The following is a 114145-nucleotide window of genomic DNA, read 5'->3' as shown; positions in this document are numbered from 1 at the left end:
GCACTGTTGTCGTCGGAAGATGAGAGGGGAGTAACGGAGGGGGCATCCTGCATGGGGGCATTCCTTTGGGTAAGCAAAGGAAAAAGGCTACTGAAAACCGCTGTGGATTAATAAGTCGAAAAGCCGCTGGATAGCACGCAATAGTTAACGCATCGGCCCCGGATTACCTATGGATCGACGACTTAATTACCCCATGGAAATCCCCCCCGTGTGCATCAAGCCTGCCAGTGCTTTTTGAGTGTTCGTCCATGGGGGGCAATCCGTTCAAATAGCTACCGCCGAGTGCCGGGGGCGACTGATTAAGGTCATTGCCTTAATTTCCCTATCGGTACTCGTTTATGCCAGCACCTCAAGCCTCCACCTCGCTCCTGCCGGGCGGCGAAGGGCGTCACTATGCACAGATCAAAGCCGCCATCCCCGAAAGCCTGGTCAGCGCATCTCCTGCCCTGCGTGCAGCCATCACGCAGGCCAAGCCAGAGATCCCCGCCTGGTATGCGGCCACCACCCCGGCACAGAAGGCTGCGCTGCAAAACCTGTTGGAGGCGAGCATCAAGTCTCACACTGCACTGGAGCAAGCGACCGGCAAGGTGCAAGAGGTCAACGCCTTCGCCCGGCCATTGCTTGAAGCCGCGTTGAAGGCCGCCGGGTTTGAGCTGGACGTCAACCAGGTGCATCTGCGCCTCTATGTACCGGTCGAAGGACTAGCGACAGGCTACCGGACCAAGACTTTGTCCCTGTTGCAAGCGGCCTTGAACAATTTTGAAGCGCGCGAGACCCGCGCCGGGTTCTTCGACAGTGCTTCAGGCTTTATCACCGCTCCCGGCGCGGATGGCCGTTTCGAGCGCCATACCACGACCCTGACGATCGAGACCTTCGCCCGGTTATGCCGCGACCTGGACCTGGGCAGGCTGTACCAGGAACACCTCACCACCTACCTGCTGCCCGTGCAAACCGTGTCCAGGAACCTGCTGCGTGAACGCTTTATCACCCGGCAAAAGGACGCCTTCAGAGCCGCCGCCTACGTGGCGTTGCTCAAAGGTGATATTCGCAGCGACGACTACGCGCTACTGCTGCGCATCGCCAATGGCGAGCGACGCATCAAGCACGAAGGCAAGCAGGTCTGGCACCGCTGGCCCAGTATCATGGAACTGCAAATGCACGGCTGCCTCATGATCGACCCGAGCGTGGAGCATGGGTATGGCACCTGGCTTATCGTCTACATCCCCGACCACCCCGAGCACCCCATCAAGCGCTACAAAACCTTTGCCGACTATGCAGAGGAAACGACCCGTGAGCTGACCGCTTACAGGCCAGAGGACTATTGGGACAGCAGGGGGGTTCAGGTCACGGCCCACCAACAGTTTTTCTCACGGTTCATCGGGAAAAAATACCTGGCTTACTACTACGGGCGGTTCACCGAGAAACGCGTCGATGAACCGCAAAGGCGCGTGGCCCTGGGCCCTGATCCAGCGTGGCGACAGTACTACGCAAGAAAATCCCTTACCGAACTCCAGGCGATCAACGCCGTCATAAAGTCCCCGCGACATATCAGCCGCACGCCGCAGGACCAGCCAAACCTGAACCTCAACGCCCACCCGATCAAGGGGCTGTGGATCGACGTCGACCCTTGGGACGAGCTGTACGCCGACATGCGCAAGCGCGCACTCGACGATGGGTTGAGCATGGCGATACCCACCGCTCACACCGACGCGGCTGGCCACGACCGGCGGATGGCGCATCTGATGAACATCGGCCTGTTCACCTTGAACCTGGTGTCGATGTTCATTCCGCCCTTGGGTGCACTGATGGCGGTGGTCACGGCCGGGCAACTGCTGTACGAAGTGCTGGAGGGCGTGGTTGAACTCGGCCAGGGTGACCGCGAGGCCGGCTGGGCGCATATCGCTGACGTGCTGGAAAATCTCGCGCAACTGGCGGTGGGCGGCGCTGCGTTGCATATCAGCCTGTCGCCGTTTATCGAAGGACTCAAGGCGGTCAGGCTGCCGTCGGGCAAGGCCCGCTTGTGGAAGCCGGACCTTGCGCCCTATGCGCAGGACATCCGACTGCCGGCAGGCTCGGTTCCCGACCAGGCGGGACTACATACCGTCAATGGGCGCCAGGTCGTGTCGGTGGACGGCAATCGCTACGCCGTGACCGCGCAAGACGAACCGGGCGTGTACCGGGTCCAGCACCCCAGCAGGCCCGAGGCGTATGAGCCTCAGATCGTCAACAACGGTTCTGGCGCCTGGACCCATGAGGCCGATGAGCCCCTGACGTGGCAAGGTGCTCCGCTGATGCGGCGACTGAGCCATGTAATGGAAGGCCTGAGCGATACGCAGTTGGAGCAGGTGCGCAAGATCAGTGACACCGATGAAAGCGTGCTGCGCCGGCTGTACGTGGAAAGCGAGCCGACGCCGGCAATCACACTCGACACGGCGGTGCGCATGCGGGCTTACGGGCGTGCCGAAAGCTTGAGTGGGCAGATCCTTGCGGGGTCGATGTCGATGGACCTGGGTAGCTACGCCGCGTCGTTGATGGTGGAAATGACCGGCTGGCCGCCCGGCAGGACCATCGAAGTATTTGACGGCCAGGGCACCAGCAGGACGGCTGCCCTGTATGGCCAACCTCATGCGCCCGGGACGGAACTGATCAGCATCAGCCGCATAGACCTGTTCGGCGGCAAGCTGCCGGCGTTGATCGTCGAGAGTTTGCCCGAGGAGCAGCTTAAAAACCTGCTCGGCCAACACATGCCTTACGGGGCCGCGCTGCGTAGCCAGGCGTTGCAGGAACGGCTGGGGATCTATGCCAAACAGTCCCTGCGGCGGGTGTTCGACAGCCTTTACCTCGGGCGGTCATCGCCTGGCAGCGCCGAACTGCAACTGTTCGCGCGCGACTTCAAAAGCCTGCCACCGGTCATGGTCGAGGAACTGCTGGAAGGTGCCAGCCCCTCGCAGCGGGCGAGCCTGGTCAACAATCGCAAGATTCCCCTGGAGCTGGCGCAGCAAGCGCGCCGGCAACTTGGGCATCTGCGTCTGGCCCGGGCGTACGAAGGGCTTTATCTGGACGAGTTGGCCAATGTCGACACCGAAGCGCTGGCGCTCAACACGCTGGAGCGCCTTCCTGGCTGGCGAAACGACTTGCGCATTGAGGTTCGCGAAGGCTCCCTGGCCGGAAGCCTGCGTGCCGGCTATGGCCCACCCGAGTCCGCGCACCGCAAGGTATTGGTGCACAGGGGCGATGGACGCTACGAGGCGTTTGACGCACGAGGGCAAAGCCTGCATGTCGTCGACAATCTGTACGGCGCCTTGCAACATGCCCTGCCAGACACCCACCGCCAGTCTCTGGGATTGCCAGGCATTGGGCAGGGGCCGGAGTTAAGAGGCAAAATCCAGGAACATGCCCTGTCGCGCGGTGCCTTGCGCAAGGTGCTGCAGATGCAACCCGCCCAACCGTTCTTCAAACCGCTATCGCAGTTGTCGGGCGGCAGGCGTGGGTACCCCTTGAGCGGGCGCGGCGGGTGGGCGTTTGAGCGGAGCCTGCAGGCACGCATTCGCAACTTGTACCCGGACATCACCGCCAACGAAATTGCCGAGTTGAGACCTCTTGGCGACCCACTCGATCTCACCTGGGTACAGGAACTCGAAAGCGAATTCAGCAACCTGACTCAGACGTTGCGAACCTGGCAGATTAGCGCTCGCGCAGGCGCGTCGACCAGTGGCCAGGCGGCAGATCGGATTTATCGGGCCAGGGGCCGGATCGTCAAGGCCATTGAGGCGGCCTGGCGCAGAACCGGGCTGCGGGATATCGACGGCAATGGTCGATACCTCGGCCAGGCCATCAAGTGGGATGGGGTCGAATTGCGCCAGCAGTTGCGCACCCTGCCGCCATTGCCGGCCGACTTTGATCACGTCAGTAAGCTGACCCTGCGCAGCATGGCCTTGACCAGTGACGACGTCGACGGGTTTGTTTCCAACTTTCGCAGCCTGCGCAGCTTGTCCGTGCAAGCCTGCCGGTTGACGCGGCTGCCGCCGGCCATTGCCGCCATGCCGCACCTGACCGAGTTGTATCTGGGAGGCAATGAAATAGTCCTGAGTCAGGAGAGCGTCATGGTCTTGGGCAAACTGAAACAGCTCAAGGAGCTGTCGCTTGAAAGCAATCCATTGGGTCTGGCGCCGGACGTGAGTCGCATGCCTGATTTGCGCCAGCTGTGGCTGGCTGAAACAGATTTGGAGGAGTGGCCTGCCAGCGTGTTTCGCCTGCCGCGCCCACGGAATTTCATTCTGGATTTGCGTGAGAACGCGCTTATCCGCGTACCGGTATTTGCGCCGGGTTCTGATAACGCCCGGATCATCGCGCGCACGACGCTCTCCCGAGAGCTACTGAGTACTAAAGCCGTGAGCGATTTCAGGTTATATATCGAGGCAGCCGGTAATGATCCGGATCGTCAGCTTCCACCCAAAGGCCGGGCCGATAGCAAACTCTGGAAAACGGGATTGACCGACGAGGAATGGGAATCCAAGCAGCAATTGTGGCAAAGGCTGGAGGATGCCTTCGGTTCTGAAGCTTTTTTCAACGAAATTCGCTACCTGTCCAAATCAGGGGATGCCGTAGTCGAGGGCAAGCGCTACCTGCCGGAGCTGACTGCGAAAGTATGGCGCATGCTGGAGGCCATGGGCGAAGACGCCGAGTTGCGAGAGGAGCTGTTCCGCATGGCACAGTTCCCCACGGCTTGCGTGGATGCGGGGGCGCAGTTGTTCAATGCCATGGGGGTTGAAGTGTTGTTGCGCTCGGCCTATGCCAATGAAGACGCGAATGCGGTGAGAAGCAGCGTGCTCAAGTTGGCCAGGGGCAAGTGGCGATTGGAGGAGTTGGGGCGGATCGCTCATGCGCGCGTGGCACAATTGATCAGTCAAGGCGCCAGGTATACGGAGTATGACCAGGAGGGCATGTTGGTCTCTCATTACGACAACGCAGGCAATGAGATCCCGCCTATTGATGAGGTCGAGATCTACCTGGCTTACACCTCCCAGCTATCCTCTCGCCTGGACTTGCCGTGGCAGGCCAGAACCATGCTGTACCGCGAAGAGTATGTGACGCCGGCCATGGTAGAGGCGGCGTACGAGCAGGTGACAGCGCTGGACCAGGGTGAGCAGTTGCGCAAGAACCTGATCGAGCAGCCGATGTGGAAGGAGTTTCTGGAGCGGGCCCACAAGGTGGAATACTTGAGAATCTTCCGGAAATCTGACGCGTTGCTCGACTACGAGGACGCGCAAGCGCAATGGGCCAGGGATGGCGGCTTGTCTGCCGAGGCCAAGAAGGACCTGAGCGACACCATCGCCAGGACCGCCGATATCCTCGGTCGGCCGCGCGGTAACAGCCTGCCGGGAACCGTCATGAGTCGGGCTGAATACGACACTTCGCTTGCCAGCATCACCAGCGAACTCAACTCATTGAACACGACACTGACCGACCAGGCGATCAGTGCCGTATTTGGGGCTTAGAACAAGAAGTACCGCTGCGCCATCGGCAACACATCCGCAGGCTCACACCACAGCAATACTCCATCGGCCTTGACCTGGTAGGTCTGCGGGTCAACCTCGATATCCGGCAGGTAATCGTTGTGGATCAAGTCGGTTTTCTGCACCGCGCGGCAACCCTTGACCACGGCGATCTGCTTCTTCAACCCCAACTGCTCCGGCAGGCCTGCCGCCAACGCCGCCTGGCTGATAAAGGTCAGGCTGGTGGCGTGCAGCGAGCTGCCGAAGCTGGCGAACATCGGGCGGTAGTGCACCGGTTGCGGCGTCGGGATCGAGGCGTTGGCGTCGCCCATGAGGCTTGAGGCAATCGCGCCGCCCTTGAGAATCAGCGTCGGCTTGATCCCGAAAAACGCCGGGCGCCACAGCACCAGGTCGGCCCACTTGCCCACTTCAATCGAGCCCACTTCGTGGCTGATGCCGTGGGTAATCGCCGGGTTGATGGTGTACTTGGCGATGTAGCGTTTGGCGCGGAAGTTGTCATTGCCTTCGCCGTCGCCAGGCAATCGCCCGCGCTGTTTTTTCATCTTGTCGGCGGTCTGCCAGGTACGTGTGATCACCTCGCCAACCCGCCCCATGGCCTGGCTGTCGGAGCTGATCATCGAGAAAGCGCCGAGGTCATGAAGGATGTCTTCGGCGGCAATCGTTTCGCGGCGGATGCGGCTTTCGGCAAAGGCCACGTCTTCGGCAATGCTCGGGTCCAGGTGATGGCACACCATCAACATGTCCAGGTGTTCGTCGATGGTGTTGCGGGTGAACGGCCGGGTCGGGTTGGTGGAGCTGGGCAGCACGTTGGGGAAGCCACAGGCCTTGATGATGTCTGGCGCGTGACCGCCACCGGCACCTTCGGTGTGGTAGGTGTGGATGGTGCGGCCCTTGAAGGCGGCGAGGGTGGTTTCGACAAAGCCGGATTCGTTGAGGGTGTCGCTGTGGATCGCCACCTGTACGTCGTACTCGTCGGCGACGCTCAGGCAGTTGTCGATGCTCGCCGGCGTGGTGCCCCAGTCCTCGTGCAGCTTCAAGCCAATGGCACCGGCCTTCACTTGTTCGATCAACGGCTCCGGCAGGCTGGCGTTGCCCTTGCCGGTGAAGCCGATGTTCATCGGGAACGAGTCGGAGGCCTGGAGCATGCGCGCCAGGTGCCATGGGCCGGAGGTGCAGGTGGTGGCGTTGGTGCCGGTGGCCGGCCCGGTGCCGCCGCCGATCATGGTGGTGACGCCGCTGGTCAGTGCTTCTTCGATTTGCTGTGGGCAAATGAAGTGGATGTGGGTGTCGATGCCGCCGGCGGTGAGGATCATGCCCTCACCGGCAATCACTTCGGTGCTGGCGCCGACGCAGATGGTCACGCCGGGCTGGATGTCCGGGTTGCCGGCCTTGCCGATGGCAGCGATGCGGCCGTTTTTCAGGCCGACGTCAGCCTTGACGATGCCCCAGTGGTCGATGATCAGCGCGTTGGTGATCAGGGTGTCGACCACCTCATGGGCGAGCAGTTGGCTCTGGCCCTGGCCATCACGGATCACCTTGCCGCCGCCGAACTTCACTTCTTCGCCGTAGACGGTGAAGTCCTGTTCGACTTCGACGAACAGCTCGGTGTCGGCCAGGCGGACCTTGTCACCCACGGTGGGGCCGTACATGTCGGCGTAGGCTTGTCTGGAAATCTTCATGTGTTTAGTTCCTGATCGTTCCCACGCTCTGCGTGGGAATGTCGCCCTGGACGCTCTGCGTCCGCTCTTGAAGGTCGTGACGCGGAGCGTCACAGGATGCATGCCCACGCAGAGCGTGGGAACGATCATTAATCCAGGTCGCCCATGATGCGCCCGGCAAACCCGAACACCCGGCGTTTGCCACTCAGCTCAACCAGTTCCACTTCACGACTCTGCCCTGGCTCAAAGCGCACGGCGGTGCCGGCCGGGATGTTCAGGCGCATGCCACGGCTGGCGGCACGGTCGAACGTCAGTGCGTCGTTGGTCTCGAAAAAGTGATAGTGGGAACCAACCTGGATCGGCCGGTCGCCGCTGTTGGCTACGCTCAGGGTGGCGGTGCGCCGGCCCACGTTGAGTTCGATGTCGCCAGGCTGGATCTGAAATTCGCCAGGAATCATGCAGGTTGCCCCAGGGTCTTGAAGTAGATGGCGGTCGGGGTGTAGCGCCCGTCCGGGCTTTGGCAGTAGTTGGGCAATTCACCGATCTTGGTATAACGCAGCGACTGGTAGAAGGCTTCGGCGCCGGAGCCGGCTTCGGTGTCCAGGTACAGCAGCCCGCGTTTGTACTGGCGGGCGCTCAGTTCCAGGGCGTTCATCAGTTGCTGGCCAAGGCCACGGCGCCGGGCCTCGCTGTGCACCAGCAGCTTCTGCACTTCGGCGCGGTTCAGGCCGTTGGCTTTCATGCACAGCGCCAATTGCACGCTGGCGATGACGTGTTCATCACGCACCACCACCCACAGCAGCAGGCTGCCATCGTTAAGACTGGCCTGCACGCCGTTGAGATAAGTGCCGGCCTGGGCTTCATCGAAGTCGGCCATGAAACCCACCGATGCGCCGTGCTTCACGGCGTCCAGCAACAGCTCAATCAAACCCGGGCGGTAATGGGCAAAACTTTCGGCATTGACTCGACGCAGTTGGGCGTTCATCAGTGTCACTCCTTGGGCGGCATAGCGCCTGGGTTGAGCGTCAGTTGCATGAAGGTCAGGTCCAGCCAGCGCCCGAACTTGGTGCCGACCTGGGGCATCTGCCCGGTGGTGATGAAACCCAGGCGCTCATGCAGGCGGATCGAGGCCTGGTTGCCGCTTTCGATGGCGGCGACCATCACGTGTTTGTCGCAGGTTTTCGCCCGCTCGATCAGCACCTGCATCAACTGTGGGCCGAGGCCTTTGCCGCGCTGGTCGTTGCGCACGTACACCGAGTGTTCGACGGTGTGGCGAAAGCCCTCAAAGGGCCGCCAGTCACCGAACGAGGCATAGCCGATGACCTGCTCGTCTTCGACGGCCACCAGGACCGGATAAAACTGCGACTGACGAGCGCTGAACCAGGCCTGGCGGTTGCCCAGGTCTACCGGTTGTTCGTTCCAGATCGCCGTGGTGTTGAGCACCGCGTCGTTGTAGATATCGCGAATCCCTGGCAAATCGGCGTGCACCGCATCACGAATCAAAAAGGACATGGTCGGGCCTCAGGCGATGGGTTGGTGGACGGTGACCAGCTTGGTGCCGTCGGGGAAGGTGGCTTCCACCTGGATGTCCGGGATCATTTCCGGGATGCCTTCCATCACCTGTTCGCGGGTGAGCAGGGTGGTGCCGAAGTGCATCAGCTCGGCGACGGTGCGGCCATCGCGGGCGCCTTCCATCAGCGCGGCGGAGATGTAGGCGATGGTTTCCGGGTAGTTGAGCTTCACACCGCGCGCCAACCGTCGCTCGGCTACCAGGCCGGCGGTGAAGATCAGCAGTTTGTCTTTTTCCCGTGGGGTCAGGTCCATCGTTCAAGGTCCACTATGAAATACATTCGTAAAAACACCGGAGATCCAATGTGGGAGCGGGCTTGCTCGCGAATGCGGTGTGTCAGTGAATGCATCTTTGCCTGACCCACTGCATTCGCGAGCAAGCCCGCTCCCACATTTTTAATCTTCATGTGCTCCAGATTCTCGGTGATACAGCCTCGCGGCCCAGCACGGCCGGGCGCAGCAGGCGCCACAGTGCGATCAGCCAGGCTCGCGCCAGCAGCGCTTCACTGGCCAGGCAGCGGGCCACCAGCAGGCCGGGCAATTGGGTCAGGTCGCCGCGTACCGGGTGGGGCAGGGAGCGACATTGCTCGAGCAGTTCAGGGTCGAATTCGCCGGTCACCAGCAAGGTCGCAAACACCGGTTGCCCGTCCAGCCCGATGGGTGAGTCGAGCAAACCGTCGGCGCCCACAATGCGCTGGCGCTCATGCCAAATCAACTGGCCGTCGCGGCGGATATCCAGGTGCGACTGGAAGTGCCCGAGGTCGAAACGCTCGCCGCTGGCGGGGCGCCCGAGGGCGACCACGTCCCAGTAAAACAGCCGGGCATCGCCTTGCAGGTCGATGCGGGTGGTGAGTTCGGCCTGGGCGGCGCTGAACACGATGGTCTCCTGCGGCAGCCATTCCAGCGTCGCGCCCGCCTCAACCGTCAGCTCCAGTTTCTGATACGCCGGCCCGCCGGCGCGGTACCACTTGGCCGCGCCGGGGCTGGTCAGTTGCGCCCACGCACCTTCGGCGACATGGGCGCTGATATCGAGACGATCACCGCCGGCAATCCCGCCCGGCGGGTGCACGATGATGTGCTGGCACACCTCGGGGCCTTCGGCGTACAGATGCTTTTGCACCCGCAGCGGGCCGAGGTGGCGGCGCATCACTGGGCGCGTGGTGTCGCCGAAACGCGCGTAGCCGAGTTCCAGCTTGGCGTGCCAACTTGGGGTGAACAGCGCGGTGGGGGCAGGTAGGGTCATGGTCAGTGCTTATCGTTAGGACGCTACAGATTAGATCGTAACGAGCCCGCGCACACCCTCGCTTTCCATATTTTCTCCACGCCCCTGCTGGACGATTTCGCCCCGGGACATCACCAGGTACTGGTCGGCCAGTTCCGCGGCAAAATCATAGAACTGCTCCACCAGCAGAATCGCCATGTCGCCGCGTGCCGCGAGCTTCTTGATCACCGCGCCGATCTCCTTGATCACCGACGGCTGGATGCCTTCGGTGGGTTCATCGAGGATCAGCAGGCGCGGGCGGCTGGCCAGGGCCCGACCGATAGCCAGCTGCTGTTGCTGGCCGCCGGACAAGTCACCACCCCGGCGTTGCTTCATTTGCAGCAGCACCGGGAACAGCTCGTAGATGAAGGCGGGCACTTCCTTGGCTTCGGAGCCGGGGAAGCGTGACAGGCCCATCAGCAGGTTTTCTTCCACTGTCAGGCGGCCAAAAATCTCCCGGCCCTGGGGCACGTAAGCGATACCGGCGTGCACCCGCTGGTGCGGCTTGAAGCCGGTAATGGCGCGGCCTTCCCAGTTCACCGCACCTTCCTTGGCCGGCAGCAAACCCATCAGGCACTTGAGCAAGGTGGTCTTGCCCACGCCGTTGCGGCCCAGCAGGCAGGTGACTTCGCCGACTTTTACCTCAAAGGAAAGCCCGCGCAGGATGTGGCTACCGCCGTAGTACTGGTGCAGCTTGTCGACTTGCAGCATGTTCAGTTCCCCTTAATGATCGTTCCCACGCTCTGCGTGGGAATGCCGCAATGGACGCTCCGCGTCCGCCGTGTGACGCAGAGCGTCACCGGATGCATTCCCACGCGGAGCGTGGGAACGATCAGGTTCAGCGGCCGAGGTAAACCTCGATCACCCGCTCATTTTCCTGCACCTGTTCCAGCGACCCTTCGGCCAGCACGCTGCCCTGGTGCAACACCGTCACGTGGTCGGCAATCGAGCCGACAAAGCCCATGTCGTGTTCCACCACCATCAGCGAATGCTTGCCCGCCAGGCGCTTGAACAGCTCGGCGGTGAACTCGGTTTCGGCATCGGTCATGCCCGCCACCGGTTCATCCAGCAGCAACAGTTGCGGGTCCTGCATCAGCAACATGCCGATTTCCAGGAACTGTTTCTGGCCGTGGGACAGCAAGCCGGCCGGGCGATTGACTGAAGCGGTGAGTCGGATGGTGTCGAGCACTTCGCTGATGCGATCTTTCTGCTCACCACTCAAGCGTGCCCGCAGGCTGGCCCACACCGATTTGTCGGTCTTCTGCGCCAGCTCCAGGTTTTCAAACACGCTGAGGGCTTCGAATACCGTGGGCTTCTGGAACTTGCGACCGATGCCGGCCTGGGCGATCTGCACTTCGCTCATGCTCGTCAGGTCGAGGGTTTCGCCGAACCAGGCCTTGCCGTGGCTGGGCCGGGTCTTGCCGGTGATCACGTCCATCAGCGTGGTCTTGCCCGCGCCGTTGGGGCCGATGATGCAGCGCAATTCCCCGACGCCGATGTACAGGTTCAAGTCGTTCAACGCCTTGAAGCCGTCGAAGCTGACGCTGATATCTTCCAGGGTCAGGATCGTGCCGTGGCGGGTGTTCAGGCCTTTGCCGGCAGCCTGGCCGAGGCCGATGGCATCGCGGGCGCTGCCCTGGTCTTTATTGGGTTCAAGGATAGGTTCGAGCATGAAGTGCCTCATTGGTCGCCCCTTTTCTTCAGCAGGCCAATCACACCCTTGGGCAAGTACAGGGTGACGATGATGAACAGCGCACCGAGGAAGAACAGCCAATACTCAGGAAACGCCACGGTGAACCAGCTCTTCATGCCGTTGACCACACCGGCGCCCAGCAGCGGGCCGATCAAGGTTCCACGCCCGCCGAGGGCCACCCACACAGCGGCCTCGATGGAGTTGGTCGGCGACATTTCGCTGGGGTTGATGATGCCCACTTGCGGCACATACAACGCGCCCGCCAAACCACACAGCACCGCGCTCAACACCCACACGAACAGCTTGAAGCCACGCGGGTCGTAGCCGCAGAACATCAGGCGATTTTCCGCATCCCGAAGTGCCGTCAGCACCCGGCCGAACTTGCTCTGGGCCAGGCGCCAGCCGATGAACAGGCTCGCCACCAACAACACCACGGTGGCCACAAACAGCGCCGCTCGCGTGCCCGGCTCGGTGATGCCAAACCCGAGGATGCTGCGGAAATTGGTAAAGCCGTTATTGCCGCCAAACCCGGTCTCGTTGCGGAAGAACAACAGCATCCCGGCGAACGTCAGGGCCTGGGTCATGATCGAGAAGTACACGCCCTTGATCCGCGAGCGGAAGGCGAAGAACCCGAACACCAGTGCCAGCAATCCCGGTGCCAACACCACCAGGCACATCGCCCAGAGGAAGTGGCTGGTGCCGGTCCAGTACCACGGCAACTCGGTCCACGACAAAAAGGTCATGAACGCCGGCAGCTCATCGCCGGACGCCTGGCGCATCAGGTACATGCCCATGGCATAACCGCCCAGCGCAAAGAACAGGCCGTGCCCGAGGGACAACATCCCGGCATAACCCCACACCAGGTCCAGCGCCAGGGCGACGATGGCGTAGCACAGAATCTTGCCCACCAACGTCAGGGTATAGGCGGAAACGTGCAGCGGATTTTCCGGTGACAACAGCGAGAACAACGGCAGCGCCAGCAGCAGGATCAGCACCACTGCACCGACCGCGACGGTCACCTTGGGGCCGGCCTTTTGCGCGGCCGTAAGCATCAATGGCTGGTTCATCAGTCGATCACCCGTCCTTTCAGTGCGAAGAGTCCTTGCGGGCGTTTCTGGATGAACAGAATGATCAGCGCGAGGATCAGGATCTTGCCGAGTACGGCACCGATCTGCGGTTCGAGAATCTTGTTGGCTATCCCCAGGCCGAAGGCGGCCATGACGCTACCGGCCAACTGGCCGACGCCGCCGAGCACCACCACCAGGAACGAGTCGATGATGTAGCTCTGGCCGAGGTCCGGGCCGACGTTGCCGATCTGGCTCAGGGCCACGCCACCGAGGCCCGCTATGCCGGAGCCGAGGCCAAAGGCGAGCATGTCCACGCGTCCGGTGGGCACGCCGCAGCAGGCGGCCATGTTGCGGTTCTGGGTGACGGCCCGCACGTTGAGGCCCAGGCGCGTCTTGTTCAGCAGCAGCCAGGTCAGCACCACCACGAACAGCGCGAAGGCGATGATCACGATGCGGTTGTACGGCAGCACCAGGTTGGGCAGCACCTGGATCCCGCCGGACAGCCACTCGGGGTTGGCCACTTCAACGTTCTGCGCACCGAACACCAGGCGCACCAGTTGGATCAGCATCAGGCTGATGCCCCAGGTGGCGAGCAGGGTTTCCAGCGGGCGGCCGTAGAGGTGACGAATCACCGTGCGCTCCAGGGCCATGCCGATGGCGGCGGTGACAAAAAACGCCACCGGCAGCGCGATCAGCGGGTAGAACTCGATGGCCTGGGGCACGTAGCGCTGCATCAGCAACTGCACCACATAGGTGGAGTAGGCGCCGAGCATCAGCATCTCGCCGTGGGCCATGTTGATCACCCCGAGCAGGCCGAAGGTGATCGCCAGGCCGAGCGCCGCCAGCAACAGGATCGAGCCCAGGGACATGCCGCTGAAGGCCTGGCCGAGAATCTCGCCCACCATCAGTTTGCGTTTGACCTGGGCCAGGCTGGTCTCGGCGGCGGTGTGCACCGTGGCGTCGGCTTCGACGCCGGGAGCGAGCAGGGCTTCCAGGCGAGTGCGGGCCAGCGGGTCGCCGGTGCCGCCGAGCAAGCGCACGGCGGCCAGGCGCACGGCCGGGTCGGGGTCTACCAGTTGCAGGTTGGCCAGGGCGAGACTGAGGGCTGTGTGTACGTCATCATTGGTTTCGCCGGCGAGTTGCTGGTCGAGGAATTTCAGCTGCGCAGGTTGTGCACTTTTTTGCAGAGTCTGGGCGGCGGCAAGGCGCACCTTGGGGTCGGCAGCGAGCAATTCCTGGCTGGCTTGCACGTTGTCGATCAGGCCGCGCAGGCGGTTGTTCAGGCGTACGGTCTTGGTTTCGCCGTTGACGCTGATCTGGCCTTGTTGCAGGGCGTCCACCAGCTCGATGCGCGCCGGGTCGGGCTGGGCGGCCCAGTCCTGGAGCAGCTTGGCTTGTTGCATCGGGTTGGCGTTGATGAAGTCTTCGGCGTCGCTGGCGTGTGCGGCGAGGGGCAGCAACAGCAGGGCGGCGAGGATGAAGCGGTATAGGGCAGTGGGCATGGCAGTTTCCTATAGATCGTTCCCACGCTCTGCGTGGGAATGCCGCCTTGGACGCTCTGCGTCCGCTGTGTGACGCAGAGCGTCACGGGATGCATTCCCACGCGGAGCGTGGGAACGATCAGTGCGGCGGTCTTAGTTGCTCTTGACGGCGTAATCCGGCTTCTTGTCATTGCCAGGGATATACGGGCTCCACGGCTGGGCACGAATCGGCTCCTGGGTCTGCCACACCACCGAGAACTGCCCGTCAGACTGGATCTCGCCGATCATCACCGGCTTGTGCAGGTGGTGGTTGGTCTTGTCCATGGTCAGGGTGAAGCCGGACGGCGCGGCAAAGGTCTGCCCGGCCATGGCTTCACGCACTTTATCGACGTCGGTGGACTTGGCTTTCTCCACCGCCTGCGCCCACATGTGGATGCCCACGTAGGTGGCTTCCATCGGGTCGTTGGTCACGGCTTTATCCGCGCCCGGCAGGTTGTGGGCCTTGGCGTAGGCTTTCCAGTCAGCGACGAATTTCTTGTTCACCGGGTTCTCCACCGACTGGAAGTAGTTCCAGGCGGCGAGGTTGCCCACCAGCGGCTTGGTGTCGATGCCGCGCAGTTCTTCTTCACCCACGGAGAAGGCGACGACCGGTACGTCGGTAGCCTTCAGGCCCTGGTTGGCCAGCTCTTTGTAGAACGGCACGTTGGAATCGCCGTTCACGGTGGAGATCACCGCGGTCTTGCCACCGGCCGAGAATTTTTTGATGTTGGCCACGATGGTCTGGTAATCGCTGTGGCCGAACGGGGTGTAGACCTCTTCGATGTCTTTATCCGCTACGCCTTTGGAGTGCAGGAACGAACGCAGAATCTTGTTGGTGGTGCGCGGGTACACGTAGTCGGTGCCCAGCAGGAAGAAGCGCTTGGCGCCGCCGCCCTCTTCGCTCATCAGGTATTCCACCGCCGGGATCGCCTGCTGGTTCGGCGCCGCACCGGTATAGAACACGTTCGGCGACATCTCTTCGCCTTCGTATTGCACCGGGTAGAACAGTAGGCCATTGAGTTCTTCGAACACCGGCAATACCGATTTGCGCGACACCGAGGTCCAGCAACCGAACACCACGGCGACCTTGTCCTGGGTCAGCAACTGGCGGCCCTTTTCAGCGAACAGCGGCCAGTTGGAAGCCGGGTCCACCACTACCGGTTCAAGCATCTTGCCGTTCACGCCGCCCTTGGCGTTGATCTCGTCGATGGTCATCAGCGCCATGTCTTTGAGCGAGGTCTCGGAGATCGCCATGGTCCCGGACAGCGAGTGCAGGATGCCGACCTTGATGGTCTCGGCGGCCTGTACCGTCCAGGTCATGCCCATCGCGGCGATGGATGCCGACAGTGTGAAAGCCTTGATCAAGCTGCGACGCTTCATTGTGCAATCTCCATGACTCAATGATGTGATGAGGGAGTGATTGCAAAGGCTGTGCCGGGGCGCGCAATCGTGGTGCGCGCGAGCCGTGACCGGGCTGTGGGGGTGGGCGATGCACCAATGCGGCGCCAATCAACGCAGGCTGTGCGTGCAGGCGCACCCGGATGGTGCCTGGCGCCCCGAGCCTTAACTATCTAATGCCTGCGTCCAGCCAAACCCTTGAAAGTGAAGCCTGCCTGGTGCCCCCGGCAACCCAGGGGCAGCGCCAGTTTTCTTAACTTCACTCAAGTGACGATGAACATGGACAGTACTCACATTCAAGACGATCAAGCGGCGAGCACGCGCAGGCCGGTTCCCCATCTGGGGCCGGCATTCGTCACCGACCATGATGCCGCCCATTGGGCGCATCAACAGATCGGCAACCGGCGCGAGACGGTATTTGGCGGGCTGGTTTTCAAGCGTGATGACGGGATGTACCTGCCAAGCGTGCCGGTGGCCGGCACCGCCACTGCATTCGATTTCCAAAGCGACCTGCTCAAGGTCGATGCCAACAGGAATTTCCTGGCGTACGAGGGCCACAGCGTTCACGCCCTGTACAGTTCGCGCGGCGAGGATGGCACCCGACGCTCCGCGCAGATACAGCACTGGACAGGCGCGCAGCGCCGCCTGGATCGCAGCTTTTTCCCCATCAATATCCTGCGCATCATCATCCAGGTGCGCATGCTGTGCACCCGTTACTACCTGTCCGGGTTCTATGGCTCGCTCATCCAGTATGAAAGCAGCGGCTCTGCGACTGAGGCCAGCTTCTTGAACAAGTTGATGGCGGCCAAGCCTGCGGCCGATTTCGACGACTACATCGCCTTTATCAATCAGACGGCCAGGGCCGGCTACCTGCGGGTCATCGTTGCCAACGCCGAGCTGGGTGGAAAGCCTGGCCAACTGCTGGCGCCGTGGACCCTCAATCAGACCCTGTCGCAAATCGGGCAGGACGCACTGGCGCCTCTCGCCAGCCAAGTCAGCCGCCGGTGGCAGGACGCGGTGCGATCAGTCTTGCCGCCGCTGGGGTTTGCACGGCAGGAGAGTCTCTTTGGCTACCTGTACAAAAGCGCGTCGAACCAGTACGTGGCCGAATTTCCGTCGGATGAACTCAAGGCGGCGTTTGCGCTGACCAGTGGCAAGTTGTCACTGCCAAAAGTGCACAAGGCGGACAGTGAGTTTTTGACCTTCGGTATTTACTGCTCCCTATCACCGCAAGCGAAACCGACCGTGGCGAAAGAGTCGTGGCTGGCGGAAAACTTCTTCACGGCTTCTGCGTTGGCTGCCGTGGTGATGATGGCGGGGACCGACGACCTGGGCTTGCACTTTTACTTGCGCGCCAACGACGGCGCGCTGCTGATGTACCACTGCACCGGCTCGCAGGCGCAGTCCCAGCTGTTCGCCAATCGCGGCGCGGATCTCGACGGACGCTTGAAGGACGCTACCTTGAGCCCTTCCGAGTTTGTCCGGCAAGTGGCTGCCGTGGGCACGCTGACGGTGGTTGAGCCCGGACGGGTATGGGACAAGGCCGGGGTGGTAGGAGCGCAATGGCGCGCCTTCGCGAAAGTCCATGCGTCGCTGAGCCCTGCCTTCGTCACTGCCGATGATGTCGCACGCTACCTGCATTACAAGGTGGGTTCACCCCACGGCTCTTTTCTCCAGGCTTACATCTTCAAGCGCAGCGATGGGCTGTTTGTGGCCTCCAGGCTGTCAGACCCTGACAGGTGGCTGTCGTTGTGGGGCGGGGCATTGCCCACCGACAACGCTCTGACGCGGGTCGAGCTTGAAGGGCACCAAATGGTTGGCGAGTTCAATCGACCTGTCTACGACCTGGCCGAGGTGCGTGCCAACTATCCTCAAAAAACCTCGCGACAGCTGGCGTTCCTGATCAGTACACCGTCGACTCAAGCGATCGACATGACGCTGGTTTTTTCCGATCAGATCAAGGTGCTTTACACCAGCGGAACGAACGGTACGTTGATCAAATACGCTGTCAGCGGCTCTCGGGCCGAGCGTGAATTCGGCGAGTACCTGGCACAAGTTGAACGCGATGGCCAGGGTGTGGCCCGCGTACAAGGTTTTGACGGCACGCGTGAAGGGCTGATCAAAGAGCTGGTAACACTCGGTGAGTTGACGGTGCTGCTGGCGGATGAGACCTGGTACAACGTCCAGGGCCGGGTCCCGGCCACCTGGGAACCCGAAACGCCTTTCGCCGCCGCAGCCCCCATTGATACGCCGCTGAGCTGGGTTTTCACTGACCTGGCAACCGCCGCCCGTTATGCCCATGACCGTATGCAGGCAACGGCGGATGGCCGGCGAGTCGGTTGCATCCTCAAGCACTCGAGTGCAGAGCAGTATGTGGTCAGCGAGCCTTGCGCACCGATACCCGCCGGCAAAACCCTTTTCGTGTTGGCGAATGTTTTTGGCAATGCCAGCCTGCCGCCAGGCTTCGCCCTGCGTGGCTGGTACTGCCGCAGCGCACCGGACGCCACCGGCATCGGCGCCGAACCCTGGTTGTACGAGGGCTTTATCGACACCACGGATTTTGCCCAGGGGATTGCCGCGCTGCGCATCCACCCCGAGAGCAATCTGGCCTTCTACCTCAGCACGGCGGACGGCGCTCAGCTGGCCTATGACGCTTCCGGCTCGGCCGAGGAAAGCCAGCTCTACCAGGTGCTGCCCGATGGCCGGGTGACGGACAACGGGCTGGGGGATGAACTGCGGGCCGCCACCGTGACGCCCCACGACGTGATCCAGAAGGTTGCCGCCGCCGGGGCGCTGTCGGTGTTGCAACCGGGCACGTTGTGGGATGTGGCGGGGCTGGTCGCCGACACCTGGCGACCTTACGCCCTGGCACCCCGCCCGCAACTGAGCCGCGGGTTTCTCCAGGTAGAAGACGCGGCACGCTACGCCCACGGGCAAATCGGCAGCTGGCGTGAGGGCGAATACTGCGGCTATATCCTGCAGCGCCCGGACGGTCTCTACGTGGCCACCGAGCCATTGCCGGCCAGCGACGCCGGGCGCTTTGCCCTGGGCGTTGTCTACCCCCAGGACGTCAAGGGCCGCTCACTGCTCCCGCCCGGTCACATGCTGAAGGCCGTGTACGGTTCCAGCCGCGGGGTTTCGTTGCTGGAACCCGAGCGCCTGCAGCGCCCGGGCTGGTCGCGGGACGATGCCTGCCTGGAGGCGCAGATGTTCAGCGCCCTGGACGTGCACACGCTGATCCGCAATCGCCAACAGGTGTCCGTGGCCTACCTGTCGGGCGCCGAAGATTGTTTGCTGGCGTATGACCTGATCGACTCTGCCGCCCAGGCGAACCTGTTCAAGGCGCTCGACCCCTTGCCCCATCGCAGCCCAACGGCCCTCAACCTGGCCAGCGGCACGCTGACGGCGCGGGAGTGGATCAGCCAGGTGGCGGCGGCCGGCAGCGTGCGGGTGGTGCAGGCCAACCCGTTGTGGGGCGCGCCGGGGCTGATCGCCGAACACTGGCGGCCACGCCTGCCGATACCCCGGCGCGAACGTCCGGAGCAGATTGCCTATGGCCCGGTCTGCGCCAGTGCCGCTGACGCGGCTCGGGCACTGCACACGCGCCTGGACCATGAAGCACCGACGCAAACCGGTTTCGGGTTCATGCTCAAGCATCGCGATCAGGACGCTTTTGTCTGCTCCGAGCTTGTACCCGCCTGGGATAGGGCCGGGCTGTTCGCCTTGAGCGCCGTGTTTGCCGTGGATGACGAAGGCGAGTTCATTTACCCCACGGGTTATCAACTGCACGCCTTGGTTTACCGGCGCAACTGGATGCCACAGGGGCTGACCACCGCCGAACACTGGCTGGCGCAGCATTTTATTTCGGCCGGGGATCTGGCCAGTGCCACCGTCGAGGCCAAGCGCCAACGGGAGACAGGCGCACTGACGGGCTTGCCGGTGTTTATCTCGACACTGGACCAGGCGCTGCTGCAGGTACAAACGCCGGTGGCATCGACGCTGTTCAACCCGGTCCGCCAGTCGTCGGGGGTCTTTGAAGACGTGCAGACCTTGATGGCCAGCGGGCAGCTCTCGGCGGTCGGGTTTGTCAACGAAGTGGCGAAGTTGAGCTGGTTGAGCGTTTTGGTGCCGAGCGAATGCTGGGCGTTGGCGGGTAAGCTGGATGTCAGCCAGGCCCCATGGACCGCCTTCGCCAACTTCATGCGTCGCCCATTGAGCCCGCTGTTCAGCAACCAGGCCGATGCGGTGCGTTACGTCCAGCAACAGTTGGGCACACAGCGCGACACGCTGCAAGGCGGGCTGGTGTTGCAGCGCAACGGCAAGTTTGTCGCGACCCTGGCGGTGCCGGTGTTGAGTGAAGACTTCGACCCGAACGTCATCCTGCCGGGCCTGGACGTCAGCCAGGCGCTGCTGGCCCCTGGTTGGAAAATGGTCGCGCGCTACCGGTCACGTGTCGCCCGGGTGCTGGAGTTCTGGTTACCCTATGAAGAAAACGCGGTGTATCAAAACCTGTTCTCGACCAAAGTACTGGAGACCGCCCTGAAGTCGGGTCACCTGTGGACCCACGAATACCTGCTGACGCCCGACGGCTCACTCATCGGTTTCAGTACCCAGGACGCCGAGCGCAGCTTGCTGGATTCGGCCCATCGCAACGAAGCGACGCAGTTGCTCAGCCACCTGGAAACCTCCCTGGCCCCCAACAGCCTGGCGCTGCACGACCCTTACAGCAATGCCGTCGAGCAGCAGATGCGCAGCGGCCGCAAGAGCCCCACCGAGCTGGTCAATCAGCTGGCGCGGGTGGGGACTTTGCAGGTACTGGAGGGCGGCCCGTTGTGGGGCACTGCCCAGCGTGTGCCGCCGGGCTGGATGCCCGGCCTGGCCTACGTTGCGCCGCAGGCGGCGGTCCATGCCGTGGCGGATCGGCAGCTGGGCCCGGTGTTCAAGCATGCCGACGACGCGGCACGCCATGGTCATCAATACGCCCATGCGCGCACTGAACTGAGCTTCGGGGTGATTCTCAAGTCCTCCGACAATGGGCATTTTGTCGCCTGCGCACCGGTCAAGGGCGACGACCTGGGCTTTGCCCTCGACCGGGCGTTCCTGCGCGGGCAGTTGCCGAGCGGGTACAGCCTGCAAGGCCTGTATCTGAGACTGCCGCAGCGTGCTGCGCCCGAGTTGCCCCAGGCCGAAGGCTACGCGCAACTGATGGCTCCGGCCGTGGTGCTGGCGGCGCTGAGCTTTTTGCGGGTGGCACAGAGTGAGCGGTTCCTGGCGTTGCATGTGTCGTGTGCCGACGGCTCACTGTTTCGGTACCAGGCGGTGAGGATCGACCCGGACTGGGATTCCAGCCGCCGGCAGGCGGCGTATCTGAAACACCTCAACAGTCGTGGCAGCATCGACAGCCATGTGTTGAAACTGGTGGAGTCCGGCGAGCTGCGGGTACTCGACAGCAGCCCGTTCTGGGATGCCTTGTTGCCCCGGATAACGCGCCTGGCCACGACACTGGCAGTGCGCGATACCCGCATGGCCCTGGGCCCGTTGTGCGCCCACCCGGACGATGCCGCGCGCCAGGTATGGCAACAGGTTGTGCCGCTGGAGCATCAGGCGCGGCTGGGAGCGGTGCTGGGCAACGGCGACAGCGACACCTTCATCGCCGTGCAACCGGTGGCAGACCCGGGCCCCTCGGTGGCCGTGGGACTGCGGCCGGACACACCGGCCTACAAGGCATTGTTCGAAGGCATCATGAACCTCGGCTACCCCGGCACATCGACCCGCTACCCGGCGGGCTACAAGGTGATGGGCGTCCAGCAGTTGTTCAAGCTCGACACCGAGCGCCAGCATCTGGCGGATCGCTACGAAGAAGGCCTGGCCCACAACTTCATTGCCCAGAAGGAAATCCGCGGGTTCATCGAGATGCTGCGCCAGGACAAGATAGCGGGGGCGCGTTACTACTTCACCCCGGTGCACGGCGCGTTGATTGTGTATGAGCCCAGCTATCACGCGGACGAAAGCCAGTTGCTGCGCGATGACTGGATCGACGAAGACACGGGTGTGGTGAAGGTCAAGCCCAGCGAGGTGATCCGCCGGTTGGCGACCTCTGGCAAGCTGACCATCCTGGAAACCGATCGCTTCTGGCAACCCCGCAGCCAGGTGGCGCGGCGCTTGTTGCATGCATTCAAGCAGGCCGACCAGGGGGTTTAACGCCGCCGCATCAGCCCGATAAAAAACAACCCGCCAATGGCCGCCGTGGCCACGCCGATGGGCAGGTCTTCGGGGGCAATCATCGTGCGGGCCGCCACATCCACCCACACCAGGAACACACTGCCCAACAGCACGCACACCGGCAGCAAACGCCGGTGTTCGGCACCTACAAGGCGCCGGGCAATGTGCGGCACCATCAGCCCGACAAAGCCGATGGAGCCGCTGATGGACACCAGCACGCCGGTCATCAGCGAGGCGATCAGGAACACCTTGAGCCGCACATTGCGCGCGTTCAGGCCCAGGGTCACGGCGGTCTGTTCGCCGGCCATCAGCGCGTTCAACGGGCGAGCCATCCCCAGCAGCAACACCAGCCCCAGCAACACGGTGGCGAAGGGAATGGCCAGCAGTTCCCAGCGCGCCAACCCGAGGCCGCCGAGCATCCAGAACATCACCGCCGAGGCGGCGCGATGGTCGCCCATGAACAGCAGCAAATTCGCCACCGCCATCATCACGAACGACACCGCCACCCCGCACAGCAGCAGGCGGTCGCTCTCCAGCCGACCGTTGCGACTGGCCACCGCCAGCACCACGATCATGCTCAGCAACGCACCGATGAACGCCGCGATGGGCAGGGTCAGCAAGCCGATCACTTCACCCACATGCAGCACCACGATCACCGCACCGAGGGTGGCGCCGGAAGTCACGCCCAGCAGGTGCGGATCCGCCAGCGGGTTGCGCGTTACCGCCTGCAACACCGCGCCGATCAACGCCAGCCCGGCGCCCACCAGGGCACCGAGCAACATGCGCGGCACGCGGATCAGCCACACGATATGTTCCTGCCCCGCGCTCCAGTCCACCTCGCCAACGCCGAAGGCTTTATGCCGCAGGATCCGCCACACCACGTCCACCGGTACCCGCGCCGAGCCGAACCCCAGCGAGACCACGCACGAGATCAGCAACAACGCGCCGAGGGCACTCAGCAGCAGGGCATAGCGACGGGTGATCATTCGCCGTGAAACCCCTTGGCCAGGGTTTCAACCGCCAGCACGTTGTCGATGCCCGGCGTGGCTTGCACGTAGGGGATGACGATAAAGCGCTGGTTCTTGATCGCGTCCACCGATTGCAGCGCCGGGTTGTTCAGCAGGAACTGCTCTTTTTGCTCGGCGGTGATTTCGCTGTAGTCGACGATCACGATGACCTGCGGGTTGCGCTCCACCACGGTTTCCCAGTTGACCCGGGTCCAGCTGGCGTCCACGTCATCGAGAATGTTGCGCCCACCGGCGGCGTCGATCAGCGCCTGGGGCATGCCCAGGCGGCCGGAGGTCATGGCGCGGTCTTCGCCGCTGTCGTAGAGGAACACGCGGGGCTTGTCGGCCGGCAGGTTTTCCTGCACTTGGGCGACCTGTGCCTGCATCTGCGCGATCAGTGCATTGGCGCGGTCCTGCACGTCGAAGATCTTGCCCAGGTTGCGCAGGTCGTTATAGGTGTCTTCCAGGGTGGCCGCCGGGCGCTTCATCACGAAGGCACAGGACTCGGTCAGCTCGTAGACGTTGATGCCCAACGGTTGCAGGGTTTGCGGGGTGAGGTCGCCACCGACGCGCATGCCGTAGTCCCAGCCGGCGAAGAAGAAGTCGACGTTGGCATTGAGCAGGGTTTCCACCGACGGGTATTTGCTCGCCAGTTCCGGCAGGCCGTCGAGAATCTGCGCCATTTCCGGGGTGACCGACTTCCAGCCGGTCACGCCGCTGTAGCCGGCCATGTGCGACTTGAGGCCCAGGGCAAGCATCATCTGGGTCATGTTGATGTCGTGGCTGACCGCGTGTTTTGGTGCCTCGGCGAAGGTCACTTCGCGGTTGCAGCTCTGGATTTTCAGCGGGTAATGGGTCGCTTCGGCGAACGCTTGAGCAGTGCCGAGCAGCAACGCGAGAGACAACAGGGAGCGCAGGATCATGGTTGGGTTATCCAGGTAATTCGGGGGTAGCCGGACAAGGGGTGAGTGTCGATCAATGCTTCAACGCCGAACACTTCGCGCAGCAATTCGGCGGTCAGCACTTCGTGAGGTGTGCCGCTGGCGACGATGCGCCCGTGGTTGATCACGTACAGCCGATCGCAGAACGCGGCGGCCAGGTTCAGGTCGTGAATGCTGGCCAGGGTGCCGATGTTCAGGCGCTTGACCAGTTGCAGCAATTGCAACTGGTAGCGCGGGTCGAGGTGGTTGGTCGGTTCGTCGAGGATCAGCAGTTGCGGTTGCTGGGCCAGGGCGCGGGCGAGGATCACCCGCTGCTTTTCTCCGCCCGAGAGGGTGGCGAAGGCGTGGTCTTCAAAGCCCAGCAGGCCGACGTTATCGAGGGCCTGGCGGATCAGGTTCTGGTCTTCAAGCGTATCGCTGTCGAACAGGCCCTTGTGCGGTGTGCGGCCCATGGCGACCACTTCATCCACCCGCAGGCCGAAGGCGTCGGGAAACTCCTGGAGCACCACGGCAATGCGTTGCGCGCACCACTTCGAGGATTGCTTCCAGACGTTCTGGTGTTCCAGCAGCACCTCACCGTCAGCCGGTTTGCTGAACCGATAGGCGCAGCGCAGCAGGCTGGTCTTGCCGCTGCCGTTGGGGCCGATCAGCCCGACGAACTCACCGGCGTTCACGTGCAGGCTGGCGTCACGCAGTTGGAACTGGTGATGACAGTGCTCGTGGCCTGGTGGGGTCCAGGCGAGGGCGGTGAGGTTGAGTGAGGTCATCTTTACTCTCAGGTCCAACACAGGACAAATGTGGGAGCGGGCTTGCTCGCGAAAGCGGTGGATCAGTAACAGATACAGTGCCTGACACACCGCATTCGCGAGCAAGCCCGCTCCCACATTTGGACAGTGTTGCGTTCAGTTAGAAGGTGTAGTCCGCCGTCACGAAGAACGAGCGCGGCTCGCCCAGGATCCATTGCTGGCCGTCGTTGTATTGGCTGACGGCGTAAGTGCGGTCGAACAGGTTATTCAATTGCAGGCCCAATGTCGTGTTGCGCATGGCTTTCCATGAAACGCTGGCGTCGACCACGGTGTAGCTCGGCACTTCGCTGGTGTTGGCGGTGTTGGCGAAACGCGAGTCTACATAACGCACACCCGCACCGGCACGCACGTCGTCAGTGATGGCCTTGCTCAGCCACAGGTTGGCGGTGCGACGCGGCACGTCGGTGGGGCGGTTGCCGTCGCGGGACACGGTCTGGCCGTTGACCACTTCGGAGAAGTCGTCGTACTGCGCCCGCACGATCGCAGCGTTGGCTTGCAGTTGCCAGGCATCGGGCAGTTGCAGGTCGAGGCTGGCTTCCAGGCCGTTGGAGGATTGCTGGCCGACTTGTTCCTTGAGGGTGGTGCCTGGAACGCTCACCAACAGTTTCTTTTTGACGATGTGGTAGGCCGCCAGGGTCCATTCACCACGGGAATCCCAGAACGCCTGCTTGAGGCCGATCTCGGTTTGCTTGGCGGTGGACAGGCCGAACTGCTGCTGGCTCGGGCTCAGGGTGATCAGGCTGCCAACGCCGTCAGTGCTGGTGGCGTATTGGCCGTAGACCGAGGTGTCCGGGGTGATCGCGTAGACCAGGCCGGCTTTCCAGTTGTTGCCGGTAAAGGTCTTGTTGGAGTCGCTGCCATCCACCAGGGAGTCACTGTCGATGTGCAGGTAATCGCGGCGCACGCCGGTGATCAGCGACAGTTTATCGTTCAGTTGCAGGCGGTTTTCGGCGAACGCAGCCAGCTGTTTGGTGGTGCTGACGGACTGCGGAATGAAGGGGCTGGCGCTTTCAAACGGCTGCGGTACCGGGTGGTTGATGTCCACCGGTTGGCCGGCGTTCGTCAGGTCATCGAACGGCGAGTTGCTGGCCAGGCGGAAGCGAATGCGGTTGTACTCCACCCCCGTCACCGTCTGGCTGTCGAGGCCGAACAGCGTGTGCTTGAAGGTGAAGGTCTGGCGGTCGCCCACCTGTTCCTGGTTGTGCTTGATGCCCAGGTAGCTCTGGCGCACCAGGCCGCCGTCGACGTAGTTGTAGCTCTCGGCGTTCTGCCAGCGCCGCTGGTTTTTCAGGTAGGACAGTTCGTTGGTGGCGGTGACGTTGTCGTTGATCTGCCACTCGCTGGTCAGGCGCGTCCACTGGTCGTTGTAGTGCTGGATATCGTTGCTGACGTTGTAGTTCTTGTCCCGCAGGCCCTTGTGCAACTGGCCGTTGATCAGCGGTGTGCCGTAGTCGTTTTGCGGGGTCTGGTCGCCGTAGTCGGAGGCCAGGGTGAAGCTCAGGTTGTCCGCCGCCTGCCAGCGCAGGGCACCGCTGACGAAGTCGCTGCCGGACTCGCCGCGGTCGATGAAACCGTTGCTGCGCAGGCGGTTGATGTTCAGGCGATAGCTCAGGGTGTCGGTCAGCGAGCCGCCGCTGTCGAGGGCTTGCTGCTGGCGGTCATAGGAGCCGTAGCCCAGGCGGATATGGTTTTCGATCTCGCCCTCGAAGGGTTTCTTCGCGATGGTGTTGATCACCGCGCCGGTGGCGCCCTGGCCGTACATCACCGAGGCCGGGCCGCGCAGTACGTCCACCCGCTCAACGGACCAGGTGTCCACCGGGAAGGTGGAAGTGCCCGCGCCATCGAACATGCGCGCGCCGTCGTACAACTGCAGCACCGAGCTCTGGCCGGTGAACCCGCGTGCCGACAACGAGGTACCACCGTCGCCCGGCGTGCCGGTGCGGCTGATGCCGGTGGCCCGGGAAATCGCGTCCTGCACCGTGGCATCGCCCCGTGCGCGAATCTGCTCGCCGGTCTGGCTTTCAACGCTGCCCGGGGTTTGCAGGGCCGTGAGGTTCAGGCGTGAACCTGCCGTGGTCGGGGTGTTCAGGTCGACGCGCTCGTCGTCGACGGCGGGGGCTGAGACGGCACTGGCGGGAAGCGTCAGGGCCTGGGCAGTGTTTTGAAGGGCGAGCAGGCACAGGCCGGACGCAAGGTACTTGTTCATCGGACGATAAATCGCTTCTTCGAGACGGTACTCGCCGCAGGGCGCGGCGAGTGGGAGAACACATTAAGTGTTACAATATAACACTTTGTGCGGCGTGGGCGAAAGCCCGCGTAAGACTACATAACGCCTCTAGGTAGGGCATCTCGTCTGTTTCACGCTGAACCTGAAGCAGATTCACGTTGGCCAAACAGGCGTGAAAGCACCAGGCGATCCAGTGCCCAGACCACGATCAGCGAGGCGCCCACCAGCGGAAAGACAATCGCCAGCCCGAGCATGATTACCATCGCGGTTTTCCATTTCGGCAGGTCATGGCGCAACGGTGGAACCCCCAGGCTGCCCTGTGGCCGACGCTTCCACCAGATCACCACACCGCTGACGGCGCTGAGCAGGATCATCAGGCAAATCAGCAGCACGATGATCTGATTGACCACGCCAAACATCTTGCCTTCGTGCAGCATCACGCCCGATTCGGTAACCCGCGCCACGCTGTTGTAGTGCTCCCAGCGCACATCGGCCAGGACCTTGCCGGAGTATTGGTCCACATGCAGGGTGGCGTCATTGCGCGGGTCGTTGGCGAACACCGCGAGGGTGAACACGCCTTCGGCAGTGGTGGGGAAGGTGATGCTGTAGCCGGGTTCGACCTTGCGTGAGTTGGCGAGGTCGACCACCTGTTGCAGGCGGATGACCGGGGCGGCGGGGCCATGGCTCATGCCGGCGTGGTTCATGTGCTCGGCATGCTCGCCAGACATCGGCATCGGCGTGTTTTCCATGGCCCACGGCACGGTTTGTTGGCTTGCGGTGTTGAGGCTGCGGGCCTGCTGGTCGGACTGCGGCACGTTGTTCCACATGGCCGCCGGGAATTTATTCCACAGGTCGGCGTATTGCTTGCCCCAGAAGCCGGTCCAGGTCATGCCGCTGAGCAGCATCACCAGCAGAAACGCCGCGCCCCAGAAACCGGCGACCGCGTGCAAATCGCGCCAGAACAAGCGGCCGCGACTGCCCAGCCGTGGCCACAGAATGCCCGCCGCCGACTTGCCTCGCGGCCACCACAGATACACGCCCGAAATCACCAGCATCACACCCCAGCCGGCGGCCAGTTCCACCAGGCGATCGCCGACGGTGCCGATCATCAACTCACCATGCAGCGCACGGGCGATGGCTTGCAGGTTGTACTTGGCGTCCTGTTCGCCGAGCACGGTGCCGCGATACGGGTCGACGAATACAGTCACTTCGCGCCCGTCGTTGTGCATCACGAATTGCGCGCTGCTGGTGGCGTCGGCAGGTGGCAGGTACTTGCTGATTTTGCCTTGTGGATAGGCAGCCTGGGCACGTTGCAGTTGCTCGTCGGCACTCAGCGCGTGTTCGGCGCTTTGCACGGTCAGCAGGTTGCCGTACATCAGCGGGTCGAGTTGGGGTTTGAACAGGTAGATGATGCCGGTCAGGGCCAGCAGCACCATGAACGGCGCGACAAACAGCCCGGCGTAGAAATGCCAGCGCCAGGCCAGGTTGTAGAAGGAAATCTTCGGTGGGTTCATCAGGGTGCTCCGCAAAGGCTTGGATTTTTTGTGTTATCGAGGACGCCATCGCGGGCAAGCCCGCTCCCACAGGGGAATGCATTGCAACTGTGGGAGCGGGCTTGCCTGCGATGCGCTTAGAAGCTCATGTCCACCTTGGTCCAGAGCGTGCGCCCCGGTTCCTTGATGGCTTGCGGGTCATTGGCCGGGTAGCCGAACCCGGCGTTGCCGGCCAGGTTCAGGTGCTCGGCGTACGCCTTGCCGAACAGGTTGTCGACGCCGGTGCTGACCTTGAAATTCTTGTTGATGCGATACGCCGCGTTCAGCGAGAACACGCCAAACCCCGAGCTTTTGTCGAAGTCCTTGCCCACCACGTTGCCCTTGTTCTGGTCGATGCGGTTTTGCGCCGCGACCACCCGCCAAAAGGCGCCGGCGCTCCAGTCGTCCTGGCTGTAGGTGAGCCCGAAGCGCGCATCCAGCGGCGGGATCTGCGGCAGCGGTTTGCCGTCGCTGGTGTTCTTGCCCCAGGCGTAGGCGAAGGTGGCATCGGCCTTCCAGTTGGCGGTCAGCTTGTAGGCCGCACCCAATTCACCGCCCATGATTCGCGCGTCCACATTGCGCGCCTGGGAGGTGGTGCCCATCATTCCCGGCTGGTAGTCGAACAGGATGAAATCACGCACCTGGCCGACGTAGCCCGAGGCCCAGGCGTCGAGATCGGCGGATTTGTATTGCAGGCCAAAATCCAGCTGGGTGGTTTTTTCAGGCTTCACACCGTCGAAGGCATTCACGGAACCGACCGACCCGGTGTCGGGAGAAAACAGCTCCCAGTAATCAGGGAAACGCTCCGAATGCCCAAGCCCTGCGTACAGGGTGGCAGGGCTGTCCGCCAGATCGTGCTCGTAGCGCACAAAGCCCGACGGCAGCGTATCGGCGCGGGTTTTACCGGCGGTGGGGTTGGGGCTGCTCATCATCCCGGAGCTGATGGTTTGCCGGAAATCCTTGGCCGAGGCGCGGTCGACGCGGGCGCCGGTGATCAGGCGGTCGCGGTCGGCGGCGTACCAGGTCAGTTCGCCGAACACCCCGTAGTTGTGGAAGTTGGCGTCCTTGCTGCGGGGCAGGTCCTTGTAGGTGTCGACGCCCATGGCGCTGCGTTCGCGGTGTTCGTTGGTTTGCGCATCAATGCCGCTGATCAACTGCACATCGGCCCAGCGCCAGGTGGCCTTGATACGGGCGCCGAGGGTGCGGCGGTCGACGTTGGCTGCCATGGGACCGGCCATCATCCCGGTGCCCGACGGGACGCGCAGGGTGTAGTTGTCCATCACGTGGTCGGCGTAGTTGTAGTAGACCTGCGCTTCGACCTTATCCAGCACCTCGCCGATGTTTGACTTCTCGAAGCGCAATCCGAGGCTCTCGCGCAAAAACTGCGAACCGTCCATGCCACGCCCGGCGTAGCGGGCTTCGCCATCGCCACGGCCGGCGGTGAGTTCCAGCAGGGTGTCGGCGTCCGGGGTCCAGCCCACGGCCACGTCGCCGTTCCACTTGTCGTAGCGCGAGGCGACGGTGTCGTTGTTGCCGTCCTTGTAGTCATCGGCGTGGGCCTGGTTGCCGATCACCCGCACATAACCCAGCGGCCCGCCGGCTGCTGCGTCGACGACTTTGTCGAAGCGCCCGTTGGAGCCCGCCAGGATGCTGGCGTTGACCCGCGTGCCCAGCTCGCCGAATTGCTCGGGCTCGCGCTCGAACAGGACCGTGCCGGCTGAAGCGCCCGGGCCCCAGAGCACGGTTTGCGGGCCTTTGATCACGGTGAGCTTGTCGTAGGTTTCCGGTGAGATATAGGAGGTGGGCGCATCCATCCGGCCGGGGCAGGCGCCGAGCATCATGCTGCCGTTGGTGAGGATGTTCAGGCGTGAGCCGAACATGCCCCGCAGCACCGGGTCGCCGTTGGTGCCGCCGTTGCGCACCAGGGCGAAGCCGGGGATGGTCTTGAGGTAGTCGCCGCCATCGCTGGCGGGCACCGGTTGGCGCGGGTCTTTCGGGTTGGTGACGACGGTCAGTGGTGAGCTGGGGGCAATGGCGGTGATCACCGTCGGGCTCAGTTCATTGTGGTCGGCATGTTCGTCGGCGTGGGCCTGTGGAACCAGCAGCGCGCCACACAGAACGGCGAAAACGGGAGTACATCCCAAACGGGTGTCAGCAGAAAACCTGGACATGAAAAATTCCATCATTCATTCGTAAACAACACGGCCAGCAGCCTGCGGCTGTCTGTCTAAAGTCGGCCGGGGTGAAGTAACGGTGTGAAGTGCTTACGTGATGATGGGCGGGGCACGGCTGCGGGCACCGGGGAACACGGTTTGCCGGGCATGGCCCAGGCGTGGGGCGGGGGTCAGGGCGTTGGCGGGCGGCGGGCTGCCGAGGGTGACAAACGACACGCTGCCAGGCAGCGCCGGGCAACTGAAGAGCAGGCTGCAATAGCCGCACTTTTCCCAGAGCACGTGGTGTTCGTCGGGTGCTTTGTGGTGATCGGTCGCAGGCTTGGCGGCGCCATGGCAGCTCGGCGCGTCCATGGACATTTCCATCGACATGCCGGCGTGATGATCCATCGGCATCGCTTGGGAAATCAGCGGACCGATAAAGATCATCAGCATGGCGAACAGGCTGATCCAGCTGCCGCGCATAAGGCCTACAGGCTTACGGCGGTGCGGGGACAACCTGGCGCGTGGGGCGCCCATCAAGGTTTATCTATTGGGCGTGCATGTGTTCGTGGCCGGCCATGGGTGGCTGCTTCTGCACTGACACTTCCACCTTCACTGGCCCGGCCTTTTCAAAGTTCAGGGTCAGCGGAAAATGCTGGCCGTCGCGCAAAACGCTGCGGTCCTTCAGGTCCAGCAGCATCACGTGGTAGGCCATGGGCGCGAACGCCAGGTCACCTTTGGCCGGCACCGCGACGCTGGTCACCTGCTGCATCTTCATCAGATCGCCCTGCATCACATGCTCATGCAGTTCGGCCTTGGCGGCCACGGGCGTGTCGACGCTGAGCAAGCGATCCGCATGCTCGCCCTGGTTATGAATCACGAAATACGCCGCGACGGTCGGCGCATTGGGCGGCAGTTCCTGGGACCAGGGTTCGCTGACCACCAGTTCGCCGACCTTGAAGTCTTCGGCATTGGCAGCAGCACACACCGGCAGCAACAACGCAGCCAGAAGCAGGGAAGATTTGAGCATGGCAGTTCTCCAGAACGGTTCTAAACGCAGTTCACTTGCGAAGAAATCAGACCGTTGGAGAGGCGCGGGGGTTAAGGCTCGGCCATTGCTGGCGCGGGGTGGGGGATTGCAATGACGGCGGCGGCAGGTCTTGCACCGCGTCGAATCTTGCGAAATAGAGTGTTGGTGAATGCCCCGGCAACGCCACTAATGGCGCCGAGCCCGAGCAGCACCAGCAATGCTGCATGGTGGAGTGATCGTCCTGCTGCGGCGCCGGAATCTCCAGCTTGCCCAGGGCAATGGCCGTCAGCTTGTTGGCATTGGAGGAGCAGAAACTGCCCCACAGCAGTTGCTTGACCGGGTCATCCGCCTGCTGCATCGCACCCGCCAGCGGCATGGCAAACGCATTGAACAGCACTGCAAGGCAGGCTATCCAGGCAATTGCAAAGCGTTGACGGGCCATGGCGGACAATCCGTAGGGTTAAGCGATCAGGTGGGTATTTAGCCTGATCGGGGAGGATAAGTAAAAAGGGGCGGTGTGGTTTGGTGTCGCAGTGCTGGGTTTGAGGATAGACGGGAATCAAGGATTTCCATTTTTTTCAAATGGGCCGCGATGTTTAGTGCGACAGCTGAATGCTGTGGGAGCTGGCTTGCCTGCGATACAGGCGACTCGGTCTTCCTGCTGGAACGAGGTGATGCTATCGCAGGCAAGCCAGCTCCCACAGTTTGGATTGTGTTCGATTCGAATGTGGCGGCCCTCCACAGAAACTTCCGACAGTGATTGGCGGTTGTCCTTGGGAAACTCAATCTCTAGTCTCCGAACACCACTGCAAACTCAGTGGTCGGGCGTCGCGGCCCGGATCCTATAGGCGCTAAGCGCCATCGTCTGCTTTCAGTTGACGCTTTTTTATCGTCTACTGTGCGGCGCTATGGTGGCTGTGCGCGGGATACCTTCGGGTATGCCGGGTTGCCTAGGGACCGGTCCGCGAACCTGCGCACAGCTGCCACCTTCCATCGCGTCGCGGCGATCAGTGGCAGCTCCACATCCCTTAGGAGCTTCACAATGATTAAACCTACCCCCAATCCCCCCTTTCGGCTGTTCACCGTAGCCGACGGAATCAGCACCGAAGACCTGTTGGTCAACCTCATTGAAACACTCGTCTCGGCCAATGCGCTGAGTTGCGACTTGGCGTTTAGCCTGGAAGGATCGAAGCGAGAGGAGTTGTTGGGGCGTCGCTCAGTTGATCGAGCTGGCGGAGTTACTGGCTGATCGGGTGCACGAAGGTGGCGGAAAACGCATTTAACACTTCGATGATCGATCGTTCCTGCGCTGATGTGTGGGAATGATCCCGTGAGACGCCTTTAAACGTCCCAGCTTGCTTCCCGTATGTGATTGAAGTTCACGACATCTACGCTGTGCTGATGAGCAAATCCAGCGACTCTTAGGTCATCTGTCAAAACTAGATAATTATCTTTGGCTGCACAGATAATACCGACGTCGGTAAGTCCGTAGGGCGACAGCTCATAATCGCAACTTATATCAAGAGCAGGGCAGTGAATCTCAATGACTGTCGATAATGATTTTTTTAATGTTGCGTAGAAGTCGTGTAGCTTGCTCCCATAAAGCCCGTTTGTAAGGTTGCTGACTTCCGCAAGTATAGGAGGAGTTGAAATAAGCTTTTCGAATTGATCAATCACGTTAAGCAGAAGTTTGTAATCTTTGGCGGTGTACCCGCTTGTTCTTTTGAAGCCTGCAATACTGGGTGTGCCTCCGATCAGTGCCAAGAGCAGCAGGTTAGTGTCGACTATGATTCCTTTTCTTCGATATTGCCGGATATATGTTTCGATCATACTTCGCGGATCTTCATGGAGCGGAACTCGCCAGTCTCCGAGTCAATGAAGAATGTTTTATATTTTCTTGCGTACATTTGTCCCGCTAAAGATGCGCCTAATCGTTGATATTTATCAGGGGCTGGAACATTGAAGTCAAGTGTTATTGCCCACGTTTTGTCGCCTGGGTTTAACTCGACTTCCTCAAGCATCAAGTCCTGAAGCACTGTTTCCTGGCCGAGAAAGTCATTGGCTGCTGCCTTGGCAACTTGCACGGCTTCTTTGACGTCTATCATGTCAGCTCCTGAATAGAATTGAGTCTGGCTTGAACTGTTTCTGGAGTGTAGCACTTCATGTTGTGGATTCATCGCCGTCCCTTTAGTCACAAATAGAGTTGATAGAGGTGGGCGATGATCCTGATCTATCGAATGAAATCTGCCAATAACTCGATTGTTTCTGCGGGCGACAAAAGCTCCTGATCCACCGCCACCAACACCGGCCGCCTCAACACCAACACCGGCACCCCCCGCTCCCGTGCCACTTCCAGCTTCGGCTCGGTAGCCGTGCTGCCGCTGTTCTTGCTGATCAGCACATCAATCTGCCGCCGCTCAAACAGCGCCCGTTCATCCTCGATCAAAAACGGCCCACGGGCGCCAATCACTTCGCAGCGTTCATTGCCGGGGTACACATCCAGTGCGCGCAGTGTCCAGAACTGCTCGGCGGGGATTTCGTCGAGGTGTTGTAACGGTTCACGGCCCAGCGTGAACAGTGGTCGCTTGAAGGGTTTCAGAGCTTCAATCAACTCCGCCCAGTCACCGACTTCGCGCCAGTCATCACCCGCCTGTGGCTGCCACGCCGGGCGGCGCAGGGCCCAGCAGGGAATGCCACACACACCCGCAGCACGGGCGGCGTTGGCGCTGATCTGTGCGGCATACGGATGGGTCGCGTCCAGCACCAGCTCGATACCTTCATCGCGAATGAACTGCGCCAAACCTTCCGCGCCGCCATAGCCACCGACGCGCACCTGGCACGTAAGGTCGGTGGGAACGCGGCCAACACCCGCCAGGCTGTAGATATGTTCGGGCCCCAGTGTGCGGGCGATGGCCAGGGCTTCCGTCACGCCGCCCAACAGCAGGATGCGTTTCATAGCGGCTTGATCACTTCCAGCAGGGTGATCGGCAGCGCCTGGCGCCAGGTATCAAAGCCCCCCAGTGGCTGGGCCTGGGCCACATGAATGCGGGTCAGCTCGCCGCCGTGTTGTTCGCGCCAGGCCATCAGGGTCATTTCACTTTGCAGGGTCACGGCGTTGGCCACCAGCCGGCCGCCCGGGCGCAGGTGTTGCCAGCAAGTGTCGAGCACGCCGTCGCGGGTGACGCCGCCGCCGATGAAGATGGCGTCCGGCGCTTCCAGCCCGTTCAGGGCGTGGGGCGCGGTGCCGCGAATCAGTTGCAGGCCGGGGACGCCAAGGGCATCACGGTTATGTTCGATCAACAGTTGCCGGCCTTCATCGGCCTCGATGGCCAGGGCGCGGCAGCTGGGGTGGGCGCGCATCCATTCGATCCCGATGGAGCCGCTGCCCGCGCCCACGTCCCACAGCAGTTCACCGGGCATCGGCGCGAGGCGGGCGAGGGTCATGGCGCGCACGTCGCGCTTGGTCAGTTGGCCGTCGTGCCTGAAGGCCGAGTCCGGCAGCCCTGCCAGGCGTGACAGGCGCGCTGTGTTGGCGTCGGCCACGCAGTCGATGGCCAGCAGATTCAACGCGGCAATCGGTTCGCCAGGCCAATCCCGGGCGATGCCGTCGATGCGGCGCTCATCCGGCCCGCCGAGGTGTTCAAACACACTCAGGCGACTTGCGCCAAACCCGCGCTCGGCCAATTGTGTGGCAATCGCCGCCGGGCTCTGGCCGTCATTGCTCAGCACCAGCAAACGCACGCCGCTGGCCAGATGCGCATTCAGCGCCGCCATCGGCCGGGCAACCACCGATAGCGTCACTACCTCTTGCAACGGCCAGCCCAGACGCGCCGCCGCCAGGGACACGGAAGAGGGCGCCGGCAGGATCAGCAGCTCATTGGCGGGCACCTGCCGCGCCAGGCTCGCACCCACGCCATAGAACATCGGGTCGCCGCTGGCCAGCACGCACACCGCTTCACCACGCCTGGCCAGCACCGGCTCCAGGGAAAACGGGCTGGGCCACACCTGGCGTTCGCCACGGATGCACACCGGCAACAAGTCCAGCTGGCGTTGCCCGCCAATAATGCGCGAGGCGCGCAACAGGGCGTGCCGGGCGTTTCTGCCCAGGCCCTTGAAGCCGTCTTCACCGATGCCTACTACCGTCAGCCAGGGCGACATATGAATTCCTTGAACGACATCCGACGGGCAGGCTTTTCATGCCGCCGGACAAAGCAGGCATAATACCGCGCCTTTACCCGTGAACCGGTAGCCCCGTGAAACCAATACCACCGTCCAATACCTTGCGCCCCTCGGCCTGTCCGGGGTTGCTGCGTATTGTCCAGGCGTTGGATGGCGGGATTTGCCGCATCAAACTGGCGGGCGGTTCGATCCGTGCCGAGCAGGCGTTTGCCGTGGCCGACGCCGCCCAGGCCCATGCCGGCGGGGTGATCGAGGCGACCAACCGCGCCAACCTGCAGATTCGCGGGATCGGCGCCGAACAGGATGCATTGATCGCCGCCTTGCTGGCCGCCGACCTGGGCCCCAAGCGTGCCGCCGGTGATGATGTGCGCAACCTGATGCTCAGCCCCAGTGCCGGCATTGACCGCGAGATGCTGTTCGATACCCGACCGTTGGCCGACCAGATCCTCACCACCCTGGAAACCCACCCGCGTTTCCATGAGCTGTCGGCCAAGTTCGCCGTGCAACTGGACGGCGGTGAAGCCCTGGCGATGCTCGAGCATCACCACGACCTGTGGCTGTCAGCCTTCGATGCCAATGGCAACACGCTGTTGGCATTCGGCCTGGCAGGCTGCCCGGCGCGGGATGCGCCCTTGGCGGCGGTACCTTTGGCGCAAGGGCATGCACTGGTGGTGGCGGTGCTGGAGCGGTTCCTTGAACTGGCCCGGCCTGATCAGACCCGTATGCGCCATCTGCTGGCTGAAACCGCTGTGGATAACTTTTTGCGGCAGCTGAATATGCCATTGCAGCCGGTTGATGGCTTTTCAAGGCACTCCAACCCCGCGCCGCTGCACCTGGGAAGTTATCCACAGCGCCAAAAAAACCAGGTCTACGTCGCCGCCGTCGCACCCTTGGGCCGCCTGGATTCGGCGATGCTCAGGGGCGCAGCGCAGTTGGCCGTCGACCATGGCGACGCCACCTTGCGTGTCACGCCATGGCAAGGCCTGCTGCTGCCCAATATCCAGGATGCGGCGACTGTCACCGAACGCCTCGAACAGCTTGGCTTTTTGTGTTCGGTGGACCAACCCCTCGCACGGATGATCGCCTGCACCGGCGCCGGCGGTTGCGCCAAAGGCCTGTCCGACACCAAGGCCGACGCCGTGCAACTGGCCGCGCTTGCGCCCGGCCACAGCGTGCACCTGTCCGGCTGCCCGCGTTCCTGCGCGGCCGCACACACCGCGCCGGTCACCCTGCTGGCGGTAAGTCCCGGCCACTACGACCTCTATTTTCGCGACGCAGGCCTGCCCGGTTTCGGCCGCCTGCACGCGCGCACTCTTTCTATTGAAGCGGCGGGCGCCTTGTTGCGCGCTCACCCACGGAGCAACACCGATGATTGATTACATCCGCGACGGTCAGGAGATCTATCGCAACTCCTTCGCGATCATTCGCGCAGAAGCCCGGCTTGATCGCATCCCTGCCGACCTGGAAAAACTCGCGGTGCGGGTGATTCATGCCTGCGGCATGGTCGACGCCATCGACGGCCTGCAATTTTCCGAAGGTGCCGGCAAGGCCGGGCGCGAAGCCCTGGCCGCTGGCGCGCCGATCCTGTGTGATGCGCGGATGGTCTCCGAAGGCGTGACCCGTACGCGCCTGCCGGCCAACAATCAGGTGATCTGCACCCTGCGCGACGACAGCGTGCCGGAGTTGGCCCGCAAGCTGGGCAACACCCGTTCCGCCGCCGCCCTGGAGCTGTGGCGCCCGCACCTGGAAGGCAGTGTGGTGGTGATCGGCAATGCGCCGACAGCGCTGTTTTACCTGCTGGAAATGCTCGACGCCGGCGCGCCAAAACCTGCACTGATCCTCGGTTTTCCGGTGGGCTTTGTCGGCGCCGCCGAATCCAAGGCGATGCTGGCGGCAGACAGCCGCGGCGTACCGTTCGTGATCATGCAGGGCCGCCTCGGCGGCAGTGCGATGGCCGCCGCCGCGGTCAACGCCTTGGCCACGGAGGTAGAATGATGCCGGCACGCGGACGTTTGATTGGCCTGGGCGTAGGCCCCGGCGATCCGGAACTGATTACCCTCAAAGCCCTGCGCCTGCTGCGCGAATCGCCGGTGGTGGCGTACTTCGTGGCCAAGGGCAAGAAGGGCAACGCCTTCGGCATCATCGAAGACCATTTGGTGCCCCAGCAAACCCTGATGCCGCTGGTGTACCCGGTGACCACTGAAGTGTTGCCGGCGCCGCTGTCCTACGAGCAAGTGATCAGCGATTTCTACGACACCGCCAGTGTCGACGTTGCGGCACATCTGGACGCGGGGCGCGATGTGGCGGTGATCTGTGAAGGCGACCCGTTCTTCTACGGCTCCTACATGTATTTGCACGACCGCCTGGCCGAGCGCTACGAAGCCCAGGTGATCCCGGGTGTGTGCTCGATGCTCGGTGGCGCCTCTGTACTGGGCGCACCGTTGGTGTACCGCAACCAGAGCCTGTCGGTGCTTTCCGGCGTGCTGCCCCATGACGAACTCAAGCGTCGCCTGGCGGATGCCGACGCGGCGGTGATCATGAAGCTGGGGCGCAACTTCACCAAGGTGCGTCAGGTACTGGAAGAATTGGGATTGGCGAGCCGGGCGTTGTACGTCGAGCGCGCGACCATGGCCAATCAGAAAATCGTCGCTCTGGATCAGGTCGATCCGACGTCCTCGCCGTATTTCTCGTTGATCATCGTTCCTGGTGAAAGGTGGCAAGGCTGATGACGGCTCCCGCGATTGTCATCCTGGGGCAGGGCAGCCTCGCCACGGCCCGCGCTATCCAGCAGGTGTATCCCGACGCGCTGATCCACGGCCTGGCCGGGCGGGTCGAGGGCGCAGATCAGGCCTATAACGAATTCGGCGCCAGCGTGCGCCAGTTGTATCAACAGGGCACGCCGATCATCGCCCTGTGCGCCGCCGGGATTGTGATCCGCACCCTGGCGCCGCTGTTGCTGGAGAAGGGCGTCGAGCCTGCTGTACTGGCCGTCGCCGAAGACGGCAGCGCGGTAGTGCCGTTGCTCGGTGGCCTCGGTGGTGTAAACGTGATGGCGCGGGAAATCGCCGCTGCCCTGGACGTTGCCGCCGCGATCACCACCAGTGGCGAGCTGCGTTTTGGTACCTGCCTGCTTAACCCGCCCCATGGTTATCAGCTGGGGGATCTGGAGCTGGGCAAACGCTTTGTCTCGGATTTGCTGGCTGGCGAATCAGTACGCATTGAAGGCGCGGCGCCGTGGCTGGATCAGGCCAACTTGCCCCAGGATCAACAGGCGCGCCTGGCGATTCACGTCGGCAGTGCCGAGCGCACACCTGCGGCCAATGAGTTGCTGATTTATCCGAAGACGGTGCTGGTTACCTGCCAGCCGGGGCCGCAACTGGCCGGGCGAATTCGTGCGGCGTTGCAGGATGCCGGGCTCGCCGTGCAGTCCCTGGCTTGCCTGCTGGCGGCTGAAACGGAGATGGCCGATTCGTCATTGCACGAAGCGGCGTTGGAGCTGGGCGTGCCATTGCGCTTCGCCGATCTGGCGCCTCAGGCGGACATCGCGATCACGGTGGCCGAGGCTCCTCTGGACCTGTCCCTGATCGGTCGTCCCCGTGGCCGCCTCGCGGTGATCGGTCTGGGCCCCGGCGCTGCCGAACTGATGGTACCGGCAGTAAAAGCCGAGCTGGCCCGCTGCACTGACGTGCTGGGTTACGAAACCTATGTGCGCATGGCCGGGCCGTTCCGCGCGGACCAGATCCAGCATTGCACCGACAATCGCGAAGAGATGCAGCGCGCGCGTCATGCCTTTGAGCTGGCGGCGCAGGGGCGTTCGGTGGTGGTGGTGTCTTCGGGTGACCCGGGTGTATTCGCCATGGCCGCCGCGGTGATCGAAGCCTTGCACGAGTCCAGCGACCCGGCCTGGCATCAGGTCGACCTGGAGATTTTGCCGGGCGTGTCGGCATCCCTCGCCACGGCGGCCCAGGCAGGTGCCCCGCTGGGGCATGACTTCTGTGTGATGTCACTGTCGGACAACCTCAAACCCTGGTCGATCATCGAGAAGCGCCTGGACCTGGCGTCCCAGGCCGACCTGGCGCTGGCGTTCTATAACCCGATTTCCCGTGCGCGGCCCTGGCAGTTGGGACGCGCCCTGGAAATCGTCGCGCAGCACCGCACGCCTGAAACACCGGTGGTCTTGGGCCGTGACATCGGTCGCCCGGGCCAGACCCTGCGAGTCACCACCCTGGGGCAACTGACGCCGGAGCAGGTGGACATGCGCACCATGGTGCTGATCGGTTCGTCCACCACCTGCGTCTTTGCGCGGGCAGGTGGTGGCGAGTGGGTCTACACGCCACGTTGGTACGGCGAGAAACCCGCCTCCTGAAAACAACGGCGGCCCCGCCATGGGGCCGCCTTGAAACGTCAGTCATTGATGCCGGAAAGGTCTGCTTGCCGAGGTTTTTTTGCATCGGCTCAAGTCATACCTTTCTCTACGGCTTGAAGAAAAGCACGGCGCTTTTGTGTGCCGCCGCCTCATCCCCAGCGTTTACTCAGCTGCGCCGCCTGCAGTGATTTTTCCTGCGGGTCGTGGCGCGTCCCGTGGTCAATTTCCAGCAGCTCAAAATCCCCGGCAAGTCGACTAGTGTTGGCGTTGAGCCCCATGTTGGGGGTTATGGAGAAATGGCTATGGAGCGAAACAACAAACGGATCAACAGCGCAAAAAGGAGGAAGCTGATTGCCGCTTACCGGCTTCCGGGCGCGCCCGGCCTGGCGTCGGGGTTGAGCGCGCCGGTGAAGCCCGAGGCGGATGATGAGCTGGACGCGGCGGTGGTGAACAACAGCGTCATGTCGTTTGTGCAAGGCATGACCAGCCTCAACAAGGAGTACACCCGCAAAAGCTATTTGCTGGCGAGCAGCTACGTCAGCGATGTGCTGCGGGTCGCCCGGGGCACAGAGGCCTGGTACAACGAATTCATCAAGGTCATGAGCAGCCTCGGCTGGATGCCGGTCAGGAGCAGTTTCGAGCGGGTGTACACCTCTCGCAAGGGGCTGTCGGTACAGCTGGCGGCGCTGAACCTGATGGCGGCCACCGTGGCCTCGACGTTTCTATCGGGGCCGCTGATCAGTGTATTGCCCAAACGGGTGGCGGAGGCGGTTGAAGCCTTGAAGCAGCTCCCGGCCTCATTTGAGTTATTCAAGCGAAATACCACCACGCGTGACGGTGGCGATTTCGGCTTGGCGTCCTGCTCGGAAATCGCCGGGGAAGTTTCGATGGTGCTGGTGACGTACAGCTCCCACGGCGTCAGCAAGCAACTGGGCATACCGTTTCTGGAGTGGGACAGTGCATCCGTCGAGGCCTTCAGTGGCCGCACGTGCCTGGTGCTGAACAGCTCGGTGGTCAACGAAGACACGATTCAACTGCTGCGGGACAGCGCAGGGGACAAGGTCCGCCTGGCTATCGCCAACTACAGGATTTGATCTACGGCACCAGGTAACCGCGTACACCGGTGAAGATGATTTGTGCGGCCAGGGCGCACACGAACAGCCCCATCAACCGGCTGACAATCTGCAAGCCCTGGTCGCCGAGGATGCGTTCGATACGGTTGGACAGGTACAGCACCACGCCCACCGTCAGGCTGGCCAGGGCGATACTGAGGATCGCGGTGATCTTGTCGTCCCAGTGCGGCTGGCTGACGCCCATCACCAGCAGCGCACCGATGGTGCCGGGGCCGACGGTCAGGGGAATGGTCAGCGGCACGATGGTCACGTCCTGCTGCACGTTGTCGGTCTGCACCGCTGACTTGCCCTGGGCCATGCCCAGGGCCGAGATGAACAGCACACTGCCGGCGCCGATGCGGAAGGCGTCGACGGTGATGCCGAACACACTGAAAATCACCCGGCCGAACAGGTAGAGCAACACGCTCGATACCAGGGTGGCGAGGGCCACTTTCCAGGCCAGGCGCCGCCGCTCCTTGCTGGAGTAACCGCGAGTCAGGCTGATAAAGCAGGAGAGCACGAAGAAGGGGCTGTAGAGCACCAGCATCTTCAGGTAAACGCTGAATAGCACGTGGAGCATGGGCGCGGCTCGCGGCGGGGACGAGTGGGGAGTCTATCAGGCGCCACGGAACAAATGTGGGAGCTGGCTTGCCTGCGATAGCGGTGTATCAGCCAAAAAATCAGGTGTCTGATGCACCGCTATCGCAGGCAAGCCAGCTCCCACAGGGAGAGCGTATTTCAGGTCAGGTAGGTGCGTGCTCAGGGCGCTGTTGGCGCTGTGCCACCCAGTACTCCACCAGCTCGCGCAATTGCGACAACTCCACCGGCTTGGCCATGTGCCCGTCCATCCCGGCCTGGCGTGCACGCTCTTTATGTTCCGAAAGAATGTGCGCGGTGAGTGCCACGATTGGCGTACGAATCCGCTGGTTGCTGACTTCCCACGCGCGCAGTTGCTGGGTCGCGGAGAAGCCGTCGAGGATCGGCATTTCACAGTCCATCAACACCAGGTCGTAGCGCTGGGCCTTCATTGCCTGCAGGGCTTCTTCGCCGTTGCTGGCGGTGTCGGGCTGCAGGTTGAGCTTGCCGAGCATGCCGCGAATCACCTTGGTGGAGATGCTGTTGTCCTCCGCCACCAGGATCCGGAAGTCACTCGGCACGGTCACCGGGGCCGGCGCGCTGATCGCCGGCTGGCGTGGTTGCACGGAGCCCTTGCTGCGCTGGGTCAACTCATCGGCAAGGGTGGTCTTGAGGGTATAGCCGGCCACGGGTTTGGCGAGGATGCGCTTGATCCCGCAGTTGCGCGCGATGATCTTGCTCGGCGCATTGCTGATGCCGGTGAGCATGATCAGCAGGATGTCGTGGTTCAGGCTCGGGTCTTCCTTGATCTTCGCCGCCAGTTGCATGCCGGTCATGCCGGGCATGTTCTGGTCCAGCAGCACCACGTCGAAATAGTCCCGCAGGTGCGCCTTGGTGCGCAGCAGCGCCAGGGCTTCCTTGCCCGAAGGCACGGCACTCACGTTCAGGCCCCAGGCCGTGCATTGCTGCACCAGCACTTTGCGGCAAGTGTCGTTGTCGTCCACCACCAGCACGCGCGCGCCCTTGAGCGGGCCGTCGAGGTCGGAGGTCGGGTGCTCCAGGCGTTCCGGGTCCAGCGGCAAGGTCAGCCACAGGGTGCTGCCTTGCTGGCTGCCACTCTTGATGCCGAATTCGCCGTTCATCAACAGGATCAGCTGGCGGGCAATGACCAGGCCCAGATGGCCGCTCAGGCGGGTGGCAGAGAGGAAGTTCTTGCTGTGCAACTCGCTGTGCAGCAGGGCGTCGCGCTCGGCGGGTTCCATCGGCAGGCCGCTGTCTTGCACGGCAATGCGCAGGCGCGGTTTGCTGCTGCGCTCGTCCAGTGCGACGACGATCAGTACTTCGCCTTCATCGGTTTTTTGCAGGGCATTTTCCAGCAGGCTCAACAGTGCCTGGCGCAGCCGCGTCGGGTCGCCGCTGATCACCCGGGGTACCTGGGGCTGGATAAAGCTGATCAGCTCGACGTTCTGCTGCTCGGCCTTGGCGCGGAAAATACTCAGGCAGTCTTCGATCAGCGCGTTGAGGTCGAACTGCACATCGTCCAATTCGATCTGCCCGGATTCCAGCTTGGAGATGTCGAGAATCTCGTTGATCAGGGTGAGCAGTTCGTTGCCGGCGCTGTGGATGGTTTGCACGTAGTCGCGTTGCTTGACTGAAAGCGGGGTGCCCAGCAGCAGTTCGGTCATGCCCAGCACGCCGTTCATGGGCGTGCGAATTTCGTGGCTGATCTTCGCCAGGAATTCGGCCTTGGCGGCGATTTCGGCGTTGCTGGCCGCCAGGTCGCGGCTGAGGCTGAAGTTGTCTTCGGTGATGGCGCGCTGGCGTTCGCCCAGGGCCAGGCTCATCAACAGGCCACTGAGGCAGATAAAGCCGAGCAGGGTGATGATCAAGCCTTGTGGCGGCACCAGCGTCAGGCCCAGCAAGGCCGGGAGAATAATCAGCGTGCCGATGTTGAAGATCACCATCGCCAGCATGAACAGGCGCGCCGGGCGGTAGCCCTTTTGCCAGTGATAGGCCGAGACGAACAACATGCTCAGGCCGGCCAGCGCCACCAGGGCGTAGGTGATGATGTTCAGGGGCAAGGTGTTGACGAACAGCAGCAACAGGCCGGTCAGGACGATCAGCAGGATGTCGGCCATCAACAGCTTGTTCAGCGGATGCGGGCCCAGTGGCGCAAAGAAGCGGTAGGCAAACATCAGCCCGCACGGCGCGGTCAGCAGCAGGGCGAGGTAGGCACCGGGGGTTTGTACCGCGTGCCAGTTCGGCAACCACGGGCCCAGCACGTTGAGCAGCAGCGCAAGGCTGAGCAGCAACAGCAATTCGCAGGCGGCGAGCCACAGGCTGCTGCGGGAGCGATGGTAGGCGTAGCGGGTGAGGTTGTGCAGGATCAGCATCACCAGGCAACCGAACAGCAGCCCGTAGATCAGCGTCTGGTTCTGGTTGGCCGCAGCCAGCACGGCCGGCTCAAGGGTGATGTAGGGGCGCAGCTCGTGTTCCGAGACCATGCGCAGGTACACGTCCAGCGGCTTCTGGCTTTGCGGCATCGGCAGCATGAAGTCGCTGCTGGGCAGCGGGCGCTCGGCCTGGGGCTGGCGGGTGCCGGTAGCTTCCTGCTCCACCAGGGTGTCGCCGTCGAGTACATACAGGTTCAGGTGTGACAGGTCAGGGGCGAATACCCGCAGCACTTGCTCGTGTTTGCCGGGTTGCAGCCTGAAGCGTACCCACAACGCACCGTCCGGTTGCGCGGCGGTAATCCGGTCCAGTTCGATGGGGCTGAATTGATTGATGTAGCGGGGCGAGCGGATGTCGCTCAGTTGCAGATCGGCCTGTTCATCAAGCAATACTGCCCAGCCACTGCCTTGTGCGGCGGCCTGGGCCGGGAGCAAGCAGAGCAAGGTCAGCAGACTGACAGTGAAACCTATGGCGATCCTGAGCCAGCGCACGGCGAAATCCCTTCGTAGGTTGATGCATGGGTATAACTATGCGCGGGGCCACAAGCGTAGGGCAAGGGCCAGAGGCCCCTGCCTAACCGAACGGATAGCTGTTTACTGACTTTCGCCACGCTCACGGGCAATGGCGCGGTAGCCAATGTCGGTGCGGTAGAAGCAGCCTTTCCAGTCGATCTTCGCCGCCAGCTTGTAAGCCTGTTGCTGGGCGGCATCTACGCTGCTGCCCATGGCGGTTGCGCACAGTACGCGACCACCGGCGGTGACGACCTTGCCATCCTTGAGCGCAGTGCCCGCGTGGAACACCTTGCCTTCCAGCGTAGCAGCCGCGTCCAGACCTTCAATCACATCGCCCTTGGCGTAGTCGGCCGGGTAGCCGCCGGCGGCCAGCACGATGCCGACGCTCGGGCGCGGGTCCCACTGGGCTTCGACCTTGTCCAGGGCCTGGGCCAGCGCAGCTTCAACCAACAGCACCAGGCTCGATTGCAGGCGCAGCATCACCGGTTGGGTTTCCGGGTCGCCGAAGCGGCAGTTGAACTCGATGACTTTCGGGTTACCGGCCTTGTCGATCATCAAGCCGGCGTACAGGAAACCGGTGTACACATTGCCTTCGTCGGCCATGCCGCGCACGGTTGGCCAGATGACCAGGTCCATCACGCGCTTGTGCACTTCGGCAGTCACTACCGGAGCAGGGGAGTAAGCGCCCATGCCGCCGGTGTTCGGGCCGCTGTCGCCGTCACCCACACGTTTGTGGTCCTGGCTGGTGGCCATCGGCAGTACGTTCTTGCCGTCGACCATCACGATGAAGCTGGCTTCTTCGCCGTCGAGGAACTCTTCGATCACCACGCGCGAACCGGCTTCACCGAAAGCGTTGCCGGCGAGCATGTCGCGCACGGCGTCTTCGGCTTCGGCCAGGGTCATTGCGACGATCACGCCTTTACCGGCGGCCAGGCCGTCGGCCTTGATCACGATCGGTGCACCGACTTCACGCAGGTAGGCCAGGGCCGGCTCGATCTCGGTGAAGTTCTGGTAGTCGGCGGTCGGGATCTTGTGGCGCGCCAGGAAATCCTTGGTGAAGGCTTTCGAACCTTCCAGCTGGGCAGCGCCGGCGGTTGGGCCGAAGCAGTCCAGGCCACGGCTGCGGAACAGGTCCACAACGCCAGCTACCAAGGGCACTTCCGGGCCGACGATGGTCAGGGAAACGTTTTTCTCGGCAAAGTCCGCCAGTTGCTCAAGGGCCAACACGTCGATGGCGACGTTTTCGCACTTGGCTTCAATGGCGGTACCGGCGTTGCCGGGGGCGACGAAAACTTTCTGGACACGTGGGTCCTGGGCAACTTTCCAGGCCAGGGCGTGTTCACGGCCACCGCTGCCAATGATCAAAACATTCATTTCAAAAACCTCGGATGACGCTGAATTCTGACCGTTCCCACGCTCTGCGTGGGAATGCCTCTTGTGACGCTCTGCGTCACGCTTTGGGACGCGGAGCGTCCCGGGCTGCATTCCCACGCAGAGCGTGGGAACGAGCAATCAGTGACGGAAGTGGCGCATGCCGGTGAAGACCATGGCAATGCCGGCTTCATCAGCCGCTGCAATCACTTCTGCGTCACGCATCGAGCCGCCCGGTTGGATCACGGCGGTAACACCGGCTTTCGCGGCGTTGTCCAGGCCATCACGGAACGGGAAGAATGCGTCGGACGCCATCACCGAACCGGCGACCTGCAGGCCGGCATGTTCTGCCTTGATCGCAGCGATGCGTGCCGAATTCACGCGGCTCATCTGGCCCGCGCCGACACCGATGGTCTGGCGGTTCTTGGCGTAGACGATGGCGTTGGATTTAACGTACTTGGCGACTTTCCAGGCGAAGATCAGGTCGTTGATTTCCTGTTCGGTCGGGGCGCGCTTGGTCACCACTTTCAGATCGGCGCTGCCGATCATGCCGATGTCGCGGCTCTGTACCAGCAAGCCGCCGTTGACGCGCTTGTAGTCCCAGGCAGCGGCACGCTCGGCCGACCACTCGCCGCACGCCAGCAGGCGCACATTGGCCTTGGCGGCAACGATGGCGCGAGCCTCTTCACTGACGGATGGCGCGATGATCACTTCAACGAACTGACGCTCGACGATCGCCTTGGCGGCCTCGGCGTCCAGCTCACGGTTGAAGGCGATGATGCCGCCGAAGGCCGACTCGGTGTCGGTGGCGTAGGCCAGTTCGTAGGCCTGGCGGATACCGCCTTCAGCGTCCGGGCTCACGGCCACGCCGCACGGGTTGGCGTGCTTGACGATCACGCAGGCTGGCTTGACGAAGCTCTTCACACATTCCAGCGCGGCGTCGGTGTCGGCCACGTTGTTGTACGACAGCTCTTTGCCTTGCAGTTGGGTCGCGGTGGCGATGCCGACTTCAGCAGGCTTGGCCTCAACGTAAAACGCCGCGCTCTGGTGCGGGTTCTCGCCGTAGCGCATTTCCTGGGCCTTGATGAACTGGCTGTTGAAGGTGCGCGGGAACTGGCTGCGACCTTCTGTGCTGAGGGTTTCAGCGGCCTGGTTCACGGTGCCCATGTAGTTGGCGATCATGCCGTCGTAGGCAGCGGTGTGTTCGAAGGCCTTGAGCATCAGGTCGAAGCGCTGGGCGTAGGTCAGGCCGCCGGCTTTCAGGCTTTCCAGTACGTTGGCGTAGTCGCTGGCGTTCACCACGATGGCCACGTCTTTGTGGTTCTTGGCTGCCGAGCGAACCATGGTCGGGCCGCCGATATCGATGTTTTCGATGGCGGTCGGCAGGTCGCAGCCTGGCTTGTTGATGGTGGCTTCGAACGGGTACAGGTTAACGGCCACCAGGTCGATCGGCTTGATGCCGTGCTCGCTCATGATGGCGTCGTCGATACCGCGACGACCGAGGATCCCGCCGTGGATTTTCGGGTGCAGGGTCTTGACCCGACCGTCCATCATCTCTGCGAAACCGGTGTAGTCCGCCACTTCCACTGCGGCCACGCCGTTGTCCTGCAGCAGTTTGAAGGTCCCGCCGGTGGAGAGAATCTCCACGCCCAGGGCTTCCAGCTCCCGGGCAAATTCGAGGATCCCGGTCTTGTCGGAGACACTGATCAAGGCACGGCGGATCGGCAGGCGGGTAGTCTGGTCGGTCATTTCAATTTCCATCAAAAGCAAAGGAGTCAGCAAAAAAGGCGTCCGTTTTTACGCGGGCGCCTTTCTGGTTTGATTGAATGCTTACAGCAAATCGTACTGCTTGAGTTTCTTGCGCAGCGTGCCACGGTTCAGACCGAGCAGCTCACTGGCCTTGGTCTGGTTGCCCTTGACGTAGTTCATCACGCTTTCGAGCAACGGCGCTTCGACTTCGGAGAGCACCAGGTTGTACACGTCCGTGACGGCAGCGCCCTCAAGGTGGGCGAAATAATTGTGCAGCGCCTTCTCGACACTCCCGCGAAGGGTCTGGCCTTCTTCGCTCGGCGTGTTGAGGTGCTGTTTCAAATTGACGTTGTCGCTCACGGGTGTTGTTCCACTCACTAAAGTCTCGGTCATCATCGTCATGCGGCCACCCCTTCTCCGTCCCCTGTCACCAGGCTCTTGTAACGCTCGGAGAAGAACTCACGAACGTTGGCGCACTGTGCTTCCGTATCATCCAAACGATTGAAGTGGGCGCGAAACTCCCTGGCGCCCGGCAAGGTTGCGAGATACCAGCCCACATGCTTGCGAGCAATGCGTACTCCCATCACGTCTCCGTAGAAGGCGTGCAGGGCGGCCAGATGCTCTAGCAGAATACGTTCCACCTCGATCAGCTCCGGTGCCGGCAAGGTTTCGCCGGTACGCAGAAAATGCTCGATCTCACGAAAAATCCACGGCCGCCCCTGGGCAGCCCGGCCAATCAACAGGCCATCGGCGCCGGTCGCGTGCAGCACGCGCCGGGCTTTCTCGGCTGAGTCGATGTCGCCGTTGGCAAAGACGGGAATCGACACCGCCTGCTTGATCGCGGCAATGGTGTCGTACTCGGCTTCACCGGTGTAAAGGTCGGCGCGGGTGCGGCCATGCACCGCCAGCGCTGTAATGCCCGCCTGCTCGGCGATCTTCGCCACCGTCAGGCCATTCTTGTTGTCCCGGTCCCAACCGGTGCGGATCTTCAGGGTGACCGGCACATCCACTGCAGCGACAACGGCATGCAGGATCTCGCTCACCAACTGCTCATCCTTCAACAGGGCAGAACCTGCGGCCTTGTTGCAGACCTTCTTGGCCGGGCAACCCATGTTGATATCAATAATCTGCGCCCCCAACTCCACGTTGGCCCGGGCCGCATCCGCCAGCATCTGCGCATCACCGCCGGCGATCTGTACCGAGCGGGGCTCGGGATCACCTTCGTGGATCATGCGCATCCGCGATTTGCGGGTGTTCCACAGGCTCATGTCGCTGGTGACCATTTCCGAGACTACAAGCCCTGCGCCCAAACGCTTGCAAAGCTGACGAAAGGGCTGGTCGGTGACGCCCGCCATCGGGGCGAGGATCAAGCCGTTGTGCAATGTGTATGGGCCGATGCGTACCGCCGACATAGGACTTCCCTGTTGTGGGGCCGGATCATTAGAGTTCGAAAAAGGGTTGGCATGATACCCGCTCTCGATGACTGGATAAAGGCTGAATTGGATAAAATCTGAGCAGTTATTTTCTTATCGCCGCAGGTTTGGTCAAAGGCGATGCAGTCAATAATCTGCCGTCAAGCACCGGCCAGGCAGCCGTTTCACTCGGGGGAGTGGAAGCTCAGGCTGTAATTCACCGCTTTGTTGCCCGGGTCGAGGATGTCCAGGGCAATGTGGATCGGCGTCTGGGAGGGCATCTCGGTCACGCCTGCCAACTCGCCGCTGAGGTATTCGGCGGGTTTGAAGCGACGACTGGCGATCATATTCCCGTTCATGTCGGCAAAGCGTAGCTCCAGCAGCGGGAACGGTTGGGAGAATGTCGCGCGGTTATAGATGATCGCGTCCACCACCAGGGCACCGGCAAACTCCGGGTGGCTGCGCACCACCAGGTTGCTGCTCTTGATGTGGGCGATATCGACCCGGGATGGCACGGTGCAGCCCAGTTTCGGGCACAGTTCCTGGAACCATGGGCGGTAGGCGTCCTGGCGTGCCAGGTCGTCGAATTGGTAGGCGACGTATTGTCCCGCCAGGCCGGCGGCGGCCAGCAGCACCAGCAAGCCCCAGAACAGGCGGCGGCCCCAGCCGGAGGAACGCTTCTGTGAATACAGGTGCAGCGGGTCGTCTTCCAGGTCCGAAAGCAGGTCGTCGTGGGCGCCAGCCTCGGGGCGAGGGCGCTTGCGTTTGGGCTGCGGGCGTTCCGGTTGTTCGGGTTCCGGCTCGTCTGCTACGGCGGTTACCGGTGGGTCGAGTTCGTCATCGGTGGGGCTTGTGTGCAGCGGTGGTTCGTCGTCCGGCTCGACCGCTTCAAACGACATCGACGGTTCGGTGCGCTTGGGTTTGCCTGGGCTTGCCTTGGCCGGTTGCGGTTCCTCGTCGGCCGTTTGCGGGGCTTGGGCCCGTTCATCCCGGGGTTCGCTGAACAGGCTGGAGGCCCATTGCTCTTCCTCGGCCTTGGCCGTATCACGGCTGGCGCTGAGGGCATCTTCCTTTTGCCGACGATCGGCGCCGGGCTGGCGACGGTCGGCACCCACGGGTTGGGTGTGCTGGATCTCGCGACGTTCCAGCTTGGCCAGTTCTACGTCGAGGTCCAAGTTATCCAGGTCCAGCTCTTCGGCGGTCCATTGCTTCTGGCTGATGGCTCGCGGCGCTTGGGGGGGCGGTTCTACGGCTGCCGGCGGCTCTGCCGCAGGTGGTGCCTGGGGCGCGGGCGCATTGGCGCGCTGCTCCAGCAGTTGGCGAGCGGCATTGAACACTTGCAGGCACGACCCACAGCGCACCACGCCACGGGCCACGCTCAATTGAGCGTGGTTGACGCGAAAGCGTGCTTGGCAGTGTGGGCACTGGGTGACGAAACTGTCGGTCATGCGGCCATCCGATTCATGCAGGCGCTCATTCTAGCGCCGACGACCACTGATGCGTACCCAGCCATCGCGGTTGGCGATCGGATCCAGCTCAAAATCCTGGGCGTAGGCGGCGGCAACGTCTTCGCCCTGTTCGGCGAGGATGCCCGACAGCGCCAGGCGGCCGCCCGGCTTGACCAGGCTCGACAGCTGCGGCGCCAGGGAAACCAGCGGCCCGGCAAGGATATTGGCCACCAGCACGTCGGCTTGCACCTGGGGCAATTGCTCCGGCAGGTACAGCGGGAATTTCTCTTCAGCGATGTTATTGCGCCCGGCGTTATCGCGGGAGGCTTCCAGGGCTTGCACGTCGATATCGGTACCGACCGCTTCCTTGGCGCCCAGCAGCAGGGCAGCGATCGCCAGGATCCCCGAGCCACAGCCGAAGTCCAGCACGTTGCAGTCTTTCAGGTCCTGGCCATCGAGCCATTCCAGGCACAGTGCGGTGGTGGGGTGGGTGCCGGTGCCGAACGCCAGGCCCGGGTCCAGCAGCAGGTTCACGGCGTCAGGCTCGGGGGCGGCATGCCAGCTCGGCACGATCCACAGGCGCTGGCCAAAACGCATTGGCTGGAAGTTGTCCATCCAGCTGCGTTCCCAGTCCTGGTCTTCGATGATTTCGCTGTGATGCTCCGGCAGCGGGCCGCCGGTGAGCAGTTCCATGTGGGCCAGGACGCTGGCGGCATCGGTGCCGTCTTCGAACAGGGCCAGCAGATGGGTGTGGGACCACAGCGGGGTGGTGTTGAGCTCGGGTTCGAAGATCGGCTGGTCTTCGGCGTCCATGAAGGTCACCGACACGGCGCCCACTTCGAGGAACGCGTCTTCGTAGGTTTCGGCTTGTTCTGGGCTGATGGCGAGACGGACTTGCAGCCAAGGCATGGCGGGCACCTTTGAAAAAATGAGTGTGCAGCGGGGTAGGGCTGCGAAAGACGCGCAAGTTTACGCGAGCGAACAGCAGAAGACGACTGTACTGCTGGTGTACACAGAACAAAATGTGGGAGCGGGCTTGCTCGCGAATGCGGTGTGTCAGTAATGGATGTGTTGACTGGCACACCGCATTCGCGAGCAAGCCCGCTCCCACAAGGGGAATGTATCCATCCAGAAAAATCGGGTGGGCAGAAACAACAAAACCGCCCGAAGGCGGCTTTGTTGGGTGGAGCACTTCGCTTACTGATTAGCCAGCTTGTGTTCCAGGTAGTGAATGTTCACACCACCTTCGCAGAAGCCTTCATCGCGAACCAGGTCCCGATGCAGCGGGATGTTGGTCTTGATGCCGTCTACCACGATTTCGTCTAGGGCATTACGCATACGGGCCATGGCCTCGTCGCGGGTGGCGCCCCAGGTGATCAGCTTGCCGATCAGCGAGTCGTAGTTGGACGGAACCTTGTAGCCGCTGTACAGGTGCGAATCCACACGTACGCCGTTGCCGCCGGGCGCGTGGAAATGCTTGACCAGGCCAGGGCTTGGGATAAAGGTTTTCGGGTCTTCGGCGTTGATCCGGCACTCCAGGGAGTGGCCGTGGATCTTCACATCATCCTGGGTAAACGACAGCTTGTTGCCAGCGGCGATGCTCAGCATCTCCTTGACGATGTCGATACCGGTGACCATCTCCGAAACCGGATGCTCTACCTGCACACGAGTGTTCATCTCGATGAAGTAGAAACGGCCGTTCTCGTACAGGAACTCGAAAGTGCCCGCGCCACGGTAGTTGATGTCGATGCACGCCTTGACGCAGCGAGCCAGTACTTCCTGGCGAGCTGTTTCGTCCAGGCCCGGTGCCGGCGCCTCTTCCAGTACCTTCTGGTGACGGCGTTGCAGCGAGCAATCGCGGTCGCCCAGATGGATGGCGTGGCCCTGGCCGTCGGACAGTACCTGCACTTCCACGTGACGTGGGTTGGTCAGGTACTTTTCCAGGTAGACCATCGGGTTGCCGAACCAGGCGGCAGCTTCCGAGCGAGTCTGCTTGGCGGCTTCGATCAGTTCTTCTTCCTTGTGCACCACGCGCATGCCGCGACCACCACCGCCACCGGCGGCCTTGATGATCACCGGGTAACCGACTTCGCGACCAATGCGCAGGGCGGTTGCCTCGTCTTCAGGCAGCGGGCCGTCGGAACCTGGAACGGTAGGTACGCCGGCCGCGATCATGGCGTCCTTGGCCGATACCTTGTCGCCCATCAGGCGAATGGTTTCGGCTTTCGGGCCGATGAAGGCAAACCCGGATTTCTCCACCTGTTCGGCGAAATCGGCGTTTTCCGCGAGGAAGCCGTAGCCGGGGTGGATGCCATCAGCGCCGGTCACTTCAGCGGCGGCGATGATGTTCGAGACTTTCAGGTACGAGTTCGTGGCCAGTGGCGGGCCGATGCAGATGCTTTCGTCCGCCAGTTTCACGTGCATCAATTCGGTATCGGCCGTCGAGTAAACAGCGACGGTCTTGATGCCCTCTTCCTTACAGGCGCGCAGGATACGCAGCGCGATCTCGCCGCGGTTGGCGATCAGGACTTTTTGCAGTTTCTTCGCAGGTTTCAACATCGAAGGCGCTCCGCGGTTCAAACGATGGTGAACAGCGGCTGGTCGTACTCAACCGGCTGACCGTTTTCTACCAGGATGGATTCGATGACGCCGGCTTTTTCCGCCGTGATGTGGTTCATCATCTTCATCGCTTCAACGATGCAGATGGTGTCGCCCACTTTCACGGTTGCGCCGACTTCAACGAAGGCTGGCGAGGTCGGTGCCGGGGTGCGGTAGAAGGTACCGACCATTGGCGACTTGACCACGAAACCGTTCAGTTTTGGAGCCGCCGGGGCTTCGGCAGCCGCCGCGACCGGAGCAGCCGCCACGGGTGCAGCGGCCGGAGCCGGCGCTTGCATCTGTGGTGCGTAGAACTGTTGGGCCGGGGTCTTGCTGTGACGGCTGATCCGTACGGATTCCTCGCCTTCCTTGATCTCCAGCTCGTCGATACCGGATTCTTCCAGCAGTTCGATCAGTTTCTTAACTTTACGGATATCCATGAATCATCAACTCCCAAAGGGTCGGTCAGGGGCGCTTGGCCGTGTCTTCAAGCTGTTCCAGGGCGGCCTCCAGGGCCAGTCGGTAACCGCTGGCGCCAAGGCCGCAGATCACTCCTACCGCAACGTCGGAGAAGTAAGAGTGATGGCGGAAAGGTTCGCGTTTGTGCACGTTCGATAAATGCACTTCGATGAATGGGATGCTCACCGCCAGCAGCGCGTCACGTAATGCAACGCTTGTGTGCGTAAAAGCGGCGGGATTGATCAGGATAAAGTCCACGCCTTCGCTGCGCGCGGCATGGATACGATCAATCAGTTCGTACTCGGCATTGCTTTGCAGGTAGAGCAGATGGTGGCCGGCATCACGTGCCCGTCGTTCCAGATCGAGGTTGATCTGTTCGAGGGTCACTGCCCCGTAGACGCCCGGTTCGCGGGTGCCGAGCAGGTTCAGGTTGGGTCCGTGAAGAACCAGTAAGGTCGCCATCGGCTGTTCCTTGTTATTGATGTGGGCACGGTAGAACCCGGCGACTATGCCGCAAAGGCTTTGTGACTGTCCAGTTCTATGCAGTAGGCAGCACGATTAGCGAGGATTGCGCAAAATATGTGACCGCGAGGCTGAATCCGGTCAGTGTGGGAGCTGGCTTGCCTGCGATGGCGGTGGTTCAGCCGCCACATGCGTTGACGGGTGCGCCGCCTTCGCGAGCAAGCCCGCTCCCACATTTTGATCTTCACAAGACGGGAGAGCCGGTCAGACGCGGAATGCCTGCACGGCGGTGTTGAGTTGCCCGCCTAGTACCAATAAGTGCTCGCCCTGGCGGCGTCCCTGGCCAATTCGCAGCAAGTTGTCCTCGCCCAGCTGGTGAATCCGCTCGCTGTTATCGCGGATTTCACTCACGGCGCCACTTTGCTGGGCCGTCACATCGGCGATCCGCACGGCGGTGTCGGAAATGGTCTGGATCGCCCCGACGATTTCATCCAGCGCGCCGTCAGCCGCCTGGGCTTGTTCGGCAGTGGCCTCGGCGTGTTCGACCTGGGCACGCATGCCTTCCACCGATTGCCGGGCGGCGGTTTGCAAGCCGACGATCAGGTGCTGGATTTCGGCGGTGGCGCCAGCGGTGCGCTGGGCCAGGGTGCGCACCTCATCGGCCACCACGGCGAACCCGCGCCCGGCTTCACCGGCCCGGGCGGCTTCGATGGCGGCGTTCAGCGCCAGCAGGTTGGTCTGGTCGGCAATCGAGCGAATCACCGTGAGTACGCCGCCGATGGTCGCGGACTCTTCGGCGAGTTTCTCGATCATCTGCGCATTTATCTGCACTTCGCCGACCAATGCGTGCAACCCGGTCAGGCTCAGGCCGATCACCCGTTGGCCCTGCTCGACGGCCTGGCCTGCGCTGCGGCTGGCCTCGGCAGCCTGGCTGGCGTCGCCGGCGACCTGCTGGATAGTCGCTTCCAGTTCGCCCAGGGAATCGCGAATCTGCGCGGTATCACCGGCCTGGCGCTCGGCCCCGTCGTGCATGCCGCTGCTCAACTCCGCCAGCGCGCTGCTGCTGCCGGCCACTTGCTCGGCGTTGCCTCTGATGGTGCCCACCAGGTCCACCAGGTAGGCGCGCAGGCGGTTCAGGGACTCTTCGATATCGTGCAGTTCGCGGTTGGTCTTGCCCAGGGCAATGTGTTGGCTGAAGTCACCTTCGGCCCAGGTGGACAAGGCCGGCGCCAGGTTGGTCAGCACCCGCGCCAGGCGCCGCTGCAAGGTGTCGATCAAGAGGGCGATCAGCAGAATCAGGCCGATCATCACGCCTTGCATCAGCCGCACTTCGCCCTGGATCTGCGCGTGCTGGGCGCGCACCACAGGCTCCAGCCCGGCGATGGCTTGCTGCACGGCGTTGATTTTCAGGTGGGTGGCGGTGGCCAGTTCGGTGCGTTGCTGGATTTGCTCGCGGGTGCGTTTCAGCTCGGCGGGGTAGCGGGTCAGCAGGCTGTTGAGTTCGCGCTTGAGGTCGACGCCGGTGTCCTGGGCCACGGTTTTTTCAGTGTTTTCCAGGCCCATCATGGCCGAGAAATCGTCGGTACTGGACTCGCTGCTGGTGGTCACCCCCAGTAATGGCAGCTGCCCCAGCACGTCAGCCTGGCTGCGGATATTACTGACTTCGCGCTCCACATCGTCGGCCAGTTCGCTGCGCCCGCTGCTCACCAGCTTGTCCCGGGCCAGGGAGAGTTTCGCCAGGTGCTGGGACGCAGCGAGCAACGGCGGCAGATAGCGCGCCGCCTCGGGCGTACTGACGCCGCTGGCGTACTGGTTCAGTTGCTCCAGGTTGGCACCGAGTTCGCGTTCGGCTTGCAGCAACAGGGCTTGCGGGTCGCCGGCCAGCTTACCGGCGGCCAGCAGGTCGGTCTTGCCGAAGGTGTCCAGGTCGGCAAGGCTGGGACGCAGGTTTTGCGCCAGCTCTGCGGGTAACTCATCCAGCTGCTGCAACAGGTTTTCCAGGCTCTGGCTGGCGCCGCTCAGGCGCAGGGCGTCGCCGCTGGCGAGGTAATCGTCGATATTACGCGCGGCCTGGTTCTGGAACGTCTGCGACAGGCCAAGGTAGCGCTCCATCAGCAGGTAAGGCCGTTCCAGGGCACGTTGCGACCACCAGAGCGTAGCGCCCAGGGCCAGGCAAACGGCGACCAGAAGGAGGGTGTTCAGATTCGTCAGCAGCTTCAGGCGCATGCGTGGTTTCAACCGACAGCAGAAGTAAGTGCCTGAAGTTATTGCGTTTCCATTACAGAGTTATGACGGATTCGGTGGATTCCGGTGAAAAGGTGGCACTTTGCTTTGATGCGCGCGCCGACATCACCCGGTTACGCCCGGCATCCTTGGCGCGGTACAGCGCCTCGTCGGCCTGGGCCGCCATCATCAGGCTGTCGGAGCCGTCGCAGAGCTCCACCACGCCGGCACTGAACGTGCACCACAAATCCTGGGGCTGGGCGGGATAGTGAATCTCGGCGAAGCGCCCGCGAATCTCGTCAAGTACTTGGCAAGCCCTGTCGAGGTCGGTGTCGGGCATCACGATGGCAAATTCTTCGCCGCCGTAACGGCCTATATAGTCGGTCTTGCGCAGGCGCTGCTTGAGAAACAGCGCGAGGCTCTTGATCACCCGGTCGCCCATGGGGTGGCCGTGGCTGTCGTTGACCCGCTTGAAGTGGTCGATGTCGAGCATCGCAAAACTCAGCGGCTTGCTCTCGCGGCGCGCGCGGAAGCTGCAGTCTTCGAGCAGTTGCAGGATGTGGGTGTGGTTGTACAGCCCGGTGAGGCTGTCGCGTACCATCCGCGCCTTGAGGTTGCGTGCCCGCGCGGCGCGGTTGCGTACGGTGGTGATCAGGTGCCGGGGCTTGATCGGCTTGGTGAGGAAGTCGTCGCCGCCTTCGCTCATGGCGTCCAGTTGCTTGTCCAGGTCGTCTTCGGCCGAGAGATAGATGATCGGCACGCTGACGTAGCGGTCATTGTGACGGATCACCTTGGCCAGCTCGGTACCGGTGCAGGCCGGCATATACATGTCGAGGATGATCAGGTCGGGCTGGAAGTCCGCCAGCTCGGCCATGGCCTGGATCGGTTCGATCAATGTGCGGGTGACGATGCCGGCGCTGTTGAGCAGGCGCTCGGTGTGCATCGCCTGGGCCCGCGAGTCGTCGATGATCAGCACTTTATAAGGTTCGTACTGGGCGACGCAGGTCAGCACTTCGATTTTTTCCAGCAGGCTCGACGCCTCCAGGGTGCCGGTGAGGAACTCCTGGCCGCCGGCGCGCACGGCGGCCAGGCGGGTGGGGGTGTCGGTTTCGTGCAGGCTGAAAAACAGCAGTGGCAGCTTTTGCTCCAGGCCTTCCTGAGCTTCGGCGGCGAGCTTCAGGCCGAGGCCGGCGCCGCAAAAATCCACATCCATCACAATGGCCGCCGGCAAGCGCTCGGCCATGGATGAGCGAAACGCCGCCACGCTGTCGAGGGACTGGGCGCTCAAGCCGAAAAATTCCAGCTGCTTGGCCAGGCGGTCGGCGCGGTCGTGATCGGCCAGCATCACGTAGATCGGCTTGCGCATCGGCGGCAGCAGGGTTTGTTCCAGCTGGTCGCCCTGGCGCAGCCCGGTGCGCGACAGGCGCTGCATCAAACGGTTGAGTTCGGTGATCAGGTGGCTGCTCAGGCGGCCGCGGTTGTCGTCCACCGCCTTGAGTGAAGCGCCGATCTGGTGCGCCAGCTGGCCGTGTTCCGGCTGCTCGAAGCGCTCGGCAAAACGCAGCAGGCGCAGGTTGGCCTCACTGAGCTCGGACAAGTCAGTGGTCGACCATTCGCTGCGTTGCAGGCGCTGCCAGATCTCAAGAATTTGACGTGCCTGATGAATTACCCGCTGGGCAAAATGGTGCTTGAGACGCTCACGGCTGGGGTCTTCTGGCTCGGTCATATCCTGACTACTAGTTAGGCTGCATGCTGAGGTCGAACTGATGGCTCTATGCTAGCACCTCTTTTCCGTTGCACGAGTGTCATACGTCAATTAACTGCAAGGTCGCAGAGATTCATTTATCGACCATGCAGTCGCGCGGGCGTAAACAGCGTGCATCCTTTATAGTCGAACCGCGTACTCGCGCCACCCTGGCTAAAAGCGCCGCACTGCTCGGCACGATGGGGCAGGGTTGTGGTCGTAGCTATTGAACTCAAGTGATTGAAAGGATATCGCCATGCTGGACTGGAAAAACCGCGCAGGCAGTGCAAAGGGCCCGGCCCCTGAAACCAAGTCGGCCCCCCGCAGCTATTTCCGTAACCTGCTGATGAGCCGCGCGTTGCTCTCGCTGGTTGCGTTGTACCTGTTGGTCACCGGTGCCCTGGGTTGGTACTGGAGCGAAGAGCCTGCGTTGTTCCCGGTCCAGCAGAATGCGCAAATTGCCGCCGAGAAGGACGGCAAGCAGATGGTGGTGGGCTTTACTACCGTCGAAACCCTCAAGACGGTGGTGGGCACCCTGCTGAACAAGCCGGGTGGCTACATTTCCAACGACCGTTTCCCGCCGGGCCTGTGGATGGACAACATGCCAAGCTGGGAGTACGGCGTACTGGTGCAGGTGCGTGACCTGACCCGTGCCCTGCGCAAGGACTTCGCCCGCTCCCAGTCGCAGTCGGCGGAAGACGCAGACCTGGCCAAGGCCGAACCGCGCTTCAACTTCGACAACAAGAGCTGGGTGCTGCCGTCCAGCGAGTCGGAATACCAGGAAGGCATCAATTCCCTGAGCCGCTACGAAGCGCGCTTGTCCGACCCGAATCAAAAAGGCGCGCTGTTCTATGCACGTGCCGACAACCTCAACAACTGGCTGGGTGATGTGGCGACCCGCCTGGGCTCGCTGTCGCAACGGCTGTCGGCCAGTGTGGGGCGGGTCAAGCTCAACACCGCGCTGAAAACCGAAGCGCTGGCGCCGGGTGAAGTGCCGCAGGTCGACGAAGAAGTGGTGGAAACCCCATGGATGCAGATCGACAACGTGTTCTACGAAGCCCGCGGCCAGGCCTGGGCCCTGTCGCACCTGCTGCGCGCCATTGAAGTCGACTTCGCCGATGTGCTGGCCAAGAAGAACGCCACCGTCAGCGTGCGCCAGATCATTCGTGAGCTGGAAGCTTCGCAAGAGCCGGTATGGAGCCCGATGATTCTCAACGGCAGTGGCTTTGGCATCCTGGCCAACCATTCGCTGGTCATGGCCAACTATATTTCCCGGGCCAACGCTGCAGTGATCGACCTGCGTCAGCTCCTGAACCAGGGTTGATGATGGACGCTTCCACCAGGGAGGCAGCGCACCGCGCCGCCTCCGACGCCGAACTGATTGCCTGGGTCGACGAGCAGGACAACCTGCTCGGCAGCCTCGTACGTTCCGATCTGCGCCGGCGCGGGCTGATCGGGCGCTGCACCTTTATCTTCCTGTTCAACTCGGCCGGTGAGCTGTGTGTGCACCGGCGCACCCTGAGCAAAGCCATGTACCCGGGTTTCTGGGACACGGCGGCGGGCGGAATGGTGGCGGCCCACGAGTCCTATGCCGAATCGGCGGCCCGTGAGCTGGAAGAAGAGTTGGGCGTCAGCGGCGTCGAACTGACCGCCCACGATCACTTCTACTTCGAAGACGGCGACAGCCGGCTCTGGTGCACCTCGTTCTCGGCCGTGTGGGACGGGCCGCTGCGAATCCAGCCGGAAGAAGTCATGGAGGCGCGCTTTCTGCCCCTGGCCACGGTGCTTCAGGAGGCCGAGCAAAAGCCCTATTGCCCGGATGCCCAGGAAGGGTTGCGTCGTTATTTGGCCCTGCGTCGCTAAAGTTGCATAAATTGGCGCCATTTGGCTCTTAGCAAGGGGCGTTTTTGCCGTTACACTGCGCGACTTTTCAGGCTGAACCGCTGTTGTTCCACCCTGTAGGAGCGAGCTTGCTCGCGAAAAACGTAAGCACGACGCGTGCTGTCTGAAGGCCCGCGTTATCGTTGACGACCTTCGCGAGCAAGCTCGCTCCTACAGTGGTTTGAACATCGGCGGCTCAGTAGCGCTGCCCCTGCCTGAGTGGGGCTTCGCGGTCGATGACCCCATCGATCAGTCTTTGTCCTCCCAAGAGGATTGCCGGTGGCCAAAAAAGCCGCATCCTTCGCCGCCCTTGGTGGCCTGGTATTTTCCACCGACGCAGGTCGACACTGCCCGGACTGTCGCCAGCCCGTGGACGCTTGTACCTGCAAAACAACCCTGATTCCCGAAGGCGATGGTATTGCCCGCGTTCGTCGCGAGAGCAAGGGCCGTGGCGGCAAGACAGTGACCACCATCACTGGCGTGCCCCTGGCCGAAGAAGCTTTGAAGGAACTGGTCACCACGCTGAAAAAGCGCTGTGGCACCGGTGGCGCCCTGAAAGACGGCGTGATCGAGATCCAGGGCGACCACGTCGAGTTGCTGTTGGCCGAGCTGATCAAGCTGGGTTACAAGGCGAAGAAATCCGGCGGCTAGCAGCCTCTGTGAAAACCACCCCGATAGCCCGCTGGCTGAACGCGAACTGTCGTCTCCATGGTTTTCACAGAGCCTGTTCCTGACCGGTGTCTAAACTCTGTCCTGCAAGTGGGGTCTACCCCTCTCACAGGCAAATCGTCATTTTCATTCTTTAGACTGCGCCAGCCTCTGATCAGGCCGGTGCACTTCGACTTCATTTATAGGGGACTTCGATGTCCGTACGACGCACACGCAAAGACGATGGCAGCCAATGGACAGTTGCGGACAGCCGCAGTGTTTACGGGATTCGCCATTGGGGGGCCGGGTATTTCGCGATCAATGATGCCGGTCGCGTTGAAGTCCGTCCGAACGGCCCGAACAGCACGCCTGTGGACCTGTACGAGCAAGTCGACGAGCTGCGCAAAAGCGGCCTGTCCCTGCCGTTGCTGGTGCGCTTCCCCGACATCCTGCAAGACCGCGTGCGCCAGCTGACCGGCGCGTTCGACTCCAATATCGAGCGCCTGGAATACCAGAGCAAATACACCGCGCTGTACCCGATCAAGGTGAACCAGCAGGAAGCGGTGATCGAGAACATCATCGCCACCCAGGACGTGTCCATTGGCCTGGAAGCCGGCTCCAAGCCCGAGCTGCTGGCCGTGCTGGCCCTGGCGCCGAAAGGCGGCACCATCGTCTGCAACGGTTACAAGGACCGTGAGTTCATCCGCCTCGCGCTGATGGGCCAGAAGCTGGGCCACAACGTGTTCATCGTGATCGAGAAAGAATCCGAAGTCGGCCTGGTGATCGAAGAAGCCGCCAACCTCAAGGTCAAGCCTCAGGTGGGCCTGCGGGTGCGCCTGTCTTCCCTGGCGTCGAGCAAGTGGGCGGACACCGGCGGCGAGAAATCCAAATTCGGTCTGTCGGCGGCGCAATTGTTGTCGGTGGTCGAGCGCTTCCGCGCGGCGGGCCTGGACCAGGGCATCCGCCTGCTGCACTTCCACATGGGTTCGCAGATCGCCAACCTGGCCGACTACCAGCACGGGTTCAAGGAAGCCATTCGTTACTACGGCGAACTGCGCAACCTCGGCCTGCCGGTAGACCACATCGACGTGGGCGGCGGCCTGGGCGTGGACTACGACGGTACCCACTCGCGTAACGCCAGCTCGATCAACTACGACATGGACGACTACGCCGGCGTGGTCGTGGGCATGCTCAAGGAATTCTGCGACGCGCAGAGCCTGCCGCACCCGAACATCTTCTCCGAGAGCGGCCGTTCCCTGACCGCCCACCACGCCATGCTGGTGGTGCAAGTCACCGACGTCGAGAAACACAACGACGACGTGCCGTTGATCGAAAACAAGGAAAGCCTGCCGGAAACCGTGCAATGGCTGGTGGACCTGCTGGGCCCGACCGACATTGAAATGGTCACCGAAACCTACTGGCGCGCCACTCACTACATGAGCGACGTGGCAACCCAGTACGCCGACGGCAAGATCACCCTGGCCGAGAAGGCCCTGGCTGAACAATGCTACTTCGCCGTCTGCCGCCGCCTGCACGACTCGCTGAAAGCCCGCCAGCGTTCCCACCGCCAGGTGCTGGACGAACTCAACGACAAGCTGGCCGACAAGTACATCTGCAACTTCTCGGTCTTCCAGAGCCTGCCGGACACCTGGGCCATCGGCCAGGTGCTGCCGATATTGCCGCTGCATCGCCTCGACGAAGAACCGCTGCGCCGTGCGGTGCTGCAGGATTTGACCTGCGACTCCGACGGCAAGATCAAGCAGTACGTGGATGAGCAAAGCATCGAGACCAGCTTGCCGGTGCACGCTGTGAAAGAAGGCGAGGACTACCTGCTGGGGATCTTCCTGGTGGGTGCCTACCAGGAAATTCTCGGCGACATGCACAACCTGTTCGGTGACACCGACTCGGTGAACATCTACCAGCGTGACGACGGTTCGGTGTACAGCGCCGGGATCGAGACCCACGACACCATCGAAGACATGCTGCGCTACGTGCACTTGTCGCCAGAGGAGTTGATGACTCACTACCGTGACAAGTGCGCCAGCGCGAAGATCACGGCGGCGGAGCGGACTCAGTTCCTGGATGCGTTGCGTCTTGGTTTGACGCGTTCGTCGTACCTGTCTTCGTAAGGACACCGCTTCCAGGCTGACAAAGATCTCAATGTGACAGAGATCCAGTGTGGGAGCGGGCTTGCTCGCGAAGGCGGTGTGTCAGTCAATACATGTGCAGACTGATACACCGCCTTCGCGAGCAAGCCCGCTCCCACATTTGGATCGCCGCAAGTCCTGCAGTTTTCATAGGGCCTGAATAATGTCGAAAAAACTCCTGCAAGTGTTCACCCTGGCCATCGCGACGCTGCTCGCAGCCTGCTCCCCGATCAAAGTGCTCAACGCACTCACCCCCACCAGCACCTTCACCAAAACCTCCTCCCTCGCCTACGGCGATGACCCCCGCCAGAAACTCGATATCTACCGCCCCGTCACCGCCTTGCCCGACGCGCCCGTCGTGGTGTTTTTCTATGGCGGCAGCTGGAACAGCGGTTCCAAGGATGACTACGGGTTTGTCGGCGAAGCGTTGGCTTCGCGCGGCATCGTGGTGGTGATCGCCGACTACCGGCTTTACCCGCAAGTGCGCTACCCACTGTTTTTGCAGGACGGCGCCCAAGCAGTCGCGTGGGCGTATCAGCACAGTGCCGAATACGGCGGCGATCCCCGCAAGCTGTATGTGATGGGCCACAGTTCCGGTGCCTACAACGCCGCAATGCTGGCGCTGGACCCGCAGTGGCTGGCCGGGGTTGGCCTGTCGCCGTCAGTCTTCAAGGGATGGATCGGCCTCGCCGCGCCGTATGACTTTCTGCCGATTGAAAACCGCGATGTGCGGCCGGTGTTCTTCTACCCGGACTCGCCGCCCGATTCCCAACCCATCAACCACGTGAGCCAAAGCGCGCCCCCCAGCCTGTTGATTGCTTCGGTGGACGACAACCTGGTCAACCCCAAGCGCAACACCGGCGGGTTGGCGAAAAAGCTGCGAGCGGCGGGTGTGCCGGTGGAGGAGTTCTACTTCACCAAGACCAGCCACGCCACATTGGTGGCGTCGATGTCCCGGCCGCTGCGCTGGCTGGCGCCCGTGCTGGACCGGGTCACGGCGTTTATCACGTTCACGCCGGGTCAGTGAGCCAGCGGTCCTGCTTGTTCAGGCGCCAGGCAATTGCCCACAGCGTCAGGCTGCGCAGGGCCATGAACAACAGGAAGGTTATCCACAAGCCGTGGTTGCCCAGGCCCTGCAAGGCCCAGGCGAAGGGCAGCACAATCACCACCGTCAGCAGCATGCCGTTGCGCATTTCCCGGGCGCGGGTGGCGCCGATGAACAGGCCGTCCAGCAGGTAGCTCCACACGGCGATCAACGGCAGTACGGCGAGGTAGGGCAGGTAGATGTCGGCGGTTTCGCGCACGCTCGGAATATCGGTTTGCATGGCGATAAACAGGTGGCCGAACACGGCGAACAGGATCGCGAATCCGATACTCGCCAGCAACGACCAACCACAGGCCACCACCAGCGAGCGGCGCAAGGCCTGGCGGTCGTGGGCGCCGATGGCGTGGCCGCACAAGGCTTCCACGGCGTGGGCCAGTCCGTCCAGGGCGTGGGCCGTCAGCAACAGACCATTGAGCAGCAGCGCATTCGCCGCCACCGTGGCATCCCCCAAGCGAGCGCCTTGCACGGTGATCATGAAAAACACTGATTGCAGGGCCAGGCTGCGGATGAAGATATCGCGGTTCACCGCCAGCAGCGGGCGCCAGCTTTGCCACAGCTTGAGCGCGGCCCAGGCGATATGGCCGGGGTAGGCGCGCAGGGCTTTTTGGGTGAGGGCCAGGCCGAGCAGGGCGCCGGTCCATTCGGCGATCACCGAGGCGCGGGCCGAGCCGACCACACCCCAATCCAGACCCAGCACGAACCACAGGTTGAGCGCGATGTTGACGAGGTTGGTGGTCAGCAGAATCGCCAGCGGCGCGCGGGCGTTCTGGGTGCCGAGGAACCAGCCCACCAGCGCATAGCTGGCCAGCGCTGCGGGCAGGCCGAAGAGCCGGGTGTGGAAGAATTCGCGGGTCAGTTGGTTAAGTTCGGGCGAGGGCTGCATCCAGTCCAGCACCAGGCCGCTTAACGGAATGCCGATGCTGCCGAGCACTATGGCCAGGCCCAGCGCCAGCAACAGCCCCTGCAACAGAATCTGCCGCAGCGCCGCGCCATCACCACGCCCGGCGGCCTGGGCGGCAAAGCCGGTGGAGCCCATGCGCAGGAAACCCATGGCCCAGGCGAGGAAGGTGTACAGGCTGGCGCCAACGGCCACGGCGCCGAGTTGGTGGGCGTGGGGCAGGTGGCCGATGACCATGCTGTCCACCAGCGCTACCAGCGGCACGGAGATGTTCGACAAAATCATCGGCGCGGCGAGGGCCCACACGCGGCGGTGGGTGGGGCGGTCGCGCCAGTCGGTTAGCAGGGAAGTCATGCGGGCTCCTTTGGGGAGCGGTAGTGTAACTGTCCATTAGCTGCGCCGCAGGGCCAATGTGGGAGCGGGCTTGCTCGCGAAAGCGGTGTGTCAGTCGCCGGATGTATTGGCTGATCCACCGCTTTCGCGAGCAAGCCCGCTCCCACATTTTTGAACGCGTAGTGTCAGGTTTTGCGCGGGTGCAGGCATTCGATGGAGCGGTCGACGGTGGTCTTGGCAATTTCCAGCAAGTGCCAAACCGCCAGGATCTTCGCGCGCTGCGGGCTTTCCAGCAGCTCGCCGCAATCAAGCGCAGTCGCCGAGGCGCTGCTGAGCAGGCTGGCGGTGTAGAGCAGGGAATCTTCGAAGCTCAGGTCTTCGTTGATGGTGTGGAAGCCTTGGGATGGCAGGTAATGTTCGAGGGCGCGATTGAAGGCGGCGCGGTCGTTGAGGAGGTCGCTGGGTGGATCGGGGACGAGCTTATGCATGGTGTAACTCCACTAGAAGGTAAGGAGCTGACACCCGCGCGACTAAACGAGGGTGGCGGCTGTACGCAGGTTAGTCGACCGGCTAGTGGAACCCGGCGCACCCGAAGGTGCCCTGCGCACAGCCGCCATGAAGCATGGCGACAACTTGCGCTCACTAATTCCGGGCGACTAAACCCGATCACTGATATGCAGTGAAGGGCCGAAGACTAGCCACCCATCCCAACAGGCACAAGGCCGAAAGATTGTCTCGGAAACGTCCCTCAAATTAAAGGGATTTACCCTGCTGGCCCTTTATTAATGCACCACCCAACTGAGCACCCACAGCCCGAGCATCAACCAGATAATCCCCATGATGATCGAAGCCCGCATAAACGCGCGCACCGCCGAGTACAACAGCATCAAGCCGATAATCAGCATGAGGATGCTGATGATCGAGGTGTCCATCCCCAAGGATCTGGACAGCCCGTCGACAAAGTCGCCGCCCGCGTGGGACAGGGTATTGAACAGCCCGCTGAACAACTCGACGATAAAGTGGATGATCTGGCCGATCTTGAGACCCAGCCATCCGAAAAAGTCTGTTTGCATGTGTGTGTCCTGATAAGACGGTGGGCGTAGCTGCCGAACCTGAGCCTTTGTTCGTTATTGGCCCAAGCTAGTTCCCTTCTAGCATAGAGGTTTACGGGCCGCAGGGATTCACTTGCCTTCGCGCGGCTTGCGCCCGAAGCTATACACCTTCAGGAGCCCCCCATGAACCTCGATCACCTCACCGAACGCCTGCACCGCATCCGCGATACCAACGACTGGAAGCAGTTCCACAGCCCCAAGAACCTGGCCATGGCCGCCAGCGTTGAAATGGCCGAGCTGGTGGAGATATTCCAGTGGTTGAGCGAAGACCAGTCGCGCCAGTTGCCCGCCGACAAACTCGCCCATGCCGGCCAGGAAGTCGGTGACATCGTGCTGTACCTGCTGCTGTTGTGCAGTGAATTGGGGTTGGACATGGATCAAGTGGTACAGGCCAAGCTGGCCGACAGCGAACGGCGGTTTGCCAAATGAGCGACCGTCATTTCGACCAGTTGGCCACCCGCTTTGCCGAGAAGATCTACGGCGGCGCCAAGGGCGCGATTCGCCTGGCGGTGCTGCAAGCCGATCTGATTGAAGCGTTGCCGGATCGCCCGCTGCGGGTACTGGATATCGGCGCAGGGCTGGGGCATATGTCGCTGTGGCTGGCCGAGCGTGGCCATGATGTAACCCTGGCCGAACCCGCCGAGCCGATGCTCGAAGGCGCCCGCCAGCGTTTCGCCGAAGCCGGGCAGACAGCCACGTTCATTCAAGCCCCCTGGCAAGACCTGCTGGGCCAGCTCACCGAACCCTATGACCTGGTGCTGTGCCACGCCGTGCTGGAGTGGCTGGCCGAACCCCATGCGATCCTGCCGGTGCTGCACCAGTTGACCGCGCCCGGTGGCTGGCTGTCGCTGGCTTTCTATAACCGCGACGCCTTGATTTACCGCAACCTGCTCAAAGGCCACTTCCGCAAAATGCGCAAGAACGACATGGCCGGCGAAAAGCAGAGCCTTACGCCGCAACAACCCCTGGACCCACGGGAGTTGGCGACGCAACTAGAGGGCCTGTGGCAGGTCGAAACCCAAAGTGGCGTGCGGGTGTTCCACGACTATATGCCGGTGGAATTCCAGGCCCGCGCCGAGTTGCAGGATTTGTTGGAGATGGAGCTCGCACACCGTCGTCACCCAAGCTTTGCCGGACTTGGGCGTTATTTGCACTGGATCTGCCGTCCGGTTTAAGCGGCCCAGTCTGCGGAGGTCGAAATGAAGCGCTGTCTTGGACTGATCCTGCTGGGCCTGGGCCTGGCGGGTTGCCAAAGCCCCAACCCGTATGTGGCGGCGTCTGCCCCGATGCCGCCGGCGCCTGCCCAGGCGGCCAACACCTTTGATGCCAGCGCCTACCCGGCGCCGGTGCGTGACTACGGCGCCTACCGCAGTTGGGCCTGGCTCAACAACCAGCTGCCGGCGGGCTCGGCCTGGGCGGATTCGGCGCAGATTGCCGAGGCGGTCAGCGGCGCCCTCGACCAGCGCGGCCTGCGCCCCTTGCATGACAACCGCGCCCCCGACCTGCTGGTAAGCGCCGACGTGCGCCTGGAAAAACGCCTGCGCCAGGTCCAGGACGACTATGGCTACGGTTACGGCGGCTATAACCGCTACGGCAACGGCTACGGCATGTACAACACGGTGCCGGTGGTACGCACTTATGAAGTGACGGTGGCCGTGGCGCGCATCAGCCTGTTCGACGCGCGCACCCGCCAGCCGGTATGGAGCACCAGCGCCGAAACCACGAGCCAGGGCAGCCTCAGCGAGCGCGCCGATTCGCTGCGTGAGGCGATGCAAAAGGCAATGACTGCCTACCCACCCAGTTAGCAGCTATTCTCATCTCAGGCCCGGATTGTCTTTTGGAGAAAAACCATGCTTCGTCGTATTGCTGCACTTGCTGTTGTTGTGTTGCTGGGCGGTTGCCAGACCAGCCAGGTCAACCATGATTTCGACGCCAGCCGGGACTTTGGCGCCTACCGCAGCTGGAGCTGGAAAGAACCCGCGCTGCAATACCGCCCGGATGACCCGCGGATCAAGAGTGACCTCACCGAACAGCGCATCCGCCAGGCCGTGGGCGAGCAGCTCGACCAGCGTGGCCTGCGTCCTGCCGCGCCGGGCACCAAGGCTGACCTGAATGTACAGACCTACCTGATCGTCGAAGACCGCCAGCAACAAGTCACCACCAATTACGGCGGCGCCTGGGGCGGCCCGTGGAATGGTTACTGGGGCGCGCCGATGTATAACGAAACCCGCAACATCACCTACAAGGTCGCGACCATCCAGATTGACTTGCTCGACGGCAAGGATGGCAAGCTGGTGTGGCGTGGCAGCGATGAGCAGATCCTCGCCAGCTCGCCTGAACCCCAAGACCGCAGTGCCGCTATTCGTGCCACGGTGACCAAGGTGCTTTCCAACTACCCGCCGCATTGATCGCCTGATCAGCCCTCCGCCAGTCGTCGATCTATGGCGACTGGCCTGCAGCCCCCGCCGCTCTTGACTACACTCCCAAGCAACACAGGAGAGTAAGCGCTCGGCAGTGTGCCGGCAAAGGAGTGCTCGATGTCTCTTCGACTTCGTTCCGGTCGCCAGGGCGGGCCTGCAAGGCAACGCGGTGCGATTGGCCTGATGGCGGCCCTGACCTTGGGGATGGCCTTGCTATTCCTGTTGCTGGTCATCGACAGCAGCCGCCTGTACGTGGAAAAGCGCAAGTTGCAGTCCGTGGCCGATACGGCAGCCCTGGAAGCTGCCAATCGGGGTGGGCAATGCGCATCGAGCACCACGGCCAACGATTACGCCACGCAGAACGCCACGCGCAATGGCTTCACGATAGTCGCCAACACTCGGGCATTGGTGGTCACCTGCGGCACGTTGGTGACCAATGCCAGCAATCAGCGGGTCTTCAGCGCCAACGCCAGCCAAAACGATGCGATCCAGGTGGTGGCCTCCGAGACCGTGGCGACCAGCGTTGCCGGCGGCATATGGAATATGGTCAACGGTACCGCGGTGGCCGCACAGACGACGGTGAGTGCAGTGGCAGTCGCCGCATTGGGACCACCGCTGGCGTCATTGACCATTCGCAGCACGGCGTTGGTGGTGGATACGAATAACGCGCCCCTGCTTAACGCGCTGACCGGCGGATTGTTGGGTGGCGCTGTGAACATCTCGGTGGCGGGCTGGAACGGCCTGATCAACACCAACATTTCTTTGCTGAGTTACCTGAACCAACTGAAGCTCGACCTGGGGCTGACGGCCGGTGGTTATACACAGGTACTGGGCAACACCATCGCGGTTGGCCAACTGATTCAGTCGGCAATCAATGTGCTGGACCCCACGCATACATTGTCGGCCACCGCGACCATTGCCAGCCTGCAGGCCCTTAAAGTCGCAGCGGGGGCGACCACGGTGGTGCTGGGCAATGTCCTGTCGGTGGAGAGTGGTGCCAGCGTCGCCGCCCTGGCGGTCAACATGCGGGTGTTCGACCTGATTCAGGGGTTCGTGCAATTGGCCAACAAGCAAAACGGCCTGGTGGCCAGTTTTCCCATCAACTTGCCGGGGGTGGCGCAAATCACCGCCAGCGTCCAGGTGTTGCAGCCGCCACAACTGTCGGCCATCGGTAACCCGGCGCTTGCCACGGCGCCCGGGCAGAATCCTATGACCGGCCCAAACCGGATTTACGTCCAAACGGCTCAGTTACGCACGAAGCTGTCGGTTAACCTGCCGATACTCAACACCGTCTCCACGCTGACGAACGCGGTGAACGGGTTGGCGAGCCCGTTGCTGGGCACCCTGGATGCGCTGCTCAGCCTGAACCTGGTCGGGGTGATCAATTCGTTGACCTGCGCGGTCTCGTGTACGTCGCCGGTGTTGCAAGTGCTGCCGCCGCCGGTGGGTATCGATATCGAGCTGGATGCGGCGAGTGCCGCCAGTTGGGTCACCGGTTACAGCTGCGCCAGCCCGACCAGTAAAACCCTGACCACGGCCACCAACACATCACTGGTCAATCTGCGGATGGGCCAGATTGCCAGCAGCAGCGTTTTCGGCACTGGCCCTACACCCCCTACGGTGGTGGTGACGCCGCTGAAGATCGTCGATATCGGTACGAAGACCTGCACGTTAATTGTGTTCTGCAATCCGGTGGTCACGGGCGTAGGCGGTGGTTTGGGATTGTCGGCCAATATTCAGGTAGGCGGTGCTTACAACATTCCCTACACCTACCAATCGCCGAATTTGCCGGAGATTTCCCAGCCGCCGTATTACTCCAGCTACAGCACGACCAATATCGTCAGCGGCCTGACCGATCCGGTGAACGGCGTGACGGCCGGGCTTAACCTGAATATGTACGGGCCTACCCCCGGCAACGCGAACGTGCTGGGCAACCTGATCGGTGGGCTAGGATCCGTGTTGAGTGGTGTGACCACGCTGCTGCTCAACGTGCTGAATGCCACGCTGATACCCTTGATCAATTCGTTGGTGAATACCCTGTTGCTGGGGCTGGGAGTCGACCTGAATCAGGTCGGTGTGGGCGCCAACCTCAGTTGCCACTCGGGTAATGCGTACCTGGTGATCTAAACCTCGCTCACCACCGGCAACTCCACACAAAACTTCGCCCCATGTTCACTGTTGGCGACGCTCAACCGGCCGCCCATGTTCTCGACAATGCCGTAGCTCACTGATAACCCCAGGCCGGTGCCCACGCCAATCGGCTTGGTGGTGAAGAACGGCTCGAAAATCCGCTCCAGCAGCCGCGGGTCAATCCCGCCGCCGTTGTCCTCGACCCAGATGCGTACGTGGCGGCTGTCCTGCTCGATCTGCACCGAGATCCACGGTTGCAGGTCGCGGTCGTGCTCGCGTTTGCTCAGCAGGGCATCGCGGGCGTTGACCATCAGGTTGATCAGCACCTGCTCCAGCTGGTCGACGTAGCCTTTGACCTGCACCGCAATGTCCGTCTGCGTCACCCGCAGTTCTATGCCTTTGCCACGCAGGCCTTCCGTGAGCAGCGACAAGGTGCCTTCCACCGCCTGCGCCGGGTTGAAGGGCTGCTGTTCGACTTCCGAACGGCGGCCGAACACCCGCATGTGGTCTACCACGCGGGCTGCGCGCTGGACCTGGGAGTCGATACGCTGGAGTTTTTCCGTCAGGTAGTCGATTTGTGCATCACCGTTGCTCAAGCGCTTGAGCACGTTGACGATGGCCATGCGCATCACATTCAACGGCTGGTTGATCTCATGGGCCAGGCCGGTGGCCATTTCGCCGAGGGTGGCCATTTTGGCGCTTTGGGTCAGTTGCTGCTGGGAGCGGCGCACTTCGGTGTTGTCGCGGCCCACGGCCTGCACTTCCTGCAATTGGCCCTGTTCGTCGAACACGCCCCGGTCCGACCACACCCACCAGGCATGTGTGCGCCCCGGCAGTTGCAGGCTGATTTCGGCGGTGCTCACGGGGAATTCCGGGGTGAGCTGGCGGATGCGCAGTACAAACGCCTCGTGTTGTTCGTCCGACAGCCATTGGCTGAGGTTCATGCCCGGCAGCTGTCCAGGCAGGCATTCCATGTAGTTGGCCAGGGGCGTGTTGCCGAAGGTCAGGGTCAGGTCCGGAAGGTAGCGGCAGATCATGGCCGGGGAGTCTTCCACGAGGATTCGATAGCGCTCCTCGCTTTCCTTGACCCGTTGCGCCGCCAGGGTCGTCTCGGTCACATCCAGCCACAGGCCCACGGCTTCCACGGGCAACCCGAGGTCGTCGCGCAGCAGCCGGGCTTCATCCAGCAGCCAGTGGTAATTGCCCTGTGTGTCGAGCACCCGGTAGCGACTGCGCACGCTGCCTTCGCGCAGCAGTTGGCGGGTACGGTCGAAGTAGAGGTCGCGGTCTTCGGGGTGGATCCACTGGTTCAGCGTCGCCGGGGTGAAGTCGGCCAGGGTGCGGCCAAGCAGCGGCAGCAAACTGTCGCTGAAGAACACCGGTTGCAGCGTGCCCTCGACGTAGCGCTGCACATAGATCACAGCCGGGGAACTGGCGATCAGGTTATCCAGGCGTGCGTGGGCGGCGGCGGCCTGTTGCTCCTGGTTTTTTATGTCGCTGATGTCGAGCATGAAGCCCACCAGGCGGCGATGCTCACCCGAGCCCAACGCTTGCCCCTGCACGCGATACCAGATGGGGTTAAGCGCCGCGTCGGCACGTTGCAGGCGCACGCTGGTGGACAGCGGTTTGCCCAGGGTCTTCAGGTCTTGCAGGCGGCTGGCGAGTTCTTCCCGGTCGGCAGGGTGAATCAGCTTGAGCCACATGGGTAGCGACAGCGGTGTGATGGCCTCGCCTTGGCTCAGGGTGTGCAGCAGCGGTGGGGCGAGTTCGAGGTCTTCAGTGTGTGGGGACAGCTCCCACCAGCCGGTGCCGAGCAATCCTTGCAGCGCGTCGAGGCGTTCCAGCTGCTGTTGATGGCGCAGTTCGCGCAGGCGGCCGAGCAGCGGTGCCGCGAGGGCGGCGGTCAGTTGCAACCAGTCACGGTCGCTGGTGTGTTCCTGGCGGTGATACACCCCGCACAGCAGCCATGCGCCCACGCCCAGGTCGTCGCGGTAGGGCACCAGAAAGCCATCGGTATTGCCGAACAGGCCTTGCAGGCGTGGGTGTTCGCTGTGGCCACGGTTTACCTCCAGGCTCACTGGCGCCGTGCCGCCCAGGCTGTCGAGGCTGGAGCCCAGGGCTTGGCCGTTGCTCCAGAGTACCGGCGCATCGTGGGCGGTGTAACAGCCCTCGATGCACCACGCCTGGCCCTGCTCATCCAGCAAGGCGATGGCGACGCAGGGGATGTGCCAGTGCTGGGAAATAGCCTGCAGAGTGTCTTGCAGTACTTCGGGCAGGCGCACCAGGCTGCAGACCCGCAGTTGCTCGCTGATCTGGTCGCTCACCCGTTGATTGTGTTCGCGCACCTGGGTGAGTTGGCGATGGGCAATCAGGTCGCCAATGTCCAGCAATTGCAGGAGCCAGCCCTTGCCTTCGGGTTGGACCCAGCCACGGGTATGCAGGGTTTGCCCGGCGAGCCCCTTGAGCTCCAGGTCCAGGCTTTGCCCCTGCCAGTCGCTGGGCGTGCCCTCGATCACCAGGCGGCTCGCCGCAGTGAGGTAGTCGAGCAGCGAGGGTGCCTGTTGCTGTTGCGCAGCGGGGTGTTCGAGTCGATGGCGAAGCGGGCCATGGACATCCATTACGCGGCCCTGGGCGTCCAGGTAGAACAACAACGCGGCGGTTGCCGGGATCGCTGCCGGTGCGTCAGCAGGCAGCTGGTTGCCGCGTCCGAGCAGGCGGCCGAAGAGTTTATCGCCTGAGGTCAAAACTGCATGCTCGACTGGGCGGACAGCATGGGAGGCAGGGCGGGGACGGTACCGATGCCTGGCAGTACCAGGAACGGCAGCACACTTTGGAGGCTGGACGTCGGGTAGTTGATGTACACCGTCAACACGCCTGACGAGTTGTAGACGGCCGTCACGTACCCGGGAAGGAATTTGAACTGGGAGGGGATCCACGCCAGTTGTGCCTGCGCCGCACTGACGGCCTGCAGCGGCAGTGCCGTGACGTAGCCAGGCGTGGTGGGGTCCAGCGCGACGCTACGTCTTACGCCTTCGGCGGCGGCCTGGGTAAAGGACTGCATCAGCAATAACGGCAAGCTGTAGCTGACCAGGCCATAAAAAATGGCAAAAAAAATCATGAAGACCATCGCGAACTCCAGCGCGGCGGCACCTTTTTGCTTTTTAGCGAGGCCTTTTTTCATGACTCGTCTACCCTGACTACTACTACCTGATATCAGCATAGAATCATTCAGCAAAAAGGGATTTTTTTTACGTGATTCAAAGCCTCGTCCTGGTCGTTTGGCTCGCGCTGTGCGCTGTGCAAGATATCCGTCTACGTCAGGTCTCCAACCGTTTGACCCTCGGCGCAGCCTTGCTGGCGTTGGTTTACCTGTTCTGGAGCGGTACGACCTGGCTCGGTGCGCCGGCTGTCGAGGGCGGTGTGGCCTTTGTCCTGGCGTTGTTGTTCACCCTGCCGGGTTACGCGCTGGGCCGCCTGGGCGCCGGTGACGTGAAGCTGATCGTGGCATTGGGGCTGGCAACCGACTACCTCTACGTACTGGGCACTTTTATCGGCGCCGGCCTCGCGAGCGCAGCCTGGCTGTTGCTGGCGCCCAGGGTGTGGCCGCTGATGAATCAAGGGCTTAGGAATACCTTGCAGTACCTTGATCCGGCACATTCGGCCAGGCAGCCGTTCGTGCCGTTTTTACTGATCGGTTTTTGCCTGTCCTGGTTTTGGATCCCATTAGTCGCCACGTAGGGTATCGCTATGTACATAGTAGGAAAGTACGTCTACGTTTATGGGTAAGTTGCATAGGAAAAATGGTCGGAATGGATACATCGGTCCTTTTGCTTGCCAGGCATGGAGTAGCGCGTGAACAAGCTTACCTCTCAAGTGAAAGTGCTCGTGGTGGACGATCAGCCTTTGATCGTGGAAGAGCTTTGCGAATTTCTTGAAAGCAACGGTTACCGTTGCGTCCCTTGCGCATCCAGCCAGGAAGCCATCGAGCGTTTTCGCGACGATGCCGAGATCGGCCTGGTGCTGTGCGATCTGCATATGCCCGAGATGGATGGCATCGAACTGGTCCAGGCCCTGCAACACCTGGCCGGCAAGCAACGGGTCTTTGAGGCCATCATGCTGACCGGGCGTGCAGACAAGCAGGACGTGATCAAGGCCTTGCGCGCCGGGATTGCGGATTACTACCAGAAGCCGATCAATTTGGGCGAGCTGCTCGAAGGGTTGCAACGCCAGGTGGTCGCGCTGCAGGACCGGCAGAAAGATCTCGACCTGGGGCACCTGAACCAGAAGCTGCAGTTTCTCTCGGCGTCCATCGATGACCTTTATCATGACCTCGACAAGGTGCGCAGCAGTCCGCAATCCGGCCTGTCGACTGAAGCCGAGGGTGAAGTCAGCGACACTGACCGGGTTGAAATACCGGCGATCTTCAATCAGTTGTCGCCCCGCCAACTGGATGTCGCAAGGCTGGTAGGCAAGGGCCAGACCAACTACCAGATTGCCTGTGAACTGGGCATCACTGAAAACACCGTGAAACTCTACGTGTCCCAAGTGCTGCGCCTGACCCATATGCACAACCGAACCCAGTTGGCGCTGGCGTTATCGCCGAACAATTCTGCGGCGCGCCAGCGCGTCACTGCGCATTAGTTGTTGCTGCCTGGGGTGTTGCCGCCCAGTTTCTGGTCGTAGTACTCAGGAATAGGGTATTTGTAACTGTCCAGCAGGCGTTGCATGGCCTGGTCGCGTTCAGCGGGCGTGGCCTTTTGCCGGATGGGAGATGCGCGTTCGCCACTGACCTGCAGTTGCAGCCAGCCTTCGGTCTGTTTTTGCTGTGGCGAAGAAGGCCCCGGCTCAATAGCCAGCACCGTCAGCGGCAGGCTGGCGAACAGCAGCGTGGCGAGCAGTGTGAATTTCATCGTGTGTACTCCCTTCAGAGACCTATTTGACCGGCGCTTGCAGCACGTCGCCTACGGTTGCGACCTGATCTTTTGGCGCTGTCGTCGGTGAGACGGGCGCCTTGAGTTGTTGCGCCCGGGCCTGGGCTTGCGTCACTTGTTCCGGGCTCAGGCCCATGCGGCTGGCCACTAGTGCGGCTTGTTCCCAGTTGTCCTGGTAAATCATCAGCGTCACGAGGTTGAGCGCGGCCAGTTGGTCGCTCTGCTTGAGTTCCATCGCCGTGAGGAATTCGAAGCGCGCGTCTTCCAGGCGCCGTTGATTGAGGTACACCACGCCCAGGTCGTTGCGGATTTTCTCATCGGTGGGCGACATCCTGGCCGCGCGTTGCAAGTGCGCCATGGCCTGGCCGTTGTCTCCCCTGGCCGCTGCCAGCTGGCCGAGCCCGTGCTCGCCTTCGGCAGCCATGCAGGTGCCGAGCAGGCTGCGGTACAACGGTTCGGCTTCGCTGCGGCCCAGCAGGCGGTACACCTTGGCCTGGCGCTGGCGCACCTGGGGCAGGTTGTCCGGCAGGTTTTGCAGGTTGGCCAGGCTGGCGTGCAGCTTGCCCTCGTTGGCCATGTCGTCGGCCAGGTTCAGCGATAACTCCTGATCGGAGTTGGGCTTGGCACAACTGCCCTGCGCGCTGAAACCCGCCCACGGCAGTTGCCCGTTACTGGCGCAACCACTTAACAACAACAGGCTGCAGGCGACCATCAATGTCTTCATTGCATGTCCTCTCAAGGCACGAAGGCTTTGGCGATGGCGATAAAGCCAGGGCCGGCCAATACGATCAGTAATGCGGGAAACAGGAACAGCATCATCACCACGGACATTTTGGCGGACATCTTGGAAATGTATTCCTGCAGGCGGGTCAGGCGCCGGTCATCCAGCAACTGCTTGAGCGATTGCAGCGACTTCATCGCCCCGCCGCCCTGATGCAGAAGCTGCTGGAGGATCAGGCACGTGTCGCTGAGTTCATCGACGTCCAGCATCTGGCTGGCCTTGTTCAATTCCTCCCCCAACTCCAGCCCGGAATCGACGCGTGCCAGCACCAGGCGCAGTTCGGCGGTCAGTACCGGCAGCAACTTTTGCGCGTCGTAGGCCATGACCCGCAGCGCCTGCTCCACGGCCATGCCTGACTCAAACAGAATGCGCACCAGGGGGATGAAGGTCGCTACTTCCCGGGAGATTTTCCCCTGGCGCCTTTTGGCGAGTGCCACCAGTATTCGCTTGGGCAGCAGGTAGCCGATGATCAGGCCCAGCAGGGAGATCACAAACTCATGCTCGGTGCCGGGAAAGAACAGCTCCAGTGTCATCGCGGTCAGCCCCAGCAAAACTATCGGTGAACCGATCTGGCAAGCGGCGAACATCGAGCGTTGGCTGGTTTTTCTCCAGCCCATGCGGTTGAGCAGGATTTGGGTTTCGTTATCGAGGCTGATGGTGCGCTGGCCGATCCGGGTGCTGCCCAACTGGTGCAACCACTCACTCATTTTGTCATTGCGGCTTGGCTCGCCCTGCAGCCGCTGGGCGACCACGCGTTGTTGACGACGACTGCTCAGGATATTCGCCAGCAGCAGTGATAATGCGGCAAGAAACAATACGGCACTGATCAGTATCGCCATCTCAGATACTCCGCAACATGCGCCACAGCGCCACGCATCCGATGACTTGCAAGGCGAACGCACCGAGCATCAGGCGTTGGCCGCTGTGGTCATCCCACATGGCCATCAGGTACGTCGGATTAACGAGCAGGAAGTAGCCCGCGACACTCACCGGCAGTACCGCCAGCACCAGCGCGGTCACCCGGGTTTCACCGGTCATGGCGCGTAATTGCCGTGCGCCCTGGTCGCGCTCGCGGATCATCTTGATCAGGTTTTCCAGCAGCTCACTGGCGTTGCCGCCGTAGCGGTGGTTGACCTTGAGGCCCAGGGCAAACAGGCGCAATTCATCCTGTTCATAAAACTCGGCATAGTCATGAGCGGCCTCCGGCAGGCTGACACCCAATTGCACATTGCGCTTGATACGGCCCATGGACTTTTTCAACGGGTCGTCACTGGCATCGATTCCGCTCAGGATGGCGTCCGCCAGGGTGCGTCCGGATTTCAGGCTGCGTACGGCGTGATCGAGCAATTGCGGGAGTTGTTCGATCATCCGGCGCAGCCGCCGCTGGTAGCGTACGGCGATGTACAGGCGCAGTGCCAAGGGCGGTGCCGCCACCATCACAAACAAGCCTATCCACTGGCCCACGAGCCCCCCCAGCAGGGCGCCAAAGGCCCACAGGGTCAGCCACAGGCCGAGGCGCTCGGTTGGCCGGCCGAGGCCTGCACGGATAAACGTGCGTTCCAGGCTGGTGGTCACCGCGTTGTCTTTCATGGCCTGGGGTTGCCCTTCGGCCAGGCGTTCCAATACCCGGTCGGTCTGGGCCTTGCGCAAACCGTTGCGCATCAGGCTTATCCCCAGCACCAGAAGGGCCACGGCGAGCAGGGCGAGCAGAATCGGACCGATCATCGGGTTGCCTCCTACACCGGCAGGTGACCTTCGTGACGCAACTTGTCACCGGCCGGGTTGACCGCTTCGCGCAGGAAGCCAAAGCCGGTGCGCTTGTCGTGGCGAAACAGGGTGTTGGTGACGTACACGTCTTCGCGGATGCCCACCACTTCCACCACTTCGCTGACACAGCGGCGGCCATCGGGCAGGCGCGTCAGCTGGATCACCACATCCAGCGCCGCGCAGATCATTTGCCGCAGGGTTTTTTCCGCGACGACCCGGCCGGTCAGGCCCACCAGGGTTTCCAGGCGCAGCAAGGCGTCCTGGGCGTTGTTGGCGTGCACGGTACTCATCGAGCCGTCGTGGCCGGTGTTCATGGCGGTCAACACATCGATGACTTCCACGCCCCGGATCTCGCCGAGGATGATGCGGTCGGGGCGCATCCGCAGGGCGTTGCGGATCAAGTCACTGGCCTTCACTTCCCCATGCCCCTCGGCATTGGGCGGGCGGGTTTCCAGGCGCACAACGTGGGGATGGCCCAGTTGCAACTCGGCCACGTCTTCGATGGTGACCAGGCGCTCGCGGGGGTTGATCAACTGGCTGAGAATGTTCAGCAGTGTGGTTTTACCGGTGCCGGTACCACCGCTGATCAGGATGTTGCAGCGCTTGCCGACGGCTTCCTTGAAAAAGTCGAAAATGGCCTGGTCGATGGTTTGCATGGCCACCAGGTCGCTGCTTTTAAGCATGTCCTTGCGAAACTTTCGAATCGACAGGCACGGCCCGTCCAGGGCAATCGGCGGAATGATCGCATTGACCCGGCTGCCATCGGGCAGGCGCGCATCGACCATCGGTGACGACTCATCCAGCCGGCGTCCCAGGGGCGCGAGGATGCGCTGCATGACCCGCTCGACATGGTGGTCGTCAATGAAGCGCAAGTCACTTTGTTGCAGCAGGCCATCGCGTTCGACGAATACCCGGTGCGGGCCGTTGACCAGGATCTCGGTGACGGTCGGGTCGCGCAGCAGCACTTCCAGCGGGCCGAAACCGGTCAGCTCATCGACGATCTCTTCGGCCAGGCGCTCCATCTCATAGCGGGAAATCGCCAGGTGCATACGTGTGATGTATTCGGCCACCTTGTCGATCACAAACTGCGCCAGGGACTGGCGTGTGCCTTCCAGCAGATTTTTTCCCGAATCCTCGATGGCATCGATGATGTAGCGATGCAGCACCAGCTTCAGGCCGTCGTGATCAGTGTTGCCGACGTTGCCGCGCGGGGCGACGCCAAACAGCTTCTCGCCGTTCATTTGGTCCTCAGAAGGCGGTTGAGCCAATTGGTGGAGGGTTTTTCCAGGCCCTCGGAGCGTTTTGCCAGGCGCTCACCCAAGCCGCGCAACGTCTGTGTCAGGGCTTCCCGTGGGGCCAGGGAGAACAGGGTCTGGGCCTGGTTCTTGGCACTCAGGCGCACTTCCGGGCTCCAGGGCAGGACGGCGATTACCTCCAGCCCGAAGCTATTGCCCAGTGCCTCCGAGTCCGGGGCGGCCCCCTTTAGGTAGCGGTCTACCAGCAGGCGGGCATGGTCGAGTTTCATGCCTTTTTCCCGCCACAGGTTGAGTACGGCCAGGTTGCGGCGGCAGTCCGGCACACTTTGGTCGGTGCACCACAGCAGTTTGTCGCAATGGCTGACAAAGGTGCGCAAGGCTTCGCTGTCGGGTTGGCCGGTCAGGTTCACCACGATGTGCTGGAAGTGCTGGCGCAGGGCGCTGAGCAACATGTACAGCTCGGCCGCGCTGGTCCGTTCCAGGGGCTCGTCGTTGTTGTGGTAGGCGAGGATGCGCAGACCGGCTTCGGCGGTGGTGAAGGCGCTGTTGATCAGGGTTGAGTCCAGGCGCCGCAAGTGACGCAGGGCGTCGCCGAAATGAAAAGAACTCTCCAGCCCCAGCAGTGCGAGGCTGTCAGCGAGTGGCAGGCCCAGGTCGAGCAACAGCGTTTGCTGCCCGCTTTTTTGCACCACCAGCGCCAGGTGGCTGGCGATCAGCGCGCCGTCGGCATTGCCTTGGGTGCCGTAGAGCACGGTCAGCCCGCCTAGATGGGTATTCGGGGTGACCGCCGGCAAGCGTTTGCTCAGGCGCCGAACCAGGCCGGCAACCTCACTGGAGCGCGAGCCGTAGGCCACGAAATCCCGTGCGCCGGCGCGCATCGCGTTCAGTACAAGCTGGTTGTCCATGCCATCGCCCAAGGCCACGATGGCAAGCATCGGCTTGGCTTCCAGGGCACCTTCGATCAGGGCGCACTGGGTGGTGACGTGTTCCCGGTCCAGGCCGATGAACACCAGGTTGGCGAACGTCACGTCTACCAGTGCCAACAGTTCGTCGAGGCTGCCGGCACCGGCGCTGACCACTTGCCCCAGGGGCGCGAGCGCGCCCTGAAGCCATTCCAGATCCGTGGTGTTGCGGGTAATTGCCAAAAAGGTCTGGCTCAGGCTCTCACTCATTCGGACAGTCCACTGCGGCGGTCGAAATTGCCGTTTTCGAGGAAATACAGGCGGTACCAGTTAGGGTCGTAATTGCGCAGCTTTTCCCCTGGCAACGAAGGCAGTTGGGCGTTGGCCGCCAAGGGCTGCACGAGGTGCGGGGTGACGATCATCAGCAGCTCTTTTTCCTGGCGATTGATGCTGGAGTCGCGAAAGAATGCACCGAGGATCGGGATGTCACCCAGGCCCGGGAATTTGCTGACGCTGGAGGTGTTGTTGGTGCTGATCAGGCCGCTGATCACAAAGCTTTCGCCGTCGGCCAGGGAGATGCTGGTGTCGGTGCGCCGGATGGTCAGGGCCGGCACGGAGATACCCTGGATGTTGACCGCGTTGGTGTAGTCCAGCTCACTGACCTCTGGCGCGACCTTCAGGGAAATTCGCCCATGGTCGATGACGGTCGGGGTCAGGGTCAGGCGAATACCGAACTCTTTGTATTCGATGGAGATGGTGTTGCTGCCGCTGCTGGGTACCGGGATCGGTACTTCACCACCGGCGAGGAAGGTCGCACTTTGGCCACTGAGCGCCACCAGGCTCGGCCGGGCCAGGGTGTAGGCAAAGCCGCTGCTTTCCAGGGCGTTGATCATGGCCGAGACACGGCCGCCGCCAAAGCCGATGTTGAAGGTGTCGTTGTTCACCGGGAGCCCACGGAATCCTGTGGCCGCCGCGTTGGCAACATTGTTCGGGGCGCCGAACAGAAAGTTGCCGCCCCGGCCAAAGATCGAGGTACTGGCCTCCTTGAGTTTGGTGCGGCTCACTTCCACAAAGCGGATGTCGGTTTGCACCTGGCTGGGCAGGGTCGGGTCATCGGACGGCGACAGGGCCAGGCTGGTCAGGGCCGACGTGGCCTTGCCCTTGACGAACACCATGCTTTGGCGCGGGCTGCTGGAGCAGGCCGTCCAGACCATCAGGCTGGTGGTGCCCGAGGCGATGCCGGTGAGCAGGAACGCCTGGTTGCCGTTGACCTGCACATCGGCCACTTTCGGATCGCCAATGGCCAGCCGCGTAATCGGCACCGGCGACTGGATAGCCTGTTGAGCGCCTTCACCCACCTCCAGCACTGCCGGCAGCTGGCCCAGGCCCGTGCAGTTGCCGGGTGCTGCCAGTGCAACGCCGACAGGCAGGCTCAGGGTGAGAAGTGCCCAGAAAATTCGCGAAAAAGACCACACGAAACGACTGCTCATTCAAGGCATCCTTAGCTCTTTCAGGGCGTTTGTTGGGTAACCTGATTGCCACGTATTACTTCGACGCCTGAACGCCTTGGCGCACCATTGCCGGCGGGACTCAGGCCGTTGACCGGCGCTGTACTGAAGGCCAGCTGGTTGAACTGGTAGAGCTCGCGCCGGGTGTTTTCCAGGTGGGTCGCGGACTCCGTTTCACCGGCCCAGTATTGGCTCAGCAGTTGTTCGTCGGCACTGCGTACAGCCAGGCGCAGTACGCCGGACTGGGCTGCGAGCATCAGCCGGCTCAGGAGCTCCTCCGGTACGGCGAGGAGTACCGTGCGCGCGCTGGCGCGACTCTGCTGCGCCTTGAGTTTTTCGTCGGGGGTGGTCGGTGGCACGGAGCCGGGCGTGCCGTCGTTGGTCAGCCCCAGTTGATCGCCGACGCCCAGCAGGCGCAAGGCGGGCACCACGATTTGTGCGGACTGCTGCGGGTTGCTGGCTTCCTGGCGCAGGAAGAGCAGGACGTCCACATAGTCCCCCGGGGAGAGTTGCCCGCTGGCGCCGATCACTTCATCCACGGCGACGGCAAGCGCGCGTTCGTTAGGGCGGATCATTCGCGCCACGGTGCCGCCGGAGTTGAAGCTCTCCTCGGTCAGCCAGGTCCCGGCCGACAGCGGCCGCCACGGGATCTTGCCCACGGCCTGGTCGAGGCTGGTGAGGCTGCCGGCGGGAACCGTGCGCAGTTTTTCCAGGGTCAGGTCGGCGGCGGTGAGCGCAACAAACGGTGCAACGTCATGGGCCAGCACCACCACGGGTTGGCGTGTCTGGTCTTCGGCGACGGGTTGCACGACTTCAGGCGTTTGGGGCACGGGCGGTGCGACAGGGGCAGGGCGGCTGAGTACCAGGCCCCAGTAGCCTGCAATCAGTGCACCTACCAACAGCAGCCCGGCGAGGATCAAGCTAATCCGACTGTTCATGAAGGCTCTCCCTTTCCTGCTGCATCCACTGCTGTTCCCACTAATGCTTGCGTATCCAATCGCTTCAAGCTTCTAACTATTTCGCTATTTGAAGGTAGTTCAGCTAAGACAAAACGCCATTACCGGGCGAAAAATATCTCCAGAAACCTCTGCGAAAGTTGGATTTTTGGCGTCAGCCGGCCGACTAATACTTTGTGATTAATCAGTTCTTACAGTTGTTGGTCTGGGGTTTGTTGACAATGCTCTAGTGGCACACCGAAATCATTTTTGTGATGCCGCGATACCAGCGCCGTGGGCGCAAAGGAGAAGTCATTATGTTCCTTGATCTTATTCGCATGGGTTTCATCAAAGTCCAGATTTTTTTCTATTCCAAAGAGGGCGCATCGGGTATCGAATACGCACTGGTTGCGGCGATGGTCGCTGTGGCGCTGGCTGCTTTTATTACACCTATCCGGACGGCCATAACCGGCGTCTTCAACTCGATACAAGGCGCCATTCATACCTGACCCAGGTACTCGCGCAAACACGTGCAGGTTCCGCCGAATGACCTATTGCGTATCAGGCATTTCAACATGAACTCCTCTTCGGCTCCCCGGCAACAAATCCTTTTGGTGGATGACGAAGAGGACGCCCTCATTGAACTGGCCGAGTCGCTGGAGAATGAAGGCTTTGTCTGTTTTACCGCGACCTCGGTCACCTTTGCTTTGCAAGAGCTGACCCTGCACCCCGATATCGCACTGGTGATTACCGACCTGCGCATGCCCGAGGAAAGTGGTATTTCCTTGATCAAGCGTCTGCGCGAACACACCGCCCGCCAGCACTTGCCGGTGATCGTCATGTCCGGCCACGCCGAGATGGATGATGTCAGTGACATGCTGCGCCTGCAGGTGCTGGACCTGTTCCGCAAGCCGATCTATCTGGTGCGCTTGATCGACACCCTCAACAACCTCTTCCCCATCCCCAAGATCAGATTGATGTAGGAGCGAGCTTGTGTGGGAGCGGGCTTGCTCGCGAAAAACGTCAACGATAACGAGGGCAGTCTGGTTCCCCGCGTTGTCTGGACGTTCTTCGCGAGCAAGCTCGCTCCCACAGGGTTCAGAGTTGGTAGCTGAAACTCAGCGTATACCGTGGCCGCCGATTGAAGCTGTCCAGGGCGATATCCGACATTGGCTTGGCCGCTTCCAGCGCGATGTTGTAGTACTTGTTATCCCCGAAGCGCAGGCCCACCGCCGCTGACGACATGTTGTTGCCCTTGACCGGCAGTTCGTTGAACCAGGTCTTGGCCTTGTCGAGCACCACGTACGGCTGCAGGATTTTTACCCACTCACCGCTGCGGTTGAAGCTGTAGTTGACCTCATACGCCACGCCCCAGCCCTTGTCGCCCGAGCCCTGGTCATCCGGGTAACCACGCCCGAAACTCTGCCCGCCGAACGTCGCGCGTTCGCTGTCGGGCAGGGTGTCGTTGCTCCAGTAGAAGGCACCCGATGCCACGCCTTGCCAGTGGTCGAAGAACTTGTTGCTTTGTACCCCCGACAGACGCAGGCGGAAGAATTCCAGGTCCGGCTGCGTGCCTTCGATATCGCTGTGGGTACGTGCACCCAGGCCGTTGATTCCCTGGTAGAGCCCGGCGCTGAGAATCCGCAGTTGGCGGTCGTCGGACTTGCGCCAGTCGCCCTCGAACGCGAGGGCTCGCAGGTCGGTTTCCACGTCGAAGCGCAGCGGGTAGCCCACGAGTTGATAGCGGGTAGTTTGGTCCACGGCGTAAAGGCGCGTGCCGAGGGTCAATGACTCGGTGGGGGAGGCGATCAAGGGGTGGGACAGGCCGATGGAGTAGCGGTCAATCGCCTGGTGCGGCTTGAGTTCAAAGCCACCGTCCAGTTGCACATTGCTGTTGGGGTCGGCTCGATAACGTTCTGCGTTGAGCACCAACTGGCTGCCTTCGGCATTGATGAACTGGCTGTAGCCCAGGCGGTAGTAATGCTCGTCGTCCTTGCCTGGCGGGAACAGGCCGCTGAGGCTCAGTTGCTCGCCCATCGAGGTCTGGGAGTTACTGGTGGCAGCCAGCAGCGCCTGCGTGCCGCTACGGTTGTCTTCGTCCAGGCTCATGCTGGTGGTGAATGGCTTGCGGCTGGCCTGGATCTGCATGTGCGTGCCGCCATCGGTGGTGCCCGGTGGCGGTACTTGTGCCTGCAGTGTCACACCCGGGATACGCCCCATCAGCGTGGTGTAGCGCTCGAAGGTCTTGCGGGTCAGCGGGCGTTCACCCAGCAGCTTGGCCGCCAGCTTGTCGACGTAGGCCGAGACTGAACCGATGTCGCCCTTCAGGTTGTAATCCTTGATGTAACCCTCCACCAGCACCACATGCACCAGGCCGTTTTCGAAGCGCTGGTCGGGCAGGTAGGCGTAGGACAACAGGTAGCCGTCCTGCTGGTAGCGGCGGGTGATGCCGCGGGTGGCTTCGATCAGTTGGGCGAGGGTGGTTTCGTGGCCAATCAACGGCTCGAAAACCTTGGCCACGTCCTGGAGCGGGTAGATAGTTCCCCCGTCGATTTGCAGCTTGCGGATGGTCACTTTGGTGTCCATCAACAACGGTTGGTTCTGGGTGGCGGCCGGCTCGGGCAACTGGGTCTGTGGCGTGACCGGGCGATAGGCGTCGGCGGGGAGGTTGGGCACCGGCAGGTTGCGAATAGTGTCGTTGCTGTTGAGGAAACTGGGCAGTGTCTCGGCGTGGACACTGGCGGCAATCAGGGTGAGTAGAAACAAAGGCGTCAAGGCGCGCATAGGACACTCCATGGTCAAACTGCAGCAGCGTTTCGCGGATTCCCGCCGGGCTCTGGGGCGCGTTTCGGGAGGGCCTTTCACTGGCCAATAAAAAAGACGAGAGACTCATTGGAATCTCTCGTCTCAACCAAGCGTAGGCGCTGGAGGGGAGGCCGTCTAATGGCCAGGTGCAATTCTATTTTTTGCCGGTCAGCCCGCCGAGCAAGCCGCCCAGGCCACCACCGGTGTTTGCGTTTGCAGTGCCTCCGGCGGAGGCGCTGGCTCCCACGTTCAAGCCGCCGAGCAGGCCGCCACCGCTACTGCTGGTACCTCCGGTGACCAAGCCACCCACCGAGCCGACAGTATTACCCACTGCATTCAGGGTACCGCCTACGGCGTTGGTGATCGGGTTGGCATTGGCTGCCGTCAGGTTGGTGCCCAGACCGCTGACTGCGCCGCCGACTTGGGTCACCAGGCCGTTCACCGGTGCGCCGATACCCGTGCTGGTACCGATGTTTTGGGTCAGCCCGGCAACGCCCGTAGTCACTGGGTTCAGTGCGGCGCCGACATTGGTCGCCAGCCCCGCGACCGGAGCCGTGGCGCCGGTGTTGGCTACGCCGTTGCCGCCAATCAGGGTGCCGAGGGACGCGACGGTGTTGCCCACGGCACCCCCGGTTACGCCCGCAGCACTGACAGTGCCATTGGTGTTGCCGATGTTCAGGCCGTTGCCGACGTTGGCGACGAGGCCACCGACCAGCTCAGGCAGACCCGATTGCGGGGTCGTGGTTGCCGGATTGACGTAGCCACTCGATTTATCAAGGGTGGTGCCGACGCCAGTCAACACGCCACCGACGAGTGTCCCGACTGGGTTGCCTGCACCGCCGGCACTTGCCACCTGGCCACCCAGGCCGGTGACAGTGGCGCCCACTTTATCGATCAAGCCACCCACCGGATTGCCCAGGCCTGTCTTATTGCCCAGGTTACCCGTGGTGTTTTCCACCAGAGAGACGACGGGTACCAGTACGCTTTTACCCACCGTATTGGTCAAGCCGCCCAGTGGCCCGGTGGTGCTGGCCGTGCTCAAGGTGTCGCCAAGCATGGTCACGGTTTGGCCGACTTTATCGACCAGGCCACCTGCCGCGCCGCCTACACCGCCGGTCAAGCCTCCGACCACGGGAATGCCGCCCAACGTAGTGCCCAGGGACTTGCCGGTGTTGGACACGCCGGTACCCAGGTCGGCCACGCCATCGGCCACACCGGCAACGGTGGTGCCCAAGGCGTTGCTATTGGTGCCCAGGGTGCCCAGGCCGTTAGTCAGGCCGCTGCCGATGCTGTTGACGGCAGTGCCCGTTGCGGTGACTAACCCGCCAGCGGTAGTACCGACAATTGGCACAGTGGTCAGGGTCGTACCCAGGTCGCCCACCGCGGTGCCGACATTACCGACGACACCGCCTACAGCGCCCACTACCTGGCCGGTGACCAGAGGAGTGGTCGAACCTGTGCCACCGCCAGTGCCGCCGCCGGTGCCACCACCTGTGCCGCCGCCGGTGCCGCCGCCGGTGCCGCCACCAGTGCCACCGCCAGTACCTCCGCCGGTGCCGCCACCAGTGCCACCGCCAGTACCTCCGCCGGTTCCACCACCTGTGCCGCCACCAGTACCTCCATCTGTGCCGCCACCGGTGCCACCACCGGTGCCACCGCCAGTGCCGCCACCCGTTCCGCCGCCAGTACCACTGCCACTGCCAGCATCCGGAGATGACGCCGCGACGCTACTGTGATGACCACCACCACCGCTGCTGCAGCCTCCGAGGCTAACTGCCAGAATCAGGGCCAGCGCGGTACTTGCTTTCCACAACACGACTTGAGTTTTCATGATTGAGTTCCTTGCACCAGGTACAGCCTTTGCTGTTATCGAAGTTCGCTGTTTCTAAAGACAGCGATACATTCGTCCGTTGTGGCTATAACAGACCCGGGTGCGTTATCTCGCAATGCTCAACTTGGTATTAACGATTTATATACAGATAGAGTTAGTCTGCTTAGCGACTAATACCAAGGGTGTAGTGGGGGAGGGTGTAGACGTTGCGAGGTGTTTAAAATCATGGGGTTAATAAAGATGGCGGGCTATCGATAGCCCGCTATAACTTAGGGTGTATATATACAATTTATCAGGAGATTGGCCGCCAACGCCCCGTCATGTGTTCAATATCCCCGGCGCCCTTTAGTTGTAACTCGCCACTGGAGCCGGCGGCACTTGTCAATAAGGTTACTTCACTGGGTAAGCGCACCGGCTTTTTAAACTCGACGTCTATTTCGATATTGGCCGCAGGCAAATGTTCGCTCAGTGCGGCCAGTGTGCGTGCCGTGTTCCATAACCCATGGGCGATGGCCTGGGGGAAGCCAAACAACTTGGCAGTGAGGGCACTCAGGTGAATCGGATTGTAGTCGCCGGACACCCGGGCGTAGCGGCGGCCAACATCGGCGGGGGCTTTCCAACGGGTCAGCTCGCTTACGTTAGTGGAGGCTTGCAGGGTGTTGTCCGCCGCAGCGCCATCGAGTTTCACCCCACGACAGAGCATTCGGCTTTCGGCTTCCCACAGCAGCCCCAGTGAATCTTCGACCGTGGTCACAATATCGAATGTCGCGCCCTTGGCATGGGGCTGCAAATTCTGCGCGTAAACGCCGACCGTCAAGTCACTCACACCGCCCAACGAGCGCAGGATGCGGATCCGGTTGCTCAGGTGGATCAATCCCAGCAGCGGGAAAGGAAACGCCTTGTCGGTGAGCAATTGCATCTGCAGGCCGAATGCCAGGATATGCGGATAGGTGGCCGGCAAGACCGGGCTGTCGGCAAACCCGCAGACCTTGCGATAGGCCGCGACTTCCCTGGGGTTCACACTGACCCGGCAGCGCAACCCTTGCTCGGGCAGCCTGGTGCCGGTGATCTTGCGCTTGAGTGCCGCGCGCCAATACAGCGGCGGCAGGAACGGGGTGCTGCCTAATGTGTGCCACTCCATGCTTACGCTCCCAATAGACTTTGCCCACACACCCGCAACGCTTGCCCGCTCACCGCGCCCGAGCCCGGCTGGCCGAGCCAGGCCACCGCCTCGGCGACGTCCTGGGGCAAGCCGCCCTGGCCCAGCGAACTCATGCGGCGCCCGGCCTCACGCAGGGCGAAGGGAATGTGTGCGGTCATCTGGGTTTCGATAAAGCCTGGGGCCACGGCATTGATGCTGATCCCGCGCTCACCGAGCAACGGCGCCCAGGCCTGGGCCAGGCCAATCAGCCCGGCCTTGCTCGCGGCGTAGTTGGTTTGCCCGCGGTTGCCGGCGATGCCGCTGATGGATGCCAGCAGCACCACGCGACCGTTGTCGTGCAGGGTGCCGCTGTCCAGCAGCGCCTTGGTCAGCACTTGCGGCGCGTTGAGATTGACCGCCAAGACTGCGTCCCAATATTCCGGCGTCATGTTGGCCAGGGTTTTATCGCGGGTGATGCCGGCGTTGTGCACCACGATGTCGATGCCGTCCGGCAGGTGTTCGATCAGTTGGGTGGCGGCGTCTTCGGCGCAGATATCCAGGGCGATGCTGCGGGCGCCCAGGCGCGCGGCCAGGGCATCGAGGTCGGCCTTGGCTTGTGGCACGTCCAGCAGGATCACCTCGGCACCGTCGCGGGCCAGGGTTTCGGCGATCGAGGCACCGATGCCGCGGGCGGCGCCGGTCACCAGGGCCTTGTGCCCGGCGAGCGGGCGCGTCCAGTCCGCGACCTGAGTCGCGCAAGGGTTCAGGCGAATGACCTGGCCGGAGATATAGGCACTTTTCGGCGAGAGGAAGAACCGCAACGCACCCTCCAATTGATCCTCGGCCCCGTCGCCCACGTACAGCAATTGCAGGACGCCGCCGCTGCGCAGCTCTTTGGCCAGCGACCGGCTGAAGCCTTCAAGGGCCCGTTGGGCACTGGCGGCAAACGGGTCGCCGAGGCTTTCCGGGGCGCGGCCAAGTATCACCAGGTGCGCGCTGTGATCGAGATTTTTCATCAGCGGCTGAAAGAATTCCCGCAGCTGTTTGAGTTGATCGGTGTGCTGCAGTTGGCTGGCGTCAAATACCACGGCCTTGAGCTTGGGCCCGTGGCCGGGAATCCAGGTGGTTGCCGTCGACGGTTCGGTGCCGTAGCTATAGATAGCGTCGGTCAGCTTGTTGGCGAACGGCAGGATTTTTGTCGCCAGCGGGCCGCCGCCGATCAGCAGTGCACCCTCCACCGGGCGCAGACGTCCGGCCTGCCAGCGTTCCAGGCGTACCGGTGACGGCAGGCCAATGGCGGCGACCAGGCGATGGCCGAGGCTGGAGTTGGCGAAGTCGATATAACGGTCAGACATGGAACGCTCTCCGAGTGCTGGGGTTCAAACGGTGGACCATCAATAGGTGAAAGTCGTTCGATTGAGCCTAGGCTAGGCTCAGAGATTCACCCCATAACCTCAAGGGAGCTTTCCATGACTCAATTGCGCCGTGTAGCGATCATTGGCGGTAACCGCATCCCCTTCGCCCGCTCCAACGGCCCTTACGCCACGGCGAGCAACCAGGCGATGTTGACCGCCGCCCTCGAAGGCCTGATCGAGCGCTACAACCTGCACGGCCTGCGTATTGGCGAGGTGGCCGCCGGGGCGGTGCTCAAGCATTCCCGCGACTTCAACCTGACCCGCGAGTGCGTGCTGGGCTCGCGCCTGTCGCCGCAAACCCCGGCCTACGATATTCAGCAGGCCTGTGGCACGGGGCTGGAAGCCGCGTTGCTGGTGGCGAACAAGATTGCGCTGGGGCAAATCGAAAGCGGGATTGCCGGCGGCGTCGACACCACGTCCGACGCGCCTATCGGGGTGAATGAGGGCCTGCGCAAAATCCTGCTGCAAGCCAATCGCAGCAAATCCATGGCGGATAAACTTAAAGTCTTGTTACAACTTCGTCCCCATCACCTCAAGCCGGAGCTGCCGCGCAACGGCGAGCCACGCACCGGGTTGTCCATGGGCCAGCATTGCGAGTTGATGGCGCAGACCTGGCAGATCCCCCGCGCCGAGCAGGATCAGTTGGCGCTGGAAAGCCACCAGAAAATGGCCGCGTCCTACGCCGAAGGCTGGCAAAACGATTTGCTCACGCCCTTTCTTGGCCTGACCCGCGACAACAACCTGCGCCCCGACCTGACCCTGGAAAAACTCGCCAGCCTCAAGCCCGCCTTCGAGCGCAGTGAAAAGGGCACCCTCACCGCCGGTAACTCGACGCCGCTGACCGATGGCGCCTCGTTGGTGCTGCTGGGCAGTGAAGCCTGGGCCAAGGAGCGCGGCTTGCCGATTCTCGCCTACCTGCGCGATGGCGAAGCGGCGGCGGTGGATTTCGTCAACGGCGCCGAAGGCCTGCTGATGGCGCCGGTGTACGCCGTGCCTCGCCTGCTGGCGAGGAATGGCCTGACCCTGCAGGACTTCGATTACTACGAGATTCACGAAGCCTTCGCTGCCCAAGTGTTATGCACGCTGAAAGCCTGGGAGGATCCGGAATACTGCAAGACCCGCCTGGGGCTGGATGCACCGCTGGGCTCTATCGACCGCCGCCGCTTGAACGTCAAGGGCAGCTCATTGGCCGCCGGCCATCCGTTTGCTGCCACGGGTGGGCGTATCGTCGCCAACCTAGCCAAGCTGCTGGACGCAGCCGGCAAGGGCCGGGGCCTGATCTCGATCTGCGCCGCCGGGGGCCAGGGCGTCACCGCGATTATTGAGCGCTGATCTCGGCTATGATCGGGCCGCCGGTCAATTTGGCATATTGGATGCATTCTTAAGCGGTCAAAGGTCGGTACCCTCTCCCCGCGGCGAGAGGATTGCCGTATAACGAGTGCCATACGCGTGTTTGGTAATAAAGGACCCACAATAAAAGCTGATGAAGACTCCTAAACGCATTGAACCCCTGATCGAGGACGGTCTGGTCGACGAGGTGCTGCGCCCACTCATGAGTGGTAAAGAAGCAGCTGTTTACGTGGTGCGCTGCGGCAACGAGTTACGTTGCGCCAAGGTCTACAAGGAGGCGAATAAACGAAGTTTTCGTCAGGCGTCCGAATACCAGGAAGGCCGCAAGGTCCGCAACAGCCGTCAGGCCCGGGCCATGGCCAAGGGCTCCAAGTTCGGCAAGAAAGAAACCGAAGACGCCTGGCAGAACGCTGAGGTAGCGGCGCTGTTTCGCCTGGCCGGTGCGGGTGTTCGCGTGCCCAAGCCGTACGACTTCCTCGAAGGCGTGCTGCTGATGGAGCTGGTGGCCGATGAATACGGCGACGCGGCGCCACGTTTGAACGACGTGACGCTGGAGCCGGACCAGGCCCGCGAATACCACGCCTTCCTGATTACCCAGATCGTGCTGATGTTGTGTACCGGCCTGGTGCACGGTGACCTTTCCGAGTTCAACGTGCTGCTGACGCCGACGGGCCCGGTGATCATCGACCTGCCTCAGGCGGTGGATGCAGCGGGCAACAACCACGCGTTCAGCATGCTGGAACGGGATGTGGGCAACATGGCTTCCTACTTCGGGCGCTTTGCCCCGGAATTGAAGAAGACCAAGTACGCCAAGGAGATGTGGGCGCTGTATGAAGCCGGCACTCTGCACCCGGCCAGTGTGTTGACCGGCGAGTTCGACGAACCGGAAGAGCTGGCTGACGTGGGCGGTGTTATCCGCGAGATCGAAGCGGCGCGGCTCGATGAAGAGCGTCGCCAGGCGATTCGCGCGGCAGACGATGCGCCACCGAGCAAGGCGTCGGAAGAGCCGCCACCGCCGCCCTGGATGCAGTGATCCAACGGCGAGTGGATATCCAAATGTGGGAGCGGGCTTGCTCGCGAAAGCGCTGGTTCAGTCAACTGATGTATTGACTGACACTCCGCATTCGCGAGCAAGCCCGCTCCCACATTAGGTTCCGTGCATGCCTGGTTAAACTTGCTCAGGTGCAACAACTGCCCGACGCCAACTCCTTGAGAATCGGGCAATCCGGCCGATGGTCGCCCTGGCAGTGTTCCACCAGGTCCTGCAACGTATCGCGCAATTGCCCCAACTCGCGGATCTTCTGGTTCAGCTCATCGATATGCTTGCGGGCCAGCGCCTTCAGGTCGGCACTCGCACGGCCCCGGTCCTGCCAGAGGGTCAGCAACTCGTGCGGCAGACGATGCGCCACCGAGCAAAGCGTCGGAAGAACCGCCACCGCCGCCCTGGATGCAGTGATCCAACGGCGAGTGGATATCCAAATGTGGGAGCGGGCTTGCTCGCGAAAGCGCTGGTTCAGTCAACTGATGTATTGACTGACACTCCGCATTCGCGAGCAAGCCCGCTCCCACATTAGGTTCCGTGCATGCCTGGTTAAACTTGCTCAGGTGCAACAACTGCCCGACGCCAACTCCTTGAGAATCGGGCAATCCGGCCGATGATCGCCCTGGCAGTGTTCCACCAGGTCTTGCAACGTATCGCGCAACTGCCCCAGCTCGAGGATCTTCTGGTTCAGCTCATCGATATGCTGGCGGGCCAGCGCCTTGACGTCGGCACTCGCGCGTCCCCGGTCCTGCCACAGCGTCAGCAACTTGCCGACCTCTTCCAGGGAAAACCCCAGGTCCCGCGAGCGCTTGATAAACGCCAGGGTGTGCAAGTCATCGGCGCCATAAATGCGGTAGCCGCTGTCGGTGCGATGGGCGGCTTTCAACAAGCCGATGGATTCGTAGTAACGAATCATCTTCGCGCTCAGGCCGCTTTGGCGTGCTGCTTGGCCGATGTTCATGGACGCTCGTCCTCCAGGTCCTTGGGTTTCCAGGTTTTCAACAGCAGTGCGTTGCTCACCACGCTGACACTGGACAGGGCCATGGCCGCGCCAGCCATCACCGGGTTGAGCAGGCCGAACGCCGCCAGCGGAATGCCGATCAAGTTATACACAAAGGCCCAGAACAGATTCTGTCGAATTTTCGCATAGGTCTTGCGGCTGATTTCCAGGGCTGCCGGCACCAGCCGTGGATCGCCGCGCATCAGGGTAATACCTGCCGCGTGCATCGCCACGTCGGTACCGCCGCCCATGGCGATGCCGATGTCGACCGCGGCCAGGGCCGGTGCGTCGTTGATGCCGTCGCCGACCATTGCCACCACGCCGGTCTTTTTCAGCTCGGCGACGGTAGCCGCCTTGTCCGCAGGCAACACCTCGGCGTGCACGTCATCGATGCCCAGGGCTTCGGCGACCACGCGGGCGCTGCCACGGTTATCGCCGGTCAGCAGGTGGCTGCTGATATGCCGAGCCTTGAGTGCCTGTATCGCCTGCAGGGCGCCCGGTTTAAGCGTGTCACCGAAGGCAAACAAACCCAGCACGCGGGGCTGCGGGCCTTGCTCGATCAGCCAGGACAAGGTGCGGCCTTCGGCCTCCCACGCACTGGCCGAGTCGGCGAGATCACCGGTGCTCAAGCCGGTTTCTTCCAGCAGGCGACGGTTGCCCAGCGCCAGTTGCCGGCCATCTAGGGTGCCTGCAATGCCACGCCCGGTAAGGGACTGGCTGGCGCTGACATCCGCGACGTTCAAACCTTGTTCGGCACAGGCATCCAGCACCGCCTTGGCCAATGGGTGTTCACTGCCGCGCTGCAGCGCGCCGGCCTGTTGCAGGAGCGCCCCTTGATTGCCGTCAATGGCGGCCAGGTGCGCAATTTTTGGTGCGCCGGAGGTCAGGGTGCCGGTCTTGTCGAACACCACGGCGCTGACTTCATGGGCGCGCTCCAGAGCTTCGGCGTCCTTGATCAGGATGCCGTGGCGGGCGGCAACGCCGGTACCGGCCATGATGGCGGTAGGTGTGGCCAGGCCAAGGGCGCAAGGGCAGGCGATCACCAATACGGTCACCGCATTGATCAGCGCGACTTCCAGCGGTGCGCCATACAGCCACCAGCCGACCAGCGTGGCCAAGGCCAGCACCAGCACCACCGGCACGAACACCTGGCTGACTTTATCCACCAGTTTCTGGATCGGTGCCTTGGCGGCCTGGGCGTCCTCCACCAGGCGGATGATCCGCGCCAGCACGCTTTCCGCGCCGAGGGCCAGGGTACGCACCAGCAGCCGGCCTTCGCCGTTGATGGCGCCGCCGGTGACTGCGTCGCCAGGCTGCTTCGGCACCGGCAGGCTTTCACCGCTGATCAAGGCTTCGTCGGCGTGACTTTGGCCTTCGACCACTTCGCCGTCCACCGGGAAGCGTTCGCCGGGTTTGACCAGCACCAGGTCATTCAGCTTGAGGGCGGTGATGGCGACGTCCTGCTCGCGGCCGTCGATCACCTGAATCGCCCGTTCCGGACGCAAGGCTTCCAGAGCGCGGATGGCACTGGCGGTCTGGCGCTTGGCGCGGCTTTCCAAATATTTGCCCAGCAGCACCAGGGCGATCACCACCGCCGAGGCTTCGAAATACAGGTGGGGCATTGTGCCGGCGGACGCCGTGAGCCATTCATAGATACTCAGGCCGTAACCGGCGCTGGTGCCGATGGCGACCAGCAGGTCCATATTGCCCGCTCCGGCGCGCACGGCTTTCCAGGCCGCGATATAGAAGCGCGCACCGAAGATGAATTGCACCGGGGTGGCCAGGGCAAATTGCACCCAGGCCGGGAGCATCCAGTGCAGCCCGAACGGTTGCACCAGCATCGGCAGCACCAACGGCGCGGCGAGCAGGATTGCCAGCAGCAGCGACCAGCGTTCATGGCTCAGGCGTTGTTCCTGGCTGGCCTGGGTGGCGGTTTCGCTTTGGGGCAGGGTGGCGGTGTAGCCGGCCTTGTCGACGGCGGCGATCAGGACGCCGGGGTCCATCTGGCCGAGCACTTCAATGTGTGCGCGTTCGTTGGCCAGGTTGACGCTGACACTTTGCACCCCGGGCACTTTGCCCAGTGCCCGTTCAACCCGCCCGGCGCAGCTGGCGCAGGTCATGCCGCTGATCGGCAGGTCGAAGGTGGTGGATCCGTTCATGGGCAGTACTCCAGGAGAGATTGCCCCTAGGATCAACCTTGACCTGTGGGGAAGGTCAAGGCGTTAGATCAATGTTTCAGTATTCCAGTGCGGCCGGTTTCAGGTACATGCCGTCCGGACCTTGCGCGATACGCAACTTGCGCACGTCACCCGCCTTCAACGTGATGTTTTGCGCCGGTGGTGCGAGCATGCCCGGCAAGCAACCCTGGGATTGCCCCGGCAACAATTTCAGGCGCAACGACACATTCCCGGCCGGCAAGTTGAAGGAGGTGGCCTGCTCCTGGAACAGCCGCCCGGCCAACTGGTCCTGGATGTACAAGCCAATCTCGCAGTTGGTCGGCACTTCCAGGCGCTCCCGGGAAATGATCAGCACCGCATAATCTTCATCTGCGCTGGCCGGTGGCACAGCAGCAAACAAGCCCATCAGGCTGACAAGGCCAAAAAATGACCAGCGCATGGCGAATTCTCCGAGGTTCACATCGTGGATAAGTGCAGCTTGGCCGAGGGCGCGAATGAATGCCAGCCCGGCCGATGTTTTCAGAACTTGACCTTGCCATCATGGCAAGGTCAACACTGCGGGCAACCTCATTAAAGGAGTCATGTCATGCAAGTATTCAGCGTTGAAGGAATGACCTGCGGCCACTGTGTCCGCTCGGTAACCCAGGCGGTGCAGGATAAGGACCCGGCGGCCAGCGTGCGCGTCGACCTCGCGACAAAGGAAGTCGGCGTGGAAAGCAGCCTGCTGTCCCCGGCAGAGGTGATCAACCTGATCAGTGAAGAAGGCTACAGCGCCAAGCTCGCCTGACTTTTTGAATAGTTAGCGAGCTAACTTAATGTTCAAGGCACCCGAGCCCGGCTAGACTGTTGGGCTGCCGACTCACCTGGGTGCCTGATGAACCTTCGTATAATCCTGATCTTGGGGGCCTTGAGCGCGTTCGCGCCGTTGGCCATCGACTTCTACCTGCCGGGGTTCCCGGCCATGGCCGTGGCATTCGGCACCGACGAAAAACATATTCAGCTGACCTTGGCCGTGTACTTCACGGGCCTGGCGATCGGCCAGTTGATCTATGGACCGCTGGCAGACCGTTTTGGCCGGCGCGGGCCGCTGCTCAGCGGCGTCACCCTGTTTACCCTGGCGTCCTTCGCCTGTGCGTACGCGCCGTCCCTGGAATGGCTGATCGGCGCGCGTTTCGTCCAGGCCCTGGGCGGCTGCGCGGGCATGGTGATCTCGCGGGCGGTGGTCAGCGATAAATGCGACGCGGTGGGCTCGGCCAAGGTGTTTTCCCAACTGATGCTGGTCACCGGGCTGGCGCCGATCCTCGCGCCGCTGGCGGGCGGGGTGATGGTTGGCGTGTGGGGCTGGCAGTCGATCTTCCTGGCGCTGACGGTGTTCAGTGTGATGGCGGCCATTGCGGTAGCAGTCGGGCTGCCGGAAAGCTTCCCGGCCCATCAACCGCGCCAGCCGCTGTCAGGCGCACTGCGCCAGTACGGCCGGTTGCTGTCGGACCGGGTGTACCTGGGCTATGCCTTGACCGGCGGCATCTCGATTGCCGGTATGTTTGCCTACATCGCGGGCTCGCCCTTCGTCTTTATCAAGCTCTATGGCGTACCCGCCGAACACTACGGCTGGGTATTCGGCTCGAATGCCGCGGGCTTTATCCTGGTGGCACAGGTCAATGCGCGTTTGCTCGCGTCGCGTGGCCCGGCATTTTTGCTGTCGCGCACGGTGTGGGTTTACCTGGCGGCGGGTCTGTCGTTGCTGGCAATTACTGCGCTGCGTACGGACGCTTTGTGGCCACTGCTGGTACCGCTGTTTATCTGCATCGCCAGCCTGGGCTGCATTTTGCCCAATACCTCGGCCTGCGCCATGAGCGGGCAGGGCGCTCGGGCGGGCAGCGCATCGGCGTTGCTCGGCTGCATTCAGTTTGGTGTGGCCGCAGGCGCAGCGTCGTTGGTCGGCGTGCTGCACGACGGCACGGCGATGCCGATGGCAATGGTCATCAGCTTGTGTGGCGTATTGGCCGTAACGTTCGCGATGCTGACCCGGCGCCTGCAGCGCCAACGGGCACTGCAAGCGGCGGACTGATCAGGATCAGCCAGCAGAACGCTGCTGGCTTTCGGGGAATCGGTGAGGCGCCTGGATACGGGTTTGCAGGGTGTCGGCAAACGCGCGGGCCTCGGCCTCACTGCGGAAGGTAAAGGCGTTCTGGTCGAGACGGACCTGCCATTTGTTGCCTTCGGATCTTGCTAGCGCTTTTATCAGGATCTTCATTGCTGACTTCCTCACGTAAATTGCGTGGCAAAGGCGGCCAATATAAACCCGAATACGCTCACAAATATGACAAGGATCAAGTCTCTGACTAGCGGTGTCGTCCATTACTCACATGAATAACAGACGACACTGACAGAACCTTTCGTTAGAACCCTTCCAGCACGATCTTGCCCTTGGCCTTGCCGCTTTCCAGCAGTTCGTGGGCGCGGCGCAGGTTAGCCGCGTTGATCACGCCAAAGTGCTCGCCCACGGTGGTTTTCAGAGTACCGGCGTCGATCAGTTCGGCGACGCGATTGAGCAGGTTGTGCTGCTCGATCATGTCGCTGGTCTCGAACATCGAGCGGGTGTACATGAACTCCCAATGCAGCGACAGGCTCTTGCGCTTGAGCTTGCTTACGTCCAATGCCTTTGGATCGTCGATCAGCGCCAGTTTGCCCTGGGGAATCAGCGCTTCCACCAGTTGGTCCAGGTGCTGGTCGGTCTGGGTCAGGCTGGCGACGTAGTTCACCTGCGGATGGCCGGCGTTTTTCAGCTCTTCACTCAACGGTTTGCTGTGGTCGATCACCAGGTCGGCGCCCAGGTCCTTGGCCCATGCCTGGGTTTCAGGACGGGAGGCGGTGCCGATGACTTTCAGGCCGGTGAGCTGTTTCGCCAGCTGGGTCAGGATCGATCCCACACCACCCGAAGCACCGACAATCAGCAGGCTCTGGCCTTCATCGGCCTTGCCTTCACGCACTTGCAGGCGTTCGAAGAGCAATTCCCAGGCGGTGATGGCGGTCAGCGGCAGTGCAGCAGCGTCGGCAAAATCCAGGGTTTTCGGCATATGGCCGACGATGCGCTCATCGACAGTGTGCAGTTCGCTGTTGCCGCCGGGGCGTACCAGGGAGCCGGCGTAGAACACCTTGTCGCCGACCTTGAACAGGCTGACTTCGCTGCCCACGGCCTTGACCACACCGGCCACGTCCCAGCCCAGCACTTTGGCCGCGCCGTTTTCCGGGGCGACGTTCTGGCGCACCTTGGTGTCCACCGGGTTCACCGAGATGGCTTTGACTTCCACCAGCAGGTCGCGGGGGCCGGCGACCGGTTCGGGCAGTTCGATGTCTTGCAGGGATTTTGGATCGTTGATCGGCAGTGCGGCGTAGTAGGCGATGGCTTTCATGATGGATTCCAAAAAGGGGTCGGTTGATCAGGCAAGAAACTTCAGGCGCTGGAGTTCGAAATGCTCAAGCACGTCGGCAGCCTTGGCGCGGAAATTCTGGATATGCGCGCTCTGGTCGTGGTCGGCCAGCGCGGCGTCGTCACTCCAGCGTTCGAGCATGTAGAAGGTCTCGGGGTGTTGCAGGTCCTGGTGCAGGTCGTACTGCTGGCAGCCGGCTTCGATGCGGGTCGGTTCCAGCAGCTCGCGCAGCAGGGTTTCCAGGGTGGCCTGTTGGCCGGGTTTGGCGATCAGCGTGGCGATGACGTTAAAGGCAGCAGACATATTCGACTCCAGACACGTGATGAACGGGATGGACAGATGATTGGCTATTTCTCTGGAAGATAAAACCCGCTAAAAGAGCAGTCTCTTTCAATGCTTTTTTGATAATGGGCGGTCGGCGTGCTGCGTTTTGATGACTTGCAGTTGTTTGTGCGTGCGGCAGACCTGGGCAGCCTTTCGGCGGCAGCACGGGTGATGGACATGTCGGCGGCGGTGGCCAGCGCGGCGTTGAAGCGCATCGAGCAGCAGTTGGGCGCACGGTTGTTGGCGCGTTCCACCCGCAGCCTGCGCCTGACGGCCGAGGGCGAAGGCTTCCTGGAATACGCCCGGGCCGCCTTGAGCAGCCTGGATGAAGGCCGACGATTGTTGGCCAGCGGCCAGGATCAGGTCAGCGGGGTGCTTCAACTCTCGGCGCCGTCGGACTTTGGCCGTAACCAGTTGTTGCCCTGGCTCGATGAGTTCCAGCGCGAATACCCCGACCTGAGCGTACGCCTGTTGTTGGGCGACCGGATTGCCGACCTGTTCCGCCAGCCGGTGGATATCGCCCTGCGCTACGGCGAACCCGAAGACTCCAGCCTGATCGCGTTGCCCATCGCCCCGGACAACTGCCGCGTGCTCTGCGCTGCTCCCAGCTATCTGGCGCGGCACGGCGAGCCGCGCCACCTGGAGCAACTGACCCAGCACAATTGCCTGCTGTACATGCTCGGCAGCCGGGTGCATGACCATTGGGGGTTTAACGATGGCAAGCGTGATGTCGGCCTGACGGTGACCGGTGACCGCTTCAGTGATGATGCCGATGTGGTGCGACGCTGGGCGGTGGCGGGGGTGGGTATCGCCTACAAGTCCTGGCTGGATGTCAGCTCGGATGTGCTGGCGGGGCGCCTGCGGCTGATCCTGCCGGAGCTGCGGGGCGAACGTACGCCGCTCAATCTGTTGTGTGCCCATCGCGCGCAACTGAGCAAGCCGATCAATCTTCTGCGAGAAATGCTCGTTGCCCGTTGTGCGACATTGACTGCGCAATTGCCGGAGCGATCAGCCTCTACACCATAACCCCGGGGATATCGGGAAATTTCCTTCAGCTTCTGTCCTTGGTTGCGCTGTAAGACGGCACGGAACCCGGCGTTTTCACGCTTATACTTTTCCGCCAGACGCAGCAGACAAATGATTCAACAGGGAGTGAATGAGCACATGGAACAGGCACCTTGCATCAGTCAGATCGCCACCTTGCTGGCCGACCCGAAACGCACCGCGATGGTGTGGGCATTGATGGACGGCTCGGCCAAACCCTCCGATGAGTTGGCGGCACTTGCCGGGCTGTCATCGGCCTCGGCGAATGCGCATCTGACGCGATTGACGGCCGGTGGCCTGTTGCGTGTCGAAGCCCGCAGCGGCAAACGCTTTTTCCGGGTGGCCGCCGCCGATGTGGCGGCCGCCGTGGATGCATTGGCCTGCACCACGATGGCCAGTGTCGCCCGCAGCACGCCCATTCATTCGCGGTCATTGACTGCGCCTGCGGCTTTACGGCGAGCGCGGCTGTGCCATGGTCACCTGGGGGGCGAGCTGGCAGCAGGTTTGTATCAACGGATGATGGCGGCCGGGTGGATCGAGCGCGCGGAACAGCGTACGGACGTGACGCCGTCAGGTGCGCGCAAACTCGCAGCGCTGGGGATTTTTACCCAGGCACTGGCTCAGCCGATCGTGTGCGATTGTTTTGATTGGAGCGAACAGCAGCCACACCTGGGCGGTGCATTGGGGGCCGCGTTGTTGCAGTTGTGCCTGCAGTCGAACTGGGTCAGCGTGATCAATGAGTCCCAGGCGTTGCAGGTCAGTGAAGCCGGGCAACTGGAAATTGCCCGGCTCGCCAGACCGGTCGGTGATTAAGGCTTGACCAACCGTGCATCCAGGCTGTTTTGCGCCAGGCGTTTGGCCTGGTCCTGGGTCATGCCCAGCGAGGTGTACAGCGCATGGAAGTTCTCGGTGACATAACCGCCGAAGTACGCCGGATCGTCCGAGTTCACCGTCACTTTCACCCCACGCTCAAGCATGTCGAGGATGTTGTGCTGGGACATGTCGTCGAACACGCAGAGCTTGGTGTTGGACAACGGGCACACCGTCAGCGGGATCTGTTCGTCGATGATCCGCTGCATCAGGCGCTCGTCTTCAATGGCGCGTACGCCATGGTCGATACGCTGGATCTTCAGCAGGTCGATGGCTTCCCAGATGTACTCCGGCGGGCCTTCTTCACCGGCGTGGGCGACGGTCAGGAAACCTTCGTGACGGGCACGATCAAACACGCGCTGGAACTTGCTCGGTGGGTGGCCCATTTCCGAGCTGTCCAGGCCCACGGCAACAAACGCATCGCGGAATGGCAGTGCCTGGTCGAGGGTTTTTTCGGCCTCTTCTTCGCTCAAGTGGCGCAGGAAGCTCAAGATCAAACCGCTGGTGATGCCCAGTTGTTGCTCGCCGTCTTTCAAGGCGGCGGCAATGCCGTTGAGCACCACTTCGAACGGTACGCCACGGTCGGTGTGGGTCTGTGGGTCGAAGAACGGTTCGGTGTGGATCACGTTCTGCGCCTTGCAGCGCAGCAGGTAGGCCCAGGTCAGGTCGTAGAAATCCTGGGAAGTGCGCAGTACATCGGCGCCCTTGTAGTAGAGGTCGAGAAACTCTTGCAGGTTGTTGAAGGCGTAGGCCTTGCGCAGGGTTTCGACGTCGTTCCACGGCAGCGCGATCTTGTTGCGTTCGGCCAGGGCGAACAGCAGCTCAGGCTCCAGCGAGCCTTCCAGGTGCAGGTGCAATTCAGCCTTGGGCAGGGCGTTGAGCCAATCGTACATTTATAAATTCTCATCAGGTGCAATGGCGGCATTCTACAGGCGCACGCCGAAATAATCGGCAAAACCTGACCAAGCGGTGAGCATCCACAGGCACCGTGCAAGCAGTGCATGAACTAAGGTGTAACGAAACGTTAGCGGCGCGGTGCAGTCTGTACCCCATCAATGACGGATTCGCCGCGTTCAAAAGGCCTGCAATGCTCACATCTATCAAGCAAGAAAAATTCATGCTGCTGGCGCTGATTGCCGCCATCGCTGCCTACCCGCTGGAGCACTGGATGCTGCACAGCGGGCAGATGGTGGCGCTGTTGGCTGGCATAGCGCTGATCGGCTTTATCGTCGTGGCCTCGATGCGCGTGGCCCATCACGCCGAGCAACTGGCGGAAAAGGTCGGCGACCCCTACGGCACCATGATCCTGACCCTCGCCGCCGTGCTGGTGGAAGTAGTGATCCTGGCGATCATGATGAGCAACGAGCCCTCGCCGACCCTGGTGCGCGACACCATTTATTCGGCGGTGATGCTCGACATCAACGGCATCCTCGGCCTGGCCGCGCTGATGGGCGGCATCAAGCATGGCGAACAGTCCTACAACGACGATTCGGCGCGCACCTACAGCGTGATGATCCTTACCGCCATGGGTGTGTCGATGGTGGTGCCGGAATTTATCCCCGAGGCCGACTGGAAAATTTACTCGGCCTTCACCATCGGCGCGATGGTAGTGCTCTACACGTTGTTCCTGCGGATGCAGGTGGGGCCCCACAGTTATTTCTTCAGCTACAGCTACCCGGAAAAACGCCGCAAGAAACAGCCGGAAGAAGAGTCGCCGCCGATCAACCTGGCGTTTTCCATCGGGACGCTGGTGTTTGGCGTGATCGTGATTGGCGCGTTGGCCGAGGTGATGTCCAAGACCCTCGACCTGGGCCTGGAAGGAACGGGTGCCCCACCCGTGATCACGGCGATCATCGTGGCCGCGATTTCCGCCGCCCCGGAGATTTTGACGGCGTTGCGCGCAGCGCTGGCCAACCGCATGCAGTCGGTGGTGAACATCGCGCTGGGGGCTTCTCTGTCGACGGTGATTTTGACCGTGCCGGTGATGGAAGCCATGGCCTTGTACACCGGCCAGCCGTTTCAGATGGCGATGACGCCGGTGCAGACCGTGATGGTGTTTATCACGTTGATTGTCAGCGCGATCAACCTCAACGATGGCGAAACCAACGCCATCGAAGGGATGACCCATTTTGTGTTGTTTGCGACGTTTATCATGCTGTCGCTGCTTGGACTGTAACCAATCCTGAAAACACCGCAGAAATAATTGTGGAAACCGGGCTTGTGTGGGAGCGGGCTTGCTCGCGAATACGGAGTGTCAGTCGCCAGATATGTTGACTGACCCAACGCATTCGCGAGCAAGCCCGCTCCCACATTTGAAAAGTGTTTCTTCAGTTAAGTCCGGTTGATCAGTTCCCGTGCCGCCTGGCTGTGATCGGCAATCAAGCCTTTCAGGTCCAGGCCCTCGACCTGCCCGTCGATCACCCGCCATTTGCCGCCGACCATCACCCGGTCCGCTCGGTCGGCGCCACACAGCAGCAGCGCCGAGATCGGGTCATGGCTGCCGGAGAAGCGCAGTTCATCGAGCTTGAACAACGCCAGGTCGGCCTGTTTGCCTACGGCCAGTTCGCCGATGTCGCTGCGACCGAGTAACTGCGCCGAACCTTTTGTCGCCCAACCCAACACCCGTTCCGGGGTGATCTTCTCTGCCCCGTAACGCAGGCGCTGGATGTACAGGGCCTGGCGCGTTTCGAGGATCATGTTCGATGCATCATTGGATGCCGAACCGTCCACCCCCAGGCCAATCGGTGCGCCGGCGGCCAGCAGGTCCAGCGTTGGGCATATCCCGGAAGCCAGGCGCATGTTCGAGCTCGGGCAATGGCAGATGCCGGTACCGGCAGCTCCGAGGCGTGCGATTTCTTCCGGGTTGAAGTGAATCCCGTGGGCCAGCCACGTGCGCGGGCCTAGCCAGCCGACGCTGTCGAGGTAATCCACGGTGCGCAGGCCGAAACGCTGCAGGCAGAAGTCTTCTTCGTCGAGGGTTTCCGCCAGGTGGGTATGCAGGCGCACGTCGAGGTTGTTGGCCAGCTCGGCGCTGGCTTCCATGATTTCCGGGGTAACGGAAAACGGCGAGCAGGGCGCCAGGGCGATCTGGATTTGTGCGCCGTCACCGCGCTCGTGGTACTGGCGGATCAGGCGGCGGCTGTCTTCCAGAATCACTTCGCCTTGCTGCACGGTTTGTTGCGGTGGCAGCCCGCCGTCGGCCTCGCCCAGGCTCATGGAGCCGCGCGTGAGCATGGCGCGCATTCCCAGTTCGCGCACGCTGTCGACCTGCACGTCGATCGCCTGTTCCAGGCCGTCCGGGAACAGGTAGTGGTGGTCTGCCGCCGTGGTGCAGCCCGAGAGCAGCAGTTCGGCCAGGGCCACTTTGCTCGCCAGCGCGAGTTTTTCCGGGGTGAGTCGGGCCCAGACCGGATACAGGGTTTTCAGCCAGGGAAACAGCGGCTGGTTGACCACCGGCGCCCAGGCGCGGGTCAGGGTTTGATAGAAGTGATGGTGGGTGTTGATCAGCCCCGGAAGCACCACATGCTCGCGGGCATCAAAGACTTGCCCACAGGGCACGGAGGGTTCTTGGCCCCAGCCCAGCACTTCGGTGATCACACCGTCTTGCAGCACCAGGCCGCCACGGGCGTCGAGGCCATTGGCAGTGAAAATCGCGAGGGGGTTTTTTAACCAGATACGGGTCGCAGGCATTGGCCGGCTCCTCTGAATGATGGGTTCAGGTTTGCCAGCTCAGTGTTGCCCTGTCTGCTGATCCAGGGTCGCCGGGGAGGGCGAGGTGCGCAGTTTACGTGTGGATCGTTATCGACGGCAATCGGCCGATAACGATCCCGGTTTTTTTACCAGGCGATGGTGTCGCCCTTGTAGTCCACAAAGTGATGGCCGCCCTTGCCGGTGTAGGCATTCACCTGGTCAACCAGGCCGCGCACGCTGGTGGGCACGTCGATGTGGGCGTTTTCGCCACCCATGTCGGTTTTCACCCAGCCCGGGTGCAACGACAGCACGGTCAGTTTCTGATCGCCCAATTGGGTGACGAAGCTGTTGGTCATGGAGTTGAGGGCGGCCTTGCTGGCCTTGTACAGCGCCAGGTCCGAGCCGTCGGGAATGGTGACACTGCCCAGGATCGAACTCATGAAGGCCAGCACGCCGGTGCCTGGGCGGATCTGCCCGACAAAACGCTGGGCCAGGTTGATCGGCGCCACGGCGTTGGTGAAAAACAGTTGGCCGACTTCCGCCAGGGTGGCGTGGCCCGGTTCCTGGTTGGCCGGGCCTTTGACACCTGCGTTGACGAACAGCAGGTCGAAGGTTTTTTCCTTGAGGCGCTGGCTGAGGGCGATTACCGCCTGCTGGTCATCCATGTCGAGCTTTTCGATTTGCACCTCGCCCAAGGCCTTCAAGGCATCGGCCTTTTGCGGGTCGCGCACGGTGGCGGTCACCTCCCAGCCGTCCGTCAGCAGTTGCTTGGCCAGGCCAAGGCCCAGGCCCCGGGAGGCGCCGATAATCAGTGCGGTTTTTGAAGTGGACATGAATGGCTTCCTTTGACGGTGGAGGTTCACGGGTTCAGTGGACAACGCTGGCCGAGCCTTTGCTGCAACTCCTGGCGCAGTTGGTCGAGTTCGGCGATGCGGGTTTCGATCAGGTTGAGCTTGTCTTGCAGGAGCTGGGTCACGGCGCTGTCGGGGTCTGGAGCTTGCCATAATGCGCCGACGCTGTTGCCGATTTCACCCAGGCTGAAGCCCAGGCGCTGGGCGGTCTTGATGTACAGCACCAGTTGCACCATGTCGGCGGGGTAGTCACGGTAACCGTTGGCACTGCGTTGCGCGGCAATCAGCCCGCGTTGCTCGTAGAAACGCAGGGTGTCGCGACTGACCTGGCTGGCCTGGGCTAATTCGCCGATACGCATGTAGAGGGCTCAAGGGGGCTTGACCCTGGAGCATACTCCAGGCTTTAGCCTGCTGGCTTCTTGAATTTAAGGAGCTTACGGCTATGTGGACTGCACACCAATACCGTCGACTGGTTCGGGCCAGCGGTTGGTACGACCTGATTGTCACCGCCGCACTGGTCACACCCTGGACGTTTGTCCTGCTGCATAACGCCCTGGTGGCGTTGAACCTGCCCGGCGAGCTGCCGCCGTTCGCGCCAGTGCATATGTTGATGGCGAACCTGATGGGCTCGATTGTCTGCGTGTGGTCGGTGCTGCGAATCCGCGACCCACAAGCGATCTTTGGCCGCTACGACGCCGCCGGCCGAGTGCTGTTTGCCACCTGGCAGATTTACGCGCTGGCCCATGGTGCCAGTACTGTATTGGTGATTGTCGTGGTGTTTGAAGTGCTGTGGGCGGTGGCTCAGTTGATACCGGTGCGCCGAGTAGCAAGTTGATCAAAAAATGCTCAGTTGTGCCGGAACGTTGCAGGCTCTGCTGCGGGGTCACTCTTGCACGGGTTATCCACAGGTTGCTCCACAGTAATTGTGCGCAAGCGTGACCGGTGGATATAAGCGCTGTGGCCCTTTGTTCTAAAGGACATAACCCGCCTAACTGACTGTTTTTGAGCTGGATTAATACTTTCGTGCAGTGCCTTGAACAAAAACTGTACAACCGCCTGAAACCCTGATGACAGAAGGGTTACAGGCGAGTGTGCTCAGGTTATCCACAGGCAGGTGCACAGTAGATGTGGGCAGTTTCAGCGCTCCAGCAGAATGCGCCCGCGACTCAGGTCGGCGAGCTGCGCTTGCAGGGTGTCGATATGTGCCTCGCCGAGGGCCAACTGCAGGTCGACGCCATTGGCGGTGAAGGTTTCTTCCATCACCAGCCCACCCAGTTCGGCCACTCGCAGCTTCACCAACTGCAGCTCGGCAAAACCACAGGAGCAACTCAGCGGCACCCGTTTGATCAGCTCGACGCGTTCGGCGGCTTGCAGGCATTTGTTCGCGCCGCCGCCATAGGCGCGGGCCAGGCCGCCGGTGCCCAGTTGGATGCCGCCGTACCAGCGGATCACCAGCACCACGACCTGGTCGCAATCCTGCGCTTCGATCGCGGCCAGGATCGGGCGCCCGGCCGTGCCGCCGGGTTCGCCGTCGTCGTTGCTGCGGTATTGATCGCCGAGTTTCCAGGCCCAGCAGTTGTGCGTGGCGTTCAGGTCGCTGTGCTGGTCGATGAAGGCCTGGGCGTCCTGGGGGCTGCTGATCGGGGCGGCGAGGGTAATGAAGCGGCTTTTGCGAATTTCTTCGCGAAACTCGCAAAGGCCGGTAAGCGTGAAAGGCATGGGTAACTTCGTTTAGAGGGCCGGCTTGATGCCACAGCCTTTGAGAATGATGTGGATAAGGTTGGTGCCGGCGTCTTCCATGTCCTGCTTGGTCAGCTTGGTGCGCCCGGTCACGCGGCAGATCTGGGTGGCAAAGTCGGCGTAATGCTGGGTGCTGCCCCACAGCAGGAAGATCAGGTGCACCGGGTCGATAGGGTCCATCTTGCCGGCGTCGATCCAGGCCTGGAATACCGCCGCACGGCCGCTGAACCAGGCGCGGTAGTCCTGGCTGAAATATTCGGTCAGGCACTCACCGCCGCTGATGATCTCCATCGCGAAGATCCGCGAGGCTTGTGGCTGGCGCCGGGAGAATTCCATCTTGGTGCGGATATAGCGGGTCAGGGCGGCCGCCGGGTCATCCTCGGCGGTCAGGGTGTTGAAGGTGCTGTCCCACAATTCGAGGATGTTGCTGAGCACCGCGATGTACAGGCCCAGCTTGTTGGTGAAGTAGTAGTGCAAGTTGGCTTTCGGCAACCCGGCACTCGCCGCGATGGTGTTCATGCTGGTGCCTTTGTAGCCATGACGGGCGAACTCGTCTTCGGCGGCCTGCAAAATCGCTTGTTCGTTCTTTTGGCGAATGCGGCTTGCAGGTTTTCCGGCGTGGTTGCTGTGGGCAGGAACTTCGAGGCTCATGGAGGTTTCCGTGCAGATCGATGAAGGCGACGTGTGCACAGATAACCCACCCTCAAGCCCCAGACAAGTCCCGATACGATAAAACCCTTAAAGCGGCTCCAGAGTGTCGCTTTCCAGGGTCCGGTTCGCGGCATCCACGGGAGCCTTGGCTTCAGGTAGCAGCAGGCACAATACGATGGCGGTCAGGCCGCCGCTGGTGATGGCCGAGTCGAACAGGTTCTGCACCAGGGTTGGCATCAGGTGCAGCAGGTTCGGTTGCGCCGCGATCCCCAGGCCGACGCCGAACGAGGTGGCGATGATCAGCATGCTGCGTCGATCCAGCGGGGCCTGGGCGAGAATGCGCACGCCGGCCGCCGCTACGCTGCCGAACATCACCAGGGTTGCGCCGCCCAGCACCGGCTTGGGGATTTGCTGCAGCACCGCACCAATCAACGGAAACAGCCCGAGGCAAAACAGTACCGCGCCGATGTACAAGCCGACGTAACGGCTGGCCACGCCGGTCAGCTGGATCACGCCGTTGTTCTGGGCGAATGTGGTGTTGGGAAAGGCACTGAAGGTGGCTGCGATCATGCAACTGATGCCATCTCCCAGTACGCCACCCTTGAGTCGGCTTATATAGGAAGGGCCGCTGATGGGCTGGCGGGCGATCATGCAATTGGCAGTGAGGTCGCCGACGGTTTCGATGGTGCTGATCAGATAAATCAGTGCTACCGGCAGGAAAGCGCTCCAATCGAAGTTGAAACCGAAGTGGAACGGTGTAGGCAGGCTGATCAATGGCAAGTCAGGCAAGGCTTGGGGCACCAACTTGCCGCTGAACCAGGCGGCGAGGCTGCCCAGTGCGAGGCCGATGATGATGGCGGAGAGCCGTACCCATGGCGTGTTCGAGCGGTTGAGCAGGATGATGGTCAGTACCACGAACAGGCCGAGTGCCAGGTTGGTTGGCGCGCCGAAGTCCGGGGCATTGAAGCCGCCTCCAAGGTCAGTGATGCCGACCTTGATCAGGCTGATGCCGATCAGTGTGATGACGATGCCGGTCACCAGCGGCGTGATTACCCTTTTGAGCTGACCGATGAAACGGCTCAACACGACCTGCACTGCGGCGCCAAAGAAGCAGATACCGAAAATCATCGCCAGGATGTCTTCCGGGCTGCCGCCGCGTTGCTTGACCAGAAACCCGGCCGACAATACGGCGCCGAGAAACGCGAAGCTGGTGCCCTGCAGGCAGATCATCCCGGCGCCAATGCCAAACGGCCTGCGCGCCTGGATGAAGGTGCCCACACCGGAAACCATCAATGCCATGCTGATCAGGTAGGGCAGGTGGGCGGTCAGGCCCAGGGTAGAGCCGATGATCAGCGGCGGGGTGATGATGCCGACGAAGGCAGCCAACACATGCTGCAACGCGGCAAGCAATGCAGGCAAAGGTTTGGGCCGATCGTTGAGGCCGTAGATCAGGTCGCTGGGGGTGTTGGATTCTGGCGGCATGGCGGGGAACTCATGGCTGACGGTTCGAGATCCCCTTGTCTTGCAAAAAGCTGTCCAGCTGCTCAGGTTTTTCTGTAAGGCCCGTGTTAGCGCGTTGCGGCCAGACTTTCGAGAAAACTTTCCAGCACCAAATGAGGGCGACGGCCCTTGCGCGTGACCGAAGCGAGGCTCAAATCGTAAAAACGTGTAGCCGGTTTCAGCGCGCGCAGTCGGCCTTGTTGTACCCACAGGCTGGCGTAGTGGTCGGGCAGGTAGCCGATGTAGCGGCCGGTCAGGATCAGGAAGGCCATGCCCTCGCGGTCCGAGGCACTGGCGGTGCAATTGAGTGCCTGGTAGTGCGCCTGGATATCCGCGGGCAGGCGGAAGGTCGGGGCGATGGCGTCCTGGCTGTTGACGCGGTCGTCGTCCAGTTGCTTGTCGTCGGCGTAAAACAGCGGGTGGCCCACTGCGCAATAGAGCAGCGAGCGTTCGCTGTACAGCGGCTGGTATTCAAGTCCCGACAAGGCGCTGGCCTGGGGGACTACGCCGACATGCAGGCGGCCGTCGAGCACCCCTTGTTCGACTTCATTGGGGGCGATCATGCGGATCTGGATCTGTACGTCCGGGCCGCGTTCCTTCAACTGTGCCAGGGCGTGGGTGATACGCATGTGGGGCAGGGTGACCAGGTTGTCGGTCAGGCCGATGATCAGTTCGCCGCGCAAGTGTTGGTGCAGGCCGTTGACCTCGGTGCGAAAACTTTCCAGGGCGCTGAGCAGCTGCAACGCCGACTGGTACACCTCGCGTCCCTCCTCGGTCAGGGAAAACCCCGCCCGCCCGCGTTGGCACAGGCGCAGGCCAAGGCGCTGTTCAAGATCACTCATTTGCTGGCTGATGGCCGAGCGGCCAATCCCCAGTACGGTTTCCGCCGCCGAGAAGCCACCGCACTCCACCACGCTGCGAAAGATGCGCAACAGTCGGATATCGAAGTCGCTGACTTGGGCCAGAGGGTCGGGTCGACGGCTGCTCATAGTTTAGTGAAGGCCTGACTGAAGGTTAGAAGAGTTGGATTTCACCGACTTTATCCCCGTGGCAATTTAGCTGCAACAACGCTTTTCAATCCCGACGCTGCCTTTTGCCTTGCGAGGTTTTGCTCATGAACATGCCCGAAAACGCTCCGTCCACCCTGGCCAGCCAACTGAAGCTGGACGCGCACTGGATGCCGTACACCGCCAACCGTAACTTCCATCGTGACCCGCGCCTGATCGTGGCGGCCGAAGGCAGCTGGTTGACCGATGACAAGGGGCGCAAGGTGTATGACTCGCTGTCGGGTCTGTGGACCTGCGGCGCCGGGCACACTCGCAAGGAAATCCAGGAAGCGGTCTCCAAGCAACTGGGTACGTTGGACTACTCGCCGGGCTTCCAATACGGTCATCCGTTGTCGTTCCAGCTGGCAGAAAAGATTACCGACCTGACCCCGGGTAACCTGAACCATGTGTTCTTCACCGACTCCGGCTCCGAGTGTGCCGATACCGCGGTGAAGATGGTGCGTGCGTACTGGCGCCTGAAAGGCCAGGCGACCAAGACCAAGATGATCGGCCGTGCCCGTGGTTATCACGGCGTGAACATCGCCGGTACCAGCCTGGGCGGCGTGAACGGTAACCGTAAGATTTTTGGTCAGGGGCTGATGGATGTTGACCATCTGCCTCACACCCTGTTGGCGAGCAATGCGTTCTCCCGTGGCATGCCGGAGCTGGGCGGGATTGCCTTGGCGGACGAGCTGCTCAAGCTGATCGAGTTGCACGATGCGTCGAACATCGCTGCGGTGTTTGTTGAACCGATGGCGGGCTCTGCCGGCGTGCTGGTTCCGCCGCAGGGTTACCTGAAGCGTCTGCGTGAGATCTGCGATCAGCACAACATCCTGTTGGTGTTCGATGAAGTGATCACCGGCTTCGGTCGTACCGGTTCGATGTTTGGTGCTGACAGCTTCGGTGTGACCCCGGACCTGATGTGCATTGCCAAGCAAGTCACCAACGGCGCGATCCCGATGGGCGCGGTGATTGCCAGCACCGAGATTTATCAGACGTTCATGAATCAGGCGACGCCTGAGTACGCGGTGGAATTCCCGCACGGCTACACCTACTCGGCCCACCCGGTTGCCTGCGCGGCTGGCTTGGCGGCACTCGACCTGCTGCAGAAGGAAAACCTGGTGCAGAGCGTGGCCGAAGTCGCACCGCATTTCGAGAATGCGCTGCACGGCCTGAAGGGCAGCAAGAACGTGATCGACATTCGTAACTATGGCCTGGCCGGTGCGATCCAGATTGCCCCGCGTGATGGTGATGCCATCGTGCGTCCGTTCGAAGCGGGCATGGCCTTGTGGAAAGCCGGCTTCTACGTGCGCTTTGGCGGCGACACCCTGCAGTTCGGCCCAACCTTCAACAGCAAGCCGCAGGACCTGGATCGCTTGTTCGATGCGGTCGGCGAAGTGCTGAACAAGATCGACTGATTCCTCCTTCTATATAGAACAACTTTTCAGGAGCCCTGCATGAGCCTCATCCAGCATTTGATCAACGGCCAATTGGTCACCGAAAACGGTCGCACTGCCGACGTGTACAACCCGTCGACTGGCCAGGTGATTCACCAGGTGCCGTTGGCCAGCCGTGAAACCATTCAAAGCGCCATCGATTCGGCCAAGGCGGCTTTCCCAGCCTGGCGTAATACGCCACCGGCCAAGCGTGCCCAGGTGATGTTTCGTTTCAAGCAATTGCTTGAGCAGAACGAAGCGCGTATCTCCCAGCTGATCAGCGAAGAGCATGGCAAGACCCTGGAAGATGCGGCTGGTGAACTCAAGCGCGGGATCGAGAACGTGGAGTACGCGTGCTCGGCACCGGAAATCCTCAAGGGCGAGTACAGCCGTAACGTTGGCCCGAATATCGATGCCTGGTCTGACTTCCAGCCGTTGGGTGTGGTGGCCGGTATTACGCCGTTCAACTTCCCGGCGATGGTGCCGTTGTGGATGTATCCGCTGGCGATCGTCTGCGGTAACTGCTTCATCCTCAAGCCGTCGGAGCGTGATCCAAGCTCGACGCTGCTGATTGCACAACTGTTGCAGGAAGCTGGCTTGCCTAAAGGCGTGCTGAGTGTGGTGCATGGCGATAAAGGCGCGGTGGATGCGTTGATCGAAGCGCCGGAAGTCAAGGCGTTGAGCTTTGTCGGCTCGACGCCGATCGCCGAGTACATCTATTCCGAAGCCACCAAGCGCGGCAAGCGTGTACAGGCGTTGGGCGGGGCGAAGAACCATGCGGTGCTGATGCCGGATGCGGATCTCGATAACGCTGTCAGTGCCTTGATGGGCGCGGCGTATGGTTCTTGCGGTGAGCGTTGCATGGCGATCTCTGTTGCCGTGTGTGTCGGCGACCAGGTGGCTGACGCATTGGTCGCCAAGCTGGTGCCGCAGATCAAGGCGCTGAAGATTGGTGCGGGCACCACGTGTGGATTGGACATGGGGCCGCTGGTCACTGGCCAGGCGCGCGATAAAGTCAGTGGCTATATAGAGGACGGCGTTTCTTCGGGTGCTGAGTTGGTCGTCGATGGTCGTGGCCTGAGTATTGCCGGTAATGAAGATGGCTTCTTCCTGGGGGGCAGTTTGTTCGACCGCGTGACCCCGCAGATGCGCATCTATAAAGAAGAGATCTTCGGGCCGGTGCTGTGTGTGGTTCGGGTGAACAGCCTGGAAGCGGCCATGCAGTTGATCAACGATCACGAGTACGGCAACGGCACCTGTATCTTCACCCGTGACGGTGAGGCGGCGCGGTTGTTCTGTGACGAGATTGAAGTGGGTATGGTTGGCGTCAACGTGCCGTTGCCGGTGCCGGTGGCTTATCACAGCTTTGGTGGCTGGAAGCGCTCGCTGTTTGGCGACTTGCATGCCTATGGGCCGGATGGGGTGCGGTTCTATACGCGTCGCAAGGCGATTACCCAGCGCTGGCCGCAACGGGCCAGTCATGAGGCGTCGCAGTTTGCCTTTCCTAGCTTGTAGGTTCGGTAAGTAGAAGGCCGGCCCCTTGGGGCCGGCCTTTGCTTTTCAGGGCATTTTTGACCGATATGACAGTATTGTGAAAAAAGGTGTTGACGGCAGATTCTGGAAGTCTATAATTCGCCCCACTTCCGGCGCAGTCGAAACGGAAAACTCCTTGATAAACAAAGAGTTATGTAGGTTTCGACAGCGAGTAGCTTCAGATCATCGAAGCCCAGAAGGAGTTAGTAAGGCAGTGTTGTTTGGCCCTATTAACGTTTCGATCTTCTCGGT

The 114145-nt window shown here is 62.1% G+C and carries 99 protein-coding genes and 3 pseudogenes (1 of these 102 cut by a window edge); 32 read left to right on the top strand and 70 right to left on the bottom strand.

What is annotated here, in order from left to right; genetic code table 11:
* On the bottom strand, window positions 1-53 hold the beginning of the coding sequence (locus tag HX801_RS18340; protein ID WP_177022486.1) for an NEL-type E3 ubiquitin ligase domain-containing protein. The gene continues 5863 nt to the left of window position 1, outside the view; only the first 53 of its 5916 coding nucleotides appear in the window; its start codon is at window positions 51-53; the stop codon falls past the left edge of the window.
* Between the two features lie 285 nt (window positions 54-338).
* Between HX801_RS18340 and HX801_RS18335 the strand changes: the two genes are divergently transcribed.
* Window positions 339-5498: a dermonecrotic toxin domain-containing protein gene (locus HX801_RS18335; RefSeq protein WP_177022485.1), complete on the top strand. Its 5160-nt coding sequence runs from the start codon at window positions 339-341 to the stop codon at window positions 5496-5498.
* On the opposite strand, the gene ureC is transcribed toward HX801_RS18335, so the two are convergent.
* From ureC to urtA, 11 genes are all read right to left on the bottom strand, one after another.
* Entirely contained in the window at window positions 5495-7195 is a 1701-nt protein-coding gene (ureC, locus tag HX801_RS18330) for an urease subunit alpha (RefSeq protein ID WP_003217391.1), read from the bottom strand. The genes HX801_RS18335 and ureC overlap by 4 nt on opposite strands.
* A gap of 128 nt (window positions 7196-7323) precedes the next feature.
* Window positions 7324-7632 (bottom strand): urease subunit beta, encoded by a 309-nt coding sequence (locus HX801_RS18325; RefSeq protein WP_003217389.1) that lies wholly within the window; start codon window positions 7630-7632, stop codon window positions 7324-7326.
* The gene (locus HX801_RS18320; protein ID WP_177036419.1) at window positions 7629-8159 is read right to left on the bottom strand and encodes a GNAT family N-acetyltransferase; all 531 of its coding nucleotides are present in this window, start codon (window positions 8157-8159) and stop codon (window positions 7629-7631) included. Before HX801_RS18320 ends, HX801_RS18325 begins: the two co-directional genes overlap by 4 nt.
* Before the next feature lie 5 nt (window positions 8160-8164).
* A complete protein-coding gene (locus tag HX801_RS18315) occupies window positions 8165-8686 on the bottom strand; it encodes a GNAT family N-acetyltransferase (RefSeq protein WP_177022484.1) in 522 nt (173 codons plus the stop codon).
* Window positions 8687-8695: 9 nt separating this feature from the next.
* Window positions 8696-8998 (bottom strand): urease subunit gamma, encoded by a 303-nt coding sequence (gene ureA, locus HX801_RS18310; RefSeq protein ID WP_003217383.1) that lies wholly within the window; start codon window positions 8996-8998, stop codon window positions 8696-8698.
* A 148-nt stretch (window positions 8999-9146) separates the two neighbouring features.
* Window positions 9147-9986: an urease accessory protein UreD gene (locus HX801_RS18305; protein WP_177022483.1), complete on the bottom strand. Its 840-nt coding sequence runs from the start codon at window positions 9984-9986 to the stop codon at window positions 9147-9149.
* A gap of 30 nt (window positions 9987-10016) precedes the next feature.
* Window positions 10017-10715 (bottom strand): urea ABC transporter ATP-binding subunit UrtE, encoded by a 699-nt coding sequence (urtE, locus tag HX801_RS18300; RefSeq protein ID WP_003217380.1) that lies wholly within the window; start codon window positions 10713-10715, stop codon window positions 10017-10019.
* A gap of 127 nt (window positions 10716-10842) precedes the next feature.
* Window positions 10843-11688, bottom strand: a complete 846-nt coding sequence (gene urtD / locus HX801_RS18295; RefSeq protein ID WP_087693129.1) for an urea ABC transporter ATP-binding protein UrtD — start codon at window positions 11686-11688, stop codon at window positions 10843-10845.
* Window positions 11685-12764, bottom strand: a complete 1080-nt coding sequence (gene urtC, locus HX801_RS18290; RefSeq protein WP_008439056.1) for an urea ABC transporter permease subunit UrtC — start codon at window positions 12762-12764, stop codon at window positions 11685-11687. The genes urtD and urtC overlap by 4 nt, the downstream gene beginning before the upstream one ends.
* Window positions 12764-14266 (bottom strand): urea ABC transporter permease subunit UrtB, encoded by a 1503-nt coding sequence (gene urtB, locus HX801_RS18285; RefSeq protein WP_003217374.1) that lies wholly within the window; start codon window positions 14264-14266, stop codon window positions 12764-12766. Before urtB ends, urtC begins: the two co-directional genes overlap by 1 nt.
* 132 nt (window positions 14267-14398) lie before the next feature.
* A complete protein-coding gene (gene urtA / locus HX801_RS18280) occupies window positions 14399-15664 on the bottom strand; it encodes an urea ABC transporter substrate-binding protein (RefSeq protein WP_003217372.1) in 1266 nt (421 codons plus the stop codon).
* 297 nt (window positions 15665-15961) lie between these two features.
* On the opposite strand from urtA, the gene HX801_RS18275 reads away from it, so the two are divergent.
* Window positions 15962-21883 carry a hypothetical protein gene (locus HX801_RS18275; RefSeq protein ID WP_177022482.1) on the top strand — a complete coding sequence of 1974 codons (5922 nt, stop codon included), beginning with the start codon at window positions 15962-15964 and terminating at the stop codon, window positions 21881-21883.
* Here the strand turns inward: HX801_RS18275 and HX801_RS18270 are convergent.
* The 9 genes from HX801_RS18270 to HX801_RS18230 all read right to left on the bottom strand — a co-directional run bounded on the left by HX801_RS18270 (window position 21880) and on the right by HX801_RS18230 (window position 32042).
* On the bottom strand, window positions 21880-22890 hold the full coding sequence (locus tag HX801_RS18270; RefSeq protein ID WP_177022481.1) for an iron ABC transporter permease: 1011 nt from the start codon (window positions 22888-22890) through the stop codon (window positions 21880-21882). The two genes, HX801_RS18275 and HX801_RS18270, sit on opposite strands and share 4 nt — an antisense overlap.
* Complete coding sequence (locus HX801_RS18265; RefSeq protein ID WP_177022480.1) at window positions 22887-23834, bottom strand: ABC transporter substrate-binding protein; 948 nt, start codon at window positions 23832-23834, stop codon at window positions 22887-22889. Before HX801_RS18265 ends, HX801_RS18270 begins: the two co-directional genes overlap by 4 nt.
* A complete protein-coding gene (locus tag HX801_RS18260) occupies window positions 23831-24619 on the bottom strand; it encodes an ABC transporter ATP-binding protein (protein WP_003217364.1) in 789 nt (262 codons plus the stop codon). Before HX801_RS18260 ends, HX801_RS18265 begins: the two co-directional genes overlap by 4 nt.
* Window positions 24620-24758: 139 nt before the next feature.
* The gene (locus tag HX801_RS18255) at window positions 24759-26864 is read right to left on the bottom strand and encodes a TonB-dependent siderophore receptor (RefSeq protein WP_177022479.1); all 2106 of its coding nucleotides are present in this window, start codon (window positions 26862-26864) and stop codon (window positions 24759-24761) included.
* A gap of 152 nt (window positions 26865-27016) precedes the next feature.
* The gene (locus tag HX801_RS18250; protein WP_177022478.1) at window positions 27017-28399 is read right to left on the bottom strand and encodes a PepSY domain-containing protein; all 1383 of its coding nucleotides are present in this window, start codon (window positions 28397-28399) and stop codon (window positions 27017-27019) included.
* A gap of 116 nt (window positions 28400-28515) precedes the next feature.
* Window positions 28516-30588 (bottom strand): TonB-dependent copper receptor, encoded by a 2073-nt coding sequence (locus HX801_RS18245; protein ID WP_177022477.1) that lies wholly within the window; start codon window positions 30586-30588, stop codon window positions 28516-28518.
* A 93-nt stretch (window positions 30589-30681) separates the two neighbouring features.
* Window positions 30682-31053 carry a DUF2946 domain-containing protein gene (locus tag HX801_RS18240; RefSeq protein WP_087693135.1) on the bottom strand — a complete coding sequence of 124 codons (372 nt, stop codon included), beginning with the start codon at window positions 31051-31053 and terminating at the stop codon, window positions 30682-30684.
* A 64-nt stretch (window positions 31054-31117) separates the two neighbouring features.
* The gene (locus HX801_RS18235) at window positions 31118-31600 is read right to left on the bottom strand and encodes a copper chaperone PCu(A)C (RefSeq protein WP_177020779.1); all 483 of its coding nucleotides are present in this window, start codon (window positions 31598-31600) and stop codon (window positions 31118-31120) included.
* A gap of 46 nt (window positions 31601-31646) precedes the next feature.
* Entirely contained in the window at window positions 31647-32042 is a 396-nt protein-coding gene (locus HX801_RS18230; protein WP_008439034.1) for a DUF2946 domain-containing protein, read from the bottom strand.
* A gap of 600 nt (window positions 32043-32642) precedes the next feature.
* Here HX801_RS18230 and HX801_RS18225 point away from each other — a divergent pair.
* Window positions 32643-32883: pseudogene (locus tag HX801_RS18225) on the top strand (DUF6124 family protein).
* A gap of 58 nt (window positions 32884-32941) precedes the next feature.
* Here HX801_RS18225 and HX801_RS18220 read toward each other — a convergent pair.
* The 4 genes from HX801_RS18220 to cbiE all read right to left on the bottom strand — a co-directional run bounded on the left by HX801_RS18220 (window position 32942) and on the right by cbiE (window position 35758).
* Window positions 32942-33430 carry a PIN domain-containing protein gene (locus tag HX801_RS18220; RefSeq protein ID WP_177022476.1) on the bottom strand — a complete coding sequence of 163 codons (489 nt, stop codon included), beginning with the start codon at window positions 33428-33430 and terminating at the stop codon, window positions 32942-32944.
* Window positions 33427-33705: a hypothetical protein gene (locus tag HX801_RS18215; protein WP_177022475.1), complete on the bottom strand. Its 279-nt coding sequence runs from the start codon at window positions 33703-33705 to the stop codon at window positions 33427-33429. The genes HX801_RS18220 and HX801_RS18215 overlap by 4 nt, the downstream gene beginning before the upstream one ends.
* 125 nt (window positions 33706-33830) lie before the next feature.
* Complete coding sequence (locus HX801_RS18210) at window positions 33831-34556, bottom strand: cobalt-precorrin-6A reductase (protein ID WP_177022474.1); 726 nt, start codon at window positions 34554-34556, stop codon at window positions 33831-33833.
* Window positions 34553-35758 (bottom strand): precorrin-6y C5,15-methyltransferase (decarboxylating) subunit CbiE, encoded by a 1206-nt coding sequence (gene cbiE, locus HX801_RS18205; RefSeq protein WP_177022473.1) that lies wholly within the window; start codon window positions 35756-35758, stop codon window positions 34553-34555. The genes HX801_RS18210 and cbiE overlap by 4 nt, the downstream gene beginning before the upstream one ends.
* A gap of 95 nt (window positions 35759-35853) precedes the next feature.
* On the opposite strand from cbiE, the gene cobG reads away from it, so the two are divergent.
* From cobG to HX801_RS18180, 5 genes are all read left to right on the top strand, one after another.
* The gene (gene cobG / locus HX801_RS18200; protein WP_371316570.1) at window positions 35854-37155 is read left to right on the top strand and encodes a precorrin-3B synthase; all 1302 of its coding nucleotides are present in this window, start codon (window positions 35854-35856) and stop codon (window positions 37153-37155) included.
* Window positions 37148-37774 (top strand): precorrin-8X methylmutase, encoded by a 627-nt coding sequence (locus HX801_RS18195; RefSeq protein ID WP_177022472.1) that lies wholly within the window; start codon window positions 37148-37150, stop codon window positions 37772-37774. Before cobG ends, HX801_RS18195 begins: the two co-directional genes overlap by 8 nt.
* Window positions 37774-38505 (top strand): precorrin-2 C(20)-methyltransferase, encoded by a 732-nt coding sequence (locus HX801_RS18190; RefSeq protein WP_003217336.1) that lies wholly within the window; start codon window positions 37774-37776, stop codon window positions 38503-38505. The genes HX801_RS18195 and HX801_RS18190 overlap by 1 nt, the downstream gene beginning before the upstream one ends.
* Window positions 38505-40145 carry a precorrin-3B C(17)-methyltransferase gene (cobJ, locus tag HX801_RS18185; protein WP_177008338.1) on the top strand — a complete coding sequence of 547 codons (1641 nt, stop codon included), beginning with the start codon at window positions 38505-38507 and terminating at the stop codon, window positions 40143-40145. The genes HX801_RS18190 and cobJ overlap by 1 nt, the downstream gene beginning before the upstream one ends.
* A gap of 302 nt (window positions 40146-40447) precedes the next feature.
* On the top strand, window positions 40448-41239 hold the full coding sequence (locus HX801_RS18180) for a hypothetical protein (protein ID WP_102606174.1): 792 nt from the start codon (window positions 40448-40450) through the stop codon (window positions 41237-41239).
* Window position 41240: 1 nt separating this feature from the next.
* Here HX801_RS18180 and HX801_RS18175 read toward each other — a convergent pair whose 3' ends face one another.
* From HX801_RS18175 to HX801_RS18115, 13 genes and pseudogenes are all read right to left on the bottom strand, one after another.
* A complete protein-coding gene (locus tag HX801_RS18175) occupies window positions 41241-41837 on the bottom strand; it encodes a MarC family protein (RefSeq protein ID WP_003217330.1) in 597 nt (198 codons plus the stop codon).
* Between the two features lie 163 nt (window positions 41838-42000).
* Window positions 42001-44775, bottom strand: a complete 2775-nt coding sequence (locus HX801_RS18170) for a hybrid sensor histidine kinase/response regulator (protein ID WP_003217328.1) — start codon at window positions 44773-44775, stop codon at window positions 42001-42003.
* Between the two features lie 102 nt (window positions 44776-44877).
* Window positions 44878-46170: a phosphoribosylamine--glycine ligase gene (gene purD / locus HX801_RS18165; RefSeq protein ID WP_003217326.1), complete on the bottom strand. Its 1293-nt coding sequence runs from the start codon at window positions 46168-46170 to the stop codon at window positions 44878-44880.
* 138 nt (window positions 46171-46308) lie between these two features.
* On the bottom strand, window positions 46309-47916 hold the full coding sequence (gene purH / locus HX801_RS18160) for a bifunctional phosphoribosylaminoimidazolecarboxamide formyltransferase/IMP cyclohydrolase (RefSeq protein ID WP_177022471.1): 1608 nt from the start codon (window positions 47914-47916) through the stop codon (window positions 46309-46311).
* An 81-nt stretch (window positions 47917-47997) separates the two neighbouring features.
* Entirely contained in the window at window positions 47998-48318 is a 321-nt protein-coding gene (gene fis / locus HX801_RS18155; protein ID WP_003186237.1) for a DNA-binding transcriptional regulator Fis, read from the bottom strand.
* Entirely contained in the window at window positions 48315-49328 is a 1014-nt protein-coding gene (dusB, locus tag HX801_RS18150; protein ID WP_003217321.1) for a tRNA dihydrouridine synthase DusB, read from the bottom strand. The genes fis and dusB overlap by 4 nt, the downstream gene beginning before the upstream one ends.
* A 185-nt stretch (window positions 49329-49513) precedes the next feature.
* On the bottom strand, window positions 49514-50776 hold the full coding sequence (locus HX801_RS18145) for a DUF3426 domain-containing protein (protein WP_177022470.1): 1263 nt from the start codon (window positions 50774-50776) through the stop codon (window positions 49514-49516).
* A gap of 30 nt (window positions 50777-50806) precedes the next feature.
* Complete coding sequence (gene prmA, locus HX801_RS18140; protein WP_003217316.1) at window positions 50807-51685, bottom strand: 50S ribosomal protein L11 methyltransferase; 879 nt, start codon at window positions 51683-51685, stop codon at window positions 50807-50809.
* Window positions 51686-51973: 288 nt separating this feature from the next.
* Window positions 51974-53335 (bottom strand): acetyl-CoA carboxylase biotin carboxylase subunit, encoded by a 1362-nt coding sequence (gene accC, locus HX801_RS18135; RefSeq protein ID WP_003217312.1) that lies wholly within the window; start codon window positions 53333-53335, stop codon window positions 51974-51976.
* A 17-nt stretch (window positions 53336-53352) separates the two neighbouring features.
* Window positions 53353-53814 carry an acetyl-CoA carboxylase biotin carboxyl carrier protein gene (gene accB / locus HX801_RS18130; protein WP_003217309.1) on the bottom strand — a complete coding sequence of 154 codons (462 nt, stop codon included), beginning with the start codon at window positions 53812-53814 and terminating at the stop codon, window positions 53353-53355.
* Between the two features lie 25 nt (window positions 53815-53839).
* Entirely contained in the window at window positions 53840-54295 is a 456-nt protein-coding gene (aroQ, locus tag HX801_RS18125; protein WP_003217307.1) for a type II 3-dehydroquinate dehydratase, read from the bottom strand.
* A 264-nt stretch (window positions 54296-54559) separates the two neighbouring features.
* Window positions 54560-55054: pseudogene (locus HX801_RS32295) on the bottom strand (methyl-accepting chemotaxis protein); the annotation flags it as partial.
* A 1519-nt stretch (window positions 55055-56573) separates the two neighbouring features.
* On the bottom strand, window positions 56574-58244 hold the full coding sequence (locus HX801_RS18115) for a PleD family two-component system response regulator (RefSeq protein ID WP_008439016.1): 1671 nt from the start codon (window positions 58242-58244) through the stop codon (window positions 56574-56576).
* A 274-nt stretch (window positions 58245-58518) separates the two neighbouring features.
* On the opposite strand from HX801_RS18115, the gene HX801_RS18110 reads away from it, so the two are divergent.
* The 5 genes from HX801_RS18110 (at window position 58519) to HX801_RS18090 (ending at window position 63965) form a co-directional block, all read left to right on the top strand.
* Window positions 58519-59586 (top strand): DUF2333 family protein, encoded by a 1068-nt coding sequence (locus HX801_RS18110; protein ID WP_003217301.1) that lies wholly within the window; start codon window positions 58519-58521, stop codon window positions 59584-59586.
* A 2-nt stretch (window positions 59587-59588) separates the two neighbouring features.
* On the top strand, window positions 59589-60125 hold the full coding sequence (locus tag HX801_RS18105) for an NUDIX hydrolase (RefSeq protein WP_008439015.1): 537 nt from the start codon (window positions 59589-59591) through the stop codon (window positions 60123-60125).
* Between the two features lie 297 nt (window positions 60126-60422).
* A complete protein-coding gene (locus HX801_RS18100) occupies window positions 60423-60794 on the top strand; it encodes a translation initiation factor Sui1 (protein ID WP_177022468.1) in 372 nt (123 codons plus the stop codon).
* Window positions 60795-61006: 212 nt separating this feature from the next.
* Window positions 61007-62920 (top strand): arginine decarboxylase, encoded by a 1914-nt coding sequence (gene speA, locus HX801_RS18095; RefSeq protein WP_003217295.1) that lies wholly within the window; start codon window positions 61007-61009, stop codon window positions 62918-62920.
* Window positions 62921-63101: 181 nt separating this feature from the next.
* Window positions 63102-63965 carry an alpha/beta hydrolase gene (locus HX801_RS18090; protein ID WP_177022467.1) on the top strand — a complete coding sequence of 288 codons (864 nt, stop codon included), beginning with the start codon at window positions 63102-63104 and terminating at the stop codon, window positions 63963-63965.
* On the opposite strand, the gene HX801_RS18085 is transcribed toward HX801_RS18090, so the two are convergent.
* The 3 genes from HX801_RS18085 to HX801_RS18075 all read right to left on the bottom strand — a co-directional run bounded on the left by HX801_RS18085 (window position 63949) and on the right by HX801_RS18075 (window position 66347).
* Window positions 63949-65295 (bottom strand): MATE family efflux transporter, encoded by a 1347-nt coding sequence (locus HX801_RS18085; RefSeq protein ID WP_177022466.1) that lies wholly within the window; start codon window positions 65293-65295, stop codon window positions 63949-63951. The genes HX801_RS18090 and HX801_RS18085 overlap by 17 nt on opposite strands.
* A gap of 164 nt (window positions 65296-65459) precedes the next feature.
* Window positions 65460-65762, bottom strand: coding sequence for a DUF6124 family protein (locus tag HX801_RS18080; protein WP_023659366.1), 303 nt, complete (start codon window positions 65760-65762; stop codon window positions 65460-65462).
* 294 nt (window positions 65763-66056) lie between these two features.
* The gene (locus HX801_RS18075) at window positions 66057-66347 is read right to left on the bottom strand and encodes a hypothetical protein (protein ID WP_003212934.1); all 291 of its coding nucleotides are present in this window, start codon (window positions 66345-66347) and stop codon (window positions 66057-66059) included.
* 162 nt (window positions 66348-66509) lie between these two features.
* Between HX801_RS18075 and HX801_RS18070 the strand changes: the two genes are divergently transcribed.
* The 5 genes from HX801_RS18070 (at window position 66510) to HX801_RS18050 (ending at window position 70933) form a co-directional block, all read left to right on the top strand.
* Window positions 66510-66815, top strand: a complete 306-nt coding sequence (locus tag HX801_RS18070) for a MazG-like family protein (RefSeq protein WP_017478435.1) — start codon at window positions 66510-66512, stop codon at window positions 66813-66815.
* The gene (locus tag HX801_RS18065; protein ID WP_076017967.1) at window positions 66812-67561 is read left to right on the top strand and encodes a methyltransferase domain-containing protein; all 750 of its coding nucleotides are present in this window, start codon (window positions 66812-66814) and stop codon (window positions 67559-67561) included. The genes HX801_RS18070 and HX801_RS18065 overlap by 4 nt, the downstream gene beginning before the upstream one ends.
* A gap of 24 nt (window positions 67562-67585) precedes the next feature.
* Window positions 67586-68191 (top strand): DUF4136 domain-containing protein, encoded by a 606-nt coding sequence (locus HX801_RS18060; protein WP_008439011.1) that lies wholly within the window; start codon window positions 67586-67588, stop codon window positions 68189-68191.
* Window positions 68192-68236: 45 nt separating this feature from the next.
* Window positions 68237-68794: a DUF4136 domain-containing protein gene (locus tag HX801_RS18055; RefSeq protein WP_003212927.1), complete on the top strand. Its 558-nt coding sequence runs from the start codon at window positions 68237-68239 to the stop codon at window positions 68792-68794.
* Between the two features lie 129 nt (window positions 68795-68923).
* Window positions 68924-70933 (top strand): pilus assembly protein TadG-related protein, encoded by a 2010-nt coding sequence (locus HX801_RS18050; protein ID WP_256344264.1) that lies wholly within the window; start codon window positions 68924-68926, stop codon window positions 70931-70933.
* Here the strand turns inward: HX801_RS18050 and HX801_RS18045 are convergent.
* Together HX801_RS18045 and HX801_RS18040 are read right to left on the bottom strand one after the other, a co-directional pair.
* Entirely contained in the window at window positions 70930-73680 is a 2751-nt protein-coding gene (locus HX801_RS18045) for a PAS domain-containing sensor histidine kinase (RefSeq protein ID WP_177022465.1), read from the bottom strand. The genes HX801_RS18050 and HX801_RS18045 overlap by 4 nt on opposite strands.
* Window positions 73677-74117, bottom strand: coding sequence for a TadE/TadG family type IV pilus assembly protein (locus tag HX801_RS18040; protein WP_177022464.1), 441 nt, complete (start codon window positions 74115-74117; stop codon window positions 73677-73679). The genes HX801_RS18045 and HX801_RS18040 overlap by 4 nt, the downstream gene beginning before the upstream one ends.
* A 71-nt stretch (window positions 74118-74188) precedes the next feature.
* Between HX801_RS18040 and HX801_RS18035 the strand changes: the two genes are divergently transcribed.
* A complete protein-coding gene (locus tag HX801_RS18035) occupies window positions 74189-74674 on the top strand; it encodes a prepilin peptidase (RefSeq protein WP_177022463.1) in 486 nt (161 codons plus the stop codon).
* Window positions 74675-74788: 114 nt separating this feature from the next.
* A complete protein-coding gene (locus HX801_RS18030) occupies window positions 74789-75577 on the top strand; it encodes a response regulator transcription factor (RefSeq protein WP_003212915.1) in 789 nt (262 codons plus the stop codon).
* Here HX801_RS18030 and HX801_RS18025 read toward each other — a convergent pair.
* From HX801_RS18025 to cpaB, 8 genes are read right to left on the bottom strand one after another with little or no spacing between them, the layout of a single operon-like run.
* On the bottom strand, window positions 75574-75846 hold the full coding sequence (locus HX801_RS18025) for a DUF3613 domain-containing protein (protein ID WP_177008343.1): 273 nt from the start codon (window positions 75844-75846) through the stop codon (window positions 75574-75576). The two genes, HX801_RS18030 and HX801_RS18025, sit on opposite strands and share 4 nt — an antisense overlap.
* 22 nt (window positions 75847-75868) lie before the next feature.
* Window positions 75869-76591 carry a tetratricopeptide repeat protein gene (locus HX801_RS18020; RefSeq protein ID WP_177022462.1) on the bottom strand — a complete coding sequence of 241 codons (723 nt, stop codon included), beginning with the start codon at window positions 76589-76591 and terminating at the stop codon, window positions 75869-75871.
* Between the two features lie 11 nt (window positions 76592-76602).
* Window positions 76603-77487 carry a type II secretion system F family protein gene (locus HX801_RS18015; protein WP_087693099.1) on the bottom strand — a complete coding sequence of 295 codons (885 nt, stop codon included), beginning with the start codon at window positions 77485-77487 and terminating at the stop codon, window positions 76603-76605.
* 1 nt (window position 77488) lies between these two features.
* Window positions 77489-78373, bottom strand: a complete 885-nt coding sequence (locus HX801_RS18010) for a type II secretion system F family protein (RefSeq protein ID WP_177022461.1) — start codon at window positions 78371-78373, stop codon at window positions 77489-77491.
* Window positions 78374-78384: 11 nt separating this feature from the next.
* Complete coding sequence (locus HX801_RS18005; RefSeq protein ID WP_008438997.1) at window positions 78385-79656, bottom strand: CpaF family protein; 1272 nt, start codon at window positions 79654-79656, stop codon at window positions 78385-78387.
* Window positions 79653-80843, bottom strand: a complete 1191-nt coding sequence (locus tag HX801_RS18000; protein ID WP_008438996.1) for a pilus assembly protein CpaE — start codon at window positions 80841-80843, stop codon at window positions 79653-79655. Before HX801_RS18000 ends, HX801_RS18005 begins: the two co-directional genes overlap by 4 nt.
* Complete coding sequence (locus HX801_RS17995; protein ID WP_008438995.1) at window positions 80840-82063, bottom strand: type II and III secretion system protein family protein; 1224 nt, start codon at window positions 82061-82063, stop codon at window positions 80840-80842. Before HX801_RS17995 ends, HX801_RS18000 begins: the two co-directional genes overlap by 4 nt.
* Window positions 82064-82083: 20 nt before the next feature.
* Window positions 82084-83019 (bottom strand): Flp pilus assembly protein CpaB, encoded by a 936-nt coding sequence (gene cpaB / locus HX801_RS17990; protein WP_087693096.1) that lies wholly within the window; start codon window positions 83017-83019, stop codon window positions 82084-82086.
* A gap of 314 nt (window positions 83020-83333) precedes the next feature.
* Here cpaB and HX801_RS17985 point away from each other — a divergent pair, with 314 nt between their 5' ends.
* On the top strand, window positions 83334-83525 hold the full coding sequence (locus tag HX801_RS17985) for a Flp family type IVb pilin (RefSeq protein WP_177022460.1): 192 nt from the start codon (window positions 83334-83336) through the stop codon (window positions 83523-83525).
* Between the two features lie 66 nt (window positions 83526-83591).
* Window positions 83592-83999, top strand: coding sequence for a response regulator (locus tag HX801_RS17980; RefSeq protein WP_003212897.1), 408 nt, complete (start codon window positions 83592-83594; stop codon window positions 83997-83999).
* 115 nt (window positions 84000-84114) lie between these two features.
* On the opposite strand, the gene HX801_RS17975 is transcribed toward HX801_RS17980, so the two are convergent.
* The 4 genes from HX801_RS17975 to HX801_RS17960 all read right to left on the bottom strand — a co-directional run bounded on the left by HX801_RS17975 (window position 84115) and on the right by HX801_RS17960 (window position 90148).
* Window positions 84115-85800, bottom strand: a complete 1686-nt coding sequence (locus HX801_RS17975; RefSeq protein ID WP_177022459.1) for a ShlB/FhaC/HecB family hemolysin secretion/activation protein — start codon at window positions 85798-85800, stop codon at window positions 84115-84117.
* 175 nt (window positions 85801-85975) lie between these two features.
* Complete coding sequence (locus HX801_RS17970) at window positions 85976-87652, bottom strand: collagen-like triple helix repeat-containing protein (RefSeq protein ID WP_177022458.1); 1677 nt, start codon at window positions 87650-87652, stop codon at window positions 85976-85978.
* Between the two features lie 292 nt (window positions 87653-87944).
* Window positions 87945-88793 carry a MaoC/PaaZ C-terminal domain-containing protein gene (locus HX801_RS17965; RefSeq protein ID WP_177022457.1) on the bottom strand — a complete coding sequence of 283 codons (849 nt, stop codon included), beginning with the start codon at window positions 88791-88793 and terminating at the stop codon, window positions 87945-87947.
* A 2-nt stretch (window positions 88794-88795) separates the two neighbouring features.
* Window positions 88796-90148: a 3-oxoacyl-ACP reductase gene (locus tag HX801_RS17960; RefSeq protein WP_177008349.1), complete on the bottom strand. Its 1353-nt coding sequence runs from the start codon at window positions 90146-90148 to the stop codon at window positions 88796-88798.
* A gap of 114 nt (window positions 90149-90262) precedes the next feature.
* Between HX801_RS17960 and HX801_RS17955 the strand changes: the two genes are divergently transcribed.
* Complete coding sequence (locus tag HX801_RS17955) at window positions 90263-91540, top strand: acetyl-CoA C-acetyltransferase (protein ID WP_177022456.1); 1278 nt, start codon at window positions 90263-90265, stop codon at window positions 91538-91540.
* 151 nt (window positions 91541-91691) lie between these two features.
* Window positions 91692-92591 carry a PA4780 family RIO1-like protein kinase gene (locus HX801_RS17950; protein WP_008438985.1) on the top strand — a complete coding sequence of 300 codons (900 nt, stop codon included), beginning with the start codon at window positions 91692-91694 and terminating at the stop codon, window positions 92589-92591.
* 145 nt (window positions 92592-92736) lie between these two features.
* Here HX801_RS17950 and HX801_RS17945 read toward each other — a convergent pair.
* From HX801_RS17945 to HX801_RS17930, 4 genes and pseudogenes are all read right to left on the bottom strand, one after another.
* Window positions 92737-92946, bottom strand: a pseudogene (locus tag HX801_RS17945) (MerR family DNA-binding protein); the annotation flags it as partial.
* A gap of 213 nt (window positions 92947-93159) precedes the next feature.
* On the bottom strand, window positions 93160-93561 hold the full coding sequence (gene cueR, locus HX801_RS17940) for a Cu(I)-responsive transcriptional regulator (RefSeq protein ID WP_008430758.1): 402 nt from the start codon (window positions 93559-93561) through the stop codon (window positions 93160-93162).
* Window positions 93558-95759 carry a cation-translocating P-type ATPase gene (locus HX801_RS17935; RefSeq protein WP_177022455.1) on the bottom strand — a complete coding sequence of 734 codons (2202 nt, stop codon included), beginning with the start codon at window positions 95757-95759 and terminating at the stop codon, window positions 93558-93560. Before HX801_RS17935 ends, cueR begins: the two co-directional genes overlap by 4 nt.
* Before the next feature lie 76 nt (window positions 95760-95835).
* Window positions 95836-96216 (bottom strand): hypothetical protein, encoded by a 381-nt coding sequence (locus HX801_RS17930; protein ID WP_003211148.1) that lies wholly within the window; start codon window positions 96214-96216, stop codon window positions 95836-95838.
* A gap of 147 nt (window positions 96217-96363) precedes the next feature.
* Here HX801_RS17930 and HX801_RS17925 point away from each other — a divergent pair, with 147 nt between their 5' ends.
* Window positions 96364-96564 carry a heavy-metal-associated domain-containing protein gene (locus HX801_RS17925; RefSeq protein ID WP_003211150.1) on the top strand — a complete coding sequence of 67 codons (201 nt, stop codon included), beginning with the start codon at window positions 96364-96366 and terminating at the stop codon, window positions 96562-96564.
* An 87-nt stretch (window positions 96565-96651) separates the two neighbouring features.
* Window positions 96652-97845: a multidrug effflux MFS transporter gene (locus tag HX801_RS17920; protein WP_087693476.1), complete on the top strand. Its 1194-nt coding sequence runs from the start codon at window positions 96652-96654 to the stop codon at window positions 97843-97845.
* 6 nt (window positions 97846-97851) lie between these two features.
* Here the strand turns inward: HX801_RS17920 and HX801_RS17915 are convergent, their stop codons facing one another.
* From HX801_RS17915 to HX801_RS17905, 3 genes are all read right to left on the bottom strand, one after another.
* Window positions 97852-98031 carry a hypothetical protein gene (locus tag HX801_RS17915; protein ID WP_003211153.1) on the bottom strand — a complete coding sequence of 60 codons (180 nt, stop codon included), beginning with the start codon at window positions 98029-98031 and terminating at the stop codon, window positions 97852-97854.
* 145 nt (window positions 98032-98176) lie between these two features.
* Window positions 98177-99190: a zinc-binding alcohol dehydrogenase family protein gene (locus HX801_RS17910; protein WP_177022454.1), complete on the bottom strand. Its 1014-nt coding sequence runs from the start codon at window positions 99188-99190 to the stop codon at window positions 98177-98179.
* Between the two features lie 27 nt (window positions 99191-99217).
* Window positions 99218-99511 carry a putative quinol monooxygenase gene (locus HX801_RS17905; RefSeq protein WP_177022453.1) on the bottom strand — a complete coding sequence of 98 codons (294 nt, stop codon included), beginning with the start codon at window positions 99509-99511 and terminating at the stop codon, window positions 99218-99220.
* 117 nt (window positions 99512-99628) lie between these two features.
* On the opposite strand from HX801_RS17905, the gene HX801_RS17900 reads away from it, so the two are divergent.
* Complete coding sequence (locus tag HX801_RS17900) at window positions 99629-100558, top strand: LysR family transcriptional regulator (protein WP_087693475.1); 930 nt, start codon at window positions 99629-99631, stop codon at window positions 100556-100558.
* Between the two features lie 138 nt (window positions 100559-100696).
* Entirely contained in the window at window positions 100697-101389 is a 693-nt protein-coding gene (locus HX801_RS17895; RefSeq protein ID WP_087693474.1) for a helix-turn-helix transcriptional regulator, read from the top strand.
* On the opposite strand, the gene HX801_RS17890 is transcribed toward HX801_RS17895, so the two are convergent.
* Entirely contained in the window at window positions 101386-102339 is a 954-nt protein-coding gene (locus HX801_RS17890; RefSeq protein ID WP_008430770.1) for an adenosine deaminase, read from the bottom strand. The genes HX801_RS17895 and HX801_RS17890 overlap by 4 nt on opposite strands.
* A 194-nt stretch (window positions 102340-102533) precedes the next feature.
* On the opposite strand from HX801_RS17890, the gene HX801_RS17885 reads away from it, so the two are divergent.
* Window positions 102534-103622, top strand: coding sequence for a calcium:proton antiporter (locus HX801_RS17885; RefSeq protein WP_003211166.1), 1089 nt, complete (start codon window positions 102534-102536; stop codon window positions 103620-103622).
* Between the two features lie 155 nt (window positions 103623-103777).
* Here the strand turns inward: HX801_RS17885 and HX801_RS17880 are convergent, their stop codons facing one another.
* The 3 genes from HX801_RS17880 to HX801_RS17870 all read right to left on the bottom strand — a co-directional run bounded on the left by HX801_RS17880 (window position 103778) and on the right by HX801_RS17870 (window position 106346).
* Window positions 103778-105136 (bottom strand): 8-oxoguanine deaminase, encoded by a 1359-nt coding sequence (locus HX801_RS17880; protein ID WP_102605231.1) that lies wholly within the window; start codon window positions 105134-105136, stop codon window positions 103778-103780.
* 146 nt (window positions 105137-105282) lie between these two features.
* Window positions 105283-105969, bottom strand: a complete 687-nt coding sequence (locus HX801_RS17875) for an SDR family oxidoreductase (protein WP_102605232.1) — start codon at window positions 105967-105969, stop codon at window positions 105283-105285.
* A gap of 26 nt (window positions 105970-105995) precedes the next feature.
* Entirely contained in the window at window positions 105996-106346 is a 351-nt protein-coding gene (locus HX801_RS17870) for a MerR family transcriptional regulator (protein ID WP_003211171.1), read from the bottom strand.
* An 83-nt stretch (window positions 106347-106429) separates the two neighbouring features.
* Here HX801_RS17870 and HX801_RS17865 point away from each other — a divergent pair, with 83 nt between their 5' ends.
* Window positions 106430-106822 (top strand): hypothetical protein, encoded by a 393-nt coding sequence (locus HX801_RS17865; protein ID WP_003211172.1) that lies wholly within the window; start codon window positions 106430-106432, stop codon window positions 106820-106822.
* 302 nt (window positions 106823-107124) lie between these two features.
* Here HX801_RS17865 and HX801_RS17860 read toward each other — a convergent pair whose 3' ends face one another.
* The 4 genes from HX801_RS17860 to HX801_RS17845 form a co-directional block, all read right to left on the bottom strand.
* On the bottom strand, window positions 107125-107706 hold the full coding sequence (locus HX801_RS17860; RefSeq protein ID WP_102368022.1) for a YigZ family protein: 582 nt from the start codon (window positions 107704-107706) through the stop codon (window positions 107125-107127).
* A gap of 12 nt (window positions 107707-107718) precedes the next feature.
* A complete protein-coding gene (locus tag HX801_RS17855) occupies window positions 107719-108378 on the bottom strand; it encodes a TetR/AcrR family transcriptional regulator (protein WP_003211175.1) in 660 nt (219 codons plus the stop codon).
* 87 nt (window positions 108379-108465) lie between these two features.
* On the bottom strand, window positions 108466-109860 hold the full coding sequence (locus tag HX801_RS17850) for a uracil-xanthine permease family protein (protein ID WP_003211176.1): 1395 nt from the start codon (window positions 109858-109860) through the stop codon (window positions 108466-108468).
* Window positions 109861-109946: 86 nt separating this feature from the next.
* Window positions 109947-110867, bottom strand: coding sequence for a LysR family transcriptional regulator (locus HX801_RS17845; protein ID WP_087693467.1), 921 nt, complete (start codon window positions 110865-110867; stop codon window positions 109947-109949).
* A 125-nt stretch (window positions 110868-110992) separates the two neighbouring features.
* Between HX801_RS17845 and HX801_RS17840 the strand changes: the two genes are divergently transcribed.
* Window positions 110993-112342 (top strand): aspartate aminotransferase family protein, encoded by a 1350-nt coding sequence (locus HX801_RS17840; protein ID WP_008430786.1) that lies wholly within the window; start codon window positions 110993-110995, stop codon window positions 112340-112342.
* Window positions 112343-112381: 39 nt separating this feature from the next.
* The gene (locus HX801_RS17835) at window positions 112382-113875 is read left to right on the top strand and encodes a CoA-acylating methylmalonate-semialdehyde dehydrogenase (protein ID WP_003211182.1); all 1494 of its coding nucleotides are present in this window, start codon (window positions 112382-112384) and stop codon (window positions 113873-113875) included.
* Window positions 113876-114145 lie beyond the last annotated feature (270 nt).

This window comes from Pseudomonas sp. G1002 (genome assembly GCF_013385455.1).
GTDB lineage: Bacteria > Pseudomonadota > Gammaproteobacteria > Pseudomonadales > Pseudomonadaceae > Aquipseudomonas.
The sequence above is the reverse complement of the archived record's forward strand: the minus strand, read 5'-3'. Positions and strand labels throughout refer to the sequence as shown.

What these genes read in the sequence shown, in the direction of transcription:
- HX801_RS18010 (WP_177022461.1), bottom strand. Translation starts at nt 78,373, where the DNA reads ATGATCGGTCCGATTCTGCTCGCCCTGCTCGCCGTGGCCCTTCTGGTG.
- HX801_RS18040 (WP_177022464.1), bottom strand. Translation starts at nt 74,117, where the DNA reads ATGAAAAAAGGCCTCGCTAAAAAGCAAAAAGGTGCCGCCGCGCTGGAG.
- dusB (WP_003217321.1), bottom strand. Translation starts at nt 49,328, where the DNA reads ATGTCGGCGGTACGCATCGGCCCATACACATTGCACAACGGCTTGATC.
- prmA (WP_003217316.1), bottom strand. Translation starts at nt 51,685, where the DNA reads ATGCCTTGGCTGCAAGTCCGTCTCGCCATCAGCCCAGAACAAGCCGAA.
- HX801_RS18180 (WP_102606174.1), top strand. Translation starts at nt 40,448, where the DNA reads ATGGAGCGAAACAACAAACGGATCAACAGCGCAAAAAGGAGGAAGCTG.
- HX801_RS18325 (WP_003217389.1), bottom strand. Translation starts at nt 7,632, where the DNA reads ATGATTCCTGGCGAATTTCAGATCCAGCCTGGCGACATCGAACTCAAC.
- HX801_RS18080 (WP_023659366.1), bottom strand. Translation starts at nt 65,762, where the DNA reads ATGCATAAGCTCGTCCCCGATCCACCCAGCGACCTCCTCAACGACCGC.
- HX801_RS17995 (WP_008438995.1), bottom strand. Translation starts at nt 82,063, where the DNA reads ATGAGCAGTCGTTTCGTGTGGTCTTTTTCGCGAATTTTCTGGGCACTT.
- HX801_RS18060 (WP_008439011.1), top strand. Translation starts at nt 67,586, where the DNA reads ATGAAGCGCTGTCTTGGACTGATCCTGCTGGGCCTGGGCCTGGCGGGT.
- HX801_RS17950 (WP_008438985.1), top strand. Translation starts at nt 91,692, where the DNA reads ATGAAGACTCCTAAACGCATTGAACCCCTGATCGAGGACGGTCTGGTC.
- urtB (WP_003217374.1), bottom strand. Translation starts at nt 14,266, where the DNA reads ATGCCCACTGCCCTATACCGCTTCATCCTCGCCGCCCTGCTGTTGCTG.
- HX801_RS18195 (WP_177022472.1), top strand. Translation starts at nt 37,148, where the DNA reads ATGATTGATTACATCCGCGACGGTCAGGAGATCTATCGCAACTCCTTC.
- HX801_RS18305 (WP_177022483.1), bottom strand. Translation starts at nt 9,986, where the DNA reads ATGACCCTACCTGCCCCCACCGCGCTGTTCACCCCAAGTTGGCACGCC.
- HX801_RS17840 (WP_008430786.1), top strand. Translation starts at nt 110,993, where the DNA reads ATGAACATGCCCGAAAACGCTCCGTCCACCCTGGCCAGCCAACTGAAG.
- HX801_RS17910 (WP_177022454.1), bottom strand. Translation starts at nt 99,190, where the DNA reads ATGAAAGCCATCGCCTACTACGCCGCACTGCCGATCAACGATCCAAAA.
- HX801_RS18115 (WP_008439016.1), bottom strand. Translation starts at nt 58,244, where the DNA reads ATGACCGAGCCAGAAGACCCCAGCCGTGAGCGTCTCAAGCACCATTTT.
- urtA (WP_003217372.1), bottom strand. Translation starts at nt 15,664, where the DNA reads ATGAAGCGTCGCAGCTTGATCAAGGCTTTCACACTGTCGGCATCCATC.
- ureA (WP_003217383.1), bottom strand. Translation starts at nt 8,998, where the DNA reads ATGGACCTGACCCCACGGGAAAAAGACAAACTGCTGATCTTCACCGCC.
- HX801_RS18260 (WP_003217364.1), bottom strand. Translation starts at nt 24,619, where the DNA reads ATGACCTCACTCAACCTCACCGCCCTCGCCTGGACCCCACCAGGCCAC.
- HX801_RS17915 (WP_003211153.1), bottom strand. Translation starts at nt 98,031, where the DNA reads ATGAAGATCCTGATAAAAGCGCTAGCAAGATCCGAAGGCAACAAATGG.
- HX801_RS18240 (WP_087693135.1), bottom strand. Translation starts at nt 31,053, where the DNA reads ATGCGCGGCAGCTGGATCAGCCTGTTCGCCATGCTGATGATCTTTATC.
- purH (WP_177022471.1), bottom strand. Translation starts at nt 47,916, where the DNA reads ATGACCGACCAGACTACCCGCCTGCCGATCCGCCGTGCCTTGATCAGT.
- HX801_RS18250 (WP_177022478.1), bottom strand. Translation starts at nt 28,399, where the DNA reads ATGAACCCACCGAAGATTTCCTTCTACAACCTGGCCTGGCGCTGGCAT.
- HX801_RS18055 (WP_003212927.1), top strand. Translation starts at nt 68,237, where the DNA reads ATGCTTCGTCGTATTGCTGCACTTGCTGTTGTTGTGTTGCTGGGCGGT.
- speA (WP_003217295.1), top strand. Translation starts at nt 61,007, where the DNA reads ATGTCCGTACGACGCACACGCAAAGACGATGGCAGCCAATGGACAGTT.
- HX801_RS17850 (WP_003211176.1), bottom strand. Translation starts at nt 109,860, where the DNA reads ATGCCGCCAGAATCCAACACCCCCAGCGACCTGATCTACGGCCTCAAC.
- HX801_RS18255 (WP_177022479.1), bottom strand. Translation starts at nt 26,864, where the DNA reads ATGAACAAGTACCTTGCGTCCGGCCTGTGCCTGCTCGCCCTTCAAAAC.
- ureC (WP_003217391.1), bottom strand. Translation starts at nt 7,195, where the DNA reads ATGAAGATTTCCAGACAAGCCTACGCCGACATGTACGGCCCCACCGTG.
- HX801_RS18210 (WP_177022474.1), bottom strand. Translation starts at nt 34,556, where the DNA reads ATGAAACGCATCCTGCTGTTGGGCGGCGTGACGGAAGCCCTGGCCATC.
- HX801_RS17905 (WP_177022453.1), bottom strand. Translation starts at nt 99,511, where the DNA reads ATGTCTGCTGCCTTTAACGTCATCGCCACGCTGATCGCCAAACCCGGC.
- HX801_RS17920 (WP_087693476.1), top strand. Translation starts at nt 96,652, where the DNA reads ATGAACCTTCGTATAATCCTGATCTTGGGGGCCTTGAGCGCGTTCGCG.
- HX801_RS17985 (WP_177022460.1), top strand. Translation starts at nt 83,334, where the DNA reads ATGTTCCTTGATCTTATTCGCATGGGTTTCATCAAAGTCCAGATTTTT.
- HX801_RS18005 (WP_008438997.1), bottom strand. Translation starts at nt 79,656, where the DNA reads ATGAACGGCGAGAAGCTGTTTGGCGTCGCCCCGCGCGGCAACGTCGGC.
- aroQ (WP_003217307.1), bottom strand. Translation starts at nt 54,295, where the DNA reads ATGGCGACCTTACTGGTTCTTCACGGACCCAACCTGAACCTGCTCGGC.
- urtE (WP_003217380.1), bottom strand. Translation starts at nt 10,715, where the DNA reads ATGCTGCAAGTCGACAAGCTGCACCAGTACTACGGCGGTAGCCACATC.
- HX801_RS18090 (WP_177022467.1), top strand. Translation starts at nt 63,102, where the DNA reads ATGTCGAAAAAACTCCTGCAAGTGTTCACCCTGGCCATCGCGACGCTG.
- HX801_RS17835 (WP_003211182.1), top strand. Translation starts at nt 112,382, where the DNA reads ATGAGCCTCATCCAGCATTTGATCAACGGCCAATTGGTCACCGAAAAC.
- HX801_RS18110 (WP_003217301.1), top strand. Translation starts at nt 58,519, where the DNA reads ATGCTGGACTGGAAAAACCGCGCAGGCAGTGCAAAGGGCCCGGCCCCT.
- accB (WP_003217309.1), bottom strand. Translation starts at nt 53,814, where the DNA reads ATGGATATCCGTAAAGTTAAGAAACTGATCGAACTGCTGGAAGAATCC.
- HX801_RS17845 (WP_087693467.1), bottom strand. Translation starts at nt 110,867, where the DNA reads ATGAGCAGCCGTCGACCCGACCCTCTGGCCCAAGTCAGCGACTTCGAT.
- HX801_RS17865 (WP_003211172.1), top strand. Translation starts at nt 106,430, where the DNA reads ATGTGGACTGCACACCAATACCGTCGACTGGTTCGGGCCAGCGGTTGG.
- urtC (WP_008439056.1), bottom strand. Translation starts at nt 12,764, where the DNA reads ATGAACCAGCCATTGATGCTTACGGCCGCGCAAAAGGCCGGCCCCAAG.
- HX801_RS17930 (WP_003211148.1), bottom strand. Translation starts at nt 96,216, where the DNA reads ATGCGCTGGTCATTTTTTGGCCTTGTCAGCCTGATGGGCTTGTTTGCT.
- HX801_RS18245 (WP_177022477.1), bottom strand. Translation starts at nt 30,588, where the DNA reads ATGTCCAGGTTTTCTGCTGACACCCGTTTGGGATGTACTCCCGTTTTC.
- HX801_RS18145 (WP_177022470.1), bottom strand. Translation starts at nt 50,776, where the DNA reads ATGACCGACAGTTTCGTCACCCAGTGCCCACACTGCCAAGCACGCTTT.
- HX801_RS18050 (WP_256344264.1), top strand. Translation starts at nt 68,924, where the DNA reads ATGTCTCTTCGACTTCGTTCCGGTCGCCAGGGCGGGCCTGCAAGGCAA.
- HX801_RS18105 (WP_008439015.1), top strand. Translation starts at nt 59,589, where the DNA reads ATGGACGCTTCCACCAGGGAGGCAGCGCACCGCGCCGCCTCCGACGCC.
- HX801_RS18320 (WP_177036419.1), bottom strand. Translation starts at nt 8,159, where the DNA reads ATGAACGCCCAACTGCGTCGAGTCAATGCCGAAAGTTTTGCCCATTAC.
- HX801_RS18015 (WP_087693099.1), bottom strand. Translation starts at nt 77,487, where the DNA reads ATGGCGATACTGATCAGTGCCGTATTGTTTCTTGCCGCATTATCACTG.
- HX801_RS17895 (WP_087693474.1), top strand. Translation starts at nt 100,697, where the DNA reads ATGGAACAGGCACCTTGCATCAGTCAGATCGCCACCTTGCTGGCCGAC.
- HX801_RS18215 (WP_177022475.1), bottom strand. Translation starts at nt 33,705, where the DNA reads ATGATAGACGTCAAAGAAGCCGTGCAAGTTGCCAAGGCAGCAGCCAAT.
- HX801_RS17935 (WP_177022455.1), bottom strand. Translation starts at nt 95,759, where the DNA reads ATGAACGGATCCACCACCTTCGACCTGCCGATCAGCGGCATGACCTGC.
- fis (WP_003186237.1), bottom strand. Translation starts at nt 48,318, where the DNA reads ATGACGATGATGACCGAGACTTTAGTGAGTGGAACAACACCCGTGAGC.
- accC (WP_003217312.1), bottom strand. Translation starts at nt 53,335, where the DNA reads ATGTTGAAACCTGCGAAGAAACTGCAAAAAGTCCTGATCGCCAACCGC.
- cpaB (WP_087693096.1), bottom strand. Translation starts at nt 83,019, where the DNA reads ATGAACAGTCGGATTAGCTTGATCCTCGCCGGGCTGCTGTTGGTAGGT.
- HX801_RS18075 (WP_003212934.1), bottom strand. Translation starts at nt 66,347, where the DNA reads ATGCAAACAGACTTTTTCGGATGGCTGGGTCTCAAGATCGGCCAGATC.
- HX801_RS17960 (WP_177008349.1), bottom strand. Translation starts at nt 90,148, where the DNA reads ATGTCTGACCGTTATATCGACTTCGCCAACTCCAGCCTCGGCCATCGC.
- HX801_RS17925 (WP_003211150.1), top strand. Translation starts at nt 96,364, where the DNA reads ATGCAAGTATTCAGCGTTGAAGGAATGACCTGCGGCCACTGTGTCCGC.
- HX801_RS17965 (WP_177022457.1), bottom strand. Translation starts at nt 88,793, where the DNA reads ATGGAGTGGCACACATTAGGCAGCACCCCGTTCCTGCCGCCGCTGTAT.
- HX801_RS17970 (WP_177022458.1), bottom strand. Translation starts at nt 87,652, where the DNA reads ATGAAAACTCAAGTCGTGTTGTGGAAAGCAAGTACCGCGCTGGCCCTG.
- HX801_RS17885 (WP_003211166.1), top strand. Translation starts at nt 102,534, where the DNA reads ATGCTCACATCTATCAAGCAAGAAAAATTCATGCTGCTGGCGCTGATT.
- HX801_RS17875 (WP_102605232.1), bottom strand. Translation starts at nt 105,969, where the DNA reads ATGTCCACTTCAAAAACCGCACTGATTATCGGCGCCTCCCGGGGCCTG.
- urtD (WP_087693129.1), bottom strand. Translation starts at nt 11,688, where the DNA reads ATGAGGCACTTCATGCTCGAACCTATCCTTGAACCCAATAAAGACCAG.
- HX801_RS18065 (WP_076017967.1), top strand. Translation starts at nt 66,812, where the DNA reads ATGAGCGACCGTCATTTCGACCAGTTGGCCACCCGCTTTGCCGAGAAG.
- HX801_RS18190 (WP_003217336.1), top strand. Translation starts at nt 37,774, where the DNA reads ATGCCGGCACGCGGACGTTTGATTGGCCTGGGCGTAGGCCCCGGCGAT.
- HX801_RS18275 (WP_177022482.1), top strand. Translation starts at nt 15,962, where the DNA reads ATGGACAGTACTCACATTCAAGACGATCAAGCGGCGAGCACGCGCAGG.
- HX801_RS17880 (WP_102605231.1), bottom strand. Translation starts at nt 105,136, where the DNA reads ATGCCTGCGACCCGTATCTGGTTAAAAAACCCCCTCGCGATTTTCACT.
- purD (WP_003217326.1), bottom strand. Translation starts at nt 46,170, where the DNA reads ATGAATGTTTTGATCATTGGCAGCGGTGGCCGTGAACACGCCCTGGCC.
- HX801_RS18235 (WP_177020779.1), bottom strand. Translation starts at nt 31,600, where the DNA reads ATGCTCAAATCTTCCCTGCTTCTGGCTGCGTTGTTGCTGCCGGTGTGT.
- HX801_RS17860 (WP_102368022.1), bottom strand. Translation starts at nt 107,706, where the DNA reads ATGCCTTTCACGCTTACCGGCCTTTGCGAGTTTCGCGAAGAAATTCGC.
- HX801_RS18265 (WP_177022480.1), bottom strand. Translation starts at nt 23,834, where the DNA reads ATGATCCTGCGCTCCCTGTTGTCTCTCGCGTTGCTGCTCGGCACTGCT.
- HX801_RS17975 (WP_177022459.1), bottom strand. Translation starts at nt 85,800, where the DNA reads ATGCGCGCCTTGACGCCTTTGTTTCTACTCACCCTGATTGCCGCCAGT.
- HX801_RS18270 (WP_177022481.1), bottom strand. Translation starts at nt 22,890, where the DNA reads ATGATCACCCGTCGCTATGCCCTGCTGCTGAGTGCCCTCGGCGCGTTG.
- HX801_RS17955 (WP_177022456.1), top strand. Translation starts at nt 90,263, where the DNA reads ATGACTCAATTGCGCCGTGTAGCGATCATTGGCGGTAACCGCATCCCC.
- HX801_RS18315 (WP_177022484.1), bottom strand. Translation starts at nt 8,686, where the DNA reads ATGTCCTTTTTGATTCGTGATGCGGTGCACGCCGATTTGCCAGGGATT.
- HX801_RS18335 (WP_177022485.1), top strand. Translation starts at nt 339, where the DNA reads ATGCCAGCACCTCAAGCCTCCACCTCGCTCCTGCCGGGCGGCGAAGGG.
- HX801_RS17890 (WP_008430770.1), bottom strand. Translation starts at nt 102,339, where the DNA reads ATGTACGATTGGCTCAACGCCCTGCCCAAGGCTGAATTGCACCTGCAC.
- HX801_RS17980 (WP_003212897.1), top strand. Translation starts at nt 83,592, where the DNA reads ATGAACTCCTCTTCGGCTCCCCGGCAACAAATCCTTTTGGTGGATGAC.
- HX801_RS18025 (WP_177008343.1), bottom strand. Translation starts at nt 75,846, where the DNA reads ATGAAATTCACACTGCTCGCCACGCTGCTGTTCGCCAGCCTGCCGCTG.
- HX801_RS18085 (WP_177022466.1), bottom strand. Translation starts at nt 65,295, where the DNA reads ATGACTTCCCTGCTAACCGACTGGCGCGACCGCCCCACCCACCGCCGC.
- HX801_RS17870 (WP_003211171.1), bottom strand. Translation starts at nt 106,346, where the DNA reads ATGCGTATCGGCGAATTAGCCCAGGCCAGCCAGGTCAGTCGCGACACC.
- HX801_RS18175 (WP_003217330.1), bottom strand. Translation starts at nt 41,837, where the DNA reads ATGCTCCACGTGCTATTCAGCGTTTACCTGAAGATGCTGGTGCTCTAC.
- cobJ (WP_177008338.1), top strand. Translation starts at nt 38,505, where the DNA reads ATGACGGCTCCCGCGATTGTCATCCTGGGGCAGGGCAGCCTCGCCACG.
- HX801_RS18020 (WP_177022462.1), bottom strand. Translation starts at nt 76,591, where the DNA reads ATGAAGACATTGATGGTCGCCTGCAGCCTGTTGTTGTTAAGTGGTTGC.
- HX801_RS18230 (WP_008439034.1), bottom strand. Translation starts at nt 32,042, where the DNA reads ATGGCCCGTCAACGCTTTGCAATTGCCTGGATAGCCTGCCTTGCAGTG.
- HX801_RS18220 (WP_177022476.1), bottom strand. Translation starts at nt 33,430, where the DNA reads ATGATCGAAACATATATCCGGCAATATCGAAGAAAAGGAATCATAGTC.
- HX801_RS17855 (WP_003211175.1), bottom strand. Translation starts at nt 108,378, where the DNA reads ATGAGCCTCGAAGTTCCTGCCCACAGCAACCACGCCGGAAAACCTGCA.
- cbiE (WP_177022473.1), bottom strand. Translation starts at nt 35,758, where the DNA reads ATGTCGCCCTGGCTGACGGTAGTAGGCATCGGTGAAGACGGCTTCAAG.
- cueR (WP_008430758.1), bottom strand. Translation starts at nt 93,561, where the DNA reads ATGAACATCGGCCAAGCAGCACGCCAAAGCGGCCTGAGCGCGAAGATG.
- HX801_RS18070 (WP_017478435.1), top strand. Translation starts at nt 66,510, where the DNA reads ATGAACCTCGATCACCTCACCGAACGCCTGCACCGCATCCGCGATACC.
- HX801_RS18000 (WP_008438996.1), bottom strand. Translation starts at nt 80,843, where the DNA reads ATGAGTGAGAGCCTGAGCCAGACCTTTTTGGCAATTACCCGCAACACC.